This is a genomic window from Gammaproteobacteria bacterium, assembly GCA_035501935.1.
Taxonomy (GTDB): Bacteria; Pseudomonadota; Gammaproteobacteria; order JAJPIJ01; family JAJPIJ01; genus JAJPIJ01.
In genome coordinates this window covers 1-96636 of record DATJVC010000033.1, presented here as the reverse complement: position 1 = coordinate 96636, position 96636 = coordinate 1, and the positions used below count along the sequence as shown (strand labels likewise).

The 96636-nt window shown below is 60.7% G+C and carries 84 protein-coding genes, 3 tRNA genes and 1 riboswitch; of the genes, 28 read left to right on the top strand and 59 right to left on the bottom strand.

The window, feature by feature from the left end:
* A partial coding sequence (locus VMH34_09165) for a type II toxin-antitoxin system death-on-curing family toxin (GenBank protein HTT08942.1) occupies nt 1-246 on the top strand: 246 nt, incomplete at its 5' end.
* A gap of 3 nt (nt 247-249) precedes the next feature.
* Here VMH34_09165 and VMH34_09160 read toward each other — a convergent pair.
* From VMH34_09160 to VMH34_09150, 3 genes are read right to left on the bottom strand one after another with little or no spacing between them, the layout of a single operon-like run.
* Nucleotides 250-1359, bottom strand: a complete 1110-nt coding sequence (locus VMH34_09160) for a 3-deoxy-7-phosphoheptulonate synthase (protein ID HTT08941.1) — start codon at nt 1357-1359, stop codon at nt 250-252.
* A 9-nt stretch (nt 1360-1368) separates the two neighbouring features.
* Nucleotides 1369-3309, bottom strand: a complete 1941-nt coding sequence (acs, locus tag VMH34_09155; GenBank protein ID HTT08940.1) for an acetate--CoA ligase — start codon at nt 3307-3309, stop codon at nt 1369-1371.
* Nucleotides 3302-4516: a helix-turn-helix domain-containing protein gene (locus VMH34_09150; protein HTT08939.1), complete on the bottom strand. Its 1215-nt coding sequence runs from the start codon at nt 4514-4516 to the stop codon at nt 3302-3304. The genes acs and VMH34_09150 overlap by 8 nt, the downstream gene beginning before the upstream one ends.
* 169 nt (nt 4517-4685) lie before the next feature.
* Here VMH34_09150 and VMH34_09145 point away from each other — a divergent pair, with 169 nt between their 5' ends.
* Nucleotides 4686-5324, top strand: a complete 639-nt coding sequence (locus VMH34_09145) for a TIGR02281 family clan AA aspartic protease (GenBank protein ID HTT08938.1) — start codon at nt 4686-4688, stop codon at nt 5322-5324.
* 77 nt (nt 5325-5401) lie between these two features.
* Here VMH34_09145 and VMH34_09140 read toward each other — a convergent pair whose 3' ends face one another.
* From VMH34_09140 to VMH34_09130, 3 genes are read right to left on the bottom strand one after another with little or no spacing between them, the layout of a single operon-like run.
* Complete coding sequence (locus VMH34_09140; protein ID HTT08937.1) at nt 5402-5920, bottom strand: DUF6580 family putative transport protein; 519 nt, start codon at nt 5918-5920, stop codon at nt 5402-5404.
* 33 nt (nt 5921-5953) lie between these two features.
* Nucleotides 5954-6502 (bottom strand): cob(I)yrinic acid a,c-diamide adenosyltransferase, encoded by a 549-nt coding sequence (locus VMH34_09135; protein ID HTT08936.1) that lies wholly within the window; start codon nt 6500-6502, stop codon nt 5954-5956.
* An 11-nt stretch (nt 6503-6513) separates the two neighbouring features.
* Complete coding sequence (locus tag VMH34_09130; protein ID HTT08935.1) at nt 6514-8466, bottom strand: TonB-dependent receptor; 1953 nt, start codon at nt 8464-8466, stop codon at nt 6514-6516.
* 116 nt (nt 8467-8582) lie between these two features.
* Nucleotides 8583-8809: riboswitch (cobalamin riboswitch) on the bottom strand.
* Between the two features lie 83 nt (nt 8810-8892).
* Here VMH34_09130 and VMH34_09125 point away from each other — a divergent pair.
* The 3 genes from VMH34_09125 (at nt 8893) to VMH34_09115 (ending at nt 11806) form a co-directional block, all read left to right on the top strand.
* On the top strand, nt 8893-10173 hold the full coding sequence (locus tag VMH34_09125; protein ID HTT08934.1) for an MgtC/SapB family protein: 1281 nt from the start codon (nt 8893-8895) through the stop codon (nt 10171-10173).
* Nucleotides 10174-10184: 11 nt separating this feature from the next.
* On the top strand, nt 10185-10556 hold the full coding sequence (locus VMH34_09120; GenBank protein ID HTT08933.1) for a PH domain-containing protein: 372 nt from the start codon (nt 10185-10187) through the stop codon (nt 10554-10556).
* Between the two features lie 62 nt (nt 10557-10618).
* Entirely contained in the window at nt 10619-11806 is a 1188-nt protein-coding gene (locus VMH34_09115) for a fatty acid desaturase (protein HTT08932.1), read from the top strand.
* Nucleotides 11807-11817: 11 nt separating this feature from the next.
* On the opposite strand, the gene VMH34_09110 is transcribed toward VMH34_09115, so the two are convergent.
* The 4 genes from VMH34_09110 to amrS all read right to left on the bottom strand — a co-directional run bounded on the left by VMH34_09110 (nt 11818) and on the right by amrS (nt 16665).
* Nucleotides 11818-12573 (bottom strand): aldolase/citrate lyase family protein, encoded by a 756-nt coding sequence (locus tag VMH34_09110; protein ID HTT08931.1) that lies wholly within the window; start codon nt 12571-12573, stop codon nt 11818-11820.
* Between the two features lie 20 nt (nt 12574-12593).
* Nucleotides 12594-13646 carry a sensor domain-containing diguanylate cyclase gene (locus tag VMH34_09105; protein HTT08930.1) on the bottom strand — a complete coding sequence of 351 codons (1053 nt, stop codon included), beginning with the start codon at nt 13644-13646 and terminating at the stop codon, nt 12594-12596.
* 102 nt (nt 13647-13748) lie between these two features.
* On the bottom strand, nt 13749-15506 hold the full coding sequence (gene icd / locus VMH34_09100) for an isocitrate dehydrogenase (NADP(+)) (GenBank protein HTT08929.1): 1758 nt from the start codon (nt 15504-15506) through the stop codon (nt 13749-13751).
* Between the two features lie 70 nt (nt 15507-15576).
* Entirely contained in the window at nt 15577-16665 is a 1089-nt protein-coding gene (amrS, locus tag VMH34_09095) for an AmmeMemoRadiSam system radical SAM enzyme (protein ID HTT08928.1), read from the bottom strand.
* Between the two features lie 386 nt (nt 16666-17051).
* On the opposite strand from amrS, the gene VMH34_09090 reads away from it, so the two are divergent.
* The 9 genes from VMH34_09090 (at nt 17052) to VMH34_09050 (ending at nt 24767) form a co-directional block, all read left to right on the top strand.
* Nucleotides 17052-17336: a hypothetical protein gene (locus tag VMH34_09090; protein ID HTT08927.1), complete on the top strand. Its 285-nt coding sequence runs from the start codon at nt 17052-17054 to the stop codon at nt 17334-17336.
* A 309-nt stretch (nt 17337-17645) separates the two neighbouring features.
* Nucleotides 17646-18131 (top strand): hypothetical protein, encoded by a 486-nt coding sequence (locus VMH34_09085; GenBank protein ID HTT08926.1) that lies wholly within the window; start codon nt 17646-17648, stop codon nt 18129-18131.
* A gap of 3 nt (nt 18132-18134) precedes the next feature.
* The gene (locus VMH34_09080) at nt 18135-19316 is read left to right on the top strand and encodes a GNAT family N-acetyltransferase (protein HTT08925.1); all 1182 of its coding nucleotides are present in this window, start codon (nt 18135-18137) and stop codon (nt 19314-19316) included.
* Complete coding sequence (gene aat, locus VMH34_09075) at nt 19313-20023, top strand: leucyl/phenylalanyl-tRNA--protein transferase (protein HTT08924.1); 711 nt, start codon at nt 19313-19315, stop codon at nt 20021-20023. The genes VMH34_09080 and aat overlap by 4 nt, the downstream gene beginning before the upstream one ends.
* Complete coding sequence (locus VMH34_09070; protein ID HTT08923.1) at nt 20020-20745, top strand: arginyltransferase; 726 nt, start codon at nt 20020-20022, stop codon at nt 20743-20745. The genes aat and VMH34_09070 overlap by 4 nt, the downstream gene beginning before the upstream one ends.
* 228 nt (nt 20746-20973) lie before the next feature.
* A complete protein-coding gene (gene infA, locus VMH34_09065) occupies nt 20974-21192 on the top strand; it encodes a translation initiation factor IF-1 (protein HTT08922.1) in 219 nt (72 codons plus the stop codon).
* A 142-nt stretch (nt 21193-21334) separates the two neighbouring features.
* Entirely contained in the window at nt 21335-21775 is a 441-nt protein-coding gene (locus VMH34_09060) for a hypothetical protein (GenBank protein HTT08921.1), read from the top strand.
* A gap of 141 nt (nt 21776-21916) precedes the next feature.
* Nucleotides 21917-24043: a bifunctional acyl-ACP--phospholipid O-acyltransferase/long-chain-fatty-acid--ACP ligase gene (gene aas, locus VMH34_09055; GenBank protein HTT08920.1), complete on the top strand. Its 2127-nt coding sequence runs from the start codon at nt 21917-21919 to the stop codon at nt 24041-24043.
* Between the two features lie 7 nt (nt 24044-24050).
* Nucleotides 24051-24767 (top strand): HisA/HisF-related TIM barrel protein, encoded by a 717-nt coding sequence (locus tag VMH34_09050; protein ID HTT08919.1) that lies wholly within the window; start codon nt 24051-24053, stop codon nt 24765-24767.
* On the opposite strand, the gene kdsB is transcribed toward VMH34_09050, so the two are convergent.
* The 9 genes from kdsB to VMH34_09005 form a co-directional block, all read right to left on the bottom strand.
* On the bottom strand, nt 24759-25523 hold the full coding sequence (kdsB, locus tag VMH34_09045; GenBank protein HTT08918.1) for a 3-deoxy-manno-octulosonate cytidylyltransferase: 765 nt from the start codon (nt 25521-25523) through the stop codon (nt 24759-24761). The genes VMH34_09050 and kdsB overlap by 9 nt on opposite strands.
* A gap of 24 nt (nt 25524-25547) precedes the next feature.
* Nucleotides 25548-25739, bottom strand: a complete 192-nt coding sequence (locus tag VMH34_09040) for a Trm112 family protein (GenBank protein HTT08917.1) — start codon at nt 25737-25739, stop codon at nt 25548-25550.
* Entirely contained in the window at nt 25675-26724 is a 1050-nt protein-coding gene (gene lpxK / locus VMH34_09035; protein HTT08916.1) for a tetraacyldisaccharide 4'-kinase, read from the bottom strand. Before lpxK ends, VMH34_09040 begins: the two co-directional genes overlap by 65 nt.
* A 10-nt stretch (nt 26725-26734) precedes the next feature.
* Complete coding sequence (locus VMH34_09030) at nt 26735-27169, bottom strand: biopolymer transporter ExbD (protein HTT08915.1); 435 nt, start codon at nt 27167-27169, stop codon at nt 26735-26737.
* A 9-nt stretch (nt 27170-27178) separates the two neighbouring features.
* Nucleotides 27179-27877 carry a MotA/TolQ/ExbB proton channel family protein gene (locus VMH34_09025; protein HTT08914.1) on the bottom strand — a complete coding sequence of 233 codons (699 nt, stop codon included), beginning with the start codon at nt 27875-27877 and terminating at the stop codon, nt 27179-27181.
* An 85-nt stretch (nt 27878-27962) separates the two neighbouring features.
* A complete protein-coding gene (locus tag VMH34_09020) occupies nt 27963-30278 on the bottom strand; it encodes a DNA internalization-related competence protein ComEC/Rec2 (protein ID HTT08913.1) in 2316 nt (771 codons plus the stop codon).
* 28 nt (nt 30279-30306) lie between these two features.
* On the bottom strand, nt 30307-30993 hold the full coding sequence (gene lolD / locus VMH34_09015) for a lipoprotein-releasing ABC transporter ATP-binding protein LolD (GenBank protein HTT08912.1): 687 nt from the start codon (nt 30991-30993) through the stop codon (nt 30307-30309).
* The gene (locus VMH34_09010; GenBank protein ID HTT08911.1) at nt 30986-32236 is read right to left on the bottom strand and encodes a lipoprotein-releasing ABC transporter permease subunit; all 1251 of its coding nucleotides are present in this window, start codon (nt 32234-32236) and stop codon (nt 30986-30988) included. The genes lolD and VMH34_09010 overlap by 8 nt, the downstream gene beginning before the upstream one ends.
* Nucleotides 32237-32259: 23 nt before the next feature.
* The gene (locus tag VMH34_09005) at nt 32260-33507 is read right to left on the bottom strand and encodes a lipoprotein-releasing ABC transporter permease subunit (GenBank protein HTT08910.1); all 1248 of its coding nucleotides are present in this window, start codon (nt 33505-33507) and stop codon (nt 32260-32262) included.
* A gap of 59 nt (nt 33508-33566) precedes the next feature.
* Between VMH34_09005 and tsaB the strand changes: the two genes are divergently transcribed.
* From tsaB to VMH34_08985, 4 genes are all read left to right on the top strand, one after another.
* Entirely contained in the window at nt 33567-34271 is a 705-nt protein-coding gene (gene tsaB, locus VMH34_09000; GenBank protein HTT08909.1) for a tRNA (adenosine(37)-N6)-threonylcarbamoyltransferase complex dimerization subunit type 1 TsaB, read from the top strand.
* Nucleotides 34268-34930, top strand: a complete 663-nt coding sequence (locus VMH34_08995) for a class I SAM-dependent methyltransferase (protein HTT08908.1) — start codon at nt 34268-34270, stop codon at nt 34928-34930. Before tsaB ends, VMH34_08995 begins: the two co-directional genes overlap by 4 nt.
* 377 nt (nt 34931-35307) lie before the next feature.
* A complete protein-coding gene (locus VMH34_08990) occupies nt 35308-38172 on the top strand; it encodes a ribonucleoside-diphosphate reductase subunit alpha (GenBank protein HTT08907.1) in 2865 nt (954 codons plus the stop codon).
* Between the two features lie 13 nt (nt 38173-38185).
* Nucleotides 38186-39421 (top strand): ribonucleotide-diphosphate reductase subunit beta, encoded by a 1236-nt coding sequence (locus VMH34_08985; GenBank protein ID HTT08906.1) that lies wholly within the window; start codon nt 38186-38188, stop codon nt 39419-39421.
* A 337-nt stretch (nt 39422-39758) separates the two neighbouring features.
* Here the strand turns inward: VMH34_08985 and htpX are convergent, their stop codons facing one another.
* Together htpX and parC are read right to left on the bottom strand one after the other, a co-directional pair.
* Complete coding sequence (gene htpX, locus VMH34_08980; protein HTT08905.1) at nt 39759-40652, bottom strand: protease HtpX; 894 nt, start codon at nt 40650-40652, stop codon at nt 39759-39761.
* A gap of 170 nt (nt 40653-40822) precedes the next feature.
* Nucleotides 40823-43072: a DNA topoisomerase IV subunit A gene (parC, locus tag VMH34_08975; GenBank protein HTT08904.1), complete on the bottom strand. Its 2250-nt coding sequence runs from the start codon at nt 43070-43072 to the stop codon at nt 40823-40825.
* A gap of 179 nt (nt 43073-43251) precedes the next feature.
* Here parC and VMH34_08970 point away from each other — a divergent pair, with 179 nt between their 5' ends.
* Nucleotides 43252-43716: a protein tyrosine phosphatase family protein gene (locus VMH34_08970; protein ID HTT08903.1), complete on the top strand. Its 465-nt coding sequence runs from the start codon at nt 43252-43254 to the stop codon at nt 43714-43716.
* On the opposite strand, the gene VMH34_08965 is transcribed toward VMH34_08970, so the two are convergent.
* The 9 genes from VMH34_08965 to VMH34_08925 all read right to left on the bottom strand — a co-directional run bounded on the left by VMH34_08965 (nt 43717) and on the right by VMH34_08925 (nt 54638).
* Nucleotides 43717-44826 carry a methyl-accepting chemotaxis protein gene (locus tag VMH34_08965; protein ID HTT08902.1) on the bottom strand — a complete coding sequence of 370 codons (1110 nt, stop codon included), beginning with the start codon at nt 44824-44826 and terminating at the stop codon, nt 43717-43719.
* A 248-nt stretch (nt 44827-45074) separates the two neighbouring features.
* The gene (locus VMH34_08960; GenBank protein ID HTT08901.1) at nt 45075-47795 is read right to left on the bottom strand and encodes a glycosyltransferase; all 2721 of its coding nucleotides are present in this window, start codon (nt 47793-47795) and stop codon (nt 45075-45077) included.
* Between the two features lie 330 nt (nt 47796-48125).
* Complete coding sequence (gene fae, locus VMH34_08955; protein HTT08900.1) at nt 48126-48635, bottom strand: formaldehyde-activating enzyme; 510 nt, start codon at nt 48633-48635, stop codon at nt 48126-48128.
* A gap of 117 nt (nt 48636-48752) precedes the next feature.
* Nucleotides 48753-49640, bottom strand: a complete 888-nt coding sequence (locus VMH34_08950) for a triphosphoribosyl-dephospho-CoA synthase (GenBank protein HTT08899.1) — start codon at nt 49638-49640, stop codon at nt 48753-48755.
* The gene (locus VMH34_08945) at nt 49637-50554 is read right to left on the bottom strand and encodes a RimK family alpha-L-glutamate ligase (protein HTT08898.1); all 918 of its coding nucleotides are present in this window, start codon (nt 50552-50554) and stop codon (nt 49637-49639) included. The genes VMH34_08950 and VMH34_08945 overlap by 4 nt, the downstream gene beginning before the upstream one ends.
* Nucleotides 50555-50569: 15 nt before the next feature.
* Complete coding sequence (gene mch, locus VMH34_08940; GenBank protein ID HTT08897.1) at nt 50570-51517, bottom strand: methenyltetrahydromethanopterin cyclohydrolase; 948 nt, start codon at nt 51515-51517, stop codon at nt 50570-50572.
* Between the two features lie 70 nt (nt 51518-51587).
* A complete protein-coding gene (locus VMH34_08935; protein HTT08896.1) occupies nt 51588-52703 on the bottom strand; it encodes an ATP-grasp domain-containing protein in 1116 nt (371 codons plus the stop codon).
* Complete coding sequence (locus VMH34_08930) at nt 52700-53614, bottom strand: NAD(P)-dependent methylenetetrahydromethanopterin dehydrogenase (GenBank protein ID HTT08895.1); 915 nt, start codon at nt 53612-53614, stop codon at nt 52700-52702. The genes VMH34_08935 and VMH34_08930 overlap by 4 nt, the downstream gene beginning before the upstream one ends.
* A 28-nt stretch (nt 53615-53642) precedes the next feature.
* Nucleotides 53643-54638 (bottom strand): beta-ribofuranosylaminobenzene 5'-phosphate synthase family protein, encoded by a 996-nt coding sequence (locus VMH34_08925; GenBank protein ID HTT08894.1) that lies wholly within the window; start codon nt 54636-54638, stop codon nt 53643-53645.
* 280 nt (nt 54639-54918) lie between these two features.
* Here VMH34_08925 and VMH34_08920 point away from each other — a divergent pair, with 280 nt between their 5' ends.
* Nucleotides 54919-55536 carry a cation transporter gene (locus tag VMH34_08920; protein ID HTT08893.1) on the top strand — a complete coding sequence of 206 codons (618 nt, stop codon included), beginning with the start codon at nt 54919-54921 and terminating at the stop codon, nt 55534-55536.
* Nucleotides 55537-55550: 14 nt separating this feature from the next.
* On the opposite strand, the gene VMH34_08915 is transcribed toward VMH34_08920, so the two are convergent.
* Genes VMH34_08915 through VMH34_08900 form a run of 4 tightly spaced genes read right to left on the bottom strand, consistent with a single transcriptional unit; the run spans nt 55551 to nt 59898 of the window.
* Complete coding sequence (locus tag VMH34_08915; protein ID HTT08892.1) at nt 55551-56717, bottom strand: ABC transporter permease; 1167 nt, start codon at nt 56715-56717, stop codon at nt 55551-55553.
* Nucleotides 56717-57877: an FtsX-like permease family protein gene (locus tag VMH34_08910; protein ID HTT08891.1), complete on the bottom strand. Its 1161-nt coding sequence runs from the start codon at nt 57875-57877 to the stop codon at nt 56717-56719. The genes VMH34_08915 and VMH34_08910 overlap by 1 nt, the downstream gene beginning before the upstream one ends.
* 3 nt (nt 57878-57880) lie before the next feature.
* Nucleotides 57881-58582 carry an ABC transporter ATP-binding protein gene (locus tag VMH34_08905; protein HTT08890.1) on the bottom strand — a complete coding sequence of 234 codons (702 nt, stop codon included), beginning with the start codon at nt 58580-58582 and terminating at the stop codon, nt 57881-57883.
* Nucleotides 58579-59898 carry an efflux RND transporter periplasmic adaptor subunit gene (locus VMH34_08900; protein ID HTT08889.1) on the bottom strand — a complete coding sequence of 440 codons (1320 nt, stop codon included), beginning with the start codon at nt 59896-59898 and terminating at the stop codon, nt 58579-58581. The genes VMH34_08905 and VMH34_08900 overlap by 4 nt, the downstream gene beginning before the upstream one ends.
* A gap of 250 nt (nt 59899-60148) precedes the next feature.
* Between VMH34_08900 and VMH34_08895 the strand changes: the two genes are divergently transcribed.
* The 5 genes from VMH34_08895 to VMH34_08875 all read left to right on the top strand — a co-directional run bounded on the left by VMH34_08895 (nt 60149) and on the right by VMH34_08875 (nt 66492).
* Nucleotides 60149-61483: an NADP oxidoreductase gene (locus VMH34_08895; GenBank protein ID HTT08888.1), complete on the top strand. Its 1335-nt coding sequence runs from the start codon at nt 60149-60151 to the stop codon at nt 61481-61483.
* 297 nt (nt 61484-61780) lie between these two features.
* Entirely contained in the window at nt 61781-63079 is a 1299-nt protein-coding gene (locus VMH34_08890) for a formylmethanofuran dehydrogenase subunit B (protein ID HTT08887.1), read from the top strand.
* 15 nt (nt 63080-63094) lie between these two features.
* Nucleotides 63095-64762: a formylmethanofuran dehydrogenase subunit A gene (locus VMH34_08885; GenBank protein HTT08886.1), complete on the top strand. Its 1668-nt coding sequence runs from the start codon at nt 63095-63097 to the stop codon at nt 64760-64762.
* Nucleotides 64763-64765: 3 nt separating this feature from the next.
* A complete protein-coding gene (gene fhcD / locus VMH34_08880) occupies nt 64766-65665 on the top strand; it encodes a formylmethanofuran--tetrahydromethanopterin N-formyltransferase (protein ID HTT08885.1) in 900 nt (299 codons plus the stop codon).
* A complete protein-coding gene (locus VMH34_08875) occupies nt 65662-66492 on the top strand; it encodes a formylmethanofuran dehydrogenase subunit C (GenBank protein HTT08884.1) in 831 nt (276 codons plus the stop codon). The genes fhcD and VMH34_08875 overlap by 4 nt, the downstream gene beginning before the upstream one ends.
* A gap of 139 nt (nt 66493-66631) precedes the next feature.
* Here the strand turns inward: VMH34_08875 and VMH34_08870 are convergent, their stop codons facing one another.
* From VMH34_08870 to uvrB, 23 genes are all read right to left on the bottom strand, one after another.
* A complete protein-coding gene (locus tag VMH34_08870) occupies nt 66632-67507 on the bottom strand; it encodes a hypothetical protein (GenBank protein HTT08883.1) in 876 nt (291 codons plus the stop codon).
* Between the two features lie 11 nt (nt 67508-67518).
* The gene (locus VMH34_08865) at nt 67519-68475 is read right to left on the bottom strand and encodes a quinoprotein dehydrogenase-associated putative ABC transporter substrate-binding protein (protein ID HTT08882.1); all 957 of its coding nucleotides are present in this window, start codon (nt 68473-68475) and stop codon (nt 67519-67521) included.
* A gap of 169 nt (nt 68476-68644) precedes the next feature.
* Nucleotides 68645-69073 (bottom strand): plastocyanin/azurin family copper-binding protein, encoded by a 429-nt coding sequence (locus tag VMH34_08860; protein ID HTT08881.1) that lies wholly within the window; start codon nt 69071-69073, stop codon nt 68645-68647.
* Nucleotides 69074-69335: 262 nt separating this feature from the next.
* Nucleotides 69336-71195: a PQQ-dependent dehydrogenase, methanol/ethanol family gene (locus VMH34_08855; GenBank protein HTT08880.1), complete on the bottom strand. Its 1860-nt coding sequence runs from the start codon at nt 71193-71195 to the stop codon at nt 69336-69338.
* 579 nt (nt 71196-71774) lie between these two features.
* Nucleotides 71775-72182, bottom strand: coding sequence for a hypothetical protein (locus VMH34_08850; protein ID HTT08879.1), 408 nt, complete (start codon nt 72180-72182; stop codon nt 71775-71777).
* Nucleotides 72183-72340: 158 nt separating this feature from the next.
* Nucleotides 72341-72979, bottom strand: coding sequence for an adenylyl-sulfate kinase (cysC, locus tag VMH34_08845; protein HTT08878.1), 639 nt, complete (start codon nt 72977-72979; stop codon nt 72341-72343).
* Nucleotides 72980-73014: 35 nt separating this feature from the next.
* Complete coding sequence (locus tag VMH34_08840) at nt 73015-75108, bottom strand: ATP-binding protein (GenBank protein ID HTT08877.1); 2094 nt, start codon at nt 75106-75108, stop codon at nt 73015-73017.
* Nucleotides 75109-75180: 72 nt separating this feature from the next.
* A complete protein-coding gene (locus VMH34_08835) occupies nt 75181-75480 on the bottom strand; it encodes an Hpt domain-containing protein (GenBank protein HTT08876.1) in 300 nt (99 codons plus the stop codon).
* 4 nt (nt 75481-75484) lie between these two features.
* The gene (locus tag VMH34_08830) at nt 75485-76945 is read right to left on the bottom strand and encodes a sigma-54 dependent transcriptional regulator (GenBank protein ID HTT08875.1); all 1461 of its coding nucleotides are present in this window, start codon (nt 76943-76945) and stop codon (nt 75485-75487) included.
* Nucleotides 76946-77107: 162 nt separating this feature from the next.
* The gene (gene glmS / locus VMH34_08825; protein HTT08874.1) at nt 77108-78937 is read right to left on the bottom strand and encodes a glutamine--fructose-6-phosphate transaminase (isomerizing); all 1830 of its coding nucleotides are present in this window, start codon (nt 78935-78937) and stop codon (nt 77108-77110) included.
* Between the two features lie 3 nt (nt 78938-78940).
* Entirely contained in the window at nt 78941-79570 is a 630-nt protein-coding gene (locus VMH34_08820) for a tetratricopeptide repeat protein (protein HTT08873.1), read from the bottom strand.
* 52 nt (nt 79571-79622) lie between these two features.
* Nucleotides 79623-79844: a hypothetical protein gene (locus tag VMH34_08815; GenBank protein ID HTT08872.1), complete on the bottom strand. Its 222-nt coding sequence runs from the start codon at nt 79842-79844 to the stop codon at nt 79623-79625.
* A gap of 193 nt (nt 79845-80037) precedes the next feature.
* Nucleotides 80038-80114 (bottom strand) — tRNA-Pro (locus tag VMH34_08810).
* Between the two features lie 105 nt (nt 80115-80219).
* Nucleotides 80220-80576: a MerR family transcriptional regulator gene (locus VMH34_08805; GenBank protein ID HTT08871.1), complete on the bottom strand. Its 357-nt coding sequence runs from the start codon at nt 80574-80576 to the stop codon at nt 80220-80222.
* On the bottom strand, nt 80554-80856 hold the full coding sequence (ihfA, locus tag VMH34_08800) for an integration host factor subunit alpha (protein HTT08870.1): 303 nt from the start codon (nt 80854-80856) through the stop codon (nt 80554-80556). The genes VMH34_08805 and ihfA overlap by 23 nt, the downstream gene beginning before the upstream one ends.
* A 5-nt stretch (nt 80857-80861) precedes the next feature.
* On the bottom strand, nt 80862-83237 hold the full coding sequence (gene pheT, locus VMH34_08795) for a phenylalanine--tRNA ligase subunit beta (protein ID HTT08869.1): 2376 nt from the start codon (nt 83235-83237) through the stop codon (nt 80862-80864).
* 12 nt (nt 83238-83249) lie between these two features.
* Nucleotides 83250-84236: a phenylalanine--tRNA ligase subunit alpha gene (gene pheS / locus VMH34_08790; GenBank protein HTT08868.1), complete on the bottom strand. Its 987-nt coding sequence runs from the start codon at nt 84234-84236 to the stop codon at nt 83250-83252.
* Between the two features lie 102 nt (nt 84237-84338).
* Nucleotides 84339-84698: a 50S ribosomal protein L20 gene (gene rplT, locus VMH34_08785; protein HTT08867.1), complete on the bottom strand. Its 360-nt coding sequence runs from the start codon at nt 84696-84698 to the stop codon at nt 84339-84341.
* 26 nt (nt 84699-84724) lie between these two features.
* Nucleotides 84725-84922, bottom strand: a complete 198-nt coding sequence (rpmI, locus tag VMH34_08780; protein ID HTT08866.1) for a 50S ribosomal protein L35 — start codon at nt 84920-84922, stop codon at nt 84725-84727.
* Between the two features lie 20 nt (nt 84923-84942).
* Complete coding sequence (gene infC / locus VMH34_08775; GenBank protein HTT08865.1) at nt 84943-85497, bottom strand: translation initiation factor IF-3; 555 nt, start codon at nt 85495-85497, stop codon at nt 84943-84945.
* 14 nt (nt 85498-85511) lie between these two features.
* Nucleotides 85512-87428 (bottom strand): threonine--tRNA ligase, encoded by a 1917-nt coding sequence (gene thrS / locus VMH34_08770; protein ID HTT08864.1) that lies wholly within the window; start codon nt 87426-87428, stop codon nt 85512-85514.
* Between the two features lie 251 nt (nt 87429-87679).
* Nucleotides 87680-87756, bottom strand: a tRNA-Val gene (locus VMH34_08765).
* A 54-nt stretch (nt 87757-87810) separates the two neighbouring features.
* Entirely contained in the window at nt 87811-89829 is a 2019-nt protein-coding gene (gene uvrB, locus VMH34_08760; GenBank protein ID HTT08863.1) for an excinuclease ABC subunit UvrB, read from the bottom strand.
* Nucleotides 89830-89918: 89 nt separating this feature from the next.
* Here uvrB and VMH34_08755 point away from each other — a divergent pair, with 89 nt between their 5' ends.
* The 3 genes from VMH34_08755 to VMH34_08745 all read left to right on the top strand — a co-directional run bounded on the left by VMH34_08755 (nt 89919) and on the right by VMH34_08745 (nt 93804).
* Complete coding sequence (locus VMH34_08755) at nt 89919-91103, top strand: pyridoxal phosphate-dependent aminotransferase (GenBank protein HTT08862.1); 1185 nt, start codon at nt 89919-89921, stop codon at nt 91101-91103.
* Nucleotides 91104-91158: 55 nt separating this feature from the next.
* A tRNA-Asn gene (locus tag VMH34_08750) sits at nt 91159-91234 on the top strand.
* Between the two features lie 767 nt (nt 91235-92001).
* Nucleotides 92002-93804: a GGDEF domain-containing protein gene (locus VMH34_08745; GenBank protein HTT08861.1), complete on the top strand. Its 1803-nt coding sequence runs from the start codon at nt 92002-92004 to the stop codon at nt 93802-93804.
* Between the two features lie 46 nt (nt 93805-93850).
* On the opposite strand, the gene galU is transcribed toward VMH34_08745, so the two are convergent.
* Nucleotides 93851-94729 carry a UTP--glucose-1-phosphate uridylyltransferase GalU gene (galU, locus tag VMH34_08740; GenBank protein ID HTT08860.1) on the bottom strand — a complete coding sequence of 293 codons (879 nt, stop codon included), beginning with the start codon at nt 94727-94729 and terminating at the stop codon, nt 93851-93853.
* On the bottom strand, nt 94726-96549 hold the full coding sequence (locus tag VMH34_08735) for a nucleoside-diphosphate sugar epimerase/dehydratase (GenBank protein HTT08859.1): 1824 nt from the start codon (nt 96547-96549) through the stop codon (nt 94726-94728). Before VMH34_08735 ends, galU begins: the two co-directional genes overlap by 4 nt.
* Nucleotides 96550-96636 lie beyond the last annotated feature (87 nt).

The following is a 96636-nucleotide window of genomic DNA, read 5'->3' as shown; positions in this document are numbered from 1 at the left end:
TCGGTATATGCCGATCTAATCGAAGTAGCAGCCGCCTATCTGTTTTACGTTTGCCGCAATCACGCTTTCATCGATGGCAACAAGCGCACAGCCATGATGTCGGCGATCCTGTTTCTTCGCTTCAATGGCGTGGAACCCACGTCTGACAGCGACGACTGGGAAACTTTGATGCTGGATGTTGGCGCTTCGCGTCTGGATCGCGAACAGACTGCTGTGCGTTTGCGCAAGCTGCTGAACACCATCTAATTATTAATTTTTGGCGGCGAGCTTGCGGCGGCGTTCGTAGGTGTCGCGGGCGAGCTTCACGTCTTCCAGAAACCACGGCAGTTCTTCCAGGGTCAGTGCCTGCGGGCCATCGACCAGCGCCCTGGCCGGATCGGGGTGGAAATCGATCAGCACCATGTTGGCGCCGGCGATGACGCCCTGCGCGGTGACATGGAACAGATCGGGGATGCCGTCCGGCGCGACGGCGCGGCTGCCGACGGAGTGCGAGGGGTCGATGCACACCGGCATGTGCGTGAGCCGCTTCACCACCGGCACGTGGGCGAAGTCGACCAGGTTGCGGTGCGGGTCGCCCATGTTGGTCTTCATGCCGCGCAGGCAGAAGATGACGTTGTGGTTGCCCTCGCTCGCCAGATATTCCGCCGCATTCAGCGATTCCTCCAGCGTGATGCCGAAGCCGCGCTTGAGCAGGATGGGGAACCGGCGCTGGCGGCCGGCGCTCTTCAGCAGCTCGAAGTTCTGCGTGTTGCGCGTGCCGATCTGCAGCATGACGCCGGTCGGGTTGCCGGCGCGCTCCAGCGCCTCGCCGATCTCGGCGATGTGGGCGTCGTGGGTGATCTCCATCGCCACGACCTTGATGCCGTACTTGCCCGCCAGCTCGAACACGTACGGCAGGCAGTTTTTGCCGTGGCCCTGGAAGGCGTAGGGGTTGGTGCGCGGCTTGTAGGCGCCCATGCGCGTGCACACATGGTCGTGGGCCTGCAGCGCCCTGCACATCTGCTCGACGTGCTCGCGCGTGCTGACCGCGCACAGGCCGGCGAAGACGTGGAAGTTGTCCTGGCTGAAGGTGACGCCGTTGTATTCGAAGCCGCCGGCGCGGGTGTCGTCCTTGTGGCGGCCGAGCACGCGGTATTCGCGCGACACGCGCACGACGCGATCGACGACCTCGAAGGCCTCGATTTCCTTCTGGTCGAGCGTGCTGGTGTCGCCGACGAGGTAGATCTCCGTCAGCGTCTGCTGGGTGCCCACTTCCTCGTGGATGCGGGACGTTATATTGGGCAGGTGCGCGAGGTAGTCGCTGAGCCGCCGGTAGGCCGCGCCCTTCTTGTCCGTGTCGGGCTTGAGGATGACGATCATGCAGGGCGGCTATTTGTGCGCGCGGTTGGTGATCAGATCATCGACCACCGCCGGATCGGCGAGCGTGCTGGTGTCGCCCAGGTTGTCGAGCTCGTTGGACGCGACCTTGCGCAGGATGCGGCGCATGATCTTGCCGGAGCGGGTCTTGGGCAGGCCCGGCGCCCACTGGATGACGTCCGGCGTGGCGATGGGGCCGACGGTCTTGCGCACGTGCTGCACCAGTTCCTTCTTCAGGTCGTCGGTCTGCCGCATGCCGACCTTGAGCGTCACGTAGGCGTAGATGCCCTGCCCCTTGATCTCGTGCGGGTAGCCGACCACGGCGGACTCCGCCACCGCCGGGTGCAGATCGAGCGCGCTTTCCACCTCGGCGGTGCCGATCAGGTGGCCGGAGATCTTCATGACGTCGTCGACGCGGCCGGTGATCCAGTAGTAGCCGTCCTTGTCGCGGCGCGCGCCGTCGCCGGTGAAATAGTAGCCGTGGTACATCTTGAAGTAGGTATCGACGAAGCGCTGGTGGTTGCCGTAGACGGTGCGCATCTGGCCGGGCCAGGAGCGCTTCATGCAGAGATTGCCCTCCGCCGCGCCCTGCAATTCCACGCCCTTGTTGTCGACGATGGCGGGCTCGATGCCGAAGAACGGCAGCGTCGCCGAGCCGGGCTTCAGTTCGGTCGCGCCGGGCAGCGGTGTGATGAGATGGCCGCCGGTCTCGGTCTGCCACCAGGTGTCCATGATCGGGCAGCGGTGCTCGCCGACGACGCGGTGGTACCACTCCCAGGCCTCCGAGTTGATCGGCTCGCCCACGGAGGCGAGGATGCGCAGCGACTTGCGGCTGGTGCGGGTGACGAACTCGTCGCCCTGCGCCATCAGCGAGCGGATCGCGGTCGGCGCGGTGTAGAAGATGGTGACCTTGTGCTTGTCGATCACCTGCCAGAAGCGGCCGGCGTCCGGCCAGGTGGGGATGCCCTCGAACATCAGCGTGGTGGCGCCGTTGGCGAGCGGCCCGTAAAGAATATAGGAGTGGCCGGTCACCCAGCCGACGTCGGCGGTGCACCAGTGGATGTCGCCGTCGTGATAATCGAAGACGTATTTGTGCGTCATGGCGGCGAACAGCAGATAGCCGCCGCAGGCGTGCAGCACGCCCTTGGGCTTGCCGGTGGAGCCGGAGGTGTAGAGGATGAAGAGCGGCGCCTCCGCGTCCATGGGCTGCGCCGGGCAGTCGGCGGCCGCGGCGGCCATCGCCTCGTGATACCAGACGTCGCGCCCTGGCGTCCACGGCGCCATGCCGCCGGTGCGGCGCACGACCACCACGTTGCGCACGTTTGGACAGTTGGCCAGCGCCGTGTCGGCGTTGGCCTTGAGCGGCACCTTTTTGCCGCCGCGCAGCCCCTCATCGGCGGTGACCAGCAGCTTGCAATCGGAGTCGAGGATGCGGCTCTCCAGCGCGCCGGGGGAGAAACCGCCGAAGACGACGGAGTGGATGGCACCGATGCGGGCGCAGGCCAGCATGGCCACGGCCGCCTCGGGGATCATGGGCAGGTAGATCGACACGCGATCGCCGGCCCTGACGCCCAGCGACTTCAGCACGTTGGCGAATTTGCCGACCTCGGCGTGCAGTTCGCGGTAGGTGATGCGCTTCTGGACCTTGGGGTCGTCGCCCTCCCAGATGATGGCGGTCTGATTGCCGCGCCTGGCGAGATGACGATCGAGGCAGTTGTAGGCGACGTTGAGCTGCGCGCCCTCGAACCAGCGGACGTGCACGTCGTCCACGAAGGACCAGTCGCAGACCTTGTTCCAGCGCCGCGTCCAGGTCAGGAATTCCTCCGCCTGCTCGCCCCAGAAGCCTTCCGGATCCTTGAGCGAGCGGGCGTACATCTGCTCGTACTGCTCGCGGTTGATGTAGGCGCGCGCCTTGAATTCCGGCGGCACGGGGTAACGCTTGTCTTCACTCATTGTCATCGTCCGCCGTGTACCGCTGCTTGATGCGGCGGTAAATGGTACTGCGATTCACGCCCAGCCGCTTCGCGGCCAGGGTGATGGAACCGTCCGCGGCGGCCAGCGCCTGGCGGATGATCTCATCCTCCAGTTCCCGCAGCCGCAGGGGGCGCCGGGCCGGCGGCGCGGATTCGTCCGGTGTTGACGGCTTGTGCCGGGCGAACATCTTTTCCATGAACACCAGCACGTAACCCAAAAGCCGACGGTCGTGGTACGCGGGCTCCACGTGCAGGCGCAGGGCGCCGCTGCCGTTCTCAAGAAAGCAGGCGACTTCCAGATCGTCGCCCTGCCGGCCGTGGCAAAGAGAACGCACGATGTCCCACAGCTGCGGATTGAGGAGGTCCAGCGCGCGGTTCATGATCGCCGCCGCCTCCCATCCCATCTGGCGGGCGGCCTGTTGATTCATTTCCAGCACGCCGCCGTTCCTGTCGAGCAGCAGCAGACCGTCCGCCGGCCAGCGCCGTTCCAGCGCGCGATAACGGGTGCGCAGGATTTCGCGATCGCGCCAGGACCCCTGCTGCAGTTTGTGCTCGACCGCCTGCGCAATGGCGACGGTCAGCGCCATGGTCTCGATGTGCGCGTGGCGCGCGGGGCCGGTGATGTCCACGGCGCCGAGCACCGTGCCGCCGGCGGGATCGCGCACCGGGCTGCCGTAGCACACCCACGGCTGCCAGCCGCGGCAGTAATGCTCGGAACCGAACACCACTTCCGGACGTCCCAGCCACAACGGCGTGCCGATGCCGTTGGGGCCGACGATGTCCTCCGACCACAGGCCGCCAGGGCGGAAATTGATGCGCTCCAGGTGATCGCGCGTGTCGCGATCGCCGACGCTGTGCAGGATGCGGCCCTGCGCGTCGGCCAGCACGATGACGTGGCCGGAGGCGTGAATCATCTGCGCGTAGGTCTGCAACACCTCGCCACCCGCGCGTCCCAGCGTCTGGGTCGCAAGGATCTCCTCGATTTCCTCCAGCGTGATGCGCGTGGGCGCGCGTTCGGCGACCGGGTCGATGCCCCGCTGCCGTGAACGCTCCCAGCTTTCCAGGATGACCGGGCGCGGCGGGGATTCGCCGCGGATCCGGCCGCTGCCTATGAATTGCTCCCAGGCCCGGTTGAGTTGGCGGTTTGCCCGTTCCGGGTCGTGAGGAACCGTATGGCCCGGATGCATGCTGCAATGCCTCCCAGGTGAATGATATGGATTCTTCAATGCGTATGATGTTGCTCGATTATTATAGTCTCAATCCGGATATGGGACCGCAAGTCCGCGGCAAATTTTTCGCTGGAATCAGCGGTCAAACCGTCTCAAAATGCAACATTATCGGTCTGGTGGGTTTGACATGCGTCAAGTAGCCGTCATTTTTTTGCTGATCACCGCCCTGCCGGCGGCGGCCGTCGACAAGATCGATGTCGTCGGCCTGTTCAAGGACAAGGCGGTCGTGGAGATTGACGGCAGGCCGCAGGTCCTCAAGGTGGGCGAGACGCGCGCCGACGGCATCAAGCTCATCAGCGCCAACAGCAAGGAGGCGGTGATCGAGATCGCGGGCAGGCAGACCACCTATCAGGTCGGCGCCAGCACCAGCATCGCGGCCATGGCGCCGCCCGAAGGGACGATAGTGCAGATTGGGCCGGATGCGCAGGGCATGTATCTCGCCGATGGCACCATCAACGGCTATAGCGTGAAGTTCCTGGTGGACACCGGCGCCACGACGCTGGCGATGAACCGGGAGACCGCCAAACGCCTGGGCATCGACTACAGGGTGGACGGCAAATCGGGCACCGCCCGCACCGCCTCCGGAATCGTCAAGGCCTACGGGGTCACGTTGAAAAAGGTCACCGTCGGCGATATCGCGCTGAACGACGTGCAGGCCATCGTGATCGACGGCGACAGTCCGGCGGAGCCGTTGCTGGGCAATACCTTTCTCGGCCGCCTCGACATCAAGCGCAGCGACAAGATCCTGGAGTTGATTAAAAAATAAACGCCGGCGGCTGATGCAAAACTACCGCGAGGGTCATCTGCGCCGTTGCTCCTCTCGCAACGTTGTGCATCCACCCGTCAGATGGATTGCGCCGCGTTTACTGCGCGCGGCCGCAGCAGCAATGCCGCCGTGCCGAACAAAAGCGCGCTGTAGAACAAATCCCCCAGCGCGGTGTAGTGGAAGAACGGCAACGCGGCGATGTAGCAAAGTACAAGCCCCGCCGCCGTGTGCGGATACATGTTCTGCGTCGCCCACACGCCGTAATTGGTGAGCGCGAAAAAAAGCAGCGACCCCGACAGGCTGGCGAGCACGATGTTGCCCGTCGCGTAATGCCGGGACAGCCATCTCCCCAGCCCAACCATCAGCAGGAAGGCCGCATAGACGTAAGGCTGGGTGCTGTGGAAACCGAGCACGACGTCGGTCAGCAGCATCGCCAGCAAGGGCACGGCGCAGGCCCAGCGCCGATCCGCCAGGTAACAGCCGGCGAAGAGCGCCATCGCCGCCACCGGGGTGACGTTGGGCGGGTGCGGCAGCAGGCGCGCCAGGGCGGCCAGTCCGATCCATGTGAGCACGAGTACGAGCGTTTTGTTGCGCATGGTGGCTCTCCTCATTCGTTCCATTTTAGCAGGCTAGACCCGACGCGGGTTGCGCCATAATTTTTCCGCGCCCTCCGCCCGCGCCAGGATGCGGGCGGCGTTGAACAACAGGTCCGACAACCGGTTCAGGTAAATCATGGTCTGGTCGGCCAACGGTTGACGGACATGCAGGGCGCATACCGCGCGTTCCGCCCGCCGGCACACGGCGCGCGCCAGATGACAGATGGCCGCCGCGCGGCTGCCGCCCGGCAATGTGAATTCCTTCAGCGGCGGCAGCGTGGCGTTCAACTCCGCGCTCGCCGCCTCCAGCCGTGCCACCTGGGCGGCGCCGATCATGCTTGCGCCCGGCAACGACACCCCCCCGCCCAGATCAAACAACTCATGCTGGACCTCCGCAAGGTGTTTGCGCAACGATTCCGGCAGCGTCTCGGCGAGCAACAGTCCCAACCAGCAGTTCAACTCATCGACTTCACCAATGGCGACAATCCGCGGATCGGTCTTGGAAACACGCGATCCATCGGCAAGGCCGGTGGCGCCGTCATCGCCGGTGCGGGTGGTGATTTTGGATAATCTGTTGCCCATGTCCAAACCTGCTAGTCGTAGGTATAGCCTACCGTAACCAGAAAATTCCTTCCGGGCGACGGGAAGCGCGCGGTTTCGGTAATGAACAGCGGCGCGCGGAAACCGGTCTGGGCATTGTCGGAATAATCCTTGTCCAGCAGGTTGTTGATGCGCATGTTGACCTCCAGTCCCCGCCACCGCCAGCCCAGATTGAAATTGCCGATCACGTAACCGGGCGCCCCCGGCAGGGTGCCGGCAAAATCGCCGACCGCGGTGCGGTCGCTGATCCCATAGACGTCGAGATAGGCGGTGAAGTTGTGCGGCAAGCGATACTCCGCGCCCACCGAGCCGGTATGGGCGGCGACGAAGGGAACGTCCAGTCCCGCCGACGGCCCGTCGGTGATCCCGGCATCGACGAAGCCGTAATGCATCGAAAAAGTCAGCGGCGCATACGGCGTGTAGCGCGCCTCGGCGATCACGCCGACACGCCGGGTGCCGCCGATGTTGGTGTTGATGAACTTGACCGGGTCAAAATCAATTTCATTTTTGAGATCGAGCACGTAGCCGGTCACGCTGGCCGCCACCGCCCGTCCCTCCCAGGCGCCGCCGAATTCCGCCGAGCGGCCCTTCTGTGCGGTTGGGATTTCACCGCCGAAGCTGGCGCTGGTGTATTCATCGGCCAGCACGAAGCGGTAATTGGTCTCCACCCGCCCGAACAGCCGCAGCGCCGGTGAGTATTGATAAGACAGGCCGAGCTCGCTAGCGCCGCCGTCATCGTCGATCCCGGTGTGCGGCGGCAGCAGCGCGCCGGTGATGTCATTGGTCACACGCGCCTGCCGGTGGCCCACGGTCAGCGACAGATCCCGGTTCAACGGGTAGATGAGCCGCGCATAACCGGAATATTGGTTCTGTTTGTCGTCGATCGTTCCCAGAATGGAATTGAGAAAAAAGCGCGTGGCGTAAACATCGGCGCCGATCGTCAGCAACGCCTCGCCGTCGCCCGTGTCCCAGCGGTGATAAATCCGGGGCGTGAATTCCTGATGATGGCGCTTGGTGAGTACCGGCCCGCCGACACCACCCACGCTGAGCACGCCGCTGGCGCCGCTGTAGCGGTTGGTCAACTCGGCCTGCGCCTCCCAGCCATGGGCCAGGTCGAAGTTGAAGCCCGCGCGGGCCGCGTCGGTGCGGGTCTTGATGAAGTCTCCGGGATTCAAGGGTTGTTTACGATCCACGGCGATTTGATCGAGAAACAGCGCGCCCGGGGTTTGCAGGTTCTCGAAAATGGACTGGTACTCGAGGAACGCGCCGCCTTGCGCGCCGCGATAGTCCAGCTTGCCGCTCAGGCTGTCGAAATCCGAGTCGTTGCTCCGGCGATAGTTGTCGTTGTCGCGTTTGACGCCGGAGAAACGATAGCCGATGCCGTTGTCGTGCCGGTCCTCCACCATTATGGACTCATCGTGGTGATCGTAGCTGCCCGCCTGTACCGCGGCGCGCGCGCGCAGTTTCCGCGGCGCGCGGGTGATGATGTTGATGACGCCCGCCACCGCCTGATCGCCGAACAACGTGCCGCCGCTGCCCTCGACGATCTCTATGCGCTCGATGTCCTCCAGCGGGATGGTATTGAGATCGGGATTGCCGAGGTCGGCGTTGTTGAGCCGGCGGCCATCGACAAGGATCAGCGTGTTGGCCTGCGCGTTGCCGCCGAAGCCGCGCATGCTGACGGTGGGACGGCTGCCGTCGCCGAACAGATCGGAAATCTGTATGCCGGCGTGGCCGCGCAGCAGGTCGGCGAGATTGGTTACGCCGCTGGTTTCGATCTCCGTGCGGTCGATGATGCAGATGTTCGCCGGTGTCGTGACGCTGTATTCCGAGGAACGCGTGGCGGAGACCACCACCGGCGCCAGACTCTCCGGTTCTTCCGCCCGGCTGGCGGCGGGCAAAAACACAAACGCGCAAAAAAGCAACGCCTCGGACCGCTGCAACATGACTCCTCCCCGCAGTGCCCACCGCACTGAAAATCAAATGTATGTCGACCGGCACTGAGGGGGGTAAAGGCGGCGGAAGATGAGAACCTGCGCCACCCTCGCGTCGCCCGCCGTGACGGAATGGTTGTGGCACAGGCCGGTCTCCGGGCTCGCGAATGAACCTTGTCTCAAGGTTCGGCGGATCGCCTTCCCGCGCCTGAAGCGCAGTGGTCGTTTGATCCGCGTTTTTCGCCTACCGTTGCGGGGGCAGCGCCGGCATGGTTGTGTGCTGTTTCAACGCACCGGACTTCCCGTTTCACCCGGTGGAATGGCTCCATCGGGCACCTGTTACCGATGGCTAATATACGAACCCGGTTTCACAGCGTCAATTGATTGCGGTCAATGACGACAGCGGGCCGGCCGCGGTTTGTCTGCTAATATCAGGTCATGCAGCAGGCTCTGGATCTGACCGCGGTCGAGGATTTCGGCACGGCGTTGCTCATCGGCGCGCTCATCGGCATCGAGCGGGAAAAACGCAAGAACGAGGAGCAGGACATCGCCGGCAGCGGCTTGCGCACGTTCATCCTGGTCGCGGAGGTCGGCGCCGTGGCGGGCTGGCTGTCGCGCATTTTGCTCATGCCGTGGCTGCTGGTGGCGGCGCTCGTCACGGTAGCCGCGTGCATACTGTCCGCCTACGTGCTCGGCGCGCGCGTCCAGCCCAAATCGCTGGGATTGACCACCGAGATCGCCGCCATCGCCGTCTGCCTGCTCGGCGCGATGGTCACCTTCGGCTACCGTGATCTGGCCATTGGGCTTGCGGTTATCACCGCGGCGGTGCTCGCCTACAAGCATCCGCTGCACAGCTTTCTCGACAAGCTCGGCTGGGATGACGTCTTCGCCGGCTTGCGCCTCATGATCGCCACCTTCATCATCCTGCCGTTGCTGCCGAACCATCCGATTGATCCATGGCAGGCGCTCAATCCCTACTCCCTGTGGCTGCTGGTGCTGTTGATCTCGAGCCTGTCGCTGGTCGGCTACGTGGCCACGCGCTGGCTGGGCGCCGGCAGGGGGACCATGCTCACGGGTCTCACCGGCGGGCTGGTGTCGTCGACCGCCGTCACGCTTTCCTTCGCGCGCCAAAGCCGCGAGGACAGGCGAAGCGGCGCGGCGCTGGCGCTGATCTGCGGCATCCTGATCGCCTGGTGCATCATGTTCGGCCGCATCATCGCCATGGTGTTGGTGGTCAACCGGGCGCTGGTGGCCGACCTGCTGGTTCCGTGCATTGCCATGGGCTGCACGGCGGGCGGCATCGCCTGGATTTTCTACCGCCGCCGCAATGCCATGCAGCGCGAAATCTCCAGCACCGGGGATCTGCCGCTGAAAAACCCCTTCAGCCTGACCGAGGCATCCAAATTCGCCGCCTTTTTTGCGCTGGTCCTGCTGGTGATGAAAATCGTGCAACTCAATTATTCCGGCAAGGGCATCTACATCGTGGCGGCGCTGGCCGGGCTTACGGACGTCGACGCGATCACCCTGTCGATGTCCGAGTACGCCAAGACCGGCGACGCGGACGTGGCCATTCACGCCATCGTCATCGCGGCGCTCAGCAACACCCTGACCAAATGCGGGATGGCGGCCACGCTGGGCGCGCCCGCGTTGAGGCTGCCCATGCTGATCGCCACCGGCGGAATTTTCCTGGCGGGGCTGGGAGCCATCGTCATCTTCTGACGGATTGACACATGGGCAACTACGTCAACAGCAATCTCATCAAGGACGAGCACGTCGTCTACGAAGCAAGGCTGCACTGGATCACGTTCGTCTCCCTGCGCGCGATTTTCACGCTCTTCATCGCGCCGCTGATCGACAAGGTGACGAGTGAATTCGTCATCACCGACAAGCGCATCGTCATCAAGCAGGGCCTCATATCGCGTCGGACGCTGGAACTGAACCTCTCCAAGGTCGAGTCCGTGAACGTCGATCAGGGCATCCTCGGAAGAATCCTGGATTACGGGACCATCACCGTGATCGGCACCGGCGGCACGCGGGAATCCTTCGCCAACATCGCCGCGCCGCTGGAATTCCGCAAGCAATTCCAGCAGCTCTGCGCCTGATGACGCGTTCCATGCGGCTATTGAACGCCCTGATGACCATCCATTAGCATGAGCGCTGAGTCATGGGAGACCTGAAATTGGCCGGACTGATTGAATTGCCGTGGTGGGCTTACGTGCTGGTGGCGCTGGGGTTCACGCATATCACCATCGCCGCCGTCACCCTGTATCTGCACCGCCACCAGACCCATCGGGCGCTGGACCTGCACCCGCTGGTGGCGCATTTCTTCCGCTTCTGGCTGTGGCTGACCACCGGCATGGTGACGAAACAGTGGGTGGCGGTGCACCGCAAGCACCACGCCCGCGTCGAAACGGCGGAAGACCCGCACAGTCCGCTGGTCCTGGGAATACGAAGGGTGCTGTGGCGGGGCGCCGAACTCTACCGCGCCGCCGCCGATGACCGGCAGCTGGTCGCCAGGTACGGCCACAATACGCCGGAAGACTGGCTTGAGCGGCGGATTTACGCCGCCCATCCCGGCGCCGGCATCACGCTGATGCTGCTTATCGATGTCGCCCTCTTCGGCGCGCCGGGCCTGACGATCTGGGCGGTGCAGATGATGTGGATCCCCTTCTTCGCCGCCGGCGTCATCAATGGCATCGGCCATTACTGGGGCTACCGCAATTTCGAGCTTGGCGACACTTCGACGAATATCATCCCGTGGGGATTCTTGATCGGCGGCGAGGAATTGCACAACAACCATCACGCCTTTGCGAGTTCCGCCAAGTTCTCCTCCCGGCGCTGGGAGTTCGATCTGGGCTGGGGCTACATCCGGCTCCTGCAGGCGCTGCGGCTGGCGCGGGTGAAGAAAATCGCACCGGTGCCGAAGCAGAAGACCGGCAAAAACGGCATCGATCTGGACACCGTGCACGCGGTGGTGGCCAATCACCTGCACGTCATGGCGCACTACGCCCGTGATGTGGTGACGCGCGTATACCGGGAGGAATTGCGCAGGGCCGCCGCCGAATCGCGGACCCTGCTGAAGCCGCTCAAGAAGTGGCTGAAGCGCGACAGCAGCCGGCTGGACGCGCAGACGCGGGCCAGAATGGCCCTGGGGCTCGCCCACAGCCGCGCGCTCGATGAGGTCTATCAGTTCAAGCTGCGCCTGCAGGCGCTGTGGACGGAGAAGACCATGAGCCACGAGGCGCTGCTCGCGGCCCTGCAGGAGTGGTGCCGCCAGGCGGAGGCCACCGGCATACAGGCACTGCGGGATTTTGCCCTGTCCTTGCGCCGCTACTCACTTTTTACCGCTTAACCCGGCGGCGATCATTCGCGCAAGACGGCCAGCGTCTGTTGCGCGGCATTGCTGAGGAAGATCGTGTCGCAGCCGGCGGTGAGCAGTGTGAAACCCTGCGCGGCGTAAGGCTTCACCGCCGCGGCGCTGATGCCGAATATGCCGAGCTTCAGCCCCGCCGCCAGCGCCACGTCACGGACCGTTGCGATGGCCTTTTGCACCTCCGGATCGTCCACCTGCCCCGTCCTGCCCATGCTGGCCGAGAGATCGTAGGGCCCGATGAAGACCGCGTCGATGTCCGCCACGCGGATGATATCGCGTATGTTGTTCACGCCGTCGATGTGCTCGATTTGCAGCACGACGGCCACCTCCTCGTTGGCGCTGGCGATGTAGTCCGCGAAACCGTAACCATAACCGTGAGCGCGGGCGATGCCGACGCCGCGCGTCCCCACGGGCGGATATTTGCAGAGTTTGACGACGCGCGCCGCGTCCTGCGCGGTGTTGACCTGCGGAACGATGACGCCGGCCGCGCCCACGTCCAGCGCCTTTTTGATGGAAACCTCCTCCCCCGCCGGCACGCGAATGAGGCACGGGCAGCGATCACCCACCGCCTGTAACAGTGCCTGCGCCTGTGCCGGGTCGAAGGCGCCGTGCTCGGTATCGATGAACAGCCAATCAAAGCCCGCCTTGGACAGCAGTTCGGCGACGTCGGCCGAATGCAGGCTCACGAGCGTGCCGAACAACTGCTCTCCCGCGCGCAACCGTTGACGAAACGTTTTACCGCCCATGGATTGGAATAATCCGATGCCTAGCGGCCAAGCAGCCGGGGAGCGGAACCGTGCGCCCCGCCCAGCGCGTACATCATGATCCGGTTGCGGCCCGCGGCCTTCGCCTGATAGAGCGCGGTATCGGCGGCCCGCAGTATTTCCACGACGGTGTCTCCGTGCACCGGGAAGCAGGCCATCCCGATCGATACGGTAAGCTGCAGGGTGTCGCCGCCCACGGAAATATGCGCCTGCTCAATGGCGCGGCGCACCGCCTCGGCGCGCGCGTACAACACCGCCTCGTCCGTACCGGGAAGTATGATGACGAACTCCTCGCCGCCGGCGCGGCACGCGACATCCTCCTCGCGCACGCGGGCGGAGAGCTGGTCCGCGACGGAGCGCAGCACCGCATCACCGGCATCGTGGCCGAGCGTGTCGTTGACGCGCTTGAAATAGTCCACGTCGATCGCCATGACGGCGACGAACGTCTTGATGCGGCGGGCACGCAGGAGCTCGCGATGGAGGGTTTCCTCGATTTGCCGCCGGTTGTAAAGACCGGTCAGCGGATCCCGCAAGGTCAACAAGCTGAGTTCCATCTGGGACATGACCTGCCGCGCAATCAATTGCAGCGCCTCGGTCTGTTTCGTTTGCAGTTTCCTCGGTACGAAATCAATGATGCACAACGTACCCACGGCGTGGTCATGTGGCGTGATCAGCGGGACGCCCGCATAAAATCGCACCCGAAGAGGACCGGTCACCAGCGGATGCTCCGAAAAACGCTGGTCCTCGACCGCGTCCGGCACCACAAAAAGGTCGCGCTGCCGGATCGCGTGATCGCAAAAACCGCCCCGCGGCATTTCCCAGACATCAAGCCCTTGTGCGGATTTGAAAAACAGCCGGTCGGAGTCCACGAGCGTGACCAGTGAAACCGGCGCCTCACAGATGCTGATCGCAAGCGCGGTCAGATCATCGAACCTGGCCTCCCGGCCGGTGTCGAGCATGCAATAACTGCGCAGCGCGGCCACCCGCGCGCTTTCCTCGGCGTTGGATAATGAACGACTCTCCTGATGTGCAGCATCTGGCCGTTGAGTCGCCATCTGAATTCAAGACTCCCTGGGGATCGGGAAATCTACTACAGGCGAATTACCGGGTAAAGCTGGAAACCGCCGGGGAAATTTGGGAAAGGACGGCGGGATTGGTTACTCGGCCGTCCAGCCGAAGCGCGCCACCATGCGGAAAATGTCGGTGTCGCTGACGATGCCGACCGGGTGGCCTTCCTCGCCGATCACCATGCGGCGGACCTGGTGGGCAAGCATGCGTTCGGCGCATTCGTGCAATGAGGCGTCGGGCGGCATCATGGTGACGGGCTTGCTGGCGATGTCTTCGACCACGACCCGCGCCGGCGAGCGGTTCTCGAATACGATCTTCTTGATGATGTCGCGCATGGTCATGATGCCCCATTGTCCGTCTGCACCCGGCTCGACCAGTATGCTGCTGATGCGCCGCTCGTTCATGAACCGAATCGCATCCATCACCGTCGTGTCCGGCTTGATGGTCAGCGAGCGGCTCATGAGATCGCCCACCGTGCTGGGCGTGCGTCCGGAAATTTCCATCTCCTTGTAGGGATGCTGCACCCGCTGCGCCTCGCGCTGGTGGCGCTCCTCGTCGATTGCGCGCAGGCGCGCCTTGCGCTTGGCTTCGTAGTCGACGCCGCCGCGCATCTGCTCGATGAGCGCTGTGGCAAATTCGCTGGTCTTGACCGGCACCGCACCCTCCATCTGCCGGGCGAAGTCATAGGTGACGATGCGCTGCTGGATCACCTCCGGATAGGCAAAAGTGATGAGGTCGGCGGCGTCCTTCCAGCCCATGTACTCCAGCATCATCACGCCGGAGAACAGGAGCGAGCCGGGATTGACCTTGTCCTGATTGGCGTATTTGGGGGCGCTGCCGTGCGTGGCCTCGAATACCGCGACGTAATCCGCCATGTTGGCGCCCGGTGCGATGCCAACCCCGCCAACCTCGGCGGCGATGGCGTCGGAGAGATAGTCGCCGTTCAGGTTGGGCGTGGCGATCACGTTGAACTCGTTTGGTCGCAGCAGCATCAACTGGAACATGATGTCGGCGATGCGATCCTTGATGACGATCCTGCCTTCCGGGCATTTGCCGCCGTGGACGCTGAATAATTCCTCCTCGGTGACGGTGCGATCCCCGAATTCATCGCGCGCCACTTCATACCCCCAGTTGCGGAAGGCGCCCTCGGTGAATTTCATGATGTTGCCCTTGTGCACCAGCGTGACGCTTTCGCGATCGTTGTCGAGGGCGTACTGGATTGCCTTGCGTACCAGCCGCTTGCTGCCCTTGGGGCTCATGGGCTTGATGCCGATGCCGCTGTCTTCAAACAGCTTCGCGCCCATGCCCTCCGTGAGGAAGGCCTCGACCTTGCGCATTTCCGGCGTTCCTGATTTGTATTCGATGCCGGCGTAAACGTCCTCGGTGTTCTCGCGAAAGATGACCACGTCGATGAGTTCCGGATGCTTCAAGGGCGAAGGCACGCCGGGGTAGTAACGCACCGGCCGCACGCAGGCATACAGGTCCAGATCCTGGCGCAATGCCACGTTGAGGGAACGGAATCCGCCGCCGACCGGGGTGGTCAGCGGCCCCTTGATGGAGACGACGAATTCCAGCAATGCATCGCGGGTCTCCGCCGGGAAGATGTCGCCATACATTTCCGCCGCCTTTTCACCGAGGAACATCTCCATCCAGTGAATCTTGCGGCTGCCCTTGTAGGCGATTTCCACCGCCGCATCCCAGACCCGCAAACAGGCGCGCATGATATCGGGCCCGATGCCGTCGCCTTCCACGTAACCGATGATGGGGTTGGGGGGCACGGCCAGCCTGCCGTCCTTGATCGCTATCTTGGCGCCGCCCGCGGGCGGGCGAATATGCCGGTAAGTCATCCCCTGCTCCTTTCTTATTGATTAAACACGCCCGTCCCGCCAGACACGGGCTTTGGCGTATTTCCCACAATCAGCTTGCGTAATCGGCCAGCCGCACCGGCACGCGCTTCGCCCCCCACTGGCCGGGCCTGCCTTCGAACACGCCGGCGCATGCGGCGCCGCATTGACGGCAGTGGCCGTCTTCGGTCAATGCCCAATGGGTCATCACATACCAATCGCGCCCGATTAATTTCGTGCCGCACTGATGGCAATAAGTGCTGCCGCCCCGCTCATCGTGGACGTTGCCGGTGTAGCAGTATCGCAGGCCGTTCTTGATGGCGATGTCCCGCGCGCGGCTCAGGGTGGCGGGCGGAGTGGCGGCATGATCCAGCATCTTCCAGTCGGGGTGAAATGCGGTGAAATGCAGCGGCACGTCCGGCCCCAGGTTTTCCATGACCCATTGCGTCAGCGCCTCCAGTTCCGCGTCGCCGTCGTTTTCGCCGGGGATCAGCAACGTCGTGATCTCGAACCAGACCCTGGTCTCTCGTTTCAGATAGATCAACGTTTCCAGCACCGGCTGCAAATGGCTGCCGGTGATCTTCCAGTAGAACTCCTCGGTGAAGGCCTTCAGATCGACATTGGCGGCATCCATGTGGCGGTACAACTCCGCCCGCGGCTCCGGGCAGATATAACCGGCCGTGACCGCCACGGCCTTGATGCCGCGCTCATGGCAGGCTTGGGCCGTATCAATGGCGTATTCCATGAACACCACGGGATCATTGTAGGTGAAGGCGACGCTCCTGCAGCCGAGCTGCTGCGCCACGCGCGCGATCTTCTCCGGCGTGGCGGCATCGGCCAGCGTGTCGGTCTCGCGCGACTTGCTGATGTCCCAGTTCTGGCAGAACTTGCAGGCCAGATTGCAGCCGGCGGTCCCGAAAGAGAGGACCGGCGTGCCCGGCAGGAAATGATTCAGCGGTTTTTTCTCGATGGGGTCGATGCAGTAACCGCTGGATCGGCCATAGGTGGTGAGCACGACCTGGTCATTCTCATTGGCGCGCACGAAACACAATCCGCGCTGGCCGTCGTGCATTTTGCAGGCGCGCGGGCACACGTCACATTGCACCCGGCCATCTTCCAGCCGGTGCCAGTAGCGCGTGGGTACCGTTGCCGACATTCCCATACTCATTCGAGACTTTTTCCCAATCCCCCGTTTCCATCGAACCTACACATCATACTCCGTCCGCCACATGTATTAAGGAAGCACATGAATTTATGAATTTTATATATGTTTATACAACAGGTTAGTAATTACAGTTAAAGTAACTATTTATTCAAGCGGCAAATGCACAGCCTCGCGTTGTGCACTTAAATTTCCCGCCGTCGAGCCATAAGCGAATATATGATGCAACGCCGCAGCCCCGGACTGCGGCCGAGTCTCAATCACAGGAACCCAAAGGGGCTTTTCCAACGCCTTTAATTACGCTATTGTTGTCAATGGTGACGTCTGGCAGCTAGCCTATGTCTGGCGCCGCCCAAAGCAAAACAAACATCCTAGGAGGTTTCACAATGTTTAAAAAACTGACGACTGCACTTGCAGTCACCCTGGTCGCAACCCCAGCAGCGTTTGCCGCCAATCCTTTCTCCTCCACCGACCTGTCCACGGGTTACATGGTTGCCGAGAAGGGCAAAGACATGGCTGGCAATGATGTCGAAATGCCCGCCGGCTTCACTTATGGTGGCGACCCGACGGGTGCCTATGCAGGTGGCAAGATTGGCACCGGCGCGAAGGATCCGGCAGTGTGCGGCACCTTCTCCGAAGCCAAGTGCTCCATCACCTACGTCAAGAAGTAATCGTAGGTTCATAAAGAGCTTCACTGCTCGCTAACAACAAAAGTGTTCATTAAAAAACCCCGCGCATGCGGGGTTTTTTTTGCCTGCCTGTCGCCAGACGACTGCCAGCATTTCCACAGATTTCTGGAACCCCACAAACCAGCCGCCAATATAATTGCGTTGCAGTTCACAGAAAGCCGGCTCAACGTTAACTGACGGCGGGTCTTCGGAGAATCCTGTGCTACTCTTGTTTTAAAATCATACTCAACACGCCGACGGATTGTTGAAAATCCACCGTGTCGTATTTTTCAGCGATCCGCCAACGAGAAGATGCAACGAGCGCAGGCAGGTCTGTTGCTGTTTCTATGTTGTGCCCCCCTCCGGGCGCAATGGCAGGTCATTGACCCCGGCAAGGAACTCCCCGCATCCGCCGCCATTCGTAATACAAGCGGCGATGCCCTGCGCATATACCGGGACGCCCAGAATCAGGTGCGTTTGCGATTTCTTCTGCGCGCCGGCTTCGACAGTCTGGCCGCCTGCCCCACGTTTCAGGTGGCCAGCGAACCCGCCGAATACAAATCCTACGATGGCTCGGCCTGCACCACTGGCGATCACTGGGTCGAATTCACCCTGGGACGCATCGAGGGTGGAGCCGTCCATTCGCCGGTGCTTCACCAGTTGATGAACGGCGGCAATGTGGCCTTTCGATATGTCCTCAAGGACCATGGTTATGGAGAAACCGCATTCGACCTCACCGGCTCCAAACGGGCGGTCACGCGCGTGCTGGGTCGTTCGATCACCATCACACCCGATTAGCGCATGACCATTGTCCGCCCGGCGGTCGCAGTTCCCAGTTTGCGCATCCAGCTCTGTTCTTCGCTGACGGAAATTCCGGCGGCGGCATGGAACCGGCTGGCCAGCGATGCCACGCCTTTTTTACGTCATGAGTTTCTGGCGGGATTGGAGCAATGCGGCTGCCTGCGTGGACATGGCTGGGAGCCGGTTCACATCCTGGCTTATGAAGGCGGGCTGCTCGTGGGGGCGCTGCCGCTATACCTCAAAAGCAACTCCCATGGCGAGTTTGTATTCGACTGGGACTGGGCGGAGGCATACCAACGCGCGGGGCGGAATTATTATCCCAAGCTGGTCACGGCGGTCCCCTATACGCCCGTGGCCGGGCCACGCCTGCTGACGGCGCCGGATGCGGTGGCCGGCGATCGCGTGCGCGGCGCGCTGTTGGAACAGGCGCAGGAGTTGATGCGCGACCGCGCCGCCTCCTCATGGCATTGCCTCTTCCCCAACGAAACGGACGCGGACAGCCTGGTCGCCCGGGGCGGCTTGCGACGTCTCGGCTGCCAATATCACTGGCATAACGCCGGCTACGATGATTTTGAGGATTTTCTCTCGCGCCTGGACTCCAAGCACCGCAAGCAAATCCGCCGCGAACGGCGGGAAATTAAAGAGAGCGGGATTACCGTGGAGGTGTTGTCCGGACCGATGATCAGTGAAGAGACCTGGCGCGTTTATCACGAATTCTATCGCTCAACCTTTCACCGCAAATGGGGCGAACCGCGTTTGACGCTCGAGTTCTTCATGCACCTGGGGCGCGCCCTGCCCGATCAAACCCTGCTGTTCATGGCCAAAAAGAATGGCGCCTATATCGCCGGCGCCTTCGCGATGCGTGACGCGCACACGTTGTACGGCCGGCATTGGGGTTGCCGGGTAAACCAGCGTCACCTGCACTTCGAGGTTTGCTACTATCAAACCATGGACTATTGCATGGGTCAGGGTTTGCGACAGCTCAATGCCGGCGCCCAGGGCGAGCACAAGATCAGCCGGGGCTTTGCGCCGGTGCCGACATGGTCGGTGCACTGGCTGCGTGATCCGCGCTTTGCGCTCGCCGTCGCTGATTTTCTGGAGCGCGAAACCAGGGCCATGCAAGAGTACATGACGGCGCTTGAGCAGCATTCGCCGTACCGGCGGGCAACGGAGGCGGCGTGAAATCACAGCCGCTGTATTGGTTTGGGCTGCAACGTTACGCCGCGGATTTTCCGCCGCTGGATCTGGCCCTGCAGGAGCCCGACGGGTTGCTGGCGGCGGGCGGGGATTTGAGCGCCGAACGCCTGCTGGCCGCCTACCGGCGCGGCATCTTCCCCTGGTACAGCGAGCATCAGCCCATTCTGTGGTGGTCGCCCGACCCGCGCTGCGTGTTATTCCCGAAACGCATGCATATCTCGCGGCGCCTGCGCCGGACCATGCGCCGCGGGCGGTTTACGGCCACCTGGGATCGCGACTTCGAGGGCGTGCTGGCCGGTTGCGCCGGACCGCGCCGGGGCGGCGGCGGTACCTGGCTGAATCCCGACATGCAACGCGCCTACACCCGCCTGCATCAACTGGGTCGTGCGCATTCGATCGAGTGCTGGCATGCGGGTAAACTGGCGGGCGGCCTTTACGGCCTGAGCCTGGGCCGGGTGTTCTTCGGCGAGTCGATGTTCAGCCGTCTGACGGACGCTTCCAAGGTGGGGTTGGCGCATCTGTGCCGCTGGCTGCAAGTGTGGGGTTATGCGCTCATGGACTGCCAGGTGCATAATTCACATCTGCAGACATTGGGGGCCGAAATGATCCCGCGCGCCACCTTCATCGCCTATCTGGACCGGTATTGTGAGCAGCCGCCGGCCCCTGACGCCTGGCGCGTGGCCCCTCCATGAATCAGCCCACGCGTGCCGGCCTGCTGCGGTTCTACGCCACGCCGCCCCATCCCTGCGGCTATCTGCCGGATCGGCAGGCCACGACGTTGTTCGCCGATCCGGCCGTCCCCAAAACCACGGCGCTTTACAGCCTGCTTTCCGCGCACGGCTTCCGCCGCAGCGGCGGGCATCTTTATCGTCCGCACTGCCATCCCTGCCATGCCTGCGTTCCCGTCCGTCTGCCGGTGCGGGAGTTCCGCATGAAGCGGCACCAGGAGCGCTGTTGGGAGAAAAATCAGGACCTCGTTGTCAGCGAACGAGCGCCCGTCTATGACCCGGAGCATTACGCGCTGTATCAGCGTTATCTGAAGCACCGCCATCCCGGCGGCGGCATGGACGACGGCGATGTCCGTCACTACACAGAATTCCTCACCGCCGCCTGGGTTAACACGCGTTTTCTGGAAATGCGGCTTGACAGGCGGCTGATCTGCGTCGCCGTTGTCGACGTGCTCGACGATGCCTTGTCGGCGGTTTACACCTATTATGATCCCGATTTGTCGGCCCGGGGCCTGGGTAAATACGCCGTGCTCTACGAGATCATCCGCTCCAGGGAACAGGGATTGTCCTGGCTCTACCTGGGCTACTGGATCAAAGACTGCCGCAAGATGAGCTACAAATATGATTACCAGCCCATGGAATATTTCTGGGGCGGGCGCTGGACCCGTGAGTGCCCGGCGCCCTGATGAACCGCTCGTGGACTGTTCTTTAGCGGCTCGTTGGTGCACAATGCGCGCCTTGTCATCCGGCCCTGAATAAGTCCATCCGGGATTTCTCAGGGCACGGCGATCAAAAAACGCGGTTTTTGATCGTCTCCATTTTCAATGGCTCAGGCCGGCGAAAATGGCGGCACGTCCCTGTACCGCGAAGGATCACGGATCCCAAAAAAATCACTGGAGCTGCAGCAACACGCCATGCCCAAGGAAGAACACATCGAAATGGAAGGCAAGGTCATCGAGACCCTGCCCAATACCATGTTCCGCGTTCAACTCCAGAATGGTCACGTCGTCACCGCCCACATCTCGGGCAAAATGCGCAAGCACTACATCCGTATCCTGACCGGCGACGTCGTCACCGTTGAACTTACCCCCTATGATCTGAGCAAGGGCCGCATCACCTTCCGTGCCCGTTAGCAGATCACCCTGTTAGAACCGCCGCGTTAAAGCGGGAAATAAGTTGATCATCGGCAAACCGGCGCTTCCTTTTTTGTTGTGCGCGCTTTACCTTGGGTCAACGGGCTGTGAATCCGGAAAATCCCAGGCCTATGATGCTTACGTGCATTTGGTGTCGGCGCAGATGAATGGCGATTGCGGAGAAATGTATGCCCTGGTGGATGCCGGGGCGAAATCATACGTGGACAATCTTTGCCTGCCGCGCAAAATGACCCTGCTCGGGCGGGAAATCAATCTGGGATCGCCGGCAGGCGTCATTGCAGAAACCAGACCGGCGGGCACACCATTTACCCCGATGATCAAATTGGAGAGAACCATCGAGTCGCAGACGACCTCCGATGATGGTGCCGAGGTATACCTGGTCGTCACGGAAAAGTCTTACCAGCATTCGTTCAGTAATTGGGAACCGGCCTGGTTGCTGAAACACGAAGTCACCGTGAGAAAAACAGACGCGGGCTGGAAGATAATTAAATTTTCCGAGGAAGTTCTTCGGGATTTCGGCGGCGAAAAGGCCGCCACCGCGCCCCGCCCGCCTGTTGAATAAATCCCGGGCTTTGTCCATCCAGCCCGGGTGCCATCGTCATCTTTATTTCACCAACCATGACATGGGTGGTTTACTACGGCCCGTGGCAGTGACCGCCGGGCTGCAGCTACAATGCCCCGACGCCGCATCGAGGGTATGGTGATGTTACGGATTTGTTTACGCTGGTTGTGCGGACTCTTGTTCCGCGTTCGCGTCGAGGGCAACGTCGGCGCCGGCCACAACGGCAAGTTGCTCGTCATCGCCAATCATGAATCGTTTCTCGACGGTCTGCTGCTCGGGCTGTTCCTGCCCCTGCGCCCGACCTTCGTCGTTCACACGCAGGTGCTCAGGAACCCGCTGTTCCGCTTCATCCTGAGTTACGTTCCGCATCTGGCCGTCGATCCGACCAGTCCGATGGCGATGAAAAAAGTCATCGCGTTGCTCGAGTCCGACCAGCCGGTGGTCATTTTTCCGGAGGGGCGCATCACCGTCACCGGCAGCCTGATGAAGGTTTATGAGGGGCCGGCATTCGTCGCCGCCCGGACCGGCGCCACCCTGCTGCCGGTGCGGCTGGACGGGCCGGCGAGGTCCTACTTCAGCCGGCTTTCCGGCCGCCACCCGCGCGCGCTGTTTCCGCGCATCACACTCACGATGCTGCCGACCACCCGCCTGGCCATGCCCGATGCGCCCACCGCCAAACTGCGCCGCAAGAAGGCCGGTGAGGCGCTGCGCCGGCTGATGCAGGAGATGATCTTCGCCTCGCGTCCGGAACAGACATTATTCTCGGCATTTCTCGACGCCATCGCCGTGCATGGCCGCGGTACATTGTTGCTGGAAGACATGCGGCAGGAGGAGGAATCTTATGGCCATCTGCTCGGGACCAGCCTCGCGCTGGGCCGCATCGTGTGCAAGTTCACTGGCGAAAACGAATGCGTTGGGCTTCTGTTACCCAATATCAGCGCCACGGTCTGCCTGATCTTCGGCATGAGCGCCTTCCGCCGCATACCGGCAATGCTGAACTACACCGCCGGAACGCAGGGGATGCAGAACGCCTGCTTCGTGGCCGGGGTGCGAACCATCATCACCTCGCGAAAATTCCTGCACGCTGCGAAATTGACCGGGACAGTGGCCGCACTGGAAAACGTCCGGGTGTTCTATTTGGAGGATCTCCGCGGCCTGCTGACCTGGCGGGATAAGTTATGGCTGCTGTCCGCCCTGCTCTTCCCGCGCCGGGCGACGTTGCAAACCTCGCCCTATGCGCCGGCGGTGGTGCTGTTCACCTCCGGATCGGAGGGCAGGCCCAAGGGCGTGGCCATCAGCCACAACGCCCTGCTCGCCAACATCGCGCAAGTGCGCGCCGTCATCGATTTCTCGCCGGCGGACAAATTTTTAATCGCACTGCCGGTATTCCACGCCTTCGGCCTGACCTGCGGCGCCATCATGCCGCTGGTGACGGGGTGCAAACTGTTTTTATATCCCTCACCGCTGCACTACCGCATCATCCCCGAAATCATCTACGACCGCGGTTGCACCGTGCTGTTCGGCACCAGCACCTTTCTCGGCAACTATGCCAGGTTTGCCCATCCTTACGATTTCTACCGGTTGCGTTATGTGGTCGCCGGCGCAGAGAAACTGAATGACGAAGTCCGTAAAATCTGGATGGAAAAATTCGGCCTGCGCATCCTTGAAGGCTATGGCGCGACCGAGTGCGCGCCAGTGCTGGCGGTCAACACGCCAATGGCGAACAGGCCCGGCTCGGTCGGCACGTTGCTGCCCGGCATCGAATACCGGCTCGACGCCGTGCCCGGCATTGCCGACGGCGGCATCCTGCACGTGCGCGGTCCAAACATCATGCTGGGTTATTTTCTCCACGATCATCCGGGGACGCTCAAGCCGCCGCGCACCGAGTACGGCCTCGGCTGGTATAACACCGGCGACGTGGTCGAGATCGACGGCGATGGTTTCATCACCATCAAGGGCCGCGTCAAACGCTTTGCCAAGATCGCCGGCGAAATGGTGTCGCTGGAGACGGTCGAAAACATTGCCGCAACCGCTTCGCCCCAGCACCAACACGCCGTCAGCACGCAGAGCGACCTCAAGCGTGGCGAGTCGCTGGTGCTTTTCACCACCGACGGGTCACTGAAACGCGAGGCGCTGGCGCAGGCGGCGCGGGCTTTGGGTGCGCCGGAACTGGCCGTGCCGCGCAAGATCGCGCATTTAAAGACACTGCCGCTGCTGGGCACCGGCAAGATCGATTATGTCGCCTTGAAGAAACTGGCCGATTCCTGAACGCCTGATGCACATCGTCCCGGTCATTGACATCAAGGCTGGGCAGGCTGTGCGCGCCATTGCCGGACAACGGCGGCAATACCGGCCGTTGACAAGCAAACTGTGCAATTCCAGTGAATTGTCCGCAGTCCTGGAGTCGCTGCGTTCCCTGTACGCCTTCGATACGTTTTATCTCGCCGATATCGACCGCATCATGGGTTGGGGAGATAACCGCGCCACCATCGATATGCTCTGTGACCACCATCAAGAGCTCGCATTCTGGCTTGACGCCGGCTTCTCGCAACCGGAAGAGCTTGCCTGGCTGGAAGGCAGGTGCAACATCACTCCCGTTCTCGGCAGTGAAAGCATCGGCAGCCTGGATAAGTATCGGGCATTGCGACAAACGATCAGGAAACCATACATTTTGTCGCTGGATTACCTGCAAGGCCGCTTCCGCGGGCCGGCGGAGCTCGAACATCATCCGGAACTGTGGCCGGATGCCGTATTAGTCATGGAACTGGATCGCGTCGGCACCGGCGCCGGTCCGCACTATTGCCGACTGACGGAACATCCCGTTGAAGGACGGCACTACCGGATTTACGCAGCGGGCGGCGTGCGCGGGATCGATGATTTGCTCCGCTTGGAAGAGGCGCATGTGGATGGTGTCCTGGTCGCCACCGCCCTCCACGACGGCAGGCTGGATCGCGGGGTCCTCATCGCGGCTGCCAGCCGTGCATCAAACTGAACTCAATATCCGGCGCAGGCGTTCCAGATCGGCGGGCGTGTCCACGCCAAAGCCGGTGGGTTCCGCCGCCTCGGCAATTGCAACGTGCGCGCCATAATAGAGGGCTCGCAATTGTTCCAGATTCTCGGTCTGCTCCATGGCGCAGGGCGGCAGGGCGGCGTAGCGCTTCAAAAAACCCACGCGATAGGCGTAGATGCCGATGTGCCGGTAATATGTTTGTGACAGCGACCAGTTGACCGTGGTGTCGCCTTCAAACTGGATGCGATCCCAAGGGATGGATGCCCGGCTGAAATACAATGCCCTGCCCTGCACGTCAGCCACCACCTTTACCACGGCGGTGTCGAAAACGTCCTGCACCGCGGTGATGCGCTCACAGAGCGTCGCCATGTCGGCCGCGGAATCCGCCATCAGCAATTCCGCCACCTGCCGTATGGCGAGTCCGGGCATCAACGGTTCGTCACCTTGCAGATTCACGATGATGTCGTCGTCGGCATAACCCTCGCGCTGCACCACCTCCGCGATGCGATCGGTGCCCGAGGCGTGCGTCGCCGCGGTCATGCATGCGCGGGCACCAAATTTCTCCGCCGCTGTCCTGATGCGCTCGTCATCGGTCGCGATTACCACCGCCTCGGCACCGCTTTCCAGCGCCCGTTCGTGAACGCGCTGGATGAGCGGCCTGCCACCCAGATCCAGCAGCGGTTTACCGGGCAGCCGGGTGGAGTCGTAACGCGCAGGAATGATGACTTTGAACTTCATGGAGTCGGGGATGCACTGCCCGTGTTATTTGGCAAGACGTTCCATCTCCTCGTCCGTCAGTGTACGCGCCTCATCTTCAAGCATCACCGGGATGCCATCCTTGATCGGATAGGCCAGGCGGGCCGAGCGCGAAATCAATTCCTGTTTCTCTTTATCGTAAATCAAGGGCCCCTTGGTCACGGGGCAGACCAGGATCTCCAGCAGCTTGGCGTCCATATCCCTTCCTCCTCAGCAGTTCCAGCAGGCGCCGTTCGAAGACGGCGGGTAATTCCGCCTCGATGGGCAGATACCAATGCTCCATCCCGGCGAAGCGTTCGCATTTTACCGCGTCCTTCTCGGTCATGATGACCGGCAGGTCATCATTGAAGTTAATCTCCTCGCGCCGGAACACATGATGATCCGCAAACCTGTGGCAGCGCGGCTGATAGCCGAGCGCGCGCAATAAATGGAAGAAATCATCCGGATTGCCGATGCCGGCCACGGCGTGCACCTCCTGGGGCCCGGGCGTGGCATGCTGGCGTGATCGCGAACTGCGCGCAACCGGTTGCAGAACGCCGGGGGCATATTTCATCGGGAATTCGCCACGGCCGGCGATGCCGTGGGTCACGATGATGTCCACGTCGCGCAACCGCGAGATTGGTTCGCGCAACGGCCCGGCGGGCAGGCAATAACCATTGCCGTGACGGCGGATACCGTCGATGACCGCGATTTCGATATCCCGCCGCAACGCGTAATGTTGCAGGCCGTCGTCGCTCAGGATCAGATCGCAGCCCTGGTGGCGGATGAGCGCCTCGGCGGCCGTGTGACGATCCGGGCCCACGGCGATCGGCGCAGCGGTGTGGCGCGCCAGCAGCACCGCCTCGTCGCCCACGGTCGCGGGATCGCTGTCAGGCCGCACCTGCTGCGGCCATTGCCGCGCGCGGCCACCATGGCCCCGGCTGATGATCCCCGGCTTGTAACCCTGGGTGGAGAGGAACCGGTGGAGCCAGATCACCAGTGGCGTCTTGCCGGTGCCGCCCACGGTGATATTGCCGATCACGATGACCGGCGCAGGCAAGGCCTCCGGATTGATCAGGCGGGTGAGATAGATCTGCCGCCGCAACAACATTGCGCCGCTGTAAATCCAGGACAGCGGCAACAGCATGGCGCTGAGGGGATGCGGCTGGTACCAAAGTTCCTGCAGGCGATCTGATAACCCCATGACCACGCGATCAGGGTTCGCTCTGATCCGGCGGGGTTTCGGTGGCGAAGGAAATGTGCACCAACCCCAGTTGACCGGCCACATCAAGGACGCGAATGACGCTTTGATGCGTTGCTTGCGCATCGGCCTGCACGATCACCGGCGGTTCCTTCAAATCCTTGGCCGCTTCGCTCAGGGCGCGTTTCAGCGTTTCGGGCTGGGAATTCACCAGTATCTGCCCATTGATCGCGTAGTGCCCCTCCTTGTCCACGCTGACTTCGATGGCATGGGGTTTTTCCTGCTCCGCGTTGTTGTCACTGGCCTTGGGCAGGGTGAGATTGATGCGGTTGGGATTGAGGAACGTAGTGGATACCATGAAAAAGATCAGCAGCAGCAACACCACGTCAATCAGCGAAGTGACGTTGATGTCGATGTTGTCGTCCGTCGCGTTGCCGATGAAATTCATAAGTTGATGTCACTCGATGCGGTCTGTGGTCGCCGGACGGCGCATACGCGGCGTGCGCCGTGCGCCGGCCGGCCTGGCCAGCGGCTCATCCGGCTCACCGTAAACGCCTTCGCGTTCGCGATCGCCGTGCAGAATCTCCACCATCTTGATCGCCTCCTGCTCCATGTCCATCACCAGCCCGTTCACCTTGCCGCGCAGATAACGGTGGCAAAGCAGGGCCGGGATGCCCACGCATAATCCGGCGGCGGTGGTGATGAGCGCCTGACCGATGCCGCCGGCCAGCGCCTGCGGATCGCCGGCGCCGTGCAGATTCAGCGCCGAGAACATTCGGATCATGCCGAACACGGTGCCGAGCAATCCCATCAGCGGCGAAACGGCGGCGATCGAGCCCAGCATGTCAAGATAACGGCTCAGGTCGTGCGCGACATGGCGCCCGACCTCTTCGATGGCCTCCTTCATGACGGCGCGATCGTGGTGGCGATTGATCAGCCCCGCGGCCAGCACCTTTCCCAACGGCGAGCCGATGCGTAATTCGTTGATGCGGCGCGCATCCAAAATGCCCCCCCGTGCCATTTGCCAGACCTGGCCGACCAGATTATCAGGAAGTATGCGATGGCGTTGCAGTGACCAGAGCCGCTCCACCACGATGGCCAGGGCGGCAACGGAACTGAGGACGATGAGCAGCATGACCCAGCCGCCCGTTTTCATAATCTCAAACACCGGCGTGCGATCTCCGTCGTAAGTGATGTGCCGCGGCGCAGACCATAGCAGAGGATGACGCCGGCGAAAAGGGTCAGTCTGCGTTCCAGTAGTGCTGGTGCGTGCGGCGGTAGCCGGCGGGCGGGGCTGCCTCCCCGCCCAGACGCCAGCTAATCGCGCCATCGGCGTCGGTGGCGAGCGCCGTTACGCCAGCGTCGCGATAGCGGGCGCGCACGCTGGGATGCGGGTGATGGAAACGATTGCGATAACCGACCGGAAAGAACACGTAGCGCGGCGCGACCGCGTCGACGAACGCCGTCGTCGAGGAGGTTTTGCTGCCATGATGAGGCGCCACCAGCGCCTCGGCGCGTAACGCCGCTGGCTGCGCGCGCACCAGTTCCCGTTCGGCGGGAGCTTCGATGTCGCCGGTCAAGAGCAACCGCGCACCCGCCGCCGTGGCGACGCGCAGCACGCAAGAGGAATTGTTTCCAGAGGAAAATTCACCCGGCGCAGGATGCAGAACCTCGAACTCGACGCCGTCCCAGCGCCAGCGCTGCCCGGCTTCGCAGGGACGCGCGCCGGCGTACGCCAGCCGCTCAGGCACGCTGCTCAACACGCCGCCCACGGGAAATTCGCGCAATATGCTGGCTGCGCCGCCGATGTGATCATTATCGCCGTGGCTCACCATGAGCATGTCGATCCGCCGCACACCCTCGTGATAGAGGAACGGCACGACCACGCTGCTGCCGGTATCGAAACGTGGATTGAGCGCCGGCCCGGTGTCGTAGACCAGCACATGCGCGTGTGTCTGTACCACCGCCGACAGCCCCTGCCCGACATCCAGCAGCGTGAACCAAGCCTCACCCGGAGGCGGCCGCTCCAGGCCGGACCACAGCAGTGGCGACATCCACAGCAATCCCAGCGCACGGCCCGGAATGCCGCGCGGAAGCAGCAGCAACGCCGCGCCCACGAACGCGCCTGCACTCACCCACGGCGCCGGGGCGGCCTGGTGCCACACCGCCCCCGGCCAGCCCGCAAGAGGTTCCAGAAACTTCCACAGACCCTGCAGCGCCAGCAACGCGCCGCTCAGGAACCAGTAGCCGAGGAAGGGCGAACATAACAGCAACGCCGTGCCGGCGAGCACAAGCGGCACGACCACGAAACTGACCCACGGCACGGCCACCAGATTGGCCAGCGGTCCCAGCACCGGGTTCTGCTCGAACAACAGCATCATGAGCGGTGCGAGGCCGATGGCAATGGCCAGATGCGTGCGCCCCAGTTTCCACCACAAACCGCCCCGCCCACGGCGCCCGCCGGTGCTGTAAAGCAGGATCGCCACGGCGACAAACGACAGCCAGAATCCCACCGCCAGCACCGCTGCCGGATCGATCAGCAACACCACAATCAATGCCGCCATAAGGCTGTCCAGTTCGCGCCGCGGGCGTTGTGCCCACAGCACCCACATCGCCGCGCCGATCATGATCACGGTGCGCTGGGTGGGCACGGAGAATCCCGCCAGCAGCCCGTAGGCCAGCGCCGCCAGGAAGGCGGTGAGCGCGGCGATGCGCGGCGCGGGGACTAAAAGCAACGTGCGCCCCGGCAGGCTCCACAACCATCCGCCCAGGAAATAACCGAGGCCCGCCAGGAGGCCGATGTGCAGGCCGGAGATGGCGATGAGATGGCCGACGCCGGCGCGGAAGAACACCCGCCATTGCTCGGGACCGATGCCATCCTGCGCGCCGATGGCCAGCGCAATGACCACGCCGGAGAGCGGGTGAAAACCGATGGCTTCCTGCAACCGCGACCGCAGACCGGCACGCAACGCGTCCACCGACATGCCGGCCGCGGCGAGCCGGCGGGCGGGTTCCTCATCGACCACGTAACCGGTCGCGTGGATGCCCTCCTGGTAGAGCCATTTCTCGTAATCGAAGCCACCGGGATTGGACAGGCCATGCGGCCGCTTCAGCCGGACTGCGAGCCGCCAGCGCTCGCCGCTGCGAGGGTCCTCGGGCGGGTGGGACCAGTCCAGCCGCACCCGCCCGCAACCTGGCTGCTCCCGTCCCTGCCGGAACAACGTTTCCGTGTCGAATGCGAAACGGTAGCGGTCTTCAGCCTGCTCCGGCAAACCGCTCACACGTCCCTCCATGATCACTGTCTCGCCTTCCAGTGCCGGTGGCAGTTGCACGGACAGAAACCAGTGCGCGCGCAGAAGCGCCCAGCAGAAACCAGCCACAGCCCAGAACAGGGGCATCCATGCCGGACGATATGACACGGCCAGCCCGACGATCGGTAAAGCCAGCGTCCACAATGGATGGGGCAGACGGGCCTGCATCTGCAGGAACAGATCTCCCAGCAGAAAGGCCAGCGCTACTGCAACCAGCGAATAGCGGCCTTCGTCGCGCCTGGACACTGAGGGCCTGAGCATCGCCGGCGGCAATTCAGAGTTTGTGCGGGCGCAACCTGCCGCCTTCAAGCATTAACACCCGATCCATCTGTGCGGCCAGTTTTTGATCATGCGTCGCCACGACCAAACTGGTCTTGAGTTTCTGATTCAATTCCAGCATCAGGGCAAACACCTGCCCGGCGGTGTCGCGATCGAGGTTGCCGGTGGGTTCATCGGCCAGTACGCAGGTGGGCGCATTGATCAACGCGCGGGCGATGGCGGCGCGCTGTCGCTCGCCGCCGGACAATTCGCCGGGTTTGTGGGCCAGGCGCCCGCCCAGCCCCACCCGTGTCAGCATCTCGGCGGCGCGCGGGGCCGCGTTCGCCGGCGGCTGGCCGGCGATCAAAAGCGGCATTGCAACGTTCTCCAGGGCGGTGAATTCCGCCAGCAGATGGTGAAACTGATAGACGAAACCCAGTGCGCGGTTGCGCAGCCGCCCGCGTTCATCGTCGGGGAGCGCGCTCATCGACAGCCCCAGGATCCGTACGCTGCCCGCCGTCGGCACATCCAGGCCGCCCAGAAGGTGCAGCAGGGTGCTCTTGCCCGAGCCCGAGGCGCCGACGATCGCCACCCGCTCTCCGGCGGCAACTTCCAAATCGACGCCCATCAGCACCGGCACCCGCAGCGGGCCGTCGATGAAGGTCTTCTGCAACTCCCGGCAAGACAGGACGACCTCACTCATAACGTAATGCCTCCGCAGGCTGGGTGCGGGCCGCGCGCCAGGCCGGGTAGAGCGTCGCCAGAAAACAAAGCAGGCCACCCACCGTCAGCACCACGCCAACGTCCGGCCAGCGCAGATCGGAGGGAATGTCGCTGATGTAGTACACCGTTGGATCGAACACCTTGAAGTGCAGCGACTGTTCCAGCGTCCGCATGACCGCCGGAAGATTCCATGCCAGTACCACGCCCGCCGCGCCGCCCAGCAGCATGCCGAAAGCGCCGATCACCGCTCCCTGGGCGATGAAAATCTGCATGACCTGCCGCGTCCGCAGGCCCAGCGTGCGCAGGATGGCGATATCGGCCTGCTTGTCGATGACCACCATGACCAGCGTGGCGACGATATTGAACGCCGCCACCGCCACGATCAGCGACAGAATGATGAACATCATCACCTTCTCCGTCTTCAACGCGTTGAAGAAGCTCACGTGCTCCTCGGTCCACGGCACGGCGCGGTAACGGCCGTCGGCGACGGCATTCAGGGCCGCGGCCACGGCCGGTGCGGCAAAGGCGTCGTCAAGCTTGAGCCGCAGCCCGCTGACACCCTCCGGCAGACGAAACAGCCGCGCCGTATCCTGCATGTGCGCCACCGCCATCGCAGTGTCATATTCCTGCGTCCCGACCTCGAACACGCCGACCACGGTGAACCGCCTCGAGCGCGGCAATATGCCAGCCGGCGTGGCAACAGGTTGCGGCGAGATGACCGTCACCTTGTCGCCCACATTGGCGCGCAGTGCCCGCGCCAGGCCCTCGCCCAAAATGATCCCGAACCGGCCGGGGGCAAGATCCTGCAATTTCCCTTCCACCATCTTGTCAGCAATGAATGTGGCCTGCGATTGTTCCGGCAGGATGCCGCGCAACTGCACACCATTGATGTAGCCCGCGTGTACGATCATGGCCTCGCCCTGCACCTCCGGCGTGATCGCCTGCACCCGCGGCTGCATTCGCAATCGATCCTGCAAATTGCGCCAATCGGACAGGACCTCCCCCTCCGCGGGCGGACGCACCCATACGTGGGCCGTCATGCCCAGGATGCGGCCGCGCAATTCCTTCTCGAAGCCGTTCATCACCGACAGGATCACGATTAGCGCCATGATGCCGAGCGTCACACCCAGGAGTGAACTGAACGAGATGAAAGAGATGAACCGGTTGCGGCGCCTGGCACGCAGATAACGCAATCCGATGCTGACTGGCAATGACAGGTGCATGCAATGCTTAACCGGGATGGACGTCATTCATAACGCAAGGCCTCCGCCGGCGGCGAGGCGGCCGCACGCCACGCGGGATAAATAGCGGCCAGCAGGCAGAGCACCAGTGCCGTGATTACGATCACAGTGACATCGAGCCCATGGATGTCCGACGGCACCCGGCTCAGGAAATAGACGTCCGGCGGCAGAAAACGCATGTGCAGGGATTCCTCGATCCCATGGGCGATGTCCTGTATGTGGCGGGCGAGATAAATGCCGCCGAGACCGCCGGCCAGCGCGCCGGCGCCGCCGATAATCATGCCCTGGGTGATGAACACCATCATCACCCGCCGCCGGGCCAGTCCCAGGGTGCGCAGGATGGCAATGTCGGCCAGCTTGTCGCGCACCACCATGACCAGCATGGACACGATATTGAAGGCCGCCACCAGCACGATCAGCAGCACGATGATGAACATCATCGACTTCTGACTCTTCAGCGCCTTGAAAAAATTGACGTAGAACTGCGTCCAATCTGCGACGATGTAATCATCGCCCAGCGCCTGCGACACCGCGTCTTTCAGCACCGGCGCCGCCAGCGCGTCGTCAAAGCGCAGCCGCACGCCACTGACGCCGCGCCCCATGTGGAACAGCGCCGCGGCATCGTCCAGATGCATGAGTGCCAGCGTTGAGTCGAATTCATACATGCCGACGTCGAAAATGCCGGCGACCGTGTAGCGCTGCAATTCCGGGATGATCTCATCCGGGCTGCTGCCGGGCTGCGGGGCGACCACGTTCAGGGAGTCGCCTACGCGCGCGTGCAGTTTCTCCGCCAGCGCCCGGCCCAGTATCAAGCGACGCGAGCCCGGCGTCAGATCCGCGAGCCGCCCCTGCGTCAGATGATCGCCGATTACGGAAACACGCTCCTCCATGCCCGGCATGATGCCGTAGATCACGATGCCATTGACGCTGCCCGCGTGCGTGATCATCGCCGCGGAGCGTATAAACGGCGCGGCGCCGGTGACGTGTGGCAGTCGCGACAGGCGCTCCGTCAGCGCCGGCCAGTCGGAGATGACGTGCACACGCCGAAATACGGTGGCATGCGCCAGCACGCCCAGGATGCGGCGGTGCAGTTCGCGCTCAAACCCGTTCATTACCGACAACACGACGATGAGCGCGGCCACCCCCAGGGCCACGCCCAGCACCGAGGTGGCGGAGATGAACGAGACGAAATGATTGCGGCGCCGGGCGCGGGTATAGCGTGCTCCTATGTAAACCGGCAGGGGGCGGAACATGGACGGGAATTATACGTGAGCAGGGAAAGCTTTGCGGGAAGTTATGGAATAATGACGGCATGAGTGCGGATGCCGTCAACGTTCTGGCCATCGACACCGCCACCGAGGCCTGCTCGGCGGCGGTGCTGACTGACGGCGCGATCCATGAGCGTTTTGAGATCGCGCCGCAGCGCCATGCGGAGTTGATCCTGCCCATGATCGAAGCGGTGCTGGCGGCGGCCCGGCTGCGGTTGCGGGATATGCACGTTCTTGCCTTCGGGCGGGGACCCGGCGCCTTCACCGGCGTGCGCATCGGCACGGCGGTCATGCAGGGAATCGCGCTCGGCACCGGCTTGCGCCTCGTGCCGGTGTCGTCCCTGGCCACGCTGGCTTGCGACTGCGGGGAGGCCGGCGATATATTTGTGCTCGGTGCTTTCGACGCCCGCCGGGATGAAGTGTATCTGGGCGGATATCAAATCCGGGAACATCAGACGACAACGCTGCTGCCGGAGCAGGTCTGCGCGCCGGCCTCGGCGCCCGCGCTGCCGCCGGGAACCTGGGTGGGTGCCGGTTCCGGATTCGCCGCGGCGGACGGTCTGTTGGCCCGGCATTGCGGACAGGCCTTGAAATCCGTAATTCCTGACCGCTTTCCCCGTGCCCGCCACACGGCGTGGCTGGCGCGGGGATATTATCTCGCAAACGACATCGTGGATGCCGCTGAGGCCCTGCCCTCGTATATCCGTGATGAGGTGGCCCATGCCCGCGCCGCCGGGGGATCGCCATGAGCAACAAGACCATCACGCTGACCGGGCCGCTCCATGACTATCTGCTGGCGGTCTCGCTGCATGAACCGGCGCTGTTGCGCGAACTGCGCGAGGAAACAGCGCGCCTGCCGGAGGCGAACATGCAAATTGCGCCGGAACAGGGCCAGTTCATGGCTCTGATGGTGAAGTTGATGGGTGTGCGCCGGGCGCTCGAGATCGGCGTGTTCACCGGTTACAGCGCGCTGTCCGTCGCCCTGCACCTGCCGGCAGACGGCAGGCTCATCGCCTGTGATGTCAGCGAAAGATGGACCGCCATCGGCCGGCGTTACTTTGCGCGGGCCGGCGTGGCGGGGAAAATCGACCTGCGCATCGCCCCCGCACTCGACACGCTGGGCAAATTGCTGGCGGACGGACAAGGCGGTGGGTTCGATTTCGTCTTCATCGACGCCGACAAGGAAAATTACATTGCCTACTACGAGGCCTGCCTGCAACTGCTGCGCCCCGGCGGTTTGATCATGGTGGACAACGTGCTCTGGGATGGCAAGGTCGCTGATCCCGGGCAGAACGACGGTGCGACCTGCGCCTTGCGCGCCTTCAATGCCCACGTGCATGCCGATGATCGGATCAAGTTGAGCATGTTGCCATTGGCGGATGGATTGACGCTCATCTTGAAATTATGAAAAACCACAAGCTTTAGTAATCCACCGACCTGGGACCGGGATTATTCACAGTTGTTTCTATTTTTTCTGTAACCATTCTGTAACGCGGGTTGGCATTAGTTATCCCCAAGTTGTCCACTCGACTTCCCCAAACATATTGAATCTAATATATTCAGAATAATACACAACATATTGTGGTTAAAAGGATAGTTGACCGCATTAGATTGTGGTGCTATGTTACCTTTCAGACTGCTTTCAAGCAGCATAAATACCAAATTCCGGCCGGGTCCGCCGTTTCAAATCGGGGAAGATCGCACTTGGCGGGCCGGCAGAAGTTATAAAAATTTCAAGGGAGAAAGCGAGTTATGGGTTTAGATACCGCAACTGCCCGCCCCAAGATGGCGACCACAGTGACGGGGCAGACCACCGAATTGGTGGACCAGACCTTAAACCTGAGCATACCCAGCGATACAGAATTGAGTGCCGTGACCCCGGGTCAACACCGGGTCATCCGCCGTAACGGCAAGTTGACCACCTTCGATCAGAACAAGATCACGGTGGCCTTGACCAAGGCCTTCCTGGCCGTGGAAGGCGGCAGCGCCGCCGCCTCGACCCGCATCCATGAAACCGTCCAGGCCCTGACCGATCAGGTGGTGCGCGCCATCACCCGGCGGCTGCCCGGCGGCGGCACCGTCCACATCGAGGACATCCAGGACCAGGTGGAACTGGCGCTGATGCGCGCCGGCGAACACAAGGTCGCGCGCGATTATGTGTTGTACCGTGAGGAGCGCAATCGCGCCCGTGCCGCGGAAAAGGCCGAGGCCGAGGCACAGCGGGCGCCGTCCCTGCGCGTAACGCTCGCGCAAGGCACCCAGACGCCGTTGGACGAAGCGCGCCTGGAGCGGCTCGTGCGCGAGGCCTGCGCCGGCCTCACCGAAACCCATCCGCAAGTGGTGATCGAGGAAACCAAACGCAATCTCTTCGACGGTGTCGCCGAAAAGGACGTCGCCAAGGCGCTGGTCATGGCCGCCCGCACCTTCATCGAAAAGGAGCCCAATTACTCCTATGTCGCCGCACGATTGCTGCTGGACAGCCTGCGACATGAGGCGCTCTCCTTTGTGTTCGACCGGCCCATGGTGGCCACCCAGCAGGAAATGGGCGAGCGTTACGGCGAATATTTCAAGGCCTACATCAAGCGCGCCACCGATTTGGAGTTGATGGACAGGCGTCTGTGCAACTACAACCTCGACACGCTGGCCAACGCGTTAAAACCCGAACGCGATTTCCAATTCACGTATCTGGGACTGCAAACGCTGTACGACCGTTACTTCCTCCATAGCAAGGGCATGCGCTTCGAACTGCCGCAGGCCTTCTTCATGCGCGTGGCCATGGGGCTGGCCATCAACGAACTGGAGCCGGAAAAGCGCAGCATCGAGTTTTACGACCTGCTCTCCTCGTTCGATTTCATGTCGAGCACGCCGACCCTGTTCAATTCCGGCACGCTGCGGCCGCAGTTGTCGTCCTGTTATCTCACCACCGTGGCGGACGATCTGGACGGCATTTTCAATGCCATCAAGGACAACGCGCTGCTCTCCAAGTACGCGGGGGGGCTCGGCAACGACTGGACGCCGGTGCGCGGCATGGGCGCCCACATCAAGGGCACCAACGGCAAGTCGCAGGGCGTGGTGCCCTTTCTCAAGGTCGCCAACGACACCGCCGTGGCCGTGAACCAGGGCGGCAAGCGCAAAGGGGCGTTGTGCTCGTATCTGGAGACCTGGCACATCGACATCGAGGAATTCCTCGAGCTGCGCAAGAACACCGGCGATGACCGCCGCCGCACCCACGACATGAACACCGCCAACTGGGTGCCGGACCTGTTCATGAAGCGCGTGATTGAGAATGACGAATGGACGCTGTTCTCCCCGGATGAAGTGGCGGATTTGCACGACCTCGTGGGCCAGGCCTTCGAGGAACGCTACCAGTATTACGAAGACAAGGCCAGGCGCGGCGAACTCAAGAACACCAAGAGCCTGCGGGCCGCCGATCTCTGGCGCAAGATGCTGGGCATGCTCTACGAGACCGGCCATCCCTGGATTACGTTCAAGGACCCCTGCAATCTACGCTCGCCGCAGCAGCACGCGGGCGTGGTGCACAGTTCCAACCTCTGCACCGAGATCACACTGAACACCTCCAGCAGCGAGATCGCCGTCTGCAACTTGGGCTCGGTCAATCTCGCCCAGCACATCAAGGACGGTCAGCTCGACCTGCCCAAGCTGGAGCGCACGGTGCGCACGGCCATGCGCATGCTGGATAATGTCATCGACTACAACTACTACTCGGTGGCCACGGCGCGCAATTCCAATCTGCGCCACCGGCCCGTGGGTCTGGGCATCATGGGGTTCCAGGACGCCCTGTACCAACTGCGCATTCCCAACGAGTCCATGGAGGCGGTCGAATTCGCCGATCGATCCATGGAGGCGGTGAGTTTCTGCGCCATCATGGCCTCGACCGAACTGGCCGAGGAACGCGGCACCTACTCCAGCTACCAGGGCTCGCTGTGGAACAAGGGCATCCTGCCCATCGATTCGATCCGCCTGCTGGAGGATGGTCGCGGCGGTTATCTGGACGTCGACCGCGCCTGCACGCTGAACTGGAGCGCCCTGCGTGCGCGCGTTCAACGCGTGGGCATGCGCAATTCCAACACCATGGCCATCGCGCCGACCGCCACCATCTCCAACATCACCGGAGTGGTGCAGTCCATCGAGCCGACCTACCAGAACCTGTACGTCAAATCGAACCTGTCGGGCGAGTTCACCGTCGTCAATCCCTATCTGGTGCGCGATCTGAAGAAGCTCGGATTGTGGGACGAGGTCATGGTGAATGATCTCAAATATTACGACGGTTCGGTGTCGCCTATCGATCGCATCCCCGATGACCTGAAGAAGCTCTACGCCACCGCCTTCGAGATTGACCCGCGCTGGCTGGTCGAGGCGGCCGCCCGTCGCCAGAAGTGGATCGACCAGGCGCAGTCATTGAACCTGTACATGGCCGAGCCCAACGGCAAGAAGCTCGACAATCTTTACAAGCTGGCCTGGGTGCGGGGGTTGAAAACCACCTACTACCTGCGCTCCATTGGTGCCACGCACGTGGAGAAGAGCACGCTGGCCGAGGGCAAGCTGAATGCGGTGAAAAACGACGCGGAAGCCGAACCCGCGCCGAAGACATGTTCAATCACCGATCCCGACTGTGAATCCTGTCAGTAGGAGATACCCCATCATGCTGAATTGGGAAGACCCGATTAACGCACTGAAGTCCAAGCTCAGTTCCGTTTTCCATCCGCAAGTAGCTGCGGATGTGGCTACTGCCCTCACCGCCGGGGACGCCGTCTCGCCCACACGGGCGCGTACTGAAGTACCGCCCGTTCCGGAACAGGCGGCCGCAACTTCCACGGAGGTCCACGGCCTCACCGGCCTGGAGGAGGTCGAGTTTGGCGCCCACCGCCTGTCGGTCGACGACAAGCGCATGATCAATTGCCGCGCCGACGTCAACCAGCTGGTGCCCTTCAAGTACCAATGGGCCTGGCAGAAATATCTTGACGCCTGCTGCAATCACTGGATGCCGCAGGAAATCAACATGAACGCCGACATCGCCCTGTGGAAGGACCCGAACGGCCTGACCGAGGACGAGCGCCTGATCGTCAAGCGCAATCTCGGCTTCTTTTCGACGGCCGACTCGCTGGTCGCCAACAACCTGGTGCTGGCCGTCTACCGCCACATCACCAACCCCGAGTGCCGCCAGTACCTGTTGCGCCAGGCCTTCGAGGAGGCGCTGCACACGCATGCCTATCAGTATTGCGTGGAAAGCCTGGCGCTGGATGAGGCGGAGGTATTCAACACCTACCGCGAAATCTCCTCGGTACACGACAAGGCGTCATGGGCCATGCGCTTTACCGACAGCCTGGGTGATCCGAACTTCCATACCGGCACGCACGCCGCCGATCAACGCCTGCTGCGCGATCTGATTGCCTTCTATGTCGTGTTCGAAGGCATCTTTTTCTACGTCGGCTTCGTGCAGGTGCTGTCCATGGGCCGCCGCAACAAGATGACGGGTGTCGCCGAGCAGTTCCAGTACATCATGCGCGATGAGTCGATGCACATGAACTTCGGCATCGATGTCATCAATCAGATCAAGATCGAAAATCCGCAGCTATGGACAGCGGAATTTCGCAATGAAATGCTCGACCTTATCCGCGAAGGCGTCGAACTCGAGGTACGCTACGCGCGCGACACCATGCCGCGCGGCGTGCTGGGCTTGAACGCCGGCATGTTCGAGGAATACCTCCATTTCATCGCCAATCGCCGCTGCGCACAGATTGGCCTGCCCGAGCAATATCCGGGCGCAACCAATCCGTTCCCGTGGATGAGCGAATTGATTGACTTGAAGAAGGAGAAAAACTTCTTCGAGACGCGCGTTACCGAGTACCAGACAGGCGGCGCTTTAAGCTGGGATTGACGGGGGCACCTCTCCTCTCCAGCTTCACAAGTGCCGTCTCCTTATGCGCCCGCGCCCGCGGGCGCTTTTTTTTGAATAATCAATTTTCTCTGAATAAGTCCCTCCCGGACTTTTCAGAGTCGGGAAACAAGAAGGCGCCCCCAGACTTATGGCCGCGGAGTGGCTCTTTCAGGCAGGGGAGCAGCGGCTGCGTTTAGGGTCGAACCGGGTTGCTGGCGGCTGCTCTCGCACCACAAGGCAGTCACCGCATCGCAGCCGCGCTTTTGTTTCCCTCCGTTGCTGCGCAACGCCGGTACACCCTTCTACCGGAGACCCAGACTTTTTTCAGAAGTATGCCTTAAGCTGCATTGCGCAGGGCGGCGATGCGTTCCTCCAGTGGCGGATGGCTCATGAATAGACGCATCAGACCGCCGTCACGGGCGCCGGAAATGCCGAAGGCGGCCAGTTGCTGCGGCAGATGCGGCGGCTCATAGGCCGCCTGCAGCCGCTCCAGGGCGGCGATCATTTTTCCACGGCCCGCGAGCCGGGCGCCGCCGGCATCGGCGCGAAACTCGCGCTGGCGGCTGAACCACATCACGATGATGCTGGCCAGGATTCCGAACACCAGTTGGGAGACCATCACCGTCAGCCAGTAACCGGCGCCATAACCATAACCCCGGTTGTCGCCGCGTGACAGCGCCTGATCGACGATGAAGCCGACCACGCGCGAGAGGAAAAACACGAACGTGTTCAGCACGCCCTGGATCAACGCCATCGTCACCATATCGCCGTTGGAAACGTGGGTGATTTCGTGACCCAGCACCGCCTCCGCCTCATTCTGATCCATCTGTCGCAGCAGGCCGGTGCTGACCGCCACCAACGCGTGGTCACGATTCATTCCGGTGGCAAAGGCGTTGATATCGGGGCTGTCGTAGATGGCCACTTCCGGCATGCCGATGCCGGCGGCCTGCGCGTGATGCGCCACCGTTTGCAGCAGCCACGCCTCGCTGGCGTTGGACGGCTGCCCGATGACCCGCGCGCCGGTGGACATCCTGGCCAGGAACTTGGACATGGCCAGCGAGATGAACGAACCGGTCATGCCGACCACGCCGGCCACCGCCAGCAAATTCATCAAATCGATATGGACGCCGCGCTGATACAAAACGCCTTCCAAGCCCAGCACTTTGAGAACGAAGGAGATGACCACCATCACCGCAAGGTTGGTGGCGATGAATAAAAGCAGACGTCGCATTACGATTCCCTCACGAAGAAATTGGTTAACAATTAGATGGGGGTTCCATACTTACGTTTCAACGGCTTAAACCGGTGGCAGGGATGAATATACCTCCATTAATCTTAATGAAATTTACACGGTAATATATTGATAAATATATATTATTTAAAATACATTAAAGTAAAATATCAGTCACATACCTCCAATTTCTCAGCACGCCTATAGCCGCGCGGCAATTTGTTGCCGCGCCGGCCTCGCGGGCCGCGAAACGCCGCCAGATCTGCGGCCTTGAGCGTGACCCAACGCTGACCGGAATATATCTTGAGACTCTTATCCTCGGGGATTGCCATCACTGCAACGAGTCCGTCTTCGCCCCTCGATAAGGCATCGGGTTTGATGCTGATCAGTTTCAACCCCTTGCCCTTGTTCAGAACGGGAAGTTCCTTGACAGGAAACAGCGCCAGACGCCCTTCCTTCGATACCGCCGCGAGTTCGTCCGTTTGAAAGGCCTGCACGGGACCGGGGCAGGCCACGCCGGCGCCCGCTGGAACTCTGAGCACGGCCTTGCCTGCCTTGTTTTTGGCGTAGAGTTCTTCGAGCTTGGCTACAAAACCATATCCCGCACCACTCGCCAACACATAAAGCGCATCAGGATTGCCCAGCATCACGCCTGAGAAACTCGCCCCATCCGGCGGGGTGAGCCTTCCCGACAGCGGTTCTCCGAGTCCACGCGCCGACGGCAGGCTGTGGGCGGGCAGCGAATAGCAACGACCGGTCGAATCTATGAACACCGCCATCTGGTTGGACCGGCCGCAGGCATGGCCTAAATAGCCATCGCCCGTGCGGTAGCTGAGTTCGGCGGGATTGATTTCGTGCCCCCTGGCAGCGCGCACCCAGCCCATCTGCGACAGCACCACCGTCACCGGCTCGGCCGGTATGAGTTCGGATTCATCCAGTGCCTGCGCCTGCTCGCGCTGGACGATGGGAGAGCGCCGTGCATCGCCGTATTTTTCCGCATCCGTTTCGATCTCCTGCCTGACCACTGTCTTCAGGCGCGACCGCGAATCCAAGGTTTTCTTCAAATCGGCTTGTTCGGATTTCAGATCCTTTTGCTCGCTACGAATCTTGATTTCCTCAAGTTTTGCCAGGTGCCGCAACTTGAGATCGAGAATGGCGTCGGTCTGCTCGGCGCTCAATTTGAAGCGTTTCATCAACACCGGCTTGGGTTCGTCCTCTCTGCGGATGATGGCGATGACTTGATCGATGTTGAGGTGGGCGGTCAGCAAGCCATCGAGGATATGCAGGCGCGCGGTGACTTTTTCAAAACGGTGCCGCAGCCGCCGCTTGACGGTCTGCAGCCGCCACTCCAGCCATTCGGCGAGCAGCGACTTGATGTCCTTGACCTGCGGCAGGCCGTTCGCGCCGATGACATTGAGATTGACGCGGTAGGATTTTTCGAGATCCGTGGTGGCAAATAAATGCGCCATCAAGGCCTCAATATCGACACGGCTGGAGCGCGGCACCAGCACCAGCCGCGTCGGCGTTTCATGATCGGACTCATCGCGCAGGTCTTCCAGCATAGGCAGTTTCTTGTCCCGCATCTGCGCCGCGATCTGCTCCAACACCTTGGCGCCGGAGGTCTGATACGGCAAAGCGGTTATGACGATGTCGTCGCCCTCCGCTTCATACACCGCGCGCATGCGCACCATGCCATTGCCGGTTTCGTACATTTTCCGCAATTCATTGCGCGGCGTGATGATCTCGGCGCGGGTGGGGAAATCCGGGCCTTTGATCTGCTTGCACAACTCACGCGCGGTCGTGCCGGGCTGTTCAAGCAGCAGGATGCAGGCGGCCGCCACTTCGCGCAGGTTGTGCGGCGGAATATCAGTCGCCATGCCGACGGCGATGCCGGCCGCGCCATTCAGCAAGACATTCGGCAGCCGCGCCGGCAGCAGTTTTGGCTCCGTCAGCGTGCCATCGAAGTTCGGGACCCACTCCGTCGTCCCCTCCCCCAGCTCGCTCAACAGCAACTGTGCGTAAGCCGTGAGCCGCGATTCGGTATAGCGCATGGCCGCGAAAGACTTGGGATCGTCCATGGATCCCCAGTTGCCCTGGCCGTCGATCAATGGGTAGCGATAGCTGAAATCCTGCGCCATCAGCACCATCGCCTCGTAACAGGCGGAATCGCCGTGCGGGTGGAACTTGCCGATGACATCGCCTACCGCGCGCGCGGATTTTTTGAATTTCGCACCGGCAGCGAGCCCCAGTTCCGACATGGCGTAGACAATGCGACGCTGCACCGGCTTTAACCCATCAGCCAGATGCGGCAGCGCGCGGTCAAGTATGACGTACATGGAATAATCCAGGTACGCCCGCTCGGTGAATTCATGCAGGGGTTTGCGTTCCGCCTGGTCGAACAAGGACAATGTAGTGCCCATGAACGGTCAACCCGGTAAATTTGAGAGAATCATGGGGTCGGCTCTGCCGGCTGTGGGGTGGGGATTCAGGTTACTGATGCTATTGCACAAAGTAAAGAATTTATGCTGGCGACGATCGCGCTCAAAGGCAACCGTCATAAATGGCTGACGTAAAGCCCCCGGTTTTTTTACTTTGATTTATGAGCGGAACACAAGTCACAGACATCCACAATTACCGGGCGGTGGATTCAAGACTGTCCACATCCGGGCAACCGACGGAAAGACAACTTGCGGCTGCGGCGCGCGCGGGCTTCTGCGTCATCCTCAACCTCGCACTTCATGACGATCCCCGCTATTCCCTGCGGGATGAGCCGGGTTATGTCAAATCACTGGGCATGGAGTACATACATATTCCAGTTCAGTTCGATGCGCCCACGGAAAATAATCTGCTGGCCTTTTTTGCGGCCCTGGAGAAACATCAGGGACAAAAAATATTGATGCACTGTGCGGCCAATATGCGGGTGACTGCGTTTCTGGGCCTTTATCAGGCCATCAAACAGAATAAATCCGTAGAGGAAGCATTTGCCTTGATGAAGACTGTCTGGGAACCCAATCCCACATGGCTGTCATTCATTGCGGCGATGCTTGCGAAGCATCGAGATTGACTAAAGACCGTCGTCTCCCAGGATCTCGCGGAAATTGACATCGATGGCAACCACGCCCATAACCCGTCCATCCTTCCCGCTGAAGGTGGCGGAGGCGGTCAGGCAGAATTCATCCGTGGCCGCCGAACGATAAATCTCGGAAAGATATACCCCGTCCGTACGCACTGCGCCGCGAAACCAGGGGCGTTGCGACCAGTTTTTGTTCAGGCCGGAAGTTCCATAGGCCGCCTGAAAATCCCTGCGGGAGATATTCTCGGTAACCTGGACGCCACGCGCATCGGTGGCATACGCCAACTCGACGAACGGGCAGCGTTTGACCGCCAGGCGCAGAACACTCGCCTGCCGCCCCGGATCATCGGATCGCATGCCGTAGTCGGCCCGCAGCTCTTCAACCAATTCCTCGACGCGGTTGTGCGCCTGCAGCCGGAACGCGCCCACAGAACTGATCATTTGCTCGCTCAGCTCACGCAGGCTCAAGCCGAGTTTGTTCAATTCGCGCGCCTCGTTGGCCTGGCGGGAAGCACTCACGTCCGCCTCATCCATGCACTCGAGCAACCACGCCAGGCCACGGCCATTCCCCCTCTTGTCGAGCGATTCCCCGCCCCCCTCCTCCAGACCGATGGCTTGGGCGGTACGCAGGGTGTTTTCCTGAAGACGCTCGACCTTCTCCTGCACATCCTTCGTCGCCGCCGCGGCATTTTCGGAAAGCATGCGGATTTCCTTCGCCAGCACCGCAAAAGCCCGTCCTTCCTTGCCCGCGTGCGCCGCCGCGATGCTGGTATTGATGGCAATCATGCGGGTCGCATTTGCGATGCTGCGGATCATCGAACTCAGATCGCCAATTTCGCGCGTTGAAATCCGCAGTTGACGCACGGTCTGGTCGAGCGTGGTGGTCATCTCGCGGGTCATGTTGACGATATTGCGCACGTGATTCGCCTGCCGTTCGGCCTCGGCCTGCCGTCCCGCCGCCATTTCACTGAGTTGCGGGGCAACCTGCGAAAGTCCGATCGTGGCGTGCGCGAGCTGCAGTATGGCGGTATCCTGCACCGGCTCGGTGCGCTCCGCACCAATCATGGGAGTATCGGCAATCAGTAAATTCAGATTATTCAATTTGTTTGATCCCAACGAAATGTCGACGCCAGGATACAGAGCAAGTTACATACCAAAATTTTTCACCGGCGGTCGGAATAAAATTTCTCAAAATTGTGTTACGTAGTCGTGACGACCGGGGAAATTAATGATGAAAAACGAATAATAAATGGCATTAATCGTTGACGCCCGCATACACAGCCGCTCTATTGTGAAAGACATCACAAAGAGCGAATGCGTCATCGTGGGGCGTCAAACGGATCCATGCATCAATTTGTAGCGCCTGCTGGCGCCATGGCCGGCCGCGGAACGGAGGCGGATTTTTCCGCCGGCCGTAGAACGCTTGTTACACCCATCAGGACCGCGGCAAGATTGGGCACCGCCTGTACCAATAGGACGGCCACCCAGCAGAGAATGTCTGCGCCATCAGCGCCGAATACACGGATGACCGTCACCGCCGCCAAAACGAGCGCCAGCGCAATCATGCCCTCTTCACGAGCCATCGCCAGTCCCTGCAACCACGCCGCACGGCCCTCCATCTTCGGCGTGCGCAGGAACGGACGACTGCGGGTAATGAGGCCGGTGAAAACCGCCCGGGCGATGCTGTGCGTCAATGACATGCCGGCCACGGCCGCGCCCAACCGCTCGCGCCAGCCGCATTTTACCCGCGCATCATAGAGCATGAGATTGTGAAAAATCTTGAACACAAAAACGCCCACCGTCGGTATTAAAAAATCCTCCAACGGCAGTTCCATGCTGCGCGGCGCAACCAGCATGCCGACGGTCCAGAACAAACCGGCCACCGTGAACACGAGCTGCAGCGCGTCGGCAAACCAGGGCATCCAGCCGCTCACAAAATGGAAACGCTGTCCCAACGTGAGGCGGCCAACGCCGGGCAGGAACAGTTCCCGCCAGTGTCGCTTCAGAATCTGCACCGCGCCGTACACCCAGCGGAAACGCTGGTTCTTGTAGGCACTGAAACTCTCAGGCACCAAACCGCGGCCGAAGACATGATTGACGTACACCGCCTCGTGACCGCGGGTGAGCAGACGCAGCCCCAGTTCGGCATCTTCGCAGATGCACCACTCGCCCCAGGCGCCTGCACGCCACAGGGCCTGTTTGCGAATCATCGTCATCGTGCCATGCTGGATGATGGCGTTGCGCTCGTTGCGTTGAACCATGCCGATTTCAAAAAAGCCGTTGTATTCCCAATTACACATGGTCTTGAATACGCTGTCCCGCCAGGCGCGGTGGTCTTGCGGCGCCTGCACGAAGGCCACTTCGTCATGCTCGAAGTAAGGCACCAGTGATTTCAACCAATCCGGCGTGACGACGTAATCGCTATCGACGACGCCCACGATTGCCGCCGCGGGATCGGTGTTTCTCAAGGCAAAGTTCAGCGCCCCGGCCTTGTACCCCGGCCAGTTCTCGAGATGGAAAAAGTGGAAACGTTCGCCCAGCCGTTCGCAATAATCACGTACTGGCTGCCAGATCGCGGGGTCTTTTGTATTGTTATCGATCACCAGCACTTCATAATCCGGGTAATCCAGCCGGGCGAGACCGGCCAAGGTCTCGAATACGACTGCCGGCGGTTCATTGTGGATGGGCAGATGCAACGAGACCCTGGGTAGCACGGACATCGGCGCCGCGGAATATGCCTCGAAGTGACGCCGCAGCCGCCGGGGCCAGATCATTTCCGCCATCTCCAAGCCGTTGATGAGCATCACCACCAACAACAGCAATTGTGCGGGGAACAGCAAATACCATATCCACAAGCTGAAGTCGGACAATTCCTTCGTATGCGGCAATAGCGAGGTCCATATCGCCGCCGCCGTCGCTGTTTGCAGCAGCAGCGCGAAAAAGAGACGGCCGCGTAGTTTCAGATCGGTGCGTTGCGCCGCAAACCACAGGATCGGCAGCAAAGCCAGCAACACCGCCGCAAAGGCCTTGGAACGCCAGTCCTTGTCGGGAACAAGCGCGCCGGCCAGTGGATATTTGGATTCGCGGTCGGCGTTGAACATCCCCCAATGCGGCCCGACCGCGCCCTCATCGACCTTTTTCCAGGGCTGATCGAAGGCCTCCATGATGAAATACTCGACGTGCTGGCGTTGCGCCTCCTTGATGAAATCGCGTGCAAAACTTGCGGCGTTCACCAGCGAGGGCCTGGCCGGGCCGAGACGCGGTCCGCTGCTCGGCCATCCCGTTTCGTCGATGACCACGGTCTTGCCGGGGAATCGTTTCTTGACGACCTCATAGCGATCCATGACCCAATCCACCGATTTCTCCACGGGCACTTTTTCCCAATATGGCAGCACGTGGATGGCGATAAAGTCCACGGACTTCGCCAGTTCCGGGTGTAGCAGCCATTGATCCCATGTTTCGGCCGTGCTCACCGGCTGGTGCAAACGTTGACGCGCATAACGCAGATACGCCGACAATTCCTTCACCGTCATGTCGCCGCGCAGCAGCGTTTCGTTACCGATAATCACGCGCGTGACATTAGGATAGGTCTCGGCGTTGCGGATCAGGTTGTTGTACTCCTTTGCATTGTTTTCCCTGCTACGGTTGAACCATGCGCCCGCCGTGACCCTGAGACCGTACTTCTGCGCCAGGCGCGGCACCGCCTCGAAACCGTGCGTGGAGGAATAAGTGCGGATGCTGTTGACCCGATCCCGGAGCATGGCAATGTCGGCTTCCAGCTCCCGTTCGGTGGGGTAGGTTTGCGTGTAAGGATTCTGATCCTTCTGATAGGCGCTGAAGGACACGCCGTGAATTTTTCCGTTCCAGTCGACAATGTCGACCGGGCGGTTGAAACTGCCCCACAGGGTGACGGTGGCTGCCGCCATCAACAACGCAATCAGCAGCGCCTGCAGCCAATCCAGCCGCGCGCGTGTCACCCGCCCATGCATTGGTCCGGACAGCGGGAGCAGATCGGTGATGACTGATGGGGGCGGCGCCATTTCCTGCGAGGACTGCGAATCTGCTTCCATGGTTAGACCAGCACTCCTTAAGTAAATATTCAAACCCTGTAATGATGCGATGCAAAAAATGTGCGCAATTTTATATAAGCTGTTGAATTTTGTCGAGAACACTGAAGCGAAACATGGATGACAGGCGCTGCATATTACAGGTGGGGATTAAACCTGAACTGAATTAGTTCACTACGGCGTGAAACACGCTCAATACTGGTGCTTTTGGGCGCTTGTCGTGTCGGCTCAGTATCACACCCCGATTCCGGACACTGAAAAAAATCGCCCCGGGCGGGCCGGGGCGATCAGGCATGGGTTCAACCAGAACCCTGTTATTGTTGTTATAGCAAATCAGACATGCGCGGCAAACGGATGCGCGGTCTTCTTCTTGGCGATCACCTCGGAAGCCTTCGGCTCGCGTTTGACGGCGCGCTTGATGGATTCCTTGACGGCCTGATGATTGAAGTCCTGAATCTTCTTGTCGTCGGCGGCCATCCAGTGGATGAACACGCCAACGCAGATGAAGATATCGTCCGCTTCGTTTGCCGGGATGGTGCCGTCTTCCACGCACTCGGTGACGGCCATCGCCACGGCGCGTTGTGCGGGCCCGAACATCTGGGTGGCCTGCTTGGCGCCCTTGATGGTCACCTTGTTGAACATCACGGTGCTGGGTTTGGCGGCGAGATTGGGGGATACGACCGCGAGCAGAGAGGTGAAGCCGTCCTTGTTGTTAACCAGGGCGTTGCAGAAAGCTGCCTCCGCCGCACTGCCGCGAGGTCCCATAATCAGGTCGATGTGGGCAATTTCATTGCCGTCGCCGACCAGTGATTCACCGACTAGTACACGATCTACCACTGCCATGGTTCTACCTCCTCTTGAGTCTCCAGTAGATGGTTGCCAGACAAGTGCTTTGAATATAGACATCGCTTGTCACCTTGTTGCATCTTTTTCGATTGGGATGGACCCGACCGTTTTTAGTTACTTATGTCCGCCACCGTCGTGCGACGGGGCTTCTTTCAGGAAAGTCTGCAATCGGCAGGCGGTCCAACTCGCCACAGTGAGGTCGGCACTGGTGCCCGGATTGTATCCTCCCTGTTTCAACTTGTTATCAAAACTCAACAGCTTATTATAGGCTGTGGTCGAATTCTCGCACGCTTTGAAATCAGTTTCCACTCCCGCGGCCTCCTGCCGCACCATTTCCGCCACCTCCCGCCCATATTTGCGGCAGATGTGGGTATCCGGTATCCGGGACAGAAAGGCCAGATAGCATGCCACCGCCCCCCACTCCCGCCCCCATCCCCTCGCCCAGCCTTCCTTCAGGGCCGTTACCCCAAGGGTAAAAATGTCTGCATAATCTTGGGCATATTGGCGGGCAATCTGGTCCCGATCCGCAGCCAGTTGCATGGCCTCAAGCAGCGTTACTTCCGGTTCCATGCCCACGTCCTGCTGCGAGTGGTGCCCCAGACCGGCGGGGCTGGCCTGCCTGATGGCCCGGTAGGCGGCAGCGGCATCCGTCTGCGTCAAGGCGCGCAATACCCGCCCTAGACGTTCCTGAAAGTCGTCCGTGGAAAACCGTAGGAGGGCCGCCTGGGCCAGTGGGGCCAGCAGGAGAACAATGCCGAGATTGGTATTGCAACCCACCTGCGCCATGGTCAGGTCAACCGCCTGTTCGATGCGCTGCCCGACGGTCAAATCAGGGCGGGCCAACACCGGGGCGACCAGATCGGCGCTGTGGAGAAAGTGCTCCGCCTGCATGCGATGCCCTGCGGAATCGACACTGACGTTGCCGGGCTTGAACGCCTGCACATCGGCATTACAGGCCTCCCGGACCACGGCCTGCACCTGATCCGGCGACAGCGACTTCACGTCACCGCTTGCAACCCGGTCACTGGCGCCATGCGGCTGAAGAAATGATCAGCCAGTCGCGCGGCGATATCGATGCCCGCCACCGACTGCAAACCTTGCCAGGCGGGGATGCTGTTCACCTCGGTGATGGTGTAACCGCCATCCGCGAGCGGCATCAGATCGACGCCGGCGTAATCGATGTCGATGGCCCGCGCCGCCGCTTCGGCCAACTGTGTCAACGTCCCGTCCAATGGCAGCGCCTCGCAACGGCCGCCGCGCGCGCGGTTGGTAATCCAGTGATGGGCGCTGGAGCGCCGCATCGCCGCCACCGCCACGCCGTCGATGACGAATACCCGCACGTCACACCATTGCTCGGCCAGTTTTTCCTGAAAGGCCTGCAGATAATAAACACCCTGCAAACCTTCGCGGTCCTCGAGATCGGCGACCTTTTCAATCAATCGCACGCCGGTGCCTTGCGAGCCGAACAGCGGCTTGGCCACCAGTTTGCGCCCACGCGCACATTCCTTGAGCACGATGGCGCGCGCCTGCGGTTCCGATTCGCACACCCAGGTCTCCGGCGTGGGCAGCTGCGCGCGCTTGAGCAGAAAGCTGGTCATGGCCTTGTCGACCGTGCGCTCGATGGCGCGGGGATGGTTGTAGATCAAGATACCGAGTTCACTCAAGGCATGCAGACAATCCAATCGCAGGATGACCTGTTCCAGCGTGCCGCCGGGGATGCCGCGCACGAATACGCCGGCAGGCGGTTTCTTGAATCCCGGCAGAAGCACGCGCGGCTGGGGGCCGCTCAAGTCCAGCCGGCATTCCGTCGAAGACACGTACAAGCCCTGCCGGCCTCGGGCGGCGAAGGCCCGCTTCAACTGTCGGCCGTGCCAGCCCGGTTCATCCGTGATAATCGCAATATGTGGCTCGATCATCACACTGCAGAATAGCTATTTTTCAGCGCCGAAGGAACGATCGAGCAACTCCTCGTGCAACCGGCCGGCGTGGAATGTGCGGCCGGACTTCAGCGCCGTCACTGCCACCCGCGCCGGGCTGAACAACATCGGATCGACCTTGTAGAAATCATAATTCACTTCCTTGAACACCTCCGCAAAGGGACGGCCGAAATCGCGTGAGCTGTTGCTCGGCAGTTTTTGCGCCAGCGCCTGCGCATCCGCATCCGTACCACGCACATAGAGGTGGGCATGGCCTCCGAAAATGACGGCGTCATTGGTGCGGCCCATCGCGACCATGGGATCCTGTGCCGGCGGACAGATGGGCGCGCTGGCGACGCCATCGGCGATGTCGGCCAGCGGAAAGCCGACCGTGTGAACCTTGTGCAACGCCACCTCCAGTACACGGCCCACGACCTGTATGCCGCCGGCGAGACTGTTGGTCGGCGTCAGGACCAGGGTGAGCGCGCCTGGGCGCACACCGCACATGTCGGCGATTTTCCGCGTGAGTTCGACGGGCGGTATCTTGTCCACTTCGATGATCATCGTCGTCTGCGCGGCGTGGTCGCGATAATTCAATTCATGAAACAGCCGCTCCTTGCTGCCGAGCGAGCGCGCCGGTCCGGAACCGAGGGCGCCGAAGGCTTCCTTGCCGCTGCCATGGCTCAAATTCCAGCCGGCATACTGGCTGCCCAGACAGGCGAGCACCGGGCTGCTGGACCAGACGTCGAGATGCCAGCTCCAGCGCGCAAATACCTTTGCCGAACGGATGTTGACGTGGCCCAATCCACCCATGCAGATTTCCGTAATCAAGCGGCCCGCCTCCAGGCCTCCTGGAGCCTCGATGCCCGCATCAATGACGGTCACCCCGTTTTTGAGCTTGCTCACGCCCAGACCCAGCGCACCGGCGTTTTTAACAAGCGACTTCACCAATGGTGCCGTCATGGCATTTATGCTGACGGCCGGTTTGTCCTTTCGAGTGGCGGTTGTTTTGCCGATCATTGGCATACTCTCGTCAAGTTATGGATTGAAAGTTTTTCAATTCGGCCAGCAAAGTCAACAGCCTTTTCTCCGCCAGGGCCTGGGTGGCTTCCATGCTCGTGGCCAGCGCCATCACCGTGCATACCGGCTGATCCCGTTCGATGACTGTTCCCGCGGCCGGAATATCCGCGCACCATCGCGGCCACACGAAACCCGCGGGCACCGTCAACGAACACGTCGCATACAACGCCACCGATGCCTTGACCGCTGATGCCGGCGCTGGCGGCGGTGAAATCAACTCGCCGTCGCAAGCCCGCCGGTGCGCTCCGAGCAGGCTTGCTTCGCCTTCATGCAATTCGAAGCTGGCGGGCGGTCGTGGATTGATCTCCAGAACCGCGATTGACCCGTCATCACCCAGCATGAAATCCAATCCACACAAGCCGCGCAGGCCGGCGGCCAGGGTCAGCTCACTGACCGTATTTTCCAATTGTGCCCTTGTGGGCGCGGGTACCGCCGACCAGCGTATCAAGCCACTGCGGCAGTAAGACCGGCCTGCATCCGGCTGCGCCTGCCAGTGCCGTGTATAACCGAGAACCTGCGCGTTCCTGCCATTGGCAAGAAACAACACGGACGCGGACATACCATCAACCCTCCGCTGTCGATAATACCCATCGCCCGGCAACTCACCCGCCGCCAATGGTCGTATGTGCCCGCCGCCGCTGCCCCCTACACGCTTCGCTAGCCAGCCAGACGTCGACGCTGCTGAACCATCGGACACCGTTTCAGGATATGTGATGCCGAGATTGTCCAGCAATTTGCAGAAGGAAATAGGATCGCACAGGCGACGGTAAATCTCCAGCGAATTGCCCGTAAACGGCAGGCGTTCGTTGACAGCCATGAGGGATTCCAGAGCGGATTCCATGCCACCACCGATGACGCAGGCACTTGGATGATGCTTGTCCAAAAGCAGCTCAACGACAACAAGAAGGGTGGGGGTATCGCTGAAATTGCAGACTACATCACAGTGCTGCGTTGCCGCACGGGTATCCAAATCACCGAACTGGTCGATGGCATAGGCTTTCCAGCCCGCCTTGACCGCCGACTGCGCCAGCGCGCGCGCCGATTGCGCAATGATCAGAACCGAGGTCACTTCAAACTGGAGGAGACAATCTCGCGGGCCACCTGAAAGGCCTCCGGGAAACTCAGATATAGCGGCTTCTTCGCTTCGAACATTTTTTTGAAGAGACGGGTATGCACCTTGTATTTGATGTTGCCCACCGCCAGCGCGCCGATGCCCGCCGCGCCGGCGGGCGTGGCGGCAATGGGCTTGCCCATGTCATGCACCCCCACGCCTTCGATACCCGTGGGCGGCACGGCGTTCACGTCGGCGGCCACCATCAGCTTCCGGGCCTGCTTCAATAACTTTTCGGACAATACGCACACACCCGCCTTGGCGGCACCGATGGCGATCTCGGCGCCAGCTATCAGCGACCCTGATGCAGCCTCCGAACTGCTGTCTCCGCCACGCATGTCGGTCCTGAAGCGCGCGTTGTAACGATCGGCCAGCGCCTGCGCCACCGCCGCCCCCTGATGGCTGACCAGCGTCACCTTCGCTCCACACTGCGACGCCAGCAGACCGGCGCACACGCCGACCGGACCGGTCCCGCCGAAAATCTGCACGTTTTTGCCTTCCAGATCGCCCTTCTTGCGTTTGCGCACCCACCATTCCACGCACGCCATCAGCGCCGCGGCGGTGGTAATCGCGCCGGAGGGATCGACGAACACGGATACTTCGAACGGCGGCACCATCGATTTGCGGGCCTCGTCAAGCATGTCCAGCGCCAGGCCGAAATCGCGGCCGCCGATGAAAATGCCGGTGCGCTTCACGCCCGTGGGGCCGCGCGAGAAAATGGTGTCCTGTGTCAACGGACGGATGTCATCGAGCGTCACGTCGCTGTGGGGGATCACGGCGTCATAGCGGGCCTCATAGGCCATGTTGATGTCGAACGGACTGACGTTTTTCGTGGGACAGAAAATATGCAGCAGATATGGATTTTTCATGGTTGATGACTCACGCAGTGGTTTTACATCAGGCGGCGATCAGATGACGTGCCACATGAGTGCGAACACGCGCGCCCTCATTGCGCGCCCGGCAAACCATGAATCGCAGCGTCGCAGTGGATTGCCGGCGCTGGCGCGCCAATGCCGCCATGCTTTCCGCCTCGTCAGCGGTGGCGAAAAATGCGAACCCCGTCGGCCCCCACGAACTCTGGCCGAGGCCAGCCACGCCCTGCCCGCGCAGCCACTCCAGCACCTCGGCCACACGCGGGCTGGTGTAACGGCCGCCCTGGACGCTTGAGAATTGATCGCCCGTCGCCTCCTGCAATCGCGTAATTGCATCGCTGAAGTTCATGAAATCCTCTTCCACCAACGCCGGCAACAACTGCACCAGCACGCGGCGGCACAATTCGGCGGATGTCTCGGACGGCATCGGCGACAGTTGCTTGAACGCATCGCGCTCGCTCTGTCCATGCAGGCCCTCACGCTCGTCATCGAAGATCAGCAACATGCGCCACTGTTCGGGGAACGGCAGGCGGCTGATCAAGGGCGGCGCTATTGTATTCGGTCCACGCCCACCGTCGACGAGGAAGCCGCCATGATCAAAGGCGCCGAGGCCGACGCCGGAGCGCGTGCCGCGATTGGTGATTCGCACCAACTCCGTGGTATTGATATCGATTTCAAAAAGCTTGGCGAGTCCGGTGCCCACGGCCAGCGCCATCTGCGTGCCGGAGCCGAGGCCGCAATGCGACGGGATAGCGTGCTCAACGATGATCGACACGGCGCTTTGTATGCCCCACTCATGCAACAGCACATCGGCAAAGTGTCTTGCGCGCGCCGCATCCGGCCCGTGCGTCACGTTCTGCGCGGACGGGCGGATGATGAGCTTGGTGGCCAGATCGGCGATGGCGAGTCCCAGGCTGCCGAATTGCCGTCCCAGTTCGCCGTTAAGATCGACGAAACCGAAATGCAGCCGCGCCGGTGCCGTCACCGCCACCAATCTTTCTTCTTTGAACCCTGGAATCACGCTTATTCCCTGATTTATAGCTTAATTTTGGTTGTTTTACTGTCGCACTATGTAAACAGTATAACGCACGCCCACCATCGGGCTGATATCGAACCCCATCTTCTGATGTTCTCTCACTAGGCCCTGTCAGTCTTTTGATAAAATCATCGCCATGTTTTCAATATTTGGCTGGCTAAAATCACGGGGTTAAAACATGCACACCAGTTTATACGGCGTTGATACCCAGATCAGATCGCAAAAGTGAAATCTAACTCTAGTTGGGCGCCACATAGGAGCAGCGGTGTCGCACTTTCGTAAAGCGGTTGGTGGTGCTGTCGCGTTGAATACGGCCATTGCAGTTGGTGAGGCCATCGCCGGCGTTCAATCGCACAGCCTGAGCCTCCTGGTCGATAGCGCACACAATTTCTCGGATGAACTCGCGTTGCTCTGCCTCTATCTCGCCTTCTTCCTGCCTGTCTATCTCGGTCGGCAGTCTCAGCGCACTACAAACGTGCTTAATTCTCTGGGGCTAGTCGTCTTGAGTGCCAGCATCATCATCGAAGCAGTCCTGCGCCTCAGGCATCCCGCGCCTGTGGTGAGTCTTGTGCCTATCGCAACGGGCTTGGCTGCTGCGGCCGCAAATTACGCTGTTGCTAGGCTGCTACACGAGGCGGCCGATCACAACGCCACAGCGCGCCTCGCGTACCTTCACAATCTTGGCGATGTCTGGGTTTCTCTCGCCCCGGTCGTAGCGGGCGTGCTGGTCGCCGTCACGGGCCATAACGAAGCGGATGCTCTGGTCGCGCTCGGCGTTGGCATTTGGCTCGCGGTTTCTACTCTCCGCGAGGTTCGAACTTCGGCCAACGAGTTGCTGTGGCCCGCGCATATCGAGTGCAACCATGTCTCAGAGCACGCATAGTTGGAACCCGGGCGTTAGACAGTGCGGAGGGCGTCGATGATGTTCATGCGCGCGGCGCGCAGCGCCGGCAGAACGCCGCCGGCAAAGCCCATCAGCAACGCGAACAACAATCCCTCGATGATCACGCGCTGAGTCATGGTGAAGGAAAAGGCCAGTTCGGCGAAGGTCTGCCAGTTCATGGTCGAGACGGTGAAGAACTGCATGAATGAGGCCATCACCAACCCGATGATGCCGCCCACCAGGCTCAGCAGCAGCGATTCCAGCATGAAGGCGCTCAGGATGTTCCAGCGCCGGAAGCCGATGGCCCGCAGGGTGCCGATCTCGGCGGTGCGGTTGGCGACCGAGGCGTACATGGTGATCATCGCGCCAATGATGGCGCCGATGGAGAAGATCGAACTCAGGACCGTACCGAGGATGCGCAGGAAGTTCGACATCAGTTCCGACTGGCGGGCGTAAAAGCGTGGCTCGCGCTCCGCCTCCACGGTCAGCCGCTGATCGGATTCCAGTTTCTTTTTGACGGCGGCAAAAGCGCCGGGGTCGGCCAACCGGAACACCACCGAGGAATACGACTCACGGCGGAAGGTCTGCATCATCTGATCGGCGTCGCCCCACAGCTCCGAGGCAAAGCCGCTGTTGCCGGCATCAAAGATGCCGACCACCGTCCATTCCTGCTGGCCGAGCTTGATATGCTCTCCCAAGCCCGCTCCCATGAAGCCTTTGGCGATTTTGTTACCGGCGACTATCTCAGCGGAACCGGGCCGGAACATGCGCCCTCGTATGACATGCACCTGCGGGCGCATGCTGACGCCCGATAATGACAGACCGCGGATGGTGACGTTGGAGGGCTTGTTGGTGCCGCGTTTGGGCAGCACCATCAATACCACGACCTCCTTCGACACCAGCCGATCGCCATGGGCGTCATTGCCGATCTCCGGCAGGCTCGCCACCAGAGTGGCCTGATCGCGGTACACCGCGCTCTGGATCTCCGTCTCCGCGGAACGACGGATGACGACAACGTTGTCGTTGCTGCCGGTCTGCACCAGCGTCTTTTCCAACCCCTCCGAAAGCATGAGCACGGCGGCGAACACGTACACCACCAGCGCCATGCCCATCGCCGTCAGTCCGGTGGTGAGCCTGCGCACCCATAGATTACGGACGATATAAGACAACGGGATTCCCATCAGACGACACCCCGCATACCTTCTGCGATGGGTATATGTGCGGCCCGCCAGGCGGGCACCACGGCGGCGACCACCCCCACCAGCAGCGCGGCGCCCGCCGCCATCCATATCGTCTGCGCTGAAACATTGAAGATGGGGAACAGCGTGCCGAAGCGCGCGCCCACGTCACGCGCGGTGGGGAAGATGAGGACGATGCCGGCGGCGCCGGCGCTCAAGCTCAACAGCAGCGACTCGCCCAAAATAAGGCCGACGATGAAGCGCGCCGGAAAGCCCATCGCCTTCAGGATGGCATATTCCCCCCGGCGCTCTCGGGCGGTCATGGCCATCGTATTGGCCATCACCGCCATGATGATCAGGATGATCAAAAATGACACCGCTTGTATGACCAGCAGAATAGCCTCGGTCATGGCCACGAAACTCAACTGGAAGGCCTTTTCGGTTTCGGTCAGCGTCTCGGCAAGCGAGTTGGCAAACATGGCGTCGATGTGCTGGGCGATCAGCGGCGCATCCTGCGCGTGCTTCAGCCCCACCAGAAAAATGCCGATCTTGTCGGCGTTATCTGGATTGGTTTTTTTGGTAATCTCGTTCAGGTAATCCCAGTGAAAAAAGAACTGCGTCTCGTCGGTCTTGCTGTCGATGCCGCGATAGATGCCCTCAATGACAAAGTCCCAGGTGCCGGGGTAGATGGTTCCCTGGAGCGGAATTTGATCGCCGATCTTCCAACCATACTGGGCTGCGGTCTTGCGGCCCACGATGACACCGCGTCGGTCGAGCGAGAACGACCTCAATTGTTCCGGTGGAACGACGAACTCCGGATACAACTTGAAATAGGTGTGCCCGTCCACGGCGAACTGGGGGAAGAAGTTCTTCTTGTCGATGTAGATGCCGCCGAACCACTCGGCGTAGCTGACCTGCGATACACCGCCGACCTGGCGGATCTTGTTCAGATAATGCAGCGGCAGCGGGAAGACCAGTGAGTTTTTATTGCGCGTCACCAGCCGCGAGCTGGAAGATGCCTCCACTCCTGCGTACCAGGCGTCGACGGTCGTGCGCAGCAGGCCGAAGGCGGTGATGGCAACGACGATGCCAATCGCCGTCAATAGAGTCCGCAGGGGGTGGCGGAGAAGATTGCGGAAAATCAGGCGTGGCAGATAGGCCATGCTTCATGCCGCGGCGGGCGCGGGCTGTTCAGTGTCGGTCAGCACGCCCTTGTCGAGATGACGGATGACATGGGCGCGATCGGCGGCAAGTTGATCGTGCGTAACCATGATGATGGTCTTGCCCAGAGTGCTGTTGAGCGATTCGAGCAGATCGAGGATGTCGCGGGCCGACACCCGGTCGAGATCACCGGTTGGCTCGTCTGCGACAATGAGCGTGGGATCGGTGACCAGCGCACGGGCGATGGCCACACGCTGCTGCTGTCCACCGGAGAGCTGCGACGGGTAATGTTCGCTGCGATCGGTCAGACCGACCAGGTCCAGCACCATATCGACATGCTCGCGGCGCTGCCGCCGCGACAGATCGGTCAGCAACAGCGGCAGTTCGATATTCTCGTACGCCGTGAGTACCGGCATGAGATTGTAGAATTGGAAGACAAAGCCGATGTTTTCCGCCCGCCACTGCGCCAGCGCCGCTTCGGAGAGCGTGGTGATATCGATGCCGGCGATGCGCAGTTCGCCGCTGTCTGGCCGATCAATGCCGGCGATGATGTTCAGCAGCGTGGACTTGCCCGATCCAGAAGGCCCCATCAAGGCGACAAAACTGCCCTCGTAAATCGTAAGATCGAGATTCATCAATACATGCACGTCCTGATCTCCACGCCGGTAGGACTTGCATAGACGGCGAATCTCGACGACCGGCGTCATGACTGCGGTAGTTTTATCCGCATGCCGTCCCGCAGTTCGGCGGACGGATTCAGCACCACCTTGTCGCCGGGGTTGAGCCCCGCCTTGATCACCACCAGGTCGCCCAAACGCTCGCCGCCAGCCATTACCGTCACTTCACGGGCCACATCGCCGTCCAGCCGATACGCGAGGCTGTGACCGTCGTGCGTCACGATGGCGGCCGCCGGCACGGCCGTGCGCGGCTTTTGATCTTCCTCTGTCAACGACCGGCTCAAAAATGCCACCCGGGCGCTCATGTCGGGCAGGATGCGGGGTTCGGGGTCGATGAATTTCACCTTGACCAGCACCGTGGCCTTGGCGCGATCCACGGTCGGGACAATGGCATGCACTTCGCCGCGCAGCCGCTGCTCCGGCAGCGCATCGAGCTGGATTTCGCAGGGTTGTCCCACGCTGACCTTGGTGAGGTTCGATTCCGACACGTCGGCCTCCACCTGCAAGGTGCTCATGTCCGCCATCGATACCACGGCGCCCTTGGACTGATTTGCCGAGGCAAACGGCGCCACCACGTCGCCCACGTCGGCATGCTTGGACAGGATGACGCCGTCGAATGGCGCCCGGATCAACGTGTACTCCACCGCCACCCTGGCTTCGTCGTAAGCCGCTTCCGCCGCTGTCACCTGTGCCTCCGCAGTAGCGAGCGAGGCGGCGGCGGCGGCGACACCCGCCTCTGCACTCGACACGTTGGCGGCGGCTTTGTCACGACGAGCCTGCGCCGCATCATAAAATTCCTGGGTAACATATTTTTTACCGACCATGGCCTGGGCCCGTGTCATGGCGCGTTCTGCGTCCAGCATTTCCGCACGCACTTCCGCCACTCGCGCCTGACTCACGTGCAACTGGGCCCTAGCCTCCGTGACGGCCGCCCTCGCCGCCTCGACGCTGGCGCGATTGCGCTCCATGACGGCCACCACGTCTTGATCCTCCAGGCGGGCGATGATCTGATCTTTCCTGACCACGCTGCCCGCCTCCACCTCGATCGCCTGCAGCCGGCCGGTGGCCTTGGAGGCGACATCCGCCCTGGTCTGCGGCACTACGTAGCCCGTGGCGTTAAAAAGCGAGAGCGCCTGCGAGGGATAGGCCGTCACTACATTACCGACCTCCACCTCCGGGCGCGGCCGCAATAGATTGAGATGGCCGCCATACTTGAAATACCCTCCCACCCCGGCAACCATCAGGGCCAGCAAAATCATCAGCCGCTTTCTGCCGCCACCGCGAGGCAACGGGCCGGCGCCGCGCTTGCCGCCGCGGTCTATTTTCAACTTATTCAGGTCTTCCATGGGGCCATTGTGCCCGTTTTCCCGGCGAAACATCAAAGCACTGGCACCGATTGGCGATCGTCTCATCGACCATATGGCGTATATAATGCTGTAAATCAGATTACGCCGAACAGACGCCGCCGTTGCCGGTCGTTGATGAGTAGCAAGCATCACTGCCAGCCGCAGGTTCACAAGAAGAAACGGGATTACCGAGAATTTCAGAAGCATGCCTGTCTTAGGTTCAATAGAATGCCCCCTGCGAGTTGCGATCGTGGGCAGCGGCCCAAGTGGTTTTTACGCCACCGAGGCACTGTTCAAGTCGGGCAAAAACGTGTTCGTGGACATGTATGAACGTCTGCCGGTCCCGTATGGATTGGTGCGCCACGGTGTGGCGCCCGATCATCCCAAGCTTAAACAGGCGACACAGTTTTACGACAAGATCGCACGCGCGCCCAATCACCGTTTTGTTGGCAATGTCTGTGTCGGACGGGACCTGACGGTCACGGAACTGCGCGAGGCTTATCACGCGATCATATTCACCTGTGGCGCGGAGGCGGATCGAAAGCTTGGCATACCGGGAGAAGACCTGACGGGAAGTCACACGGCCATGGAGTTTGCGGGCTGGTACAACGGCCATCCGGACTATTGTGACCACCATTTCGATCTCTCTCGGGAAGTCGCGGTCATCATCGGTCAGGGAAACGTTGCCGCCGATGTCTGCCGGATCCTGGCGAAAACCGTCGATGAGTTAAAAAACACGGATATCGCTCAACACGCCCTGGAAGCGCTGGCAGAAAGCCGGGTAAGGGAAATACATATCATCGGCAGGCGCGGTCCCGCCCAGGCCAGATTCAGCAACAAAGAACTGCTCGAACTGGGGGAACTCGCCAACGCTGATGTCATCGTGGCACCCGAAGCCCTCGAACTAAATCCTGAAAGCGAAACAGAGCTTGCAGACAGGAATAACGTCACCAGCATGAGGAATGTGGAAATATTTCAAAGCTTCGCAGGGCGATCCGCCACGATAAAACGTCGCCGCTGCCATTTTCATTTTTTAAAAAGCCCCGTGGAACTGCGTGGACGGCAACGTCTTGAGTCGGTCGTGCTGGAAAGAAACAAGTTGGAGGGATCACCCTTCAATCAGGCCGCACGAGGCACTGGAGAAAAAATGGAACTACCATGTGGTCTGCTGTTTTGCAGTATAGGCCACAAAGGAGTGCCCGTCAGCGGCGTTTCTTTCGATGAACGTAAAGGTGTTTTCGCCAACGAGGAAGGACGGTTGCGCGACGGGAACGGCACGGTGCCCGGCCTTTACTGCGCCGGCTGGATCAAGCGTGGTCCCACCGGCGTCATCGCCACCAATCGCGGCGACAGCGCGGCGACGGTGAATGCACTCCTGGCCGATCTCGCATTGCTCGATTCGGGAGAGGACAGGAAGGGCATGGATGCGATTTGCCCGCTGTTGGCAAAACGCGGCATCAAGCACGTCAGTTTCGAGGATTGGCTCAAGATCGATGCCGCCGAGGTCAGGCGTGGCGAATCCAGGGGCAAACCCCGCGAGAAATTCACACGAGTCCGGGAAATGCTGAAGGCAATCGATTCCTAAACCCAGTCCGATTCTTCTCATCAGGGTTGGCCCGCACCAGTCCCCAGTCCTCTTGCCCCTCTTGCCGGGCCGCCATCCGCGGCTTGGTGACACGCCTGCCCCCTGCCGGGTTAGGCTTAAAACCTGCACGGCTGTCAATAGGCCGGGCGAGGCCTATTCGTTTGATTCTAGCCATGAAAAGTATGGTGAACGTGCCTGATTTATGGTACTTTTTCCATTACTGGATAAGTGCGTGGGTTTCAATAAACAAGTCATGCCGCAGTCCGCGGTCAGCCCTAAAATCCAATCATAGAAACCATGCTCGAAAATCCCCAAGATTCGCGCACTCGCCGCTCCGCGTCGAAGACCTTCAAATCCGTCACCTGCCCGTTTTGCAGCCTGCTTTGCGATGATCTCGAAATCGAGGAACGGCGTGGTGCGCTGCATGTCGCTTCGACGCGCTGCCCCCGCGCCGTAGCTGGCTTCGAACGCCCCGTCGTACCGGCCGCGCCGCGGATTAATGGCACAGAGGTCAGCCTGGGAAAGGCGGTCGCGGCGGCGGCGAAAGTGCTGAAGTCCTCCCGTCACCCGCTTTTCAGCGGGCTGTCGACCGACGTTGCCGGCATGCGCGCCGTCATGGCGCTTGCTGATCGCACCGGCGGGATCGTTGATCACATGCTGGGCGACGGCCTGTACCGAAATATTCTTGCCATGCAGGATCGCGGCTGGATGACGACGACGCTGGCGGAGCTTCGAAATCGCGCCGATCTCATCGTATTCGCGGGCACCGACGTGGGCAGCGATCATCCGCGATTCTTTGAACGTTACGTCTGGAACAAGGAGTCCATGTTCGATCTCGATACCACCAAGCGCGAGATCGTCTATCTCGGCCGGGGTCTTGAAACCGGCGCGGGGGTGAGTCCCGATGGACGCAAACCGTGGCATCTCAAAAACGACCCGCAACGCCTGAATGAGCTGCTGGCCGCGGCGCGTGCCCTGCTCTCCGGCAACCCCCTGCAGGCGGAAACCGTGGCCGGCGTCAGGATCAGCCATGTGGCCAGGTTCGTCAAGAAACTCAAGGCCGCCAAATATGCCGTCATTATCTGGGCGCCGCCGCGGTTGAATTTCCCGGCAGCGGATATCACCGTCGCCAGCATTTGCGAATTGGTCAAGGATCTCAATCAGTACACGCGCTGCTCCGGGCTGACCCTGGGCGGCAACGAGGCCATCGTCACCGCCGGGGCGGTGTGCACATGGCAGAGCGGTTATCCATTACGCGTGGATTTCGGGAAGGGCTTCCCGGATTACGATCCGTCCCGCAATGCCACCGCCAATCTTCTGGCAAACGGCGATGTCGACGCCCTGCTGTGGATATCCAGCTTCGATCCTGATCTCCATCCGCCGCAGGCCGCGATACCCACGATCTTTTTGGCGCCTCCGCCGGCGAAATTCGAACGTGAATATTCCATATACATTCCGGTGGGAACCCCCGGCATCGACCATGTGGGGCAAATGTGCAGGGTGGACAACGTCGTTTCCCTGCCGCTGTACCGCCTGCGGGACTCGACGCTGCCCAGCGTGGGCGCCGTCCTTCAAACGTTGTTGAAACAACTCTAATGCCGGGTTGAAGCCATGTTGACCAAACTGTCCGGCGCTACCGTTTACGATCCCACGCACGGCGTGGATGGTGAACAACGCGACATTTACATCCGCGATGGCCGCATCGTGGCTCCATCGTCCGCCGCCGCCGAAACGGCGGCCGTGAATCTTGATCTGCGCGGCAAGGTGGTGATGGCCGGCGCCATTGACCCGCACACCCACATCGGTGGCGGCAAGGTCAATATCGCACGGACCCTGCTGCCCGAAGACCATCAGCCGGATCCCGTGCCGCGCACCACCCTCACGAGATCGGGGGTGGGCCACGCCGTGCCGTCGACGCTGGCCACGGGCTATCGATACGCGGAGATGGGCTATACGGCCTGCTTCGAACCGGCGATGTTGCCGGCCAACGCCCGGCAGGCGCATATGGAAATGGCCGACACGCCCATCATCGACAAGGGCGCCTATGTCATGTTGGGCAGCGATGATTTCCTGTTGCGCATGCTCGCTTCCGGCAAGAGTCAGGAAGAAATCAACGACTACGTCGCCTTCACCATTACGGCCGCTCAGGCGCTCGCCGTCAAGGTGGTTAATCCCGGCGGGATCAGCGCCTTCAAGTTCAACCAGCGCAATCTTGACCTCGACGAAAAAAACGCCCATTACGGCGTAACGCCACGACAGATCCTGCAGGTGCTGGCACGCGCGGTCCATGAGCTGGGTGTGCCGCACCCGTTGCACGTGCACGGTTGCAATCTTGGAGTGCCTGGCAATGTGGAGACCACGCTGAAGACGATCGCCGGTGTCGATGGACTGCCACTGCACCTGACCCATATTCAATTTCACAGCTACGGCACCGAGGGTGACAAGAAATTTTCCTCCGGCGCAGGCCGCATCGCCGAAGCCGTCAATCGCAACAAGAATATCTCCGTGGATGTGGGCCAGATCATGTTCGGCCAGACGGTCACCGCCTCCGGCGACAGCATGGCACAGTACAGGAATCGGGCTTTTGCAAATCCCAACAAATGGGTATGCATGGACATCGAGTGCGATGCCGGCTGCGGGGTGGTGCCGTTCCGCTATCGCCACAGAAATTTCGTCAATGCCCTGCAATGGGCGATAGGTCTGGAGATCTTCCTGCAGGTCGACGATCCATGGCGCATCTTCCTCACCACGGACCACCCGAATGGCGCGCCGTTCACGAGCTACCCGCATCTCATACGCCTGCTGATGGACAGGAGCTTCCGCAACGAGCGCCTGGCGACACTGCACCCTGACGCGCAGAAAATGTCCACCCTTGCCGGCATCAGCCGCGAATATTCACTTTACGAAATCGCAATCATGACCCGTGCGGCACCGGCCAGGAGCCTGGGTTTGCGCGACCGTGGTCATCTCGGTGCGGGCGCCGCCGCCGATATCACCGTTTACACACCGCACCAGAACAAGGAACGGATGTTCGAAAAACCGGATTACGTTTTCAAGGATGGAGAGCTCGTGGCGAAGAACGGCAGGATCGTCAAGGTCACCAGCGGCGGCACCCATACTTTGCGTCCCCGATACGACCGCGCCATCGAGAATTCCCTGCAAGATTACTTTGAGCGTTACCTGACCATGCGGCTGAATAACTTTCGTTTGAGCAACGCTGAAATTGAAAACGCCGGCAACGGCCATCTCATCATCCATCCCTGTGCGACGGGATCCTAGCGCATGAAGATCAACGGAGTGGAAATAGAGAATACCTTCGCCGAGGCCTTCCCGATGAAGGCGGCGCGTCTCATCATCACGGCGATAAATCACAAGTGGGCCCATCACGCGGCCAATTCCCTGAGCGGATTTGCCACCTCTGTCATCGGCTGCGGTTGCGAGGCCGGTATTGAGCGCGAGCTCGACACCCGCCATACTCCCGACGGACGCCCGGGAATATCCGTACTCATTTTCTCCACCTCCACCAAACAACTCGCAGAGCAGGTCCTCAAGCGCGTCGGCCAGTCGGTCATGACCACCGTCACTGCCGCCTGCTATTCCGGGCTCAGAACGCCGGATCGCATCCCGCTCGGCAAAAGCCTGCGTTTTTTCGGCGACGGCCACCAGATCTCCAAACTGCTCGACGGCACCCGCTACTGGCGGGTGCCGGTGATGCACGGCGAATTCATGTGTGAAGAAAGCGCCAGCGTTGTCAAGGCGGTGGGCGGGGGTAATTTCCTGATCTTCGCGAAAAGCTCCGGCCACGGCCTGTCGGCCTGTGAAAAGGCCATAAAAGCAATCAAAAAGATCCCGGGAGTCGTGACCCCCTTTCCCGGCGGCGTGGTGGGTTCCGGTTCAAAGGTGGGCTCCAAATACAAATTCCTCAGCGCCTCGACCAATCACCTGTACTGCCCCACGCTGAAAGGCAAGGTAAAGAATTCCGTCCTCTCAGCCGATGTAGGTTCGGTGCTTGAAGTCGTGATCGATGGATTGGATGAGAGGTCCGTGGGAGAGGCCATGCGCGTGGGCATCCGCGCCGCCTGCGTCCCCGGGCCACGGCGGGGCATTTACCGGATCGGCGCCGGGAACTACGGCGGCAAGCTCGGCCCCTATCACTTTCACCTGCATAAAATCCTCAAATGAAACCGCTGAAATTCACATTGAAAGAGGCTCCGAGGCAGCGGGTGGGGCTTTCCGCGCTGATTCCCGATCGATTGCACGGAATGCGCCGCACCGCCATCGCCAGGATCAAGTTGCAGTGCGGAAACCACAAGGTGACCGTCGGCGATCTTTTTTCAATAAGTGGGAATGACGCGCAACACCTGCAACTGCATGGCGACCTTGGCAAGTTCGACGACATCGGGATGGACATGGGCAGCGGTTCCGTCACCGTGCGCGGCAGGGTTGGCCAGCGGCTGGGCGCTGCCATGCGTGGCGGCCAAATCGTAGTCCAAGGTGATGCAGGTGACTGGCTGGGTGCCAATATGCACGACGGGCTGATAGAGGTTCACGGCAACACCGGAAATCAAGTGGGAGGGGCGCGACCGGGCGAGGTGCACGGCATGGACGGTGGAACCATCCTCGTCACCGGGAATGCCGGGATGCGCGTTGGCGACCGCATGCGGCGCGGCATGATCATCCTTAAAGGCAGCGCCGGCGATTATTGTGGCGCGCGGATGCTGGCCGGCACCATACTGGCCTGCGGCACTTCCGGCGATTTCGTCGGCTCCGGCATGAAACGTGGGACCGTGATTCTGGCGCGAAGACCGGAGCGAATCACCGCCACCTTCAACAACTGTGGTGTTCTGAAGATGCAGTTCCTGCGCCTCTTGTTCCAGCATCTGACACGCACGTATCCTCACCTGTCAGAACTGAGAGGCCGGGGACCATTGTGCGAAAGATACTGCGGAGATCTTGCCACCGGCGGCAAGGGCGAATTGATGATCCTCAGCGCTGCCTACTCTGACTGAGTATCTGGAAATATCACGCCAGTCAACGGGGATGGACAGGCATGTCAGACCCACACGCTTCTTTGACCCGCTGACGCACGTCTCGCAATAAAAAACCCGGCGACCGCCGGGTTTTTCAGTGTGGCTGAGGAGTGTAATTTCAGTGACCGGCCTGCTCCGCGTCCACCAGCACCAAAGTTTCATCGATTAACGGCTTGGACTTGTCCTGGGCATTATCGGGCGCCGGCACCACCGTGTGGATTTCGTACAGATATCCAGGAATGTCGTCACACACGGTGATGAGGTACTCCTTGTTCTCCATTTTTTTGAAATTTTCGTTGCCGCCCAGATGAGGATCCTTCACGTACGGCGCGATCCGCACCTGCTTGCCCTGCACCGTCTTACCATTAAAAGATATCGTCACTGGTTTGACCTCCGCACTTTCCGCGAAGGCCTGTTTGATCAGACGGTGGAAATAGCGCCAGTATCCCTCCGTGATGCGATTCATCTCCAGCACGTCGCCTTGCAGATAAATCCCCAGCACGGGATTGCCGTTGATGTCATCATAAGGCGGCACATAGTGGCTGCGTTCGCCGCTGAACCAGTTGACCACGCCCGCCTTCCTGCCATCGGGTTTTATTTCCTTGACCTGGAACTCCACATTGTCTTCAAAGCCCTCTTCGAAGCTCCCCTGTTTCTTGAAGTGATACCTGAGAACGGTCGGCGCCTTGATATTCTTGAGTTGATCCGTCATCCATAAAAGCGTTTCGGCATCGGAAAGCTTTACATTTTCACTTTCCATCGAATCGCCCACGCGCCCGATGTGCGCCAGTGCCTCCGGGTCCATCTTGCCATCCTTGTTGATGTTGGGCATGGCCTCCACAGAATCCCCGGAGGGCGTCGCGGCAACGCCGGTCGCGGCGGGATCCTCCGCCATCGAGACTGTCCCGACAAGCAACAAGCTGCCGCAAAGACAACCCGCCAACAGCCCTTTGACCCCATGGTAAACGCTGATCGTGGAATTAATATCCATCATGGTCATCACCTCTAACTCTTTTTACCCTGATTCTTCTTGCCATCACCTTTCTTATGCTTGCCTTTGTTGTCGTCATCCCCGGCCTTCGTCGCGCCTTCATCAACCAACGGCACGCCATATTCGGCCAGTATGGCGCGGATATCCTCGCGATGCTGGGTGATGAAATCGTTCACCTGCTGCTTCCAGGCCTTTTCCCCGAAGCGCGTGGCCATGGCAAAGCGGAAATCAAACTTGATGCCCGGCTCTGACTTCATGGGGATCACCACCAGCTCCGGATTCTTGATTTTCTTGGCGTAGTACCCGGCGATGGGGCCCCACTCGAAGGTGACGTTGATCTTATCCTGCACCAGATCCTGCTCGATAATGCGTCCGGGATAATCCTGCACATCAGCCGTCATATGCTGATAGGACACCATGTAATCAAGCAAGTTGTGTTTGTACGCCCAATCAGTGGCGGGGCCGACGTCATACAGGCCAATGCGCAGGTTCTTTTTACGTTCCGGGGGCAAATTGGCCAGATCATCCTGGGATTTGATGTCGTCCAGCCCGCGCCCCTTGACATAGACCATCGCCCAGGTGGAGTGATAATACGGCTGCGTAGTGGCAGCCATGTCGAAATTCTCCGGCACGCTGATGACCAAATCGCACTGATAGGAACCATCCGGGGTTTTGTTGTTTTTAAGCGAATTGCGTATGAATTTGAAGCGCTGCGGGAACCAGTAGTATTGGAGGGGCAATTTCAGACTGTCGGCGAATAATTTGGCGATTTTATTCTCGAAGCCCTCCAACTTGTCATTCGACGCCGGCATGGCATTGGGGTCGCCACATACCTTGAGCGCAGTACGCGGCGGCGGCGCCGCATCTTCCTCAGCCAGCAGTCCACCTGTCATGGCGCTGGACATCATCCCCAGCACCAATGACAGGATGATCGACACTTCTCTGGAGCCCTTCTTATTCCCACCATTCATGACATATTCTCCCGGCGTTTGTGTCGCCCGCTTGTGCGAAAGCCCCGTTCAGCGGGCGGGGGGCTATTGTACCCTTGACAAACGCTGACAACACATCAAAAAAAACGGCCTTGCCGGTAATGTGACCCGGCAAGGCCGTTGCAGTTCCTTCCAGATAAAACCCGGCCGCTTACTTGATGCCGTGCTCGTCCAGATAACGTTCGAGCTTTTTGACCCAGCGCTTGCCGTTATTGTCGGTCGCCGCTTTCAGGGCGTCCAGATTGGCGGGCTTGCCGTTACCGACAATGATCACGCCGCCCATGCCGAAGGAGGCGTGGGGAGTGCAGGTATAGACGTACGCGCCCGGCTTGTCGAAGGTCATTGCGAAATCCTCGCCCAGTTTTGAATTCCATGGCGTGGCGCCATCCGGGATCATCCCGGCAATCGAAGTGGTGCTGTGCGAATTCATCTGACGCCACACCACCTTGTCGCCCGGCTGAATCTGAACTATGTCCGGATCAAAGGAACGTACCGTGGCGGTTACGGTGACCTCCGCCGCCCAGGCACCTGTCGACATCATCGTGCCCAACGTTATCAAGGCCAGCAATAATTTTTTCATGACTCTCTCCAGAAATAAATTGTTAATCATCCCCATCAAAGGGTTTGTAAATATCCGGTTGCACTGACGGCCTGTTAGGTGCGGATTATTTTAAAAAGTTCCTTTTAATTCCACAGGTTAACGGTTGCTTAACCCGTGACGCCCTGCGGCAGCCATAACATGCACCGCGCTAAAAAAAACCCCTCGAAGCCGAGGCTTCGAGGGGTTACAGATTTAACACTTGTTGTTATTTAAACGCCACTAACCTGCCTGTTCGTTATTTTTACGGCAGGGAGAAGACGTTCAGCACGCCACCGTTCTTGGTGACGCTCTTGAGCGCGCGGTAACCACCCGCGGCACCCAGCGCCCACTCGTCGGGAGCCGTGTTTTCCTTGCGGAAGGCCACCACCGCACCCGCCCAGCCACCGATACCGGACAGCACACCGAGATACTGCTTGCCGTTGTGCATCCAGGTGTTGGTGTTGCCGATGATGCCGGACGCGGTCTTGAACTTCCACAGCAGCTTGCCACTCTTGGCGTCAACCGCTTTCTCCCAGCCTTCCAACGTGCCGTAGAAAGCCAGACCGCCATGGGTGGTCAACACACCACTCCACACCGACCACTTCTCGGGGATCGACCAGACGATCTTGCCCTGGCCCGCATCCCAAGCGATGAAGTTGCCCATGTTGTCGTTGGTGTCGTTGTTGCCGCACTCCTTGCCCGGGCAGGTCTTGCCGGCAGGGAACATGGTCAGGTTCGCAAACACGTAGGGCTTGCCAGCCTCATACATCGGGTTGGAAACAGGCTCATACGTCATGCAAACGTGATTGGTCGGCACATAGAACAGACCCGTGTCCGGGTCATACGAAGACGGCTGCTCGTCCTTGGTACCCAGAGCGGCGGGGCACACGTCCTTGGAGACGGTGTCTTCGCCATTGCTGTGGGTGGACTTGGACTGAACCACCTGCGGACGGCCGGTCTTCATGTCGACATGGGTCGCCCAGTTGACAGCCGGGTCATACTTCTCGGCCACCAGCAGCGCGCCATTGGTACGGTCCATCGTATAGCCGAAGCCGTTACGATCGAAGTGGCTCAGGGCCTTGGTGTCCTTGCCCTTGACCTTGCCGTCCCACAGGACCATCTCGTTGACGCCGTCATAGTCCCACTCATCATGCGGAGTCATCTGGTACGCCCACTTGGCGACACCGGTATCGACGTCGCGGGCGAACATGGTCATTGACCACTTGTTGTCGCCGGGACGCACCACCGGGTTCCAGGTGGAGGGGTTGCCAGAGCCGTAGAACATCAGGTTCTGCGCCTTGTCATATGGCCACCAGCCCCACACCGAGCCGCCGCCGATCTTCCACTGGTCACCTTTCCAGGTCTTCAGCGAAGAATTGGCGCCGACGGGTGAGCCCATGGACGTGGTCTTGGCCGGGTCGAACAGGATGTCGCTGTCCGGGCCCATGCTGTAGGCACGCCACACCAGCTTGCCGCTGTTGATGTCATACGCAGTGATCGAGCAACGCACACCGAATTCCGCGCCGGACATGCCGGTGAAGACCTTGTCCTTGATGACATGCGGGGCATTGGTGTTGGTCTGGCCCATCTTGGGCTCGCCATTCTTGGTTTCCCACACCTTCTGGCCGTTGTCGGCCTTCAGGGCAACCAGCATGGTGTCGTTTTGCTGCAGGAAGATCATCCCGTTGCCATAACCCAGGCCACGGTTGACGTTGTCGCAGCAGAGTACGCCCTGCACGCTCTCTTCCTGAACCGGATCGTATTCCCACACGATCTCGAGGCTGTCGAGGTCGATGGCGAACACGTCGTTCGGGAACGCAGAGTGGATGTACAGGGTGTCACCCTTGCGGCCAGTGGCCTCGCCCGGCAGAACCAGCGGGCCACCTTCGTGACCCTGCAGGCGGCCGGTGGAGAAATTCCACGCCATGACGACCTTGCTTACGTTTGAGGTGTTGATCTGGTCCAGCTTGGAATGACGCCAGTTCCAGTAATTGCCGCCAGGATAAGCCCAGTAATTGGGATTGGCTATCAGTTTCTCGACGCTGTCATTAGCGAATACCGCACCAGGTACCGCCAAAGAGAGAGCCGCTACCAACCATCGTTTATACGATGTTTTTAGCATGACCTCCTCCTTCACTTTCACTGTTAACAGTTTCCAAAGTTGATCTCTATTTTTGCTTTGACACCCCGGCCGCTCCGAGATCAGAAAGAGAGGCGCGGAGAAATTGAATTCGCTATTTGAGTTTCACCAACACGGTCCGTAACAAGGCAGGCGGTACCTGCGCCGTGGTGGCATCCGTCATCACTTGAGCAGGCTGTGAGAATAAATATGAACTGACCGGCATGGAACGCCGGAGGAAAAAATCTTGGGAACGCAGGCAATGGTGAATAACCATTATTTATTTATTCTCATAATTTTAATTTTTATGTTGACTTCGCCTCGTTGCTGACACCGCACTTAGGAATTCATCCTTCTGGCCGGGACATTTTCCCAACTCGCCTCAACCTAATATACGGCGGGAGGATTATAACGGATTTCAAGGGGGCATCAATAGCGAAAGCAACGTTGCCACCGTGGAGCATGGGCATAACCCATACTTATATTGCGCCGCACAAAAAACGTAGGGGGCCTCGTTACTAAAAATATCTTACTCAACCGGACGGAAATGCCGCGGTCTATTTAACCGCCCTTTAACTTAACTCATTTAGGCTGCGCGCCTTTATTGTCTTCGGCCGCTGCTTCCGCTTTAGCTTTGGGGACTATCTGCTTAACAAAACAGTGTTTTTCCGCCTCGGCCTCCAGTTCATTCAGCTTGTTGTAAAGCGCCTTGGCCCTGTCATTGCTACGGAAGGCGTCCCCCTTGTCTCCAGGCGTGTCTTTGTACTCCTCGTAGGTCTTGGCGTCGCTATATTTCTCAAACTTCATCTTGCCGGCAATGGCATCGATCGTACAGGAGCAGCCCAGCAGGTTGGTAATGCTCTGCTCCCCATGCCGGTCCATGCAATCCAGGACATAATTCACCCGGTCCAGGGTCGGAAAGTCATTGCCGGCATACGCAACCATCGGCTGTAACAACGCCAGCAGCATGACCGTTCGGATTTTCTTCACGTTAGATTTCTCCAATGCTAGGTAAGGACGGCATTAATTTCTGAATGCTAACAAATCCTCGGCTGCGAGTCAGTGATCATCATGGATTTGAATCGCTTCCGTGCGCGAACAAGTTGGACAATACCCCGGCCTCGCGGTTCGCATCATCACTCTCCCGATTACGGCAGTTCGGCGGCCACCACCCCCGTTTGACGCAAATACCGGATAACGGCATCAACGCATTCCTCCTGCGACCGTTCGTCGGTGTTCAACACGATCTCGGCGGCCTCCGGTTCCTCATAAGGCGCGGAGATGCCGGTAAATTCCTTGATCTCGCCGGCACGGGCGCGGCGGTACATGCCCTTCACATCGCGCCGCTCGCAGACCTCCAGCGGACACCGGCAATACACTTCGATGAAATCCCCTCGTGGCATGCGTTCGCGCGCCTTGGCCCGATCGGCCCGGTAGGGGGATATAAACGCCGTCAGCACAATCATACCGGCATCCAGGAAGAGTTTCGCGACTTCGGCGATACGGCGGATGTTTTCCACGCGATCAGCGGGAGAAAATCCCAAGTCGCCGTTCAAACCGTGGCGGATATTGTCGCCATCGCAGACATAGGTGCGGCACCCCAGCTGATGCAGGCGTGATTCGACCGCAGAGGAAATCGTGGACTTCCCGGAGCCGGAAAGTCCCGTAAACCAGAGCACCGCCCCCCGATGACCGTTCAGACGTTCGCGATCGGCGCGGCTGACGTGAGTGGCACACCAGACTACATTACTGCTTTTTTTCGTGCCGGGCGGGGCGGGTTGATTCATGGTCCTCATATCTCCATTCAACAGCAGCGGGCGGCTCAGCGCCCGTCCGCCGATGTCAGAAATTGACGCAGGTTTTCCAATAACATCTGTTTACGAAGGGGTTTGGTCAGATGCGCGGTGCAACCCGCGGCCAGGCTCTTGTCCACATCCTCGCGCACCGCATAGGCGGTCAGGGCAATGATCGGCGCTGGCAGGCGGCCTTGCGCATGTTCCCACTCGCGAATCGCCCGAGTCGCAGAATAACCGTCCAGCACCGGCATCTGCATGTCCATCAATACCAAATCATAGCGGGACTGTTTGAATTTATCGACCGCGACGGCGCCATTATCCGCCTCATCAATATCGCATGGCGCCGTCTTGAGGTAGGCGCGTATCAGCAGGCGGTTGTCGACATTGTCATCCACCACCAGCAGACGGGCGCGCGGTATTTCCGGGGTGGCGGCAGGCGCGACATTTGAGGCGATATCCGGCCGTCCTGCAGTATCGGCGATGGGGAGGGGCAATTCAAAGAAAAAACAGCTTCCCCGACCCGGTTCGCTCTCGACGCCTATGGTTCCTCCCATCATTTCGACCAGCGTTTTGCAGATCGCCAATCCCAGCCCGGTACCGCCGTACTTGCGGGTCGTGGAGGAATCCACCTGGCTGAAGCTTTCAAAGATGGTCTGGTGCTTGTCCGAAGGTATGCCGATGCCCGTATCGGTGACGCTGAAGCGCACGCCGGCGGGCTGTTCGCCTGAAGGCACCGCGGCCACCACCACCTTGCCGCGCTCTGTGAATTTCAACGCGTTGCCGGTCAAGTTCAGGATTACCTGGCGAAGCCTGGTGGGATCTCCGCGTCGATGGCGCGGCAACCCCGGGGCAACCTGCAACACCAGGTCAATGTTCCGTTCCGCGGCTTTCAGCGCATGGATGTCAACGGCATCCTGGAGCAGTTTGAAAACATCGAAGTCGATCTGTTCAAGTGTCAGTTGATGCGCCTCGATCTTGGCCAAATCCAGAATGTCGCTGACCAGATCGAGAAGTGCTTCGCCGGCCTTGCGAAACACCTGCACGTAGCGATTCTGCTCGGTGCTCAGCGACGACCCGCCGAGCAGTTCACCCATGCCAATGATGGCATTCAGCGGCGTGCGGATCTCATGGCTCATGCTGGCCAGAAAATCGGATTTGACGCGCGAGGCCTCAAGCGCCTGATCGCGCGCGCGTGCAAGCTCCAGGGTTTGTTCCCGTACCTGCCGTTCGATCTCGCGATTTCGATCGCGTAATTCACGCGTTTGCAGCTCACGCGACCGCGCCAGGGCGAACAGTAACAACGTGATCCCCGCCCCCAGCACACTCGCCGCAACCAGCGGGCCGAGTTCCACGTCCTGCCATTTGATTTCCTTTTCCACGTGCAAGCGGATGGCATAGGTCGGGAAGGTGACCAATGCCGTTTTTTCCAGCAACCCCAGATGCCAGCCGGAATCTGCATCCCCGGCCGCCGGTTGATTGTCATAAAGCACCTGCCGGCCGACAAGTCCTTGCGCCTCGCCGGTGATGAGTATGCGCATATCTGACGCGTGGGCCAGTGGTCCAATCATGTTGTGGGGATTCACAACAAAAACCACCAATTGCGGCACGTATGTGTCCGCTGATACCCGCGCCGTTGCAGGGACTGGGGCGAACAACAGATAGCGATTGCTCAGCGTCCCTGCCGTCAGCGCTCCACCGGGCATCGGGTCGCCGCTGCTCAGGACGGCATTGATCGCCTCGTCCGCGCCGGGTGTTGAAGCGAGATCATCCTCCGCCGCCACTCCGAAGCGGGACACCTGCTGCCGCACCGGCCAATGTCTGTGGTCCTCGCCCAAGACATGCCAGGACACCGCTTCCACATACGAGTGATGTCGCAGCAAAGACTGCGCATATCGCTGGAAATCGGCGGAGGAAAGTTCAGGGGTTTCCCCAATCAGCGCGGCCAGGCCTCGCGCCGCATCATCAGTGCCGGCCGTACCACGAGTGATCGCATCCCCGATGGAGGCCGCCTTGTAGGTAAAGGCGGTACGCAATTGATCCACACTGCTGCGCCACGTATACAGCAGCAAAGTCAGCGAAAATGACAGGCCAAAGAGCACCACGACTGTAAAAGCGAGCACCGGCGACTGCGGCCGGGTTGGAACGGCCCGACCTGTTTGACTTGTCAATCGTGGCACCGGCAGATGAACTGTTCAGGCATAGATCACCGTCACCCGTTGCATATACTCATTCAGTAGTATGCACAGTCGTCTCAGTGTGGTTTCATCCCTGACCGCCGCAGCCTGCTCAATTTCGGCGCCCATCCGGGTAATGTCGTGAAAACCATAACCGCCGCCCACACCCTTCATGCTGTGGCCAAGCCTTTTCAGCGCATCGTAATCCCCACTTTCGAGGGCTGCTTCCATCCTGGCCACATCCTTGGCGCGGTTTTCAAGAAAACCGGGGATCAATTCACGCAGTTCGGCGTCGACGGTGACCTGCACTTTTTCCATGGATCTAATCCGGGGATGAATCGTCCGCGGTCGATTCGGCGTCCGGCAGTTCACCGGCCCCGGCATCATCGGGCTCAGAATCAGCAATGGGTTCCTGCCCGCCATCTCCACGAAAATCGGCGGGATTCAGGCCATGCTGGCCTAATAGCTTGTAAAATTCAGTGCGATTGCGGCCGGCCATACGGGCGGCCTTTGAAACCTGGCCGCGGGCGGCGCGCAACACACCGGCCAGATAATCCTTTTCGAAAACGGCCTTGGCGTCCTTGAGCGTCTTCATGCCGCCGGGCTCTTCACGCAACGCGGTGCGCGCCAGTGTCAGCGGGATAATATCGGTCTTGCTTAGTATCGTGCACAACTCGACCACATTGTGAAGCTGCCGGACATTACCCGGCCACGAGGCGGCCAGCAGGTACTCCATGGCCTCGGGAGCGAAACGTTTCTTTTTGGTGCCGCGTTTCTGTGCCTGCCGCTCGAGAAAGTAATCAATGAGCGCTGGAATGTCTTCCCGCCTCTCCAGCAGTCTGGGCATGTGCAGCGGGACGACATTGAGACGGTAGTATAAATCCTCACGGAATTCGCCGCGGGCGACGCACGCCGCCAAATCCTGATGCGTTGCGGAAATAACGCGCACGTTGATTGGCACGCTGCGCGTGGAGCCGACCGGGCGCACTTCAAAATCCTGCAACACCCGCAGCAACTTCACCTGCAATCCCAGAGGCATGTCGCCGATTTCGTCCAGGAACAACGTGCCGCCATCGGCGGCCTGGAACAGGCCCTCATGGCGCATATTGGCGCCGGTAAAAGCGCCCTTCTCATGTCCGAACAACTCGGATTCGAGCAGTTGCTCCGGGATCGCGCCGCAGTTGATGCCCACAAAGGGTTTGTCGCGACGCGGGCTGGCCTGATGAATGGCCTTGGCCAGGACCTCCTTGCCGGTGCCTGTTTGTCCGCTGATAAAGACGGTCACATCGCTGTCCGCCACCAGTTCGGCCTGTTCCAGCAATTCGGCCATGCGCGCGCTGCGATAGACGATATCCTCGCCAAACCGTGGTTTGTTCCCGGATACCGGCGCGGAAGACAATCGCAGCGCTCTTTTGATGTTGTCGATCAACACCTCGCGCTCGACAGGTTTGGTCAGGAAGGCGGAAATGCCGAGATGCATGGCCTTGACCGCCTCCGGCACGCTCGCCTGCCCGCTCAACATGAGCACGGGGAGCAGCGGATTGCGCTGGTGGATTTCGGTCAGGAGCGTCATGCCATCCATGCCTTCCATGTACAGATCCGTCAGCACACAATGCGGACGGACGGTATTCAGGCGCGACAGCGCCTCCGCACCCGATGCGGCCGTGCTGACGACCAAACCCGCGTGCCGAAGCCAGGTTGACAACAACGCCAGCATGTCATTGTCGTCATCGACAATCAGCACCCGATGCGTCGCGGTCGTCACGTCTGGCAAATCGCTCACATTTGCCATTGCCATTATCTCCTTCAGCCTCCCTGTCGGCGCGTATGCTTTTTTATCATATTAGACTGCAAGCGTGCCTGCAGCCAGATTATTTTTGAAAGCAACTGTGAAGTGATGCGAGAAGTCCGGATACCGACGCCCCCCCTCCTTGCCGGCAAAAATCTATTCAACGGTGACCGACTTGGCCAGATTACGCGGTTGATCGACATCCGCGCCTTTCAGGACGGCGACATGATAGGCAAGCAGTTGCAGCGGAATGGTGTAGACGATGGGCGCGATCAGATCATCGGCTGGATTAAGCCGCATGATTTCAACGCCCGGCGCCTCGGGCACGGTCACGCGGGGATCTGCAAACACGAACAGTTGTCCGCCGCGGGCGCGAACTTCCTCCAGATTGGACTTGAGTTTCTCCAGCAGATCATTGTTGGGCGCCACGGCAACTACCGGCATGTCCGCGTCCACCAGGGCCAGGGGGCCGTGCTTGAGTTCGCCCGCCGGGTACGCCTCGGCGTGGATATAGGAGACTTCCTTGAGCTTGAGGGCGCCCTCCATCGCCACGGGGTACATGGTGCCGCGGCCCAGATACAGCGCGTGGTGTTTGTCGGCGAAGCGCTCGCTCCAGCGCTGTATCCGTTCATTTAATTCCAATGTGGCATTGACCTGGCCAGGGAGGGTTTCCAGCAGGGACAGCAGCCGCGCGGCCTCCGCCTCCTTCAACCCGTGATGGCGGCCCACGGCGACTACAAGCAACAACAACGCCGTCAACTGGGTGGTGAAGGCCTTGGTGGAAGCAACGCCTATTTCCGGGCCGGCACGGGTAAGAAATACAATTTCGGATTCACGCGTAAGCGAACTCTCGGGTACGTTGCAGATCGCCAAAGTGTGCGCATAGCCCAGCCGTTTGGCCTCACGGAGAGCCGCCAGCGTGTCTGCCGTTTCTCCGGACTGCGAAATGACGACAAACAGCGATTGCGGCCGCACGACCGGCTGGCGATAGCGAAATTCACTCGCCACCTCCACACTGCACGGCACGCCGGCGAGGGACTCGAACCAGTAACGGGCGATGGCGCCGGCATGGTAACTGGTGCCGCAGGCGGCGATCTGCACGGATTGGACCTGTGGAAAGATGGCCTCCGCACTTTTGCCAAATATCCCGGCCGCGATCCGTCCATCGATTGCGCATCCGGACAATGTATCGGCGATGGCGCGTGGCTGCGTAAAAATTTCCTTGAGCATGAAGTGCCGATAGCCGGACTTCTCCATCACATCGGCAGTCAGCCGAGAAACGTTTTCCGGCCGCTGGACACGTTTGCCTGCAGCGTCATAGATGGACACGCCATCGACGCTGACATCCGCGACGTCTCCTTCCTGCAAAAAAATGAAACGCTGTGTCACGGGCAGTAATGCAAATACATCAGAAGCGATGAAGTACTCGTCCACACCAATACCGATGACCAGCGGACTGCCACGCCGCGCCGCCACCAACCGCCCCGGCGCCGTCGTGCTCATCACGCCAAGCGCAAAGGCTCCGTGCAGTTCCCGCGCCGAATCCTGTACCGCCTGCAGCAGGTCCTTGCCCTCCTGCAGATGATCGTAGACTTGGTGAACGATGACCTCGGTATCGGTCTGCGAGGTAAAATCGTGACCGGCGGCCTTCTGCCGGGCGCGCAGTTCCTCATGATTTTCGATGATGCCATTGTGCACCAGCGCAACCTGCTGGCGGCAGATGTGCGGGTGGGCGTTGCTCGTGCTTGGCGCACCGTGGGTCGCCCAGCGGGTGTGGGCGATGCCGGTGGTGCCGTGCAGCGGTTCGGTGCGCACGGCCTGCTCCAAGCCGGCAACCTTGCCGACGACACGGCGACGGTCGAGTCCGCGCTCATTGAGCACAACCAGGCCGGCGGAGTCATAACCCCGGTATTCGAGCCGTTTCAACCCCTCCAGCAGTATGGGGGTGACATCCCGCTGGGCCACCGCACCGACAATGCCGCACATGGATCAACCCTGCGCGTTCTGCACCTGGGATGTGGCCGCGGGCGCCGCCGGACTGGGCTGTCCCGGTATGGAACCGTCACATTGCATGTCCTCGGGAGCCAGGTCTTTCTCCACCCGCTCGTACTCCGAACTGCCCTCCCCGGCCACCTTCAGTTCACCCGGCTTGCCCTTGAGGTAGGCGCGGATGCGATTTTCCATGATGCGCGTTTTATTGGGCGTCAATTCGTTGGCTATCGACTTGCGCGCCTCCTCGGCGAGCGCGTGGCCGTTCTGCGAAGCGACGTAATACCACGCATAGGCGCAATTGGTGTTCTGCGACACGCCGTTGCCGTCATAGTACATGGTGCCCAGGATGCGCTGGGCGTCGGCATTGCCGTTCTCGGCGGCCTTGACATACCACTGCACCGCCTTCACGTAATCCCGATCCACCCCCAGGCCAAGTTGGTACAGTACGCCCATGTAATTTTGTGCGATTTTGTCACCCGCCTCCGCCTTGGGCTGCCACAGTTTCATTGCCGCCGCATAATCCCCCTTGTTGAACGCTGCCAGCGGATCACCGGATGCACCGCAACCGGCCAGGCATAATCCCAGTAATCCCGCCAGTGCAGTGTTCCATGCCCCGTTTCCAGCCACGAATTTGTTCCGCCAATAACCCATCATGCCATTTGTCTCCTCAACTCATAAATCATCGCGGCTGCAAGATGGTGCCGGCCTTGCCGTCGAGTGGAACGGCATGGACCGCGCGGCCATATTGATCCCGGTGTACGCCGTAACCGTAGCCATCGATCTCAACCGGGCCCGTGACGACATTGCCCGCGCCGTCTATGTATTTATACAACTTGCCGGTGAAATCTTCCCGCACCGGCCCCCGTCCGGCGCTGGACAAACCCGGCGAAGGCGTAACCATGTCGGGGGCCTGTCCTCGAATTCCCGGTGATGGCGCAGTGAAAAGCGGCCGGGCCATGCAGCTTGAAGCCGCGCCCAATGACAGCGCTGCAACGGCTGTGACCAATTTAATTCCCATGCTCGTTTTGAATCACTGGCTTCTTCGAAGATGAACTTTAACTTAAATTCCCCGCGGTCTGACTCGATACAAAAATTGGTCGGGGCGAGAGGATTTGAACCTCCGACCACTTCCACCCCAAGGAAGTGCGCTACCAGGCTGCGCTACGCCCCGATATATGTTCCAGTGATGAAACGGTCGAGAATACGCCAACGAGGATTTTAAAGACTACTAGAGAATACAACCCACCGGCAAGCGGCGTAACTGGCCTGTTGGGAGTCAACGGCGGAGGATGTTAAGGACTTCCTCCAGCTCCGTGCGCAACTGGCGGATGATTTGCTGGCTCAGATTGTTGTCGGCCCTGGCATCTTCGCCGGATAGCCGCTGGCGGGCGCCGCCGATGGTGAAACCGTGTTCATACAAGAGGCCGCGGATCTGGCGGATAAGAATGACGTCCTGGCGTTGGTAATAGCGGCGGTTGCCCCGGCGCTTGATGGGTTTGAGCTGGGGGAATTCCTGCTCCCAGTAACGCAGCACATGCGGCTTGACCGCGCATAGATCGCTCACTTCACCGATGGTGAAGTAGCGTTTACCGGGTATCGCTGGCAATTCGTTATTGTTCGATGCTTCCAGCATAGGCTTCCACTCTCGCTTTTAATTTCTGGCCGGGCCGGAAGGTCACCACCCGGCGGGCGGTGATGGGGATCTCCTCGCCTGTCTTGGGGTTGCGTCCCGGACGTTGGTTCTTCTTGCGCAGGTCAAAGTTACCAAACCCGGACAGCTTCACCTGCTGGCCGGACTCCAAGGCGGCGCGGATTTCTTCAAAAAACATCTCCACGAGTTCCTTGGCCTCCCGCTTGTTGAGACCCAACTCTTCAAAAAGCTTCTCGGCCATTTCGGCCTTGGTGAGTGCCATTGTCGTTATTCTCGCAGTGAGGCCCCCAGTTCGCCGGCCAGCCTTTTGGCAATGCCGGTTACCATCACCTCCACCTCTGTATCCATTAGAGTGCTTGAAGATTGCTGAAAAATCAAGCCCAAAGCGATACTTTTCTTCCCTGAATCAATGCCTTCGCCCTGATATACGTCAAATAACTGCAAGTCACGCAACGCTAAAGGCGCCCCCCGCCAGATGCATTCCGTGACTTTCTGGACCGGGATATCAGCGGCCAAAGTAAAGCTAAGGTCCCGTCTTACAAGGGGAAATTTTGATAATGGCTGATGGCGTGGTATCGGCAGGCCAGCCAGAGGTGCCAATGCCAATTCAAACAGATAGACTGGCCCTTTCAAGTCCAAATCCTTATACAAATCAGGACGCAGCGCACCGATACTTCCAACCTTATTACCCGCCATAACCCAATCGGCGGACTGCCCCGGATGCAGGGCGGGATGACGCCCAGGAACAGCATCGACGCCCTGCAATCCAGCCAACAGGGCCTCGCAATCCGATTTCAGGTCATAAAAATCCACGGGGCGCGACTTACAGCCCCATTGTTCCGGTGCGGAATCCCCCGCAATAACTCCCGCTATGTTCATTATTTGACTGGTTTCCTTGCCGGAACTTCGAAAAATTCTACCCATCTCGAACAGACGAATGCGCGATTGCTGCCGGTTCTGGTTGTAATGCAGCGCCTTCACCAATCCCGGCCACAGGCTCGTCCGCATCACGGCCATGTCCTCCGAGATGGGATTGGTCAGCGCAATCGCCGCCGCGCCATCACCCAGCTTTGCGTCGTGTGCGGGATCAACGAAACTGTAGGTGATCGCTTCATGATAGCCGCGATCAATCAATGTTTGCCGAAACCGCATCAAGGGATCCTTGCCCGCTTCCGCCAACGGACCCAGTTTCAACCGTCCGCCAGGGGCGCGGCTGGGAACGCGTTCGTAACCGAGGATGCGCGCCATTTCCTCGATCAGGTCCTCTTCAATGCTTATGTCGAATCGATAAGACGGGGGTAGCACCTGCCAGCCATCTTCAGCCGGTTTCACAGTCACGCCCAATGCCTCAAGTATGCGAATCACCTCGTCAGCGGCGCATGAAAAACCCAGCACCTGCTCCAGGCGCCGTTGCCGCAACCGGATGGGTGCGCGAACCGGGAGATGTTGTTTGTGTGTCACGTCGCAAACCGGCCCGGGGCGGCCGCCGCAAATTTGCAGAATCAGCGCCGTGGCGCGCTCCATGGCGCGCGCGGTCATCAGATAATCCACGCCCCGCTCAAAACGGTGCGCGGAATCCGTATGCAGCTTGTATCGCCACGGCCGTCCGGCAATGGCAGTGGGGGAGAAAAACGCACTTTCCAGAAATATGTCGCGAGTGATGTCCCCCACACCGGTCGCCCGCCCCCCCATGATGCCGGCCATCGCCACCGGCTTCTCATCGTCGGCGATGACCAGCGTTTCAGCATCCACCGTCACCTGCTGGCCGTCCAGCAGTTCAAGTTGCTCTCCGGCACGGGCATAACGCACCGTGATGCCACCCTTGAGCCGGGCGAGATCAAAGGCATGCATGGGCTGCCCAAGTTCCAGCATGACGTAATTGGTCACGTCCACCACCGCGCTGATGCTGCGCAACCCACTGCGTCGCAGCCGCTCGCGCAGCCACATCGGCGTGGCGGCCGCGGCGTCGATGCCGTTGATGACACGACCGGCATAACGCGGGCAGGCTTCGGATGCTGTGAGGGTGATTGGCAACCGGCCAGCATGTGCCGGTGGCTGCGATTTAATTTCGGGCAGGCGAAGGGGGCAGTGGTGTTCGGCGCCCACCTCGCGCGCCAGTCCGGCGATGCTCAGGCAATCACCGCGGTTGGGGGTGAGATTGATTTCAATGCGGGCATCATCGAGCTGCAGGTAATCACGCACGTTTGCGCCCAAGGGCGCGTCGGACGGCAATTCAAGGATGCCTTCGCCGCCGGCATCGACCATGCCAAGCTCCGTCGCGGAGCACAGCACGCCGTGGGATTCCATGCCACGGAGGCTGCTTTTTTCTATGCGCCTGCCATCAGCGAGCAGCGCGCCGGCCGGCGCCAGCGGCACGCGCATGCCGGTACGAACATTGGCTGCTCCCGTGACCACGCTCAGCGGAGCGGCGGAACCGGTGGACACCTGACATACGCTGAGTTTGTCGGCGTTGGGATGTTTGCCGATTACGCGCACTTCAGCCACAACCACGCCGGTGATTTCGGCGGCGACCGGCGTCATCTGCTCAACCTCCAGCCCGGACAGCGTAAGCCTCTCGCACAGCGCCGCACTGTCGACCGGCGGGTTTGCCCACTCACGCAACCAGCGTTCGCTGAATTTCATAAGGGCCGGCAGTTATCTGAACTGCGCGAGGAAGCGCAGATCATTCTCAAAAAACAACCGCAGATCACTGACGCCATAACGCAACATGGCCAGCCGTTCTATCCCCAGGCCGAAGGCCAGCCCGCGATAACGCTCGCTGTCGATCCCGACCGCGCGGAATACATTGGGATGCACCATGCCGCAACCCAGCACCTCCAGCCAGCCGCTGACACCGTGTTCCGTCGGAAGCCGGATGTCGACCTCGGCGGAAGGTTCGGTGAACGGAAAATACGACGGCCGGAAACGCATCTGCAAATCATCGCGTTCGAAAAAGGCGCATAGAAAGTCATGCAGCAGCCCCTTCAGATCAGCGAAACTGACCTCCTCGTCCACCAGCAGACCCTCGACCTGATGGAACATCGGCGAGTGGGTCTGATCATAGTCATGACGGTATACCCGCCCCGGCGCAATGACACGCATCGGTGGCGGCGTGCGCTCCATTACCCGGATCTGCACCGGCGAGGTGTGCGTGCGCAACAATGTGCCGGCATCGAAATAAAACGTGTCATGCATGGCGCGGGCGGGATGGTGGGCCGGAATATTGAGGGCCTCGAAGTTGTGGTAATCGTCCTCGATCTCCGGACCGTCGGCGACTTCAAAGCCGATCTGGCTGAACAATGCCACCACCCTGTTGAGTGTGCGGGTAACGGGGTGCGGGCCACCCGGACGCTCGCCGCGGCCCGGTAACGTGACATCGATGACCTCCCGCCCCAGGCGGCGGGCGATTTCGGCCCGTTCCAGTTCCAGCCGGCGGGCTTCAATGAGTGCAGTAAGCGTGGACTTGGCCTCGTTGACGATCCGGCCCGCCTCCCGGCGGGCTTCCGGCGCCAGCGTTCCCACATGCTTCAGTTCCTCGGTCAGCACCCCCTTCCTGCCCAGCCAGTGGACACGCAGTTGTTCGAGCGCGGCCATGCCCGCCGCGCCGGCAATCTGCGCCCGCGCCTCGGTGCTGATGTGCATGATCCGTTTTTCTAGGCTCATAAAAAAACAGGGGAAAGGCCGCGCCTTTCCCCTGCCTGTCCTTCCCTGCTGTCGCCCGCGCCGGGCGGGACGGGCGGCACGTTACTGCGCCAGCGCTGCCTTGGCCTTTTCCGCCAGCTGGCCGAACGCAGCGAGATCGTGCACGGCCAGATCTGCCAGGACCTTGCGATCCACCGCCACGGCGGCTTTTTCCAAACCGTTGATCAACCGGCTGTAGGACAGCCCGGACAACCGCGCGGCGGCGTTGATGCGCACGATCCACAGGGCGCGGAACTGACGCTTGCGTTGCTTGCGATCGCGATAGGCAAACTGGCCGGCGCGGGTGACGGCCTGTTTGGCCACGCGCACGATGTTGCGGCGAAAACCGCGGTAACCCTTGGATTGCGCCAGAATTTTTTTATGCCTGGCGCGGGCGGTGACGCCCCGTTTTACTCTTGCCATGATGTCTTGACTCTAATGTTGAAAAATCAGGAATAGGGAAGCAGCGGCCGCACGCGGCTGTGATCCGATTCGTGAATCACCACCACCGCGCTCAGACGACGTTTGCGCTTGGCGCTCTTGCCGGTCAGCAAATGCCGCTTGAAGGTCTTGCGATGCTTGACCGTGCCCGAGGGCGCGACCTTGAGGCGTTTTTTTGCGCCGCTGTTGCTCTTTAATTTAGGCATGACTCGATTGCTCCAATCACTCAATTTTCCACGTGCTCGACGCCTACTGCGTGCCCACCGCCGCGCCGCGGCGAGAGCAACATCACCATTTGCTTGCCTTCCAGACGCGGGTGCTGCTCGACCATGCTCAGCGCGGCCAGATCGGTCTCAATGCGTTTCAGCATCTGCACGCCGAATTCCTGGTGCATCAATTCCCGTCCCCGGAACCGCAATGTCACCTTGACCTTGTCACCCTCCTCCAGAAATCTCGTCATCGAACGCAGCTTGACCTGATAATCGCCCTCCTCGGTGGTGGGGCGGATCTTGATCTCCTTGATCTGGATCTGTTTCTGCTTGCGCTTGGCGGCGTGTTTCTTCTTGTTCTGTTCGAAGATGAACTTGCCGACATCCATCACCCGGCAGACCGGCGGGTCTGCATTGGGCACTATCTCCACCAGGTCCTGTCCATTATCGTCCGCGATACGCTGGGCTTCATCAATCGAAACGACACCGACATTTTCGCCATCCGGCCCAATCAGGCGCACCTGCGGCGCCGTAATCATTTCGTTGATACGGTTCTTCTTTTCCGTACTGATAATCTCACTCCTCTTTAGCCATGGCCGCGCTTGGCAATCTCGCTCTTGAGGCGCTCGATGAAAGCGTCGAGGGGCATGCTGCCCAAATCCTCACCGGCACGAGTGCGCACGGCCACGGTCTGGTTTTCGACCTCCCGACCGCCGGTGACCAGCATGTACGGGACCCGCTGCAAGGTATGCTCGCGGATTTTAAGGCCGATCTTCTCATTTCTCAAGTCAGAAATGGCGCGGAAGCCTTGATTTTTTAAGGTTTCCGCCACCCCGGCCGCATAATCAGCCTGCGCATCGGTGATATTGAAGACCGCCACCTGCACCGGCGCCAGCCACGCCGGGAATGCACCGGCGTGCTCTTCGATCAGGATGCCGATGAAGCGCTCCAGCGAACCCAGTATGGCCCGGTGTAGCATGACCGGTGCGTGCCGCTGGCCGTCCTCGCCCACATATTCCGCCCCCAGACGCTCCGGCAGGGCGAAATCCAGCTGGATGGTGCCGCATTGCCAGATACGGCCGATGCAGTCCTTCAGCGAAAACTCGATCTTGGGACCGTAAAACGCGCCCTCACCCGGCTGCACGTCGTATTTGAGACCCTTGGCCTTCAGGGCGTCAGCCAGCGCCTTTTCGGCCTTGTCCCACTGGATATCCGTGCCAATGCGCTTCACCGGCCGGGTGGAGAGTTTGACCAGCACGTCTTTGAATCCGAAATCGGCGTACACCTTCAGCAGCAGATCGATAAAGCCGCCCGACTCGGCGAGGATTTGTTCTTCTGTGCAGAAAATGTGGGCGTCGTCCTGCACGAAACCGCGCACGCGCATGAGGCCGTGCAGGGCACCGGAAGGCTCGTTGCGGTGGCAGGAGCCGAATTCCGCCAGCCGCAACGGCAGGTCGCGGTAGCTCTTGATGCCCTGATTGTAAATCTGGATGTGCCCAGGGCAATTCATGGGCTTCACCGCGTAGTCGCGCTTCTCCGACTCCGTGGTGTACATGAGCTCGCGAAAATTTTCCCAATGGCCGGACTTCTCCCACAGCACGCGATCCATGATCGCCGGCGTACGCACCTCCTCGTAGCCGTGCTCCCACAAGACCTGGCGCAGGTATTGTTCAATCTGCTGCCAGATGACCCAGCCGCGCGGGTGCCAGAACACCATGCCCGGCGCTTCCTCCTGCAAATGAAACAGATCCAGCGCCTTGCCGATTTTGCGGTGATCACGTTTCTCAGCCTCCTCCAAGCGGTGCAGGTAATCCTTCAGCAATTTCTCGTCGGGCCAGGCCGTGCCGTAGATCCGCTGCAGCATTTCGTTGCGGGAATCGCCGCGCCAGTAGGCGCCGGCAATCTTGGTCAGTTTGAAGGCGCGGAGCTTGCCGGTGCTGGGCACATGCGGACCACGGCAGAGATCGATGAAGTCGCCTTGTCCGTACAGCGATATCTGCTCATTGGCGGGAATCGAGGCGATGATCTCGGCCTTGTACTCCTCGCCCATCTTGCGGAAGAATTTGACCGCCTCATCGCGCGCCATCACCGAGCGTTGTACTTCGTGATCGGCGGCGGCGAGCTCCTTCATCCGGGCCTCGATCTTCTCCAGATCCTCCGGCGTGAAGGGACGCTTGTAGGAAAAATCGTAGTAGAAACCGTTTTCGATGACCGGACCGATGGTTACCTGCGCGTCTGGGAACAACTGTTTCACCGCCTGCGCCAGCAGGTGCGCGCAACTATGACGAATGACCTCGACACCCTCCGCGTCCTTGCCGGTAACGATGGCCAGCTGCGCGTCTTGTTCGATCCGGTAGGAAGTATCGACCAGCCTGCCGTTGACCTTGGCGGCCAGCGCCGCCTTGGCGAGACCGGGCCCGATGGCGGCTGCCACCTCCGCGGCGGTCACGGGACGGGGGAATTGACGCTGACTGCCGTCTGGCAGGGTAATCGTAACTGACATTTCTGTTCTCCTCCGTGGCCTCCACGAACGGCCATCGTTCAAGGCACTACTTACAAAGTAACGTCGACGCGAATTAAAAACCCGGTGGGCGCGAGGGGACTTCGACCGTTTTGTCCGGAGCAAAACGGCGCTTCCCCGTTCCTTATCCGGGGAAGCCCGCAGGGCGAGGCCCATGGATGAGCCGAGCAACCCCCGACCCCACCGACCCACTCAACCTCAACATAACTATCACCACAAACTTTCTCAAATTCTGGTAGGCGCGAGAGGACTCGAACCTCCGACCCCCACCATGTCAAGGTGGTGCTCTAACCAGCTGAGCTACGCGCCTGTATCAAATCAGGCGGCAGAGAATACATAAATGCGCCAAGAATCGCCAGCGTCCCTACCCCGCCTTTTGGCTGGGCAGGCCCAGCCCTTCGGTGCGCAGCAGTTCAATTTCATCGCGCAGGCGCGCGGCCTCCTCGAATTCCAGATCGCGGGCGTGGCGATACATCTGTTCCTCCAGTTGCTTGATCTTTTTCAGCAGTATTTCGGGCGGCAATCCGGCGTAGCCCGCCTTCGGCTCCGCGACCTTCGCCAGACGGCCGGGCACGCCACGGGCCTCGGATCTTGCCTCCATGATGTCGACAACCGTCTTTTCGATGCCCTTGGGCGTGATGCCGTGTTGCTCGTTGAAGGCAATCTGCACCTGCCGGCGGCGCTCCATCTCGGCCAGTGCACGCCGCATGGAATCCGTGAACTGATCGGCATACAAGATGGCCTTGCCCCGGATGTTGCGGGCGGCTCGGCCAACGGTCTGGATCAGCGAGCGTTCGGATCGCAGAAAGCCCTCCTTGTCGGCGTCCAACACCGCCACAAGTGAAACTTCCGGCAGGTCCAGTCCCTCGCGCAACAGGTTGATGCCGACCAGCACGTCAAACGCACCCAGCCGCAAATCGCGGATGATCTCCACGCGTTCCACGGTCTCAATATCGGAGTGCAGATAGCGCACCTTGACGCCATGTTCGGCGAGGTATTCCGTCAGATCCTCGGCCATCCGTTTGGTCAGCGTCGTTACCAGCACCCGTCCGCCGGCACCGACCTGTGTCTCGATTTCCGAGAACAAATCATCCACCTGCGTCGATGCCGGCCGCACCTCGACCTCGGGATCGATGAGACCGGTGGGACGCACCACCAGCTCGACCACCTGACCGGATTTCTGCAATTCATAAGGCCCCGGCGTCGCGGAAACATAGATCGTCTGCGGCGACAGGCGCTCGAACTCCTCGAACTTGAGCGGCCGGTTGTCCAGCGCCGCGGGGATGCGGAAACCGTACTCGACCAGGTTTTCCTTGCGGGCGCGGTCGCCGCGGTACATGCCGCCCAATTGCGGGATGGTGACATGGCTTTCGTCGATGACCAGGAGCCCGTCGGCCGGGAAATAATCGAACAGGGTCGGCGGCGGCTCGCCCGGTTTGCGACCGGAGAGAAAACGTGAATAATTTTCGATGCCGGAGCAGTAGCCCACCTCCAGAATCATCTCGATGTCGAAGCGGGTGCGTTGTTCCAGCCGTTGCGCCTCGACCAGCTTGTTCATGCCGCGCAACTGCTCCAGGCGTTCCTGCAACTCGCGTTTGATCCCGTCCACGGCCTCCAGCATGGTCTGGCGGTCGGTGACATAGTGGGTCTTGGGATAGATCGTCAGCCGCGGCGCTTTTTTCAGCGCCTCGCCCGTCAGCGGATCGAAATAACTCAGTGACTCGATCTCGTCGTCGAACATCTCCACGCGCACGGCCTCGCGCTCGGACTCCGCCGGAAAGATGTCGACGACCTCGCCGCGCACGCGGTAGGTGCCGCGATGCAATTCGATGTCGTTGCGGGTGTACTGCAATTCGGCCAGCCGGCGCAGCAGGGTGCGCTGGTCGATCTTGTCACCCCGGACCAGATGCACAACCATGCGGTGATAGGCCACCGGGTCGCCCAAGCCGTAGATCGACGATACCGTGGCGACGATGATGGTGTCACGCCGCTCCAGCAGCGCGCGCGTGGCCGACAGCCGCATCTGTTCTATATGCTCGTTGATGGAGGCATCCTTCTCGATGTAGGTATCCGTGGAAGGGACGTAAGCCTCCGGCTGGTAATAATCGTAGTAGGAGACGAAATACTCCACCGCATTGGCGGGGAAAAATTCCCTGAACTCCCCGTAGAGCTGCGCCGCGAGGGTCTTGTTGGGCGCCAGCACCAGCATGGGGCGCTGCACCGCCGCCACCACATTGGCGATGGTAAAGGTCTTGCCGGAGCCGGTGACGCCCAGCAACGTCTGATGCGAGAGACCTTCGTGGATGCCGCGCAGGAGCCCGACGATGGCCTCCGGCTGGCCGCCGGCCGGGGCGTAGGGCGCTTTAAGTTCGAATCGGCTCATGGGGAGTTTTGCAATGCACAAACTTAAAGTATATTACACGGCCCATTGAGTTACTGCTGCCAAACAACCTGTTGAGACGAGGTGCTTTTTTGAACATTCAAGCTTCATTGCGCGCGCAGAGCATCAAACCCTCCCCCACCTTGAGCGTGAGCGCCCGCGCGGCGGAACTCAAGGCCGCCGGCAAGGACATCCTGAGCCTGGCCGCGGGGGAGCCGGATTTCGATACGCCGGATTTCATCAAGGAAGCCGCCATCAAGGCGCTGAAAGACGGCTTCACCAAGTACACCGCCGTGGAAGGCACGCCGGGACTGAAGAAGGCCATTGTCGGCAAATTAAAGCGCGAGAACAATCTCGACTACACGCCCGACCAGATCCTGGTGTCCTGCGGCTGCAAACACAGCATCTACAACCTCTTTCAGGCCGTGCTCAATCACGGCGACGAAGTGCTGATCCCGGCGCCCTACTGGGTTTCCTACCCCGACATGGCGCTTTTGAGCGGCGCACAGCCCGCCTTCATTCACGCCGATATCCGCGACGGCTTTAAAATCACGCCAGCCAAGCTCAAGGCCGGGATTACGTCCAAGACCCGGCTGTTCATCATCAACAGTCCGTCGAATCCCACGGGCGTGCATTACACGCCCAAGGAACTGGCGGCGCTCGGTGCCGTGCTTGAAGATCATCCGCAGGTGCTGATCGCGACCGACGACATCTATGAACATATTCTTTGGGAAGGCGAATTCAAAAACATCGTCAATACCCGTCCCACGCTCAAGGATCGGTCCGTCGTGCTGAACGGCGTTTCCAAGGCCTACTCCATGACCGGCTGGCGCATCGGCTATGCGGCGGGTCCCAAGCCGGTGATCTCGGCGATGAGCAAGATCCAGTCGCAGAGCACGTCCAACCCGACCTCCATCGCCCAGGCGGCCGCCCAGGCGGCGCTGGAGGGCGATCAAAGTTTCGTGCGCGAACAATGCCGCGTATTCAAGCAGCGGCATGATTTCGTGCACAGGCGTCTCAACGAAATGACCGGCGTAAAATGCCTGCCTGCGCAGGGGACGTTTTACATCTTCCCCGACATGACGGGCGTCATGAAGGGCAGAAAGTTGAAGGACGATATTGCCATGGCAGAGTGGTTCCTGGAACAGACCGGCTGCGCCATGGTGCCGGGCTCGGCCTTCGGCGCGCCGGGCTGCATGCGCATCTCGTTTGCGACCTCCATGGAGGTCCTGGAAAATGCCATGAACCGCATGGAGCGGGCCCTGGGAAAAAAGTAATCGTGGATTGACCGTGCAGAGGCCGGTCAGTACCATACGCGCCTTCAAAAAACGTTCCCGGGTAGCTCAGCCGGTAGAGCAAGCGGCTGTTAACCGCTGGGTCGGGGGTTCGAGTCCCTCCCCGGGAGCCATTTAGCGTTCAGTCACCAACAAGCATCACTCGCAGTACGTTGCCAATCAAATTTCGAACCGGGACTCTCACCACGGTTGCTCGTCTCGTCCTGAGACTCGCCCCTTCGGGGCTAAAGCGCCGTTTCGCTCCCCGCGAAACGGTCGAGTCCCTCCCCGGGAGCCATTATTTAGCATTCAGTCACCAACAAGCATCACTCGCAGTGCGCCGTCAGCCGGATTTCGAACCGGGACTCTCACCACGGTTTCTCGTCTCGTCCAGAGACTCGCCCCTTCCGGGGCTGAAGCGCCGTTTCGCTCCAGGCGAAACGGTCGAGTCCCTCCCCGGAGCCATCTTCCATAATCATCCGTCCCAGATGTTTCGTACCGTTTGTTATTCGACCGCCGCGGCACCGCTGAAGCATGAGAAAAATTGAGCGCAAAAAAACAGCCGCTTCAAGCGTTCAGACGCAGGAAGCGGCCGGTACTGCTGTGGTCGTCGTTGATCAGATTAGCGAGCGCTCGTTACAACACGGTGACAGGCAAGACCGGATTGTATCGGTTTCAACATCCCAAACCAGCCCCTGTTGCGTCACCATCTCTGAATGCCATCCGCGGCATGCATGCGGAGGTCCGTGCCGTCACCAGCCTGTCATGTTGGTATGGCACATATCAGAAAAGCTGCCCCTGAAATGGCAGAGTACCGCAGCCGGCCGACCGGGCGATCCAGACATTTCGCGCGAATACAACGCCGGCGGCAACGGATTGCGACAAAGAATCGGGTAACAACATGTCCAGCAATCTGCAACTGCAACTAGACGAAATCATCGCCAAGCGCAGGCTCTCCGCTCATTTTCAACCCATCGTCGATTTCCGCATGCGCCTGATCTACGGCTATGAGGCGCTGATCCGCGGCCCCTCCGATACCCTCCTGCATTCGCCGGCTGAACTGTTCGAGGCGGCAGCCCGCTGCGACCGTCTGATTGATCTGGAGATCGCCTGCTTATACACCGCGATTGAGCGATTCGTGCGATTGAGCATCGATGGCAATCTGTTTTTGAACGTCAGCGCAGTCTGCCTTCTCGCGCCCGGCAGGGAACGTACGGCTTGGGACGTCCTGACGAGCTTTACGGGCGTGAAAAAACAGCAGGTCGTCATCGAACTCACCGAAAAACACATCATCAAGGATTTCGGCACGGTGCGCGACATCGTCGGACGTTGCCGGGAACTGGGCTATCACGTGGCCATGGACGATCTCGGCAGTGGCCATTCCGGCCTGCGCGCATGGCTTGAATTGCGTCCGGATTTCATCAAGATCGATCGCGATTTCATCGCCCGCATTCACGAAGACGCCGTCAAGCGGCAGTTTGTCCACAGCATTCAGGGATTGGCGGCCGACATGGATTGCTCGGTGATCGCCGAAGGCATCGAAACCCTCGACGAACTGGAAATTGTCCGCACCCTCGGCATCCCGTTTGGACAGGGCTTCTATTTTGGACAGCCGAGCGCCGAACCGCCGCGCGATATCGACCCGCGATGGTTGAACGGCAGTTACCACAACAGTATGCATACGCGGGTGGTGCGCTTCAGGGAAACGGTGGGATCGATTCTCAAAAGGACGCCGTACGTCAGCCCCGATACCACGGTCGACGAGGTTGCCGAGATTTTCCTGAACCAGTCGCTGTTGCAGTCGATCCCGGTGGTGGATGGCAATCGCACGATGGGTATTGTCGATCGCAACCAGTTCATGCAGCTGTACGCGAGCCGCTATGGACCCGAATTGTACGGCCGGCAGTCAATCGCGACGATCATGAGCGCGCCGGTCATCGTCGAAAAGGACACCCCCGTCGAGAGCGTGAGCCACATCCTCACGAACGGCGAGGCCTGGCGCGCGGGCACCGACTTCATCATCTGTGATCGGCAGGCCTACCTCGGCACGGCCTCCGTCTTCGACCTGCTGCGACGAATCACGGAACTGCAAATCCGCGCCGCCCGCTACGCGAATCCGTTGACGCTGCTGCCGGGCAACGTGCCCATTGCGGAGACGATCGGTGACTTTCTGGCGGCGAACCAGCCGTTTACGGTCTGCTACTGCGACATCGACTGCTTCAAGCCCTTCAATGACAAATACGGATATGCCCGTGGTGACGACATCATCCGCATGCTGGCGACGGTCATCACCGAACACGCCGATCCGCAGCTGGATTTTGTCGGCCACATCGGCGGCGACGATTTCATCATTATTTTCCTCAGCAGCGAATGGAGGGATCGCTGCGAGCGGATCATGCGCTCTTTCTCCGATCTTCTCGAGCGCTTTTATGACGCAGACGACTTCGCGGGAGGCGGCATACCGTCCATCGACCGCCGCGGCAACATGGTGTTTTTCCCCCTGATGTCGCTATCCGTCGGCGCGGTCTCCATCCCGCAGGACAGCGTCCCGCTGCTGGCCCACGACGTCGCGACGCTGGCGACCGAGGCCAAGGCCCAGGCCAAGCGCATCGAGGGCAACGCCATATTCATCGATCGCAGGCAGCTCCGCCCGGCCGCCGCCGACCCAGCGGCGCGAATGAGCGACGGCACCCGGGCCGCATAAAAAAGCCCGGCAAGCCGGGCTTCTGATTCTAACGGCATACCGCACGTCATCCGGGTTTGATCTGCTGCAAATAGGTGGAAAAATCCTTGTTCAGCTCGGGATGCTTCATGGCATATTCAACCGTGGCCTGCAGGTAGCCGATCTTGGAACCGCAATCGTAGCGTTTGCCCTCGAATTCATAGGCATACACGGGCTCCTGCCCCAGCAGCCTGGCGATGCCATCAGTAAGCTGGATTTCGCCGCCAGCGCCGCGCCCCACATTTTCCAGCAAATCAAAAATGGCCGGTGTGAGGATGTAGCGTCCAACGACGGCCCTGTTTGACGGCGCCTTGTCCGGGCTGGGCTTCTCGACGATGGATTTGATGCGGCTCAGTCGCGGGGCGACCAGGCCGGCCTCCACGATGCCATAGCGCTGGGTTTCCTCGGGCGGCACGGTTTCGATCGCCAATACGCTGGCTTCCCTCTCCTCATAGACTTTCACCATCTGCGCCAGACAGCCGCGGCCGGCGCCGTCGATCAAATCATCCGCCAGCAGCACGGCGAAGGGTTCGTTGCCCACCGCCGCGCGCGCGCAGAGCACGGCGTGACCGAGTCCCATCGGATCGGCCTGCCGGATGTAAATACAGTTCACATTGGGCGGCAGGATATTGCGCACCAGCTCCAGCATCCGGCTCTTTTTGTACTTCTCCAGCTCCACTTCCAGCTCGTAGGCCTTGTCGAAGTGATCGGCAATGGCGCGCTTGGTGCGGCCGATGATGAAGATCAGATCGGTGATGCCGGCCGCCACCGCCTCCTCCGCCGCGTACTGAATCAGCGGTTTGTCGACGATGGGTAGCATCTCCTTGGGACTGGCCTTGGTGGCCGGCAGAAAGCGCGTGCCCAGTCCCGCGGCGGGAAACACGGCCTTGCGCACCTTTGCCGTCATGTCGCCCCCTTGGGCTGCAGGGCCACGACATTGGATTGCGGCTGCTCCCGTCCGCTCATCTCCGGGATCAATTGCCTGATAAGCGCAAAAATGCGCGCCTCGTCGAAAGTCTCGCAGGCCGCGATCATTTCCTTCAATGCCTGCTCCAGATACTGCCGCTCCACCGGGCGATGCTGGGCCAGCAGGATTTTCCCGTGCGGCGTGGGTTTCAGTTGCTCGCCCTGATGAAACAGCTCCTCGCGCAACCGCTCACCGGGCCGCAGTCCCGTGTATTCGATGCGAATGTCGCGGCCGGGCACATGCCCGGACAGACGGATCATCTGCTCTGCGAGATAGGCAATCCGCACCGGCTCGCCCATGTCCAGCACGAAGATCTCGCCGCCCCGGCCCATGGCACCGGCCTGCAAAATCAACTGGGTGGCCTCGGGAATGGTCATGAAATAACGCGTCATCTCCGGATGCGTGACGGTCACCGGGCCGCCGCTGTGGATCTGCTCCTGAAACAGGGGCACGACGCTGCCCGCCGAGCCCAGGACATTGCCGAATCGCACGGTCACGAACCGCGTCGGGCCCTGTGTGTTCAGCACTTCGCAGCCGATCTCGGTGATCCGCTTGGTGGCGCCCATGACGCTGGTGGGGTTCACCGCCTTGTCGGTGGAAATCAGGATGAATTTCCGGCAGCCCTGCCGGATGGCGGCGTTGGCGATGACCCATGTTCCCAGAATGTTGTTGCGCGCCGCCTCGCGCACCTGGAATTGCAGGATGGGGACGTGCTTGTAGGCCGCGGCATGAAAAACAATCTCCGGGTGATGGGTGGCGAAGGCGTGATTGACCGCCGCGGCGTCCGCCACGTCTCCCAGCAGCGCATGACACTTGAGACGCGGGAAGGCCTGGCGCAACTCCATCTCGATCCGGTACAAATTGAATTCGTTGCGCTCAAGGATGATGAGCGCATCGGGGCCCAGGCGCGCGATCTGACGGCAGATCTCCGCGCCGATGGAGCCACCGCCGCCGCTGACCAGGATGGTCCGACCGGCAATACCCTCCTGAATGGCGCGCCAGTCGAGCTGCACCTTCAGCCGCCCCAGCAAATCGTCGATGGACACCTCGCGCAATGCCTTCACACCGGCCTGGCCGTCCACCATGTCGCGCAGCCGCGGCAGTGTACGGAACGGCCGCTCGGCCTGCTCACACAGCGCCACAATCCGTTGCATCTGCGCGTTGGTCGCGGAAGGGATGGCGATCATGATCAACTCCGCGCTGTTCAGACGCGCGATCTCCGGCAGGCGCTCCACAGCCCCCAGAATGGAGATGCCGCGGATCTGCGTGTTCCAGAGGCGCGGCTGATCGTCCACGAAGCCGATGGGCAGATATTCGCCGTCCCGCAGCATGTCGCGCACCAGCGTTTCACCCGCCTGCCCCGCGCCCACGACCAGCACCCGCCGCCCGCCCGACAGGGCGCGGAAATTCAACCCATGATCCTTCCACAAACGGTAAAGAAGACGCGGTCCGCCCAGAAACAGAATGAGAAAAACCGGGTAGAGAATGAAGGTCGTGCGCGGCACGCCCTCCAGACGGGTGAAAATAAACAGCAGCAGCAGTGAACACAACGAGCCGGCGGCCACGGCGCGCAGAATGTTCCACAAATCCGGAATGCTGGCGAAACGCCACAGGCCGCGGTACAACCCAACGGGCCACAGCGCCATGCCCTGCGTCACGACGACGATCAACATGGAAACGAGATTGTGGCGCCAGTCGATCTGATCGAAATAAAAATTGAAGCGCGCGAGCCACGCCAGTTGCCAGGCCAGCCCGACCATGAGCAGATCGTGCAGAATGACCGCCATGCGACGGTTGAAGCGAATCATAAGCCCGTGGACTCCCGTTGTTGCCGATGCCTTCTGTGC

Bases quoted from the DNA above. Each gene is read 5' to 3' on its own strand.
- VMH34_09160 (HTT08941.1), bottom strand. From the start codon at position 1,359: ATGATCGTCATCCTCAAGCCCGACACGGACAAGAAGGGCGCGGCCTAC.
- acs (HTT08940.1), bottom strand. From the start codon at position 3,309: ATGAGTGAAGACAAGCGTTACCCCGTGCCGCCGGAATTCAAGGCGCGC.
- VMH34_09150 (HTT08939.1), bottom strand. From the start codon at position 4,516: ATGCATCCGGGCCATACGGTTCCTCACGACCCGGAACGGGCAAACCGC.
- VMH34_09145 (HTT08938.1), top strand. From the start codon at position 4,686: ATGCGTCAAGTAGCCGTCATTTTTTTGCTGATCACCGCCCTGCCGGCG.
- VMH34_09140 (HTT08937.1), bottom strand. From the start codon at position 5,920: ATGCGCAACAAAACGCTCGTACTCGTGCTCACATGGATCGGACTGGCC.
- VMH34_09135 (HTT08936.1), bottom strand. From the start codon at position 6,502: ATGGGCAACAGATTATCCAAAATCACCACCCGCACCGGCGATGACGGC.
- VMH34_09130 (HTT08935.1), bottom strand. From the start codon at position 8,466: ATGTTGCAGCGGTCCGAGGCGTTGCTTTTTTGCGCGTTTGTGTTTTTG.
- VMH34_09125 (HTT08934.1), top strand. From the start codon at position 8,893: ATGCAGCAGGCTCTGGATCTGACCGCGGTCGAGGATTTCGGCACGGCG.
- VMH34_09120 (HTT08933.1), top strand. From the start codon at position 10,185: ATGGGCAACTACGTCAACAGCAATCTCATCAAGGACGAGCACGTCGTC.
- VMH34_09115 (HTT08932.1), top strand. From the start codon at position 10,619: ATGGGAGACCTGAAATTGGCCGGACTGATTGAATTGCCGTGGTGGGCT.
- VMH34_09110 (HTT08931.1), bottom strand. From the start codon at position 12,573: ATGGGCGGTAAAACGTTTCGTCAACGGTTGCGCGCGGGAGAGCAGTTG.
- VMH34_09105 (HTT08930.1), bottom strand. From the start codon at position 13,646: ATGGCGACTCAACGGCCAGATGCTGCACATCAGGAGAGTCGTTCATTA.
- icd (HTT08929.1), bottom strand. From the start codon at position 15,506: ATGACTTACCGGCATATTCGCCCGCCCGCGGGCGGCGCCAAGATAGCG.
- amrS (HTT08928.1), bottom strand. From the start codon at position 16,665: ATGGGAATGTCGGCAACGGTACCCACGCGCTACTGGCACCGGCTGGAA.
- VMH34_09090 (HTT08927.1), top strand. From the start codon at position 17,052: ATGTTTAAAAAACTGACGACTGCACTTGCAGTCACCCTGGTCGCAACC.
- VMH34_09085 (HTT08926.1), top strand. From the start codon at position 17,646: ATGCAACGAGCGCAGGCAGGTCTGTTGCTGTTTCTATGTTGTGCCCCC.
- VMH34_09080 (HTT08925.1), top strand. From the start codon at position 18,135: ATGACCATTGTCCGCCCGGCGGTCGCAGTTCCCAGTTTGCGCATCCAG.
- VMH34_09070 (HTT08923.1), top strand. From the start codon at position 20,020: ATGAATCAGCCCACGCGTGCCGGCCTGCTGCGGTTCTACGCCACGCCG.
- infA (HTT08922.1), top strand. From the start codon at position 20,974: ATGCCCAAGGAAGAACACATCGAAATGGAAGGCAAGGTCATCGAGACC.
- aas (HTT08920.1), top strand. From the start codon at position 21,917: ATGTTACGGATTTGTTTACGCTGGTTGTGCGGACTCTTGTTCCGCGTT.
- VMH34_09050 (HTT08919.1), top strand. From the start codon at position 24,051: ATGCACATCGTCCCGGTCATTGACATCAAGGCTGGGCAGGCTGTGCGC.
- kdsB (HTT08918.1), bottom strand. From the start codon at position 25,523: ATGAAGTTCAAAGTCATCATTCCTGCGCGTTACGACTCCACCCGGCTG.
- VMH34_09040 (HTT08917.1), bottom strand. From the start codon at position 25,739: ATGGACGCCAAGCTGCTGGAGATCCTGGTCTGCCCCGTGACCAAGGGG.
- lpxK (HTT08916.1), bottom strand. From the start codon at position 26,724: ATGGGGTTATCAGATCGCCTGCAGGAACTTTGGTACCAGCCGCATCCC.
- VMH34_09030 (HTT08915.1), bottom strand. From the start codon at position 27,169: ATGAATTTCATCGGCAACGCGACGGACGACAACATCGACATCAACGTC.
- VMH34_09025 (HTT08914.1), bottom strand. From the start codon at position 27,877: ATGAAAACGGGCGGCTGGGTCATGCTGCTCATCGTCCTCAGTTCCGTT.
- lolD (HTT08912.1), bottom strand. From the start codon at position 30,993: ATGAGTGAGGTCGTCCTGTCTTGCCGGGAGTTGCAGAAGACCTTCATC.
- VMH34_09010 (HTT08911.1), bottom strand. From the start codon at position 32,236: ATGCACCTGTCATTGCCAGTCAGCATCGGATTGCGTTATCTGCGTGCC.
- VMH34_09005 (HTT08910.1), bottom strand. From the start codon at position 33,507: ATGTTCCGCCCCCTGCCGGTTTACATAGGAGCACGCTATACCCGCGCC.
- tsaB (HTT08909.1), top strand. From the start codon at position 33,567: ATGAGTGCGGATGCCGTCAACGTTCTGGCCATCGACACCGCCACCGAG.
- VMH34_08995 (HTT08908.1), top strand. From the start codon at position 34,268: ATGAGCAACAAGACCATCACGCTGACCGGGCCGCTCCATGACTATCTG.
- VMH34_08990 (HTT08907.1), top strand. From the start codon at position 35,308: ATGGCGACCACAGTGACGGGGCAGACCACCGAATTGGTGGACCAGACC.
- VMH34_08985 (HTT08906.1), top strand. From the start codon at position 38,186: ATGCTGAATTGGGAAGACCCGATTAACGCACTGAAGTCCAAGCTCAGT.
- htpX (HTT08905.1), bottom strand. From the start codon at position 40,652: ATGCGACGTCTGCTTTTATTCATCGCCACCAACCTTGCGGTGATGGTG.
- parC (HTT08904.1), bottom strand. From the start codon at position 43,072: ATGGGCACTACATTGTCCTTGTTCGACCAGGCGGAACGCAAACCCCTG.
- VMH34_08970 (HTT08903.1), top strand. From the start codon at position 43,252: ATGAGCGGAACACAAGTCACAGACATCCACAATTACCGGGCGGTGGAT.
- VMH34_08960 (HTT08901.1), bottom strand. From the start codon at position 47,795: ATGGAAGCAGATTCGCAGTCCTCGCAGGAAATGGCGCCGCCCCCATCA.
- fae (HTT08900.1), bottom strand. From the start codon at position 48,635: ATGGCAGTGGTAGATCGTGTACTAGTCGGTGAATCACTGGTCGGCGAC.
- VMH34_08945 (HTT08898.1), bottom strand. From the start codon at position 50,554: ATGATCGAGCCACATATTGCGATTATCACGGATGAACCGGGCTGGCAC.
- mch (HTT08897.1), bottom strand. From the start codon at position 51,517: ATGACGGCACCATTGGTGAAGTCGCTTGTTAAAAACGCCGGTGCGCTG.
- VMH34_08930 (HTT08895.1), bottom strand. From the start codon at position 53,614: ATGAAAAATCCATATCTGCTGCATATTTTCTGTCCCACGAAAAACGTC.
- VMH34_08915 (HTT08892.1), bottom strand. From the start codon at position 56,717: ATGGGAATCCCGTTGTCTTATATCGTCCGTAATCTATGGGTGCGCAGG.
- VMH34_08910 (HTT08891.1), bottom strand. From the start codon at position 57,877: ATGGCCTATCTGCCACGCCTGATTTTCCGCAATCTTCTCCGCCACCCC.
- VMH34_08905 (HTT08890.1), bottom strand. From the start codon at position 58,582: ATGACGCCGGTCGTCGAGATTCGCCGTCTATGCAAGTCCTACCGGCGT.
- VMH34_08900 (HTT08889.1), bottom strand. From the start codon at position 59,898: ATGGAAGACCTGAATAAGTTGAAAATAGACCGCGGCGGCAAGCGCGGC.
- VMH34_08890 (HTT08887.1), top strand. From the start codon at position 61,781: ATGCTCGAAAATCCCCAAGATTCGCGCACTCGCCGCTCCGCGTCGAAG.
- VMH34_08885 (HTT08886.1), top strand. From the start codon at position 63,095: ATGTTGACCAAACTGTCCGGCGCTACCGTTTACGATCCCACGCACGGC.
- fhcD (HTT08885.1), top strand. From the start codon at position 64,766: ATGAAGATCAACGGAGTGGAAATAGAGAATACCTTCGCCGAGGCCTTC.
- VMH34_08875 (HTT08884.1), top strand. From the start codon at position 65,662: ATGAAACCGCTGAAATTCACATTGAAAGAGGCTCCGAGGCAGCGGGTG.
- VMH34_08870 (HTT08883.1), bottom strand. From the start codon at position 67,507: ATGATGGATATTAATTCCACGATCAGCGTTTACCATGGGGTCAAAGGG.
- VMH34_08865 (HTT08882.1), bottom strand. From the start codon at position 68,475: ATGAATGGTGGGAATAAGAAGGGCTCCAGAGAAGTGTCGATCATCCTG.
- VMH34_08860 (HTT08881.1), bottom strand. From the start codon at position 69,073: ATGAAAAAATTATTGCTGGCCTTGATAACGTTGGGCACGATGATGTCG.
- VMH34_08855 (HTT08880.1), bottom strand. From the start codon at position 71,195: ATGCTAAAAACATCGTATAAACGATGGTTGGTAGCGGCTCTCTCTTTG.
- cysC (HTT08878.1), bottom strand. From the start codon at position 72,979: ATGAATCAACCCGCCCCGCCCGGCACGAAAAAAAGCAGTAATGTAGTC.
- VMH34_08835 (HTT08876.1), bottom strand. From the start codon at position 75,480: ATGGAAAAAGTGCAGGTCACCGTCGACGCCGAACTGCGTGAATTGATC.
- glmS (HTT08874.1), bottom strand. From the start codon at position 78,937: ATGTGCGGCATTGTCGGTGCGGTGGCCCAGCGGGATGTCACCCCCATA.
- VMH34_08815 (HTT08872.1), bottom strand. From the start codon at position 79,844: ATGGTTACGCCTTCGCCGGGTTTGTCCAGCGCCGGACGGGGGCCGGTG.
- VMH34_08805 (HTT08871.1), bottom strand. From the start codon at position 80,576: ATGCTGGAAGCATCGAACAATAACGAATTGCCAGCGATACCCGGTAAA.
- ihfA (HTT08870.1), bottom strand. From the start codon at position 80,856: ATGGCACTCACCAAGGCCGAAATGGCCGAGAAGCTTTTTGAAGAGTTG.
- pheT (HTT08869.1), bottom strand. From the start codon at position 83,237: ATGAAATTCAGCGAACGCTGGTTGCGTGAGTGGGCAAACCCGCCGGTC.
- pheS (HTT08868.1), bottom strand. From the start codon at position 84,236: ATGCACATCAGCACCGAGGCGCGGGCGCAGATTGCCGGCGCGGCGGGC.
- rplT (HTT08867.1), bottom strand. From the start codon at position 84,698: ATGGCAAGAGTAAAACGGGGCGTCACCGCCCGCGCCAGGCATAAAAAA.
- rpmI (HTT08866.1), bottom strand. From the start codon at position 84,922: ATGCCTAAATTAAAGAGCAACAGCGGCGCAAAAAAACGCCTCAAGGTC.
- thrS (HTT08864.1), bottom strand. From the start codon at position 87,428: ATGTCAGTTACGATTACCCTGCCAGACGGCAGTCAGCGTCAATTCCCC.
- uvrB (HTT08863.1), bottom strand. From the start codon at position 89,829: ATGAGCCGATTCGAACTTAAAGCGCCCTACGCCCCGGCCGGCGGCCAG.
- VMH34_08745 (HTT08861.1), top strand. From the start codon at position 92,002: ATGTCCAGCAATCTGCAACTGCAACTAGACGAAATCATCGCCAAGCGC.
- galU (HTT08860.1), bottom strand. From the start codon at position 94,729: ATGACGGCAAAGGTGCGCAAGGCCGTGTTTCCCGCCGCGGGACTGGGC.
- VMH34_08735 (HTT08859.1), bottom strand. From the start codon at position 96,549: ATGGTCGGGCTGGCCTGGCAACTGGCGTGGCTCGCGCGCTTCAATTTT.